The organism is Haloarchaeobius sp. FL176 (assembly GCF_024609245.1).
GTDB lineage: Archaea > Halobacteriota > Halobacteria > Halobacteriales > Natrialbaceae > Haloarchaeobius.
Genome location: NZ_JANJYH010000001.1, coordinates 502,560 through 615,561 on the forward strand (window position 1 = coordinate 502,560; position 113,002 = coordinate 615,561).

At 66.3% G+C, this 113,002-nt stretch carries 107 protein-coding genes, 3 tRNA genes and 2 pseudogenes (1 of these 112 running past the window's edge); 56 read left to right on the forward strand and 56 right to left on the reverse strand.

Going from position 1 to position 113,002, the window contains the following annotated elements:
* Together NO978_RS02520 and NO978_RS19875 are read right to left on the reverse strand one after the other, a co-directional pair.
* Positions 1-442: the 5' portion of a DUF1028 domain-containing protein gene (locus NO978_RS02520; RefSeq protein ID WP_257297939.1), read on the reverse strand. The gene continues 509 nt to the left of window position 1, outside the view; the window shows 442 of its 951 coding nt (coding positions 1-442); the start codon lies at positions 440-442; its stop codon lies off the left edge, out of view.
* A 71-nt stretch (positions 443-513) separates the two neighbouring features.
* A complete protein-coding gene (locus tag NO978_RS19875; RefSeq protein WP_369684093.1) occupies positions 514-942 on the reverse strand; it encodes a hypothetical protein in 429 nt (142 codons plus the stop codon).
* 274 nt (positions 943-1,216) lie between these two features.
* On the opposite strand from NO978_RS19875, the gene NO978_RS02530 reads away from it, so the two are divergent.
* Positions 1,217-1,933, forward strand: coding sequence for a TFIIB-type zinc ribbon-containing protein (locus tag NO978_RS02530; protein ID WP_257297941.1), 717 nt, complete (start codon positions 1,217-1,219; stop codon positions 1,931-1,933).
* A gap of 10 nt (positions 1,934-1,943) precedes the next feature.
* On the opposite strand, the gene NO978_RS02535 is transcribed toward NO978_RS02530, so the two are convergent.
* From NO978_RS02535 to NO978_RS02555, 5 genes are all read right to left on the reverse strand, one after another.
* Positions 1,944-2,888: an alpha/beta hydrolase gene (locus tag NO978_RS02535; protein WP_257297942.1), complete on the reverse strand. Its 945-nt coding sequence runs from the start codon at positions 2,886-2,888 to the stop codon at positions 1,944-1,946.
* Positions 2,889-3,038: 150 nt separating this feature from the next.
* Positions 3,039-3,929 (reverse strand): tetrahydrofolate dehydrogenase/cyclohydrolase catalytic domain-containing protein, encoded by an 891-nt coding sequence (locus NO978_RS02540; RefSeq protein WP_257297943.1) that lies wholly within the window; start codon positions 3,927-3,929, stop codon positions 3,039-3,041.
* Between the two features lie 89 nt (positions 3,930-4,018).
* Positions 4,019-5,461 carry an MATE family efflux transporter gene (locus NO978_RS02545; RefSeq protein WP_257297944.1) on the reverse strand — a complete coding sequence of 481 codons (1,443 nt, stop codon included), beginning with the start codon at positions 5,459-5,461 and terminating at the stop codon, positions 4,019-4,021.
* Positions 5,461-6,078, reverse strand: a complete 618-nt coding sequence (locus NO978_RS02550; RefSeq protein ID WP_257297945.1) for a TetR/AcrR family transcriptional regulator — start codon at positions 6,076-6,078, stop codon at positions 5,461-5,463. The genes NO978_RS02545 and NO978_RS02550 overlap by 1 nt, the downstream gene beginning before the upstream one ends.
* A gap of 168 nt (positions 6,079-6,246) precedes the next feature.
* Positions 6,247-7,539 (reverse strand): M48 family metallopeptidase, encoded by a 1,293-nt coding sequence (locus NO978_RS02555; protein ID WP_257297946.1) that lies wholly within the window; start codon positions 7,537-7,539, stop codon positions 6,247-6,249.
* Between the two features lie 115 nt (positions 7,540-7,654).
* Here NO978_RS02555 and NO978_RS02560 point away from each other — a divergent pair, with 115 nt between their 5' ends.
* Positions 7,655-9,355 (forward strand): histidine kinase N-terminal 7TM domain-containing protein, encoded by a 1,701-nt coding sequence (locus tag NO978_RS02560; RefSeq protein WP_257297947.1) that lies wholly within the window; start codon positions 7,655-7,657, stop codon positions 9,353-9,355.
* 13 nt (positions 9,356-9,368) lie between these two features.
* On the opposite strand, the gene NO978_RS02565 is transcribed toward NO978_RS02560, so the two are convergent.
* On the reverse strand, positions 9,369-10,073 hold the full coding sequence (locus tag NO978_RS02565; protein WP_257297948.1) for an SDR family oxidoreductase: 705 nt from the start codon (positions 10,071-10,073) through the stop codon (positions 9,369-9,371).
* Between the two features lie 325 nt (positions 10,074-10,398).
* Here NO978_RS02565 and NO978_RS02570 point away from each other — a divergent pair, with 325 nt between their 5' ends.
* Positions 10,399-12,864 carry a DUF5059 domain-containing protein gene (locus NO978_RS02570; RefSeq protein ID WP_257297949.1) on the forward strand — a complete coding sequence of 822 codons (2,466 nt, stop codon included), beginning with the start codon at positions 10,399-10,401 and terminating at the stop codon, positions 12,862-12,864.
* Positions 12,865-12,903: 39 nt separating this feature from the next.
* Here NO978_RS02570 and NO978_RS02575 read toward each other — a convergent pair whose 3' ends face one another.
* On the reverse strand, positions 12,904-13,335 hold the full coding sequence (locus NO978_RS02575) for an SCP2 sterol-binding domain-containing protein (protein WP_257297950.1): 432 nt from the start codon (positions 13,333-13,335) through the stop codon (positions 12,904-12,906).
* Positions 13,336-13,444: 109 nt separating this feature from the next.
* Here NO978_RS02575 and NO978_RS02580 point away from each other — a divergent pair, with 109 nt between their 5' ends.
* Positions 13,445-13,690 (forward strand): hypothetical protein, encoded by a 246-nt coding sequence (locus NO978_RS02580; protein WP_257297951.1) that lies wholly within the window; start codon positions 13,445-13,447, stop codon positions 13,688-13,690.
* Between the two features lie 41 nt (positions 13,691-13,731).
* Here the strand turns inward: NO978_RS02580 and NO978_RS02585 are convergent, their stop codons facing one another.
* The 4 genes from NO978_RS02585 to NO978_RS02600 all read right to left on the reverse strand — a co-directional run bounded on the left by NO978_RS02585 (position 13,732) and on the right by NO978_RS02600 (position 18,243).
* On the reverse strand, positions 13,732-14,397 hold the full coding sequence (locus tag NO978_RS02585; protein ID WP_257297952.1) for a site-specific DNA-methyltransferase: 666 nt from the start codon (positions 14,395-14,397) through the stop codon (positions 13,732-13,734).
* 43 nt (positions 14,398-14,440) lie between these two features.
* Positions 14,441-15,508, reverse strand: coding sequence for a zinc-dependent alcohol dehydrogenase family protein (locus NO978_RS02590; RefSeq protein ID WP_257297953.1), 1,068 nt, complete (start codon positions 15,506-15,508; stop codon positions 14,441-14,443).
* Positions 15,509-15,634: 126 nt separating this feature from the next.
* Positions 15,635-17,152 carry an aldehyde dehydrogenase gene (locus tag NO978_RS02595; RefSeq protein ID WP_257297954.1) on the reverse strand — a complete coding sequence of 506 codons (1,518 nt, stop codon included), beginning with the start codon at positions 17,150-17,152 and terminating at the stop codon, positions 15,635-15,637.
* Positions 17,149-18,243 (reverse strand): mandelate racemase/muconate lactonizing enzyme family protein, encoded by a 1,095-nt coding sequence (locus NO978_RS02600; RefSeq protein ID WP_257297955.1) that lies wholly within the window; start codon positions 18,241-18,243, stop codon positions 17,149-17,151. The genes NO978_RS02595 and NO978_RS02600 overlap by 4 nt, the downstream gene beginning before the upstream one ends.
* Positions 18,244-18,455: 212 nt before the next feature.
* On the opposite strand from NO978_RS02600, the gene NO978_RS02605 reads away from it, so the two are divergent.
* Positions 18,456-19,118 carry a glycerophosphodiester phosphodiesterase family protein gene (locus NO978_RS02605; RefSeq protein ID WP_257297956.1) on the forward strand — a complete coding sequence of 221 codons (663 nt, stop codon included), beginning with the start codon at positions 18,456-18,458 and terminating at the stop codon, positions 19,116-19,118.
* Here the strand turns inward: NO978_RS02605 and NO978_RS02610 are convergent.
* Together NO978_RS02610 and NO978_RS02615 are read right to left on the reverse strand one after the other, a co-directional pair.
* Positions 19,115-20,572, reverse strand: coding sequence for a DASH family cryptochrome (locus tag NO978_RS02610; protein ID WP_257297957.1), 1,458 nt, complete (start codon positions 20,570-20,572; stop codon positions 19,115-19,117). The two genes, NO978_RS02605 and NO978_RS02610, sit on opposite strands and share 4 nt — an antisense overlap.
* Positions 20,573-20,617: 45 nt before the next feature.
* Positions 20,618-21,013: a secondary thiamine-phosphate synthase enzyme YjbQ gene (locus NO978_RS02615; protein ID WP_257297958.1), complete on the reverse strand. Its 396-nt coding sequence runs from the start codon at positions 21,011-21,013 to the stop codon at positions 20,618-20,620.
* Between the two features lie 72 nt (positions 21,014-21,085).
* Here NO978_RS02615 and NO978_RS02620 point away from each other — a divergent pair, with 72 nt between their 5' ends.
* Positions 21,086-22,495, forward strand: coding sequence for a hypothetical protein (locus tag NO978_RS02620; protein WP_257297959.1), 1,410 nt, complete (start codon positions 21,086-21,088; stop codon positions 22,493-22,495).
* A gap of 11 nt (positions 22,496-22,506) precedes the next feature.
* Here the strand turns inward: NO978_RS02620 and NO978_RS02625 are convergent, their stop codons facing one another.
* From NO978_RS02625 to NO978_RS02645, 5 genes are all read right to left on the reverse strand, one after another.
* Positions 22,507-24,510, reverse strand: a complete 2,004-nt coding sequence (locus tag NO978_RS02625) for a SpoVR family protein (RefSeq protein WP_257297960.1) — start codon at positions 24,508-24,510, stop codon at positions 22,507-22,509.
* Positions 24,503-25,813, reverse strand: a complete 1,311-nt coding sequence (locus NO978_RS02630) for a YeaH/YhbH family protein (protein ID WP_257297961.1) — start codon at positions 25,811-25,813, stop codon at positions 24,503-24,505. The genes NO978_RS02625 and NO978_RS02630 overlap by 8 nt, the downstream gene beginning before the upstream one ends.
* Positions 25,804-28,092, reverse strand: a complete 2,289-nt coding sequence (locus tag NO978_RS02635) for a PrkA family serine protein kinase (RefSeq protein ID WP_257297962.1) — start codon at positions 28,090-28,092, stop codon at positions 25,804-25,806. Before NO978_RS02635 ends, NO978_RS02630 begins: the two co-directional genes overlap by 10 nt.
* Complete coding sequence (locus tag NO978_RS02640; RefSeq protein WP_257297963.1) at positions 28,092-30,164, reverse strand: PrkA family serine protein kinase; 2,073 nt, start codon at positions 30,162-30,164, stop codon at positions 28,092-28,094. The genes NO978_RS02635 and NO978_RS02640 overlap by 1 nt, the downstream gene beginning before the upstream one ends.
* Positions 30,165-30,648: 484 nt before the next feature.
* Complete coding sequence (locus tag NO978_RS02645) at positions 30,649-30,798, reverse strand: hypothetical protein (protein WP_257297964.1); 150 nt, start codon at positions 30,796-30,798, stop codon at positions 30,649-30,651.
* A gap of 308 nt (positions 30,799-31,106) precedes the next feature.
* Here NO978_RS02645 and NO978_RS02650 point away from each other — a divergent pair, with 308 nt between their 5' ends.
* From NO978_RS02650 to NO978_RS02660, 3 genes are read left to right on the forward strand one after another with little or no spacing between them, the layout of a single operon-like run.
* Positions 31,107-31,505 carry a DUF5820 family protein gene (locus NO978_RS02650; RefSeq protein WP_257297966.1) on the forward strand — a complete coding sequence of 133 codons (399 nt, stop codon included), beginning with the start codon at positions 31,107-31,109 and terminating at the stop codon, positions 31,503-31,505.
* Positions 31,506-31,530: 25 nt separating this feature from the next.
* A complete protein-coding gene (locus NO978_RS02655; RefSeq protein ID WP_257297967.1) occupies positions 31,531-31,983 on the forward strand; it encodes a UPF0179 family protein in 453 nt (150 codons plus the stop codon).
* On the forward strand, positions 31,980-32,822 hold the full coding sequence (locus NO978_RS02660) for a hypothetical protein (protein WP_257297968.1): 843 nt from the start codon (positions 31,980-31,982) through the stop codon (positions 32,820-32,822). Before NO978_RS02655 ends, NO978_RS02660 begins: the two co-directional genes overlap by 4 nt.
* Before the next feature lie 96 nt (positions 32,823-32,918).
* Here the strand turns inward: NO978_RS02660 and NO978_RS02665 are convergent, their stop codons facing one another.
* The gene (locus NO978_RS02665) at positions 32,919-33,701 is read right to left on the reverse strand and encodes a succinylglutamate desuccinylase/aspartoacylase family protein (protein WP_257297969.1); all 783 of its coding nucleotides are present in this window, start codon (positions 33,699-33,701) and stop codon (positions 32,919-32,921) included.
* Positions 33,702-33,845: 144 nt separating this feature from the next.
* Here NO978_RS02665 and NO978_RS02670 point away from each other — a divergent pair, with 144 nt between their 5' ends.
* Complete coding sequence (locus tag NO978_RS02670; protein WP_257297970.1) at positions 33,846-34,565, forward strand: helix-turn-helix domain-containing protein; 720 nt, start codon at positions 33,846-33,848, stop codon at positions 34,563-34,565.
* Between the two features lie 32 nt (positions 34,566-34,597).
* On the opposite strand, the gene NO978_RS02675 is transcribed toward NO978_RS02670, so the two are convergent.
* Positions 34,598-34,810: a hypothetical protein gene (locus NO978_RS02675; RefSeq protein ID WP_257297971.1), complete on the reverse strand. Its 213-nt coding sequence runs from the start codon at positions 34,808-34,810 to the stop codon at positions 34,598-34,600.
* Between the two features lie 79 nt (positions 34,811-34,889).
* Entirely contained in the window at positions 34,890-35,729 is an 840-nt protein-coding gene (locus NO978_RS02680; RefSeq protein WP_257297972.1) for a proline dehydrogenase family protein, read from the reverse strand.
* 198 nt (positions 35,730-35,927) lie between these two features.
* On the opposite strand from NO978_RS02680, the gene NO978_RS02685 reads away from it, so the two are divergent.
* The 6 genes from NO978_RS02685 to NO978_RS02710 are packed head-to-tail and all read left to right on the forward strand — an operon-like array spanning position 35,928 to position 41,901.
* On the forward strand, positions 35,928-37,226 hold the full coding sequence (locus NO978_RS02685) for an ABC transporter substrate-binding protein (RefSeq protein WP_257297973.1): 1,299 nt from the start codon (positions 35,928-35,930) through the stop codon (positions 37,224-37,226).
* A gap of 7 nt (positions 37,227-37,233) precedes the next feature.
* Positions 37,234-38,145 (forward strand): branched-chain amino acid ABC transporter permease, encoded by a 912-nt coding sequence (locus NO978_RS02690; protein WP_257297974.1) that lies wholly within the window; start codon positions 37,234-37,236, stop codon positions 38,143-38,145.
* A 1-nt stretch (position 38,146) separates the two neighbouring features.
* On the forward strand, positions 38,147-39,409 hold the full coding sequence (locus NO978_RS02695) for a branched-chain amino acid ABC transporter permease (RefSeq protein ID WP_257297975.1): 1,263 nt from the start codon (positions 38,147-38,149) through the stop codon (positions 39,407-39,409).
* Positions 39,402-40,223 carry an ABC transporter ATP-binding protein gene (locus NO978_RS02700; RefSeq protein WP_257297976.1) on the forward strand — a complete coding sequence of 274 codons (822 nt, stop codon included), beginning with the start codon at positions 39,402-39,404 and terminating at the stop codon, positions 40,221-40,223. Before NO978_RS02695 ends, NO978_RS02700 begins: the two co-directional genes overlap by 8 nt.
* Positions 40,220-40,933, forward strand: coding sequence for an ABC transporter ATP-binding protein (locus NO978_RS02705; RefSeq protein WP_257297977.1), 714 nt, complete (start codon positions 40,220-40,222; stop codon positions 40,931-40,933). The genes NO978_RS02700 and NO978_RS02705 overlap by 4 nt, the downstream gene beginning before the upstream one ends.
* Positions 40,934-40,971: 38 nt before the next feature.
* A complete protein-coding gene (locus NO978_RS02710) occupies positions 40,972-41,901 on the forward strand; it encodes an EamA family transporter (protein ID WP_257297978.1) in 930 nt (309 codons plus the stop codon).
* Positions 41,902-42,514: 613 nt separating this feature from the next.
* On the opposite strand, the gene NO978_RS02715 is transcribed toward NO978_RS02710, so the two are convergent.
* Positions 42,515-43,009, reverse strand: a complete 495-nt coding sequence (locus tag NO978_RS02715) for a DUF309 domain-containing protein (protein ID WP_257297979.1) — start codon at positions 43,007-43,009, stop codon at positions 42,515-42,517.
* A gap of 89 nt (positions 43,010-43,098) precedes the next feature.
* Here NO978_RS02715 and NO978_RS02720 point away from each other — a divergent pair, with 89 nt between their 5' ends.
* Positions 43,099-43,692 (forward strand): hypothetical protein, encoded by a 594-nt coding sequence (locus NO978_RS02720; RefSeq protein WP_257297981.1) that lies wholly within the window; start codon positions 43,099-43,101, stop codon positions 43,690-43,692.
* 52 nt (positions 43,693-43,744) lie between these two features.
* A tRNA-Leu gene (locus NO978_RS02725) sits at positions 43,745-43,828 on the forward strand.
* A 111-nt stretch (positions 43,829-43,939) separates the two neighbouring features.
* Here the strand turns inward: NO978_RS02725 and NO978_RS02730 are convergent.
* A complete protein-coding gene (locus NO978_RS02730) occupies positions 43,940-44,782 on the reverse strand; it encodes a hypothetical protein (RefSeq protein WP_257297982.1) in 843 nt (280 codons plus the stop codon).
* 102 nt (positions 44,783-44,884) lie between these two features.
* Between NO978_RS02730 and NO978_RS02735 the strand changes: the two genes are divergently transcribed.
* On the forward strand, positions 44,885-45,280 hold the full coding sequence (locus NO978_RS02735; RefSeq protein ID WP_257297983.1) for a DUF5788 family protein: 396 nt from the start codon (positions 44,885-44,887) through the stop codon (positions 45,278-45,280).
* Between the two features lie 4 nt (positions 45,281-45,284).
* On the opposite strand, the gene NO978_RS02740 is transcribed toward NO978_RS02735, so the two are convergent.
* The gene (locus NO978_RS02740; protein WP_257297985.1) at positions 45,285-45,542 is read right to left on the reverse strand and encodes a hypothetical protein; all 258 of its coding nucleotides are present in this window, start codon (positions 45,540-45,542) and stop codon (positions 45,285-45,287) included.
* 108 nt (positions 45,543-45,650) lie between these two features.
* Between NO978_RS02740 and NO978_RS02745 the strand changes: the two genes are divergently transcribed.
* A complete protein-coding gene (locus NO978_RS02745) occupies positions 45,651-46,457 on the forward strand; it encodes an inositol monophosphatase (protein WP_257297986.1) in 807 nt (268 codons plus the stop codon).
* Between the two features lie 88 nt (positions 46,458-46,545).
* Here the strand turns inward: NO978_RS02745 and NO978_RS02750 are convergent, their stop codons facing one another.
* Positions 46,546-46,713, reverse strand: a complete 168-nt coding sequence (locus NO978_RS02750) for a zinc ribbon domain-containing protein (protein WP_257297987.1) — start codon at positions 46,711-46,713, stop codon at positions 46,546-46,548.
* A gap of 85 nt (positions 46,714-46,798) precedes the next feature.
* On the opposite strand from NO978_RS02750, the gene NO978_RS02755 reads away from it, so the two are divergent.
* Both NO978_RS02755 and NO978_RS02760 read left to right on the forward strand, forming a co-directional pair.
* On the forward strand, positions 46,799-47,257 hold the full coding sequence (locus tag NO978_RS02755) for an Lrp/AsnC family transcriptional regulator (protein WP_257297988.1): 459 nt from the start codon (positions 46,799-46,801) through the stop codon (positions 47,255-47,257).
* 75 nt (positions 47,258-47,332) lie between these two features.
* Positions 47,333-48,457, forward strand: coding sequence for a DUF63 family protein (locus NO978_RS02760; protein ID WP_257297989.1), 1,125 nt, complete (start codon positions 47,333-47,335; stop codon positions 48,455-48,457).
* Positions 48,458-48,625: 168 nt separating this feature from the next.
* Here NO978_RS02760 and NO978_RS02765 read toward each other — a convergent pair whose 3' ends face one another.
* The 3 genes from NO978_RS02765 to NO978_RS02775 all read right to left on the reverse strand — a co-directional run bounded on the left by NO978_RS02765 (position 48,626) and on the right by NO978_RS02775 (position 51,525).
* Positions 48,626-50,341, reverse strand: a complete 1,716-nt coding sequence (locus tag NO978_RS02765) for a YcaO-like family protein (RefSeq protein WP_257297990.1) — start codon at positions 50,339-50,341, stop codon at positions 48,626-48,628.
* A gap of 61 nt (positions 50,342-50,402) precedes the next feature.
* Positions 50,403-50,549 carry a hypothetical protein gene (locus NO978_RS02770; protein ID WP_257297991.1) on the reverse strand — a complete coding sequence of 49 codons (147 nt, stop codon included), beginning with the start codon at positions 50,547-50,549 and terminating at the stop codon, positions 50,403-50,405.
* 190 nt (positions 50,550-50,739) lie between these two features.
* Entirely contained in the window at positions 50,740-51,525 is a 786-nt protein-coding gene (locus NO978_RS02775) for an alpha/beta fold hydrolase (RefSeq protein ID WP_303647186.1), read from the reverse strand.
* A 269-nt stretch (positions 51,526-51,794) separates the two neighbouring features.
* Between NO978_RS02775 and NO978_RS02780 the strand changes: the two genes are divergently transcribed.
* The 3 genes from NO978_RS02780 to NO978_RS02790 all read left to right on the forward strand — a co-directional run bounded on the left by NO978_RS02780 (position 51,795) and on the right by NO978_RS02790 (position 55,146).
* Positions 51,795-53,207, forward strand: a complete 1,413-nt coding sequence (locus NO978_RS02780; RefSeq protein ID WP_257297993.1) for a sodium-dependent transporter — start codon at positions 51,795-51,797, stop codon at positions 53,205-53,207.
* A gap of 131 nt (positions 53,208-53,338) precedes the next feature.
* Entirely contained in the window at positions 53,339-54,883 is a 1,545-nt protein-coding gene (locus tag NO978_RS02785; RefSeq protein WP_303647158.1) for an acyl-CoA carboxylase subunit beta, read from the forward strand.
* A 2-nt stretch (positions 54,884-54,885) separates the two neighbouring features.
* Complete coding sequence (locus NO978_RS02790) at positions 54,886-55,146, forward strand: acc operon protein (protein WP_257297995.1); 261 nt, start codon at positions 54,886-54,888, stop codon at positions 55,144-55,146.
* Positions 55,147-55,170: 24 nt separating this feature from the next.
* Here the strand turns inward: NO978_RS02790 and NO978_RS02795 are convergent, their stop codons facing one another.
* A complete protein-coding gene (locus tag NO978_RS02795) occupies positions 55,171-55,572 on the reverse strand; it encodes a cytochrome P450 (protein ID WP_369684094.1) in 402 nt (133 codons plus the stop codon).
* Between the two features lie 15 nt (positions 55,573-55,587).
* Here NO978_RS02795 and NO978_RS19880 point away from each other — a divergent pair.
* A pseudogene (locus NO978_RS19880) lies at positions 55,588-55,746 on the forward strand (helix-turn-helix domain-containing protein); the annotation flags it as partial.
* Between the two features lie 126 nt (positions 55,747-55,872).
* Here the strand turns inward: NO978_RS19880 and NO978_RS02800 are convergent.
* Positions 55,873-57,261 (reverse strand): cytochrome P450, encoded by a 1,389-nt coding sequence (locus tag NO978_RS02800; RefSeq protein ID WP_257297997.1) that lies wholly within the window; start codon positions 57,259-57,261, stop codon positions 55,873-55,875.
* 171 nt (positions 57,262-57,432) lie between these two features.
* Between NO978_RS02800 and NO978_RS02805 the strand changes: the two genes are divergently transcribed.
* The 8 genes from NO978_RS02805 (at position 57,433) to NO978_RS02840 (ending at position 64,263) form a co-directional block, all read left to right on the forward strand.
* Positions 57,433-58,107, forward strand: coding sequence for a helix-turn-helix domain-containing protein (locus tag NO978_RS02805; RefSeq protein WP_257297998.1), 675 nt, complete (start codon positions 57,433-57,435; stop codon positions 58,105-58,107).
* 80 nt (positions 58,108-58,187) lie between these two features.
* Positions 58,188-60,038, forward strand: a complete 1,851-nt coding sequence (locus tag NO978_RS02810) for an acetyl-CoA carboxylase biotin carboxylase subunit (protein WP_257297999.1) — start codon at positions 58,188-58,190, stop codon at positions 60,036-60,038.
* A 444-nt stretch (positions 60,039-60,482) separates the two neighbouring features.
* Entirely contained in the window at positions 60,483-60,758 is a 276-nt protein-coding gene (locus NO978_RS02815; protein ID WP_257298054.1) for a (2Fe-2S)-binding protein, read from the forward strand.
* Positions 60,759-60,818: 60 nt separating this feature from the next.
* Positions 60,819-61,592 (forward strand): winged helix-turn-helix domain-containing protein, encoded by a 774-nt coding sequence (locus NO978_RS02820; RefSeq protein ID WP_257298000.1) that lies wholly within the window; start codon positions 60,819-60,821, stop codon positions 61,590-61,592.
* 60 nt (positions 61,593-61,652) lie between these two features.
* Complete coding sequence (locus tag NO978_RS02825; RefSeq protein ID WP_257298001.1) at positions 61,653-62,237, forward strand: NADPH-dependent FMN reductase; 585 nt, start codon at positions 61,653-61,655, stop codon at positions 62,235-62,237.
* 56 nt (positions 62,238-62,293) lie between these two features.
* Positions 62,294-62,881, forward strand: a complete 588-nt coding sequence (locus tag NO978_RS02830) for a thymidine kinase (protein ID WP_257298002.1) — start codon at positions 62,294-62,296, stop codon at positions 62,879-62,881.
* 1 nt (position 62,882) lies between these two features.
* Positions 62,883-63,485, forward strand: a complete 603-nt coding sequence (locus NO978_RS02835) for a YIP1 family protein (protein WP_257298003.1) — start codon at positions 62,883-62,885, stop codon at positions 63,483-63,485.
* Positions 63,486-63,537: 52 nt separating this feature from the next.
* The gene (locus NO978_RS02840) at positions 63,538-64,263 is read left to right on the forward strand and encodes a Yip1 family protein (RefSeq protein ID WP_257298004.1); all 726 of its coding nucleotides are present in this window, start codon (positions 63,538-63,540) and stop codon (positions 64,261-64,263) included.
* A 17-nt stretch (positions 64,264-64,280) separates the two neighbouring features.
* On the opposite strand, the gene NO978_RS02845 is transcribed toward NO978_RS02840, so the two are convergent.
* The gene (locus tag NO978_RS02845) at positions 64,281-65,321 is read right to left on the reverse strand and encodes a site-specific DNA-methyltransferase (protein ID WP_257298005.1); all 1,041 of its coding nucleotides are present in this window, start codon (positions 65,319-65,321) and stop codon (positions 64,281-64,283) included.
* Between the two features lie 115 nt (positions 65,322-65,436).
* Between NO978_RS02845 and NO978_RS02850 the strand changes: the two genes are divergently transcribed.
* The gene (locus NO978_RS02850; RefSeq protein WP_257298006.1) at positions 65,437-65,739 is read left to right on the forward strand and encodes a twin-arginine translocase TatA/TatE family subunit; all 303 of its coding nucleotides are present in this window, start codon (positions 65,437-65,439) and stop codon (positions 65,737-65,739) included.
* Positions 65,740-65,866: 127 nt separating this feature from the next.
* On the opposite strand, the gene NO978_RS02855 is transcribed toward NO978_RS02850, so the two are convergent.
* Together NO978_RS02855 and NO978_RS02860 are read right to left on the reverse strand one after the other, a co-directional pair.
* Complete coding sequence (locus NO978_RS02855) at positions 65,867-67,219, reverse strand: cytochrome P450 (RefSeq protein WP_257298007.1); 1,353 nt, start codon at positions 67,217-67,219, stop codon at positions 65,867-65,869.
* A 151-nt stretch (positions 67,220-67,370) separates the two neighbouring features.
* Entirely contained in the window at positions 67,371-69,602 is a 2,232-nt protein-coding gene (locus tag NO978_RS02860; protein ID WP_257298008.1) for a hypothetical protein, read from the reverse strand.
* A 413-nt stretch (positions 69,603-70,015) separates the two neighbouring features.
* Between NO978_RS02860 and msrA the strand changes: the two genes are divergently transcribed.
* A complete protein-coding gene (gene msrA, locus NO978_RS02865) occupies positions 70,016-70,663 on the forward strand; it encodes a peptide-methionine (S)-S-oxide reductase MsrA (protein ID WP_257298009.1) in 648 nt (215 codons plus the stop codon).
* Positions 70,664-70,916: 253 nt separating this feature from the next.
* On the opposite strand, the gene NO978_RS02870 is transcribed toward msrA, so the two are convergent.
* Together NO978_RS02870 and NO978_RS02875 are read right to left on the reverse strand one after the other, a co-directional pair.
* A tRNA-Val gene (locus NO978_RS02870) sits at positions 70,917-70,991 on the reverse strand.
* Between the two features lie 49 nt (positions 70,992-71,040).
* Positions 71,041-71,268 (reverse strand): hypothetical protein, encoded by a 228-nt coding sequence (locus NO978_RS02875; protein ID WP_257298010.1) that lies wholly within the window; start codon positions 71,266-71,268, stop codon positions 71,041-71,043.
* A gap of 307 nt (positions 71,269-71,575) precedes the next feature.
* On the opposite strand from NO978_RS02875, the gene NO978_RS02880 reads away from it, so the two are divergent.
* Positions 71,576-72,526 carry an MBL fold metallo-hydrolase gene (locus NO978_RS02880; protein WP_257298011.1) on the forward strand — a complete coding sequence of 317 codons (951 nt, stop codon included), beginning with the start codon at positions 71,576-71,578 and terminating at the stop codon, positions 72,524-72,526.
* 18 nt (positions 72,527-72,544) lie between these two features.
* On the opposite strand, the gene NO978_RS02885 is transcribed toward NO978_RS02880, so the two are convergent.
* Together NO978_RS02885 and NO978_RS02890 are read right to left on the reverse strand one after the other, a co-directional pair.
* A complete protein-coding gene (locus tag NO978_RS02885; protein ID WP_257298012.1) occupies positions 72,545-73,066 on the reverse strand; it encodes a hypothetical protein in 522 nt (173 codons plus the stop codon).
* Entirely contained in the window at positions 73,063-73,647 is a 585-nt protein-coding gene (locus NO978_RS02890; protein ID WP_257298013.1) for a hypothetical protein, read from the reverse strand. The genes NO978_RS02885 and NO978_RS02890 overlap by 4 nt, the downstream gene beginning before the upstream one ends.
* A 440-nt stretch (positions 73,648-74,087) precedes the next feature.
* Here NO978_RS02890 and NO978_RS02895 point away from each other — a divergent pair, with 440 nt between their 5' ends.
* From NO978_RS02895 to NO978_RS02915, 5 genes are all read left to right on the forward strand, one after another.
* A complete protein-coding gene (locus tag NO978_RS02895) occupies positions 74,088-74,636 on the forward strand; it encodes a DUF1102 domain-containing protein (protein ID WP_257298014.1) in 549 nt (182 codons plus the stop codon).
* Positions 74,637-74,647: 11 nt separating this feature from the next.
* Positions 74,648-75,280 carry a hypothetical protein gene (locus tag NO978_RS02900; protein ID WP_257298015.1) on the forward strand — a complete coding sequence of 211 codons (633 nt, stop codon included), beginning with the start codon at positions 74,648-74,650 and terminating at the stop codon, positions 75,278-75,280.
* Positions 75,281-75,286: 6 nt separating this feature from the next.
* Positions 75,287-75,412 (forward strand): hypothetical protein, encoded by a 126-nt coding sequence (locus tag NO978_RS02905; protein ID WP_257298016.1) that lies wholly within the window; start codon positions 75,287-75,289, stop codon positions 75,410-75,412.
* A 196-nt stretch (positions 75,413-75,608) separates the two neighbouring features.
* Positions 75,609-77,138, forward strand: a complete 1,530-nt coding sequence (locus NO978_RS02910) for a CARDB domain-containing protein (RefSeq protein WP_257298017.1) — start codon at positions 75,609-75,611, stop codon at positions 77,136-77,138.
* A 78-nt stretch (positions 77,139-77,216) separates the two neighbouring features.
* Complete coding sequence (locus tag NO978_RS02915) at positions 77,217-78,386, forward strand: signal peptidase I (RefSeq protein WP_257298018.1); 1,170 nt, start codon at positions 77,217-77,219, stop codon at positions 78,384-78,386.
* On the opposite strand, the gene NO978_RS02920 is transcribed toward NO978_RS02915, so the two are convergent.
* Positions 78,383-78,916 carry a cob(I)yrinic acid a,c-diamide adenosyltransferase gene (locus NO978_RS02920; protein ID WP_257298019.1) on the reverse strand — a complete coding sequence of 178 codons (534 nt, stop codon included), beginning with the start codon at positions 78,914-78,916 and terminating at the stop codon, positions 78,383-78,385. The genes NO978_RS02915 and NO978_RS02920 overlap by 4 nt on opposite strands.
* 427 nt (positions 78,917-79,343) lie before the next feature.
* On the opposite strand from NO978_RS02920, the gene NO978_RS02925 reads away from it, so the two are divergent.
* The 3 genes from NO978_RS02925 (at position 79,344) to sod (ending at position 80,650) form a co-directional block, all read left to right on the forward strand.
* Entirely contained in the window at positions 79,344-79,574 is a 231-nt protein-coding gene (locus tag NO978_RS02925; RefSeq protein WP_257298020.1) for a hypothetical protein, read from the forward strand.
* A 45-nt stretch (positions 79,575-79,619) separates the two neighbouring features.
* The gene (locus NO978_RS02930; protein ID WP_175526439.1) at positions 79,620-79,787 is read left to right on the forward strand and encodes a hypothetical protein; all 168 of its coding nucleotides are present in this window, start codon (positions 79,620-79,622) and stop codon (positions 79,785-79,787) included.
* Between the two features lie 260 nt (positions 79,788-80,047).
* Positions 80,048-80,650 (forward strand): superoxide dismutase, encoded by a 603-nt coding sequence (gene sod, locus NO978_RS02935; RefSeq protein ID WP_257298021.1) that lies wholly within the window; start codon positions 80,048-80,050, stop codon positions 80,648-80,650.
* 51 nt (positions 80,651-80,701) lie between these two features.
* Here sod and gcvPB read toward each other — a convergent pair whose 3' ends face one another.
* From gcvPB to gcvT, 4 genes are all read right to left on the reverse strand, one after another.
* Positions 80,702-82,120, reverse strand: a complete 1,419-nt coding sequence (gene gcvPB, locus NO978_RS02940) for an aminomethyl-transferring glycine dehydrogenase subunit GcvPB (protein ID WP_257298022.1) — start codon at positions 82,118-82,120, stop codon at positions 80,702-80,704.
* A complete protein-coding gene (gene gcvPA / locus NO978_RS02945; RefSeq protein WP_257298023.1) occupies positions 82,117-83,457 on the reverse strand; it encodes an aminomethyl-transferring glycine dehydrogenase subunit GcvPA in 1,341 nt (446 codons plus the stop codon). Before gcvPA ends, gcvPB begins: the two co-directional genes overlap by 4 nt.
* A gap of 290 nt (positions 83,458-83,747) precedes the next feature.
* Complete coding sequence (gene gcvH, locus NO978_RS02950; RefSeq protein WP_257298024.1) at positions 83,748-84,131, reverse strand: glycine cleavage system protein GcvH; 384 nt, start codon at positions 84,129-84,131, stop codon at positions 83,748-83,750.
* Between the two features lie 2 nt (positions 84,132-84,133).
* On the reverse strand, positions 84,134-85,237 hold the full coding sequence (gene gcvT, locus NO978_RS02955) for a glycine cleavage system aminomethyltransferase GcvT (RefSeq protein WP_257298025.1): 1,104 nt from the start codon (positions 85,235-85,237) through the stop codon (positions 84,134-84,136).
* A gap of 129 nt (positions 85,238-85,366) precedes the next feature.
* Here gcvT and NO978_RS02960 point away from each other — a divergent pair, with 129 nt between their 5' ends.
* A complete protein-coding gene (locus NO978_RS02960) occupies positions 85,367-85,765 on the forward strand; it encodes a hypothetical protein (protein ID WP_257298026.1) in 399 nt (132 codons plus the stop codon).
* Positions 85,766-85,777: 12 nt separating this feature from the next.
* Here NO978_RS02960 and NO978_RS02965 read toward each other — a convergent pair whose 3' ends face one another.
* A complete protein-coding gene (locus tag NO978_RS02965; protein ID WP_257298027.1) occupies positions 85,778-87,019 on the reverse strand; it encodes a hypothetical protein in 1,242 nt (413 codons plus the stop codon).
* 145 nt (positions 87,020-87,164) lie between these two features.
* On the opposite strand from NO978_RS02965, the gene NO978_RS02970 reads away from it, so the two are divergent.
* Entirely contained in the window at positions 87,165-89,690 is a 2,526-nt protein-coding gene (locus NO978_RS02970) for an RND family transporter (RefSeq protein WP_257298028.1), read from the forward strand.
* A 48-nt stretch (positions 89,691-89,738) separates the two neighbouring features.
* Here NO978_RS02970 and NO978_RS19885 read toward each other — a convergent pair.
* From NO978_RS19885 to NO978_RS02980, 3 genes and pseudogenes are all read right to left on the reverse strand, one after another.
* Positions 89,739-89,901: pseudogene (locus tag NO978_RS19885) on the reverse strand (XRE family transcriptional regulator); the annotation flags it as partial.
* Between the two features lie 282 nt (positions 89,902-90,183).
* The gene (locus tag NO978_RS02975; RefSeq protein ID WP_257298029.1) at positions 90,184-90,843 is read right to left on the reverse strand and encodes an AIM24 family protein; all 660 of its coding nucleotides are present in this window, start codon (positions 90,841-90,843) and stop codon (positions 90,184-90,186) included.
* Between the two features lie 90 nt (positions 90,844-90,933).
* Entirely contained in the window at positions 90,934-91,860 is a 927-nt protein-coding gene (locus tag NO978_RS02980; protein ID WP_257298030.1) for an A/G-specific adenine glycosylase, read from the reverse strand.
* 108 nt (positions 91,861-91,968) lie between these two features.
* Between NO978_RS02980 and thyX the strand changes: the two genes are divergently transcribed.
* Positions 91,969-92,712: an FAD-dependent thymidylate synthase gene (gene thyX, locus NO978_RS02985; protein ID WP_257298031.1), complete on the forward strand. Its 744-nt coding sequence runs from the start codon at positions 91,969-91,971 to the stop codon at positions 92,710-92,712.
* Between the two features lie 110 nt (positions 92,713-92,822).
* Here thyX and NO978_RS02990 read toward each other — a convergent pair whose 3' ends face one another.
* Positions 92,823-93,182, reverse strand: coding sequence for a winged helix-turn-helix transcriptional regulator (locus NO978_RS02990; RefSeq protein WP_257298032.1), 360 nt, complete (start codon positions 93,180-93,182; stop codon positions 92,823-92,825).
* Positions 93,183-93,573: 391 nt separating this feature from the next.
* On the opposite strand from NO978_RS02990, the gene NO978_RS02995 reads away from it, so the two are divergent.
* The 6 genes from NO978_RS02995 to NO978_RS03020 all read left to right on the forward strand — a co-directional run bounded on the left by NO978_RS02995 (position 93,574) and on the right by NO978_RS03020 (position 100,677).
* Positions 93,574-93,939, forward strand: a complete 366-nt coding sequence (locus tag NO978_RS02995; protein WP_257298033.1) for a YegP family protein — start codon at positions 93,574-93,576, stop codon at positions 93,937-93,939.
* Complete coding sequence (locus NO978_RS03000; protein ID WP_257298034.1) at positions 93,936-95,108, forward strand: amidohydrolase family protein; 1,173 nt, start codon at positions 93,936-93,938, stop codon at positions 95,106-95,108. Before NO978_RS02995 ends, NO978_RS03000 begins: the two co-directional genes overlap by 4 nt.
* Before the next feature lie 34 nt (positions 95,109-95,142).
* The gene (locus NO978_RS03005; RefSeq protein ID WP_257298035.1) at positions 95,143-96,387 is read left to right on the forward strand and encodes a helix-turn-helix domain-containing protein; all 1,245 of its coding nucleotides are present in this window, start codon (positions 95,143-95,145) and stop codon (positions 96,385-96,387) included.
* A gap of 75 nt (positions 96,388-96,462) precedes the next feature.
* A tRNA-Glu gene (locus NO978_RS03010) sits at positions 96,463-96,537 on the forward strand.
* Between the two features lie 186 nt (positions 96,538-96,723).
* Positions 96,724-97,827: a site-specific integrase gene (locus tag NO978_RS03015; RefSeq protein ID WP_257298036.1), complete on the forward strand. Its 1,104-nt coding sequence runs from the start codon at positions 96,724-96,726 to the stop codon at positions 97,825-97,827.
* A 576-nt stretch (positions 97,828-98,403) separates the two neighbouring features.
* The gene (locus NO978_RS03020; protein ID WP_369684086.1) at positions 98,404-100,677 is read left to right on the forward strand and encodes a hypothetical protein; all 2,274 of its coding nucleotides are present in this window, start codon (positions 98,404-98,406) and stop codon (positions 100,675-100,677) included.
* Between the two features lie 34 nt (positions 100,678-100,711).
* On the opposite strand, the gene NO978_RS03025 is transcribed toward NO978_RS03020, so the two are convergent.
* On the reverse strand, positions 100,712-101,827 hold the full coding sequence (locus tag NO978_RS03025; protein WP_257298038.1) for a hypothetical protein: 1,116 nt from the start codon (positions 101,825-101,827) through the stop codon (positions 100,712-100,714).
* Positions 101,828-101,948: 121 nt separating this feature from the next.
* Here NO978_RS03025 and NO978_RS03030 point away from each other — a divergent pair, with 121 nt between their 5' ends.
* A complete protein-coding gene (locus tag NO978_RS03030; protein WP_257298039.1) occupies positions 101,949-102,707 on the forward strand; it encodes a hypothetical protein in 759 nt (252 codons plus the stop codon).
* A gap of 138 nt (positions 102,708-102,845) precedes the next feature.
* Here NO978_RS03030 and NO978_RS03035 read toward each other — a convergent pair whose 3' ends face one another.
* The 6 genes from NO978_RS03035 to NO978_RS03060 form a co-directional block, all read right to left on the reverse strand.
* Positions 102,846-104,489 carry an ATP-binding protein gene (locus NO978_RS03035; RefSeq protein WP_257298040.1) on the reverse strand — a complete coding sequence of 548 codons (1,644 nt, stop codon included), beginning with the start codon at positions 104,487-104,489 and terminating at the stop codon, positions 102,846-102,848.
* Positions 104,489-105,154, reverse strand: a complete 666-nt coding sequence (locus tag NO978_RS03040; protein WP_257298041.1) for a hypothetical protein — start codon at positions 105,152-105,154, stop codon at positions 104,489-104,491. The genes NO978_RS03035 and NO978_RS03040 overlap by 1 nt, the downstream gene beginning before the upstream one ends.
* Before the next feature lie 73 nt (positions 105,155-105,227).
* A complete protein-coding gene (locus NO978_RS03045) occupies positions 105,228-106,493 on the reverse strand; it encodes a DNA double-strand break repair nuclease NurA (RefSeq protein ID WP_257298042.1) in 1,266 nt (421 codons plus the stop codon).
* Positions 106,493-109,204 carry an SMC family ATPase gene (locus NO978_RS03050; protein ID WP_257298043.1) on the reverse strand — a complete coding sequence of 904 codons (2,712 nt, stop codon included), beginning with the start codon at positions 109,202-109,204 and terminating at the stop codon, positions 106,493-106,495. The genes NO978_RS03045 and NO978_RS03050 overlap by 1 nt, the downstream gene beginning before the upstream one ends.
* A complete protein-coding gene (locus NO978_RS03055) occupies positions 109,201-110,718 on the reverse strand; it encodes a metallophosphoesterase (RefSeq protein WP_257298044.1) in 1,518 nt (505 codons plus the stop codon). Before NO978_RS03055 ends, NO978_RS03050 begins: the two co-directional genes overlap by 4 nt.
* A gap of 658 nt (positions 110,719-111,376) precedes the next feature.
* The gene (locus NO978_RS03060; protein ID WP_257298045.1) at positions 111,377-111,658 is read right to left on the reverse strand and encodes a hypothetical protein; all 282 of its coding nucleotides are present in this window, start codon (positions 111,656-111,658) and stop codon (positions 111,377-111,379) included.
* Positions 111,659-112,325: 667 nt separating this feature from the next.
* Between NO978_RS03060 and NO978_RS03065 the strand changes: the two genes are divergently transcribed.
* Positions 112,326-112,514: a hypothetical protein gene (locus NO978_RS03065; RefSeq protein ID WP_257298046.1), complete on the forward strand. Its 189-nt coding sequence runs from the start codon at positions 112,326-112,328 to the stop codon at positions 112,512-112,514.
* Positions 112,515-113,002 lie beyond the last annotated feature (488 nt).

Sequence of the window (113,002 nt, forward strand, 5' to 3'; positions counted from 1 at the left end):
TCGCCTCGAAGGCGTCGGCCATGGCGGTCAGCGTCTCCCGGTTCTCGAGGATGTTGCCCTGGACGGTGTAGTGCTCGCCCTGGATGTCGCCGTACACGTCGAAGCACTCCTCGCCGGAGAAGGCGGCAACGCTGTCCGCACGGTCGCCGCCGTCGTCGCCGGGCGCTTCGACGATGCCGACCTGTCGCTGCGGGGCCTCGTCGTCGGTGCTCGTCAGTTCGTCGACGGCCTCGGCCGCGGAGTGGCCCGCCCGCAGCAGGTCCAACCCGTCCGGGCCGTAGGCGACGTTCGCGAAGCTCTGCGTGGCGACGGCCCCGGCGTCGGCGCTGACGAACGGGACGACCGCGCCGACGCCGATGAACTTCGACTGGACGGCGACGCCGACCGCGTCCGTCTCGGGGTCGCGGGCCGCAATCGAGAACGTGGCTGGCCGTGGCTGCATGGCCGCCACTGCGACGCCCCGGGGCAAAAGGCTGCGGTCCCCGGCAGCCCAGCCACCCCGGTTCCGTGGCCTCAGTCCGCCGACAGCGCCGCGAGGTGGGTGTCGGCCGCGCTCGTCTCACCCCCCTCGTCGTGCTTCTCGACCGTGAGCGGCTGGCGCGAGACCAGCTCGCAGTCGAAGCCCGGATGCTCGGCGAAGTGCCAGACGAGCATGTGCCGTCGGCCGCCGGTCAGCCCGGTCCGACCTACGTCCTCGGCGGTGAAGCTGTCCGGCAGGCGGTCGTACAGGCGCTCCAGCGCGTCGACGCGCTCGAACACCTTGCTGTGGCCCGCCGAGTCGGCTCCGCGCCGGGCGACGACGTAGCTGCCGTCTTCCCGGTGGGTGCCGGTCGTGTGGACGAACTCGTGGGTCCGTGTCAGTGCGTCGGCGAGCTGGTCGCGTAGCTCGGCGGCGGTGTCGTGCGTCAGAACGTAGTCCTCTCCGTCGACTGCCAGTCGCAGCCCGTCGTCCGTGCGGACGACCGTCGGTGTGTCAGTTCCGTCGGAGAATTTCTCGACCAGCCGCTTCTGTGCGACTTCCTCTATCCTCGGGTGTCTCCGTGGACATCGTACCTCCCCGTTGTGCCCCGTCCGGCATGAACGTGGTGGTCGTGCAGGTCCGACTGTACGACCGGGATGGACTGGCCTTCGTCGGTGCTGTGGATGCCACCCCGAGACGGCTCCGGAGTACAGAACCCGACAACCTTTCCCCGCACCGACCGAACACCCGACCAACATGGAGATCCGGGGCGAGCGCGAGTGCAAGGAGTGCGAGACGCAGTGGTCGTACTACGAGACCGGGAGCGTCTCGTGCCCGGAGTGTGGGAGCATGCACAGCGTGGGTGTCGACGACGACCGGAAGCTGCACACGTCCCAGTCCGTCGAGCTCGACCTCACCGAGGCACCCGAGCGGTTCGAGAACGAGCCGGAGGACGAGGCACTGCGGTCGGTCGCGGAGACGGCCCGGACGTACCAGCGAAAGCGCGGGTTCGTCGACGCGGGCGAGCTCCGCGAGCTGGACGACGACTACCTGGTGGCAGGGGAGCTGCGCCACGTCGCGGACCTCGTGAACCGCTCGTTCGACCCGAGCGACGACGAGGAGTGGTACCTGCTGCGATTGCTCCAGGGGGACACGCAGGGCCGGCCCGAACCGGCGGACGTGCCCGAGTCCCTCCGCGAGGCACGCGGGCTCGCCGCCGCGGACGCGGTGCGGAAGTACCGCCGGGAGCTGCGAGACTGGCTGGACGCGAACGACGTCGAACCGGACCGACCGACCACGCAGGTGTTCGCGTCGCTGGACGAGCGGGCGAAGCGGATCCGCGCACTCGAGGGCGACGTGCCGCCCCGGGAGGCCGACGCGCTGGTCGAGGCGCTCCGCGAGGTCGTCACGTACGTCAGGGACGACGACGAGGTGGCGCTGTCGCGGGCACAGGACCGGCTGGCCGACGACTGACCGACCGTTTTCAGGCGTTCCGGTCCCCGAGCACTCTCGCGATTTCCTCGATGCCGGCGCGTGCGGTGTCGACGCCGGGGTCGCCGAGCATGGAGATGAATCCGTGTACCATCCCCTCGAACTCGCGGTAGGTGGTGTCGACGCCGGCCGCCTCGAGCCGCTCCGCGTAGGCCCGACCCTCGTCTCGCAGGGGGTCGAACCCCGCGGTGATGACGAGCGCTGGCGGCACCCCTGAGAGGTCACGCGCCTGCAGCGGGAACGCGAGCGGGTTGTACGCGTCGAACTCGTCCGCGATGTACTGCTCGAAGAACCACTCCATGTCGGCGGTTTCGAGGAAGTAGCCCTCGGCGTTCGCTTCGCGGGAGGGGAACGTCTCGGGGTCGGCATCGGCGGCCGTCGCCGGGTAGACGAGGCACTGGTGGTCGATGTCGGGGCCGCGGTCGCGGGCGAGCAGGCAGGTGACGGCGGTGAGTGTGCCGCCCGCAGAGTCGCCCGCGACGGCGAGGAACCCGTTCCCGCCCAGTTCGTCCAGGTGGTCGCTGGCCCACTCGGTGGCGGCGTGGGCGTCCGCGACGGCGGCGGGGAACGGGTGCTCGGGTGCGAGCCGGTAGTCGACGCTCACGACGACCGCCTCGGCCTCGTTCGTCAGCGCGCGACAGACCGCGTCGTGGGTGTCGAGGTTCCCGATGACGAAGCCACCACCGTGGAAGAAGACGACCGTCGGATGCGGGCCCTCGCTCTCCGGCCGATAGATCCGGACCGGGATATCGCCGCCCGGGCCCGGGATCGTCCGGTCCTCGACAGCGTCGACGGGCTCCTCGCCGGCGGCCCGGGCGAACAGCGGGTCCATGGTCGCGCGGGCCTGCTGCGGGCTCATCTCGTGTGGCTTCGGCGCGTCCATCGACTCGATCATCGTCAGGAGCGCCTGTACCTGTGGATGGGGTTCGTCGGCCATGGAACTGGGTACGGCTGGAACTGCCAAAACAGTTGCAGTGGTGCCACCCCGGGACCGGCAGCCCCAGTACGCCGAGGACGCGAGTGCCAGCGCACCGCGTTCGTCGAGCCTGGGGCCGGTCGCCGTGGCGGGGCCCGGACGCCGACCGCACTACAGCTCGATGTCGACGCCGGACTGCAGGCTCGCGGCCTTGACCGTGTTGTACAGCAGCATCGTGATTGTCATCGGGCCGACGCCCCCGGGCGACGGCGAGATGACAGACGCCTTCTCCTTCGCGCTCTCGAAGTCGACGTCGCCGGTGAGCTCGTAGCCCTTCTCGGTGTCGGCATCGACGCGGTTCGTGCCCACGTCGATGACGACCGTCCCCTCGCTCAGCATGTCGCCGGTGAGCATCTCGGGGCGGCCGACGGCGGCGACGACGAGGTCGGCGTTCCGGGTCTTCTCGGCGAGATTCTGCGTCCGGGAGTGACAGACCGTCACCGTGGCGTTGCCGCCGTCGGCCTTCTGCATGAGCAGGTTCGCCATCGGTTTGCCGACGATCTCGGAGCGACCGAGGACGACCGCGTCCATGCCCTCGGGGTCGACGTCGGCCGACGCCAGCATCTTCTGGATGCCGTGTGGGGTACAGGGCTTGAACCGCGGATTGCCGCTGACGAGCCGGCCGACGTTCTCGGGATGGAAGCCATCGACGTCCTTCAGCGGGTCCACGCGGGAGAGCACCTCCCGCTTTGGTACGTGGTCGGGCAGGGGCATCTGGACGAGGATACCGTGGATAGCGGGGTCGTCGTTGAGCTCGTCGATGGTCTCGTACAGCGCCTCGGCGGGTTCGTCGGGGTCGATCTCGACGGTGGTGCCGTCGATACCGACCTCGTCGCAGGCGCGCTGTTTCATCGAGACGTACGTCGCCGAGCCGTCGTCGCCGCCCATGAGCACCGTCGCCAGCCCGGGGGTGACGCCCTCGGCCTCGAGGTCGTCGATGGCCGCGCGCACGTCGTCCCGGACGGATTCTGCGACCGCGTTGCCGTCGATGACGTGTGTCATTACGCTGGAGTTGGCCGACGGCCCCCTTCAATCCTCGGGTTCGTGCTCAAAACAGCTCTTCGAATCTCGTTTCTATACAAGAACGTGCATCAGTCGTCGGTCGCGGCGGCCTCCGGGGCTGTCTCGCCGCGGACGTCGCCCTGTCGCCACGAGCCCTGCCTGATGAGGGCGAACGCGATGAGCGCGCCGGCGACGTTGGAGACGACGAACGACGCCCAGATGCCCGCCTGGCCGGTCGCGTAGGGTGCCCAGCTGGCGAACGGCTCCATGGACCTCGAGAGCACGTACGCGATGGGTAGCCGGATGATGCCGAGCATCATGATGGAGACGGTCGCCGAGAGCATCGTCTTCCCGGAGCCGCGGAGCGTGCCGTTGTAGGCCCGCATCATCCCGATGAAGCCGAACGTCGGCGCGACGACCCGGAGGAAGGTGACCGCGATGTCGGTCGCCTCCTCGTTCGGTGACAGCGGCGCGACGATGGGCTCGGTGAACGCGAACACGAACAGCGCGACCGCCGACAGGATGAGGAACATCGCGATGGCGGCGGTGTGGGCGGTGCGCTCCGCGCGGTCGCGCTTGCCAGCCCCGATGTTCTGCCCGACCATCGTCTCGACACCCTGCCCGACCGCGATGGCGGGCAGGAAGATGACGCTGAAGATGCGGATGCCGACCCCGAAGGCCGCGACGAACGTGTCGGTGAAGATGGCGACGACGACGAGCATCAGGTTCACCGAGATGGAGCGCCCGGTGCTCTCGACCGATGCGGGCAGGCCGATACTGAGCATCTTCCGGAAGAACTGCAGGTCCGGCTTCATCTGCGAGAGGTGTATCTCGACGCCATGCTTCCCCTGGAAGAGGATGCCGAGGCCCACGGCGGTCGCGAGGGCCCGGGAGATGACCGTCGCGATGGCCGCGCCCTGGACACCCAGTCCGTCCGGGATGGGGCCGAACCCGAAGATGAACAGCGGGTCGATGGCGACGTTGAGGACGACCGTGCCGAACATGACGATCATCGGTGTCACCGTGTCGCCGTAGCCCCGCATCAGCGAGATGAACACGAAGAAGCCGAACATGAACGGCATGCCGAGTGCGATGACCTCCATGTAGTTCGTCGCCTCGCGGAGCACGTCGCCCCGCGCGCCGAGGAACCACAGCACCTCGTCGATCAGGAAGTAGCCGGCGACGCCGAGCAGCGCCGAGGCGACGAGCGAGAACGACACCGTCTGGGAGGCGGCGTACTCGGCTTCCGCCTCCTCCTCCGCACCGGTGTGCTGGGCGACGAGGACGCTGCCCGCCACGGAGAGTCCCATGCCGAGGGAGATGAGCAGGAACACCATGGGGAAGCCGAACGTGATGGCCGCGACTGCCGTCTCGTTCAGCTGTGCGAGCCAGAACGTGTCCGCCAGGTTGTACGCCGTCTGGAGCAGGTTCGTGATGACGATGGGCAGCGCAAGCAGGAACAGCGGCTTGCCGATGCCGCCGGAGGTCAGGTCCAGTTCGTCCTGCCCGCGGAACACGTCGAAGATGCCCATCAGGCCTCACCCCTGTACAGTCGGGCGTCGAGGTACGTCTGAAGCTCGGCGCGCGCCGCCCCGACCCCGCCGTCGTCGTCCCGGGTGACCCGCTGGATGCGGACGCCGTTGACCGTCGTCAGCAGGAACTCGGCAGCCCGCGTCGGGTCGACCTCGTGGAAGGCACCTTCCTCGATGCCATCCGCGATGATCTCGGCGAACTGCTCCCGCAGCGCGTGGTCGTGTTCCGTGAACCGCTCGCGGTAGGCGGCGTCGTGTGGCGCCTGCCCGCGTAGCTCCTCCATCGCGGCGGTGAACGCTGCCGTCTCCTCGTCGAGTTCGACCGCGGCGACCCGGTCGAGCAACGTCTTCAGGCGTGCCTGCGGGTCCTGCTCCTCGCGGCACTCTGCCTTCGCCTCCCAGTGCTCCAGCATGAACCGCAGAAAATCCACGAGGAGGTCGTCCTTACCGTCGTAGTGGTGGTAGAGGAGGGACTTCGACTTCTCGAACTCGTCGCCGATCCGCTGTATCGTCAGGTTCGCGTAGCCGTGGCTCGTAAGCGCGTCGTACGTGGCCCGCATGATGGCGGCCCGCGTGTCGTCTTCGGCGGCGGCGGCGAACCGGCTGGTGTCGCCCATCGTTGAATGAATGTTCAATCAGCCAGCTACAAAAGTAGCCTGTTCCCGGGTGGTGGTGGGTGAATATCAGCAGCATGCGGAGTGGTGACAGGGGAGAACAGTCAGCGACTGTAACCGTCGCAGTTCGGGTGAACCTGTCGCGACCGCTCGAAGTCTACAGGAACCGCTTCAGGCCGACGGCGTCCCGTCGCCTGCAGTCTCGTCGGTCGAGCCGGTCGCCTCTTCGTCCATCTCCTGCACGTACCGGATGCGCTCGGGGATGGGCGGGTGGTCGTGGTGGAACGTCTCGTACAGCGGATGCGGGAACGGGTTCTGCATGTTGTCCGCCGCGAGGGCGGCGAGCGCGTTCGCCATCGGGGCCGCGCCCATCGTCTCGACGGCGAACGCGTCGGCTTCGCGTTCGTAGGCCAGCGAGAGGTAGTTCTGGAGCGGGGCGCTCAGCTGCAGGACGGGGCCGACGAGCAGGACGGCGACGAACAGTCCGGCGTAGGTCGCCTCCGTGGGGAAGCCGAACAGGTCGAACACCCAGGGCTGGCCCGCGAGGTAGCCCAGTGCGGCGAAGACGACGGCGAACTGCACCGCCGAGAGCGCGATGAACTTCGGGATGTGCTTTCGCTTCCAGTGGGCCAGCTCGTGGGCGAGCACGGCCTGTATCTCGTCGTTCTCCATCGACTCGACGAGTGTGTCGTACAGCACGACCCGCTTCGTGCGGCCGAACCCGACGAAGTAGGCGTTCGAGTGGCCCGACCGCTTGCTGGCGTCCATCTCGTACACCTGCTCGCAACGGAAGCCGGCACGCTCGAACACCTCGTCGACGGCGTCCCGGAGGTCGCTCTCCTCCACGGGGGTGAACTCGTTGAACAGCGGGTCGATGACCCGCGGTTTGAGCACCAGCATCGCGACGGAGAAGCCGACGACGAGCGCCCAGCCGGCGACGGGCCAGTACTGGACGTTCTCGACGAACCAGAGCACGGCGGCGGTGAGCCCGCCGACGATGACGAGGCTCAGGACCGTGCCGAGGAGGTAGTCCCGGAGCCAGAGCGTCGGCGACTGGTTGTTGAAGTCGAAGGCCTCCTCGACGACGAACGTGCTGTACAGGTCGAACGGGGCACCCAGGACCCGCGTCGCGAGCAGCGCGAGGACGACGAAGGCGATCCCCTGAAGCAGCGGCGACAGGCCCGTCTCCGTCAGGGCGACGACGACCTCCGTCACGAGGCCGGAGTACAGGGCGAGCAGCAGGAACCCGAGCGTCGTCACCGTCTCCAGCAACGAGAGCCCGACGCGAGCACGCTGGTAGTCGAGTACGGACCCGATGTCCTCGACGCCGAGCGTCTCGCGCATCCAGTCGGACCGGACGCGGGCGGTCCGTGCGCCGTACCGGACGTTGACTATCGAGAGCCCGGCGAAGAACAGCTCCGTCCCGACGACGAGAGCGACGAACAGGGCGTGGTACGCGAGCATCGGTGTTCGGTAGGAGCGGCCCGTCGAAAACGCTGGCGGTCGGCGCCCCGGAAGCCCTCGTCCCGGCCGACGGGGGCCGGAACCCGCAAGTAGTTGCAATCGGTAGCCGCAGGTAATGAGTCCGTTCGGCTGGCCCGCCCTGCTCGCCCTGGTGGCGGGCGTAGTGAACCTCGCCTTCTTCGGCTACGTCCTGCGGTTCGCGGACAAGCCCGGCGGGCGGTCGTTCCTGGTCGTCATCGCGGGCCAGGTACTGGTCTGCTGCTCGCAGGCGGTCGCCATGCTGGTCTTCGACCAGGTCACCCGCGAGGTGCTGGAGTCGCTGTTCTGGGTCGGCGCGGCCGTCATCGTCGTGGGCTACGTCGCCTTCGCCTTCGAGTACACGGGCCGGGGGCAGGCCCTCCGGCGGCCGTGGTTCGCGCTGCTGGTCGTGGACGCCGCCGCCTTCAGCGCGGTCGTCGTCACGAACCCGCTCCACCAGCTCGCCTGGCGCTCGTTCACCGTCGTCCCGACCGAGGGCGTCGCCTCGGCCGACTACGCCGTCGGCTTCCCGTTCTACCTCCAGTTCGTGCTGCTCGCGGCGGCCCTGACCCTCTCCGTCTTCCTCCTCATCGACACCGTGCTCAGCTACGGCCCGCTCTACCGGACACAGGCCATCGCCATCGCGCTCACACCGATCCCGCCGCTGGCCGCCGTCGGGTTCTGGCTGCTCGAACTCGGCCCGTACCCCGAGCTTAACTTCGTCGCCGTCGCGTTCATCCCCCACGTCGCGCTGGACGCCTACGCGCTGTTCCGGAGCGAGATGTTCGCGCTCAACCCGGCGACGCGACGGACGGGCGAACGCGCGGCCATCGACGACCTCGGCAGCCCGGTCCTCGTCGTCGACGAGACGAACCACATCGTCACGCTCAACCCGGCCGCCGAGTCGCTGCTCGGGGCAGACAAGCAGGCCGCACTCACCGACCCGCTCGACGACTACCTCGCCATCGACGCCACCACCGAACGGACCGGCGAACGCCGCGTGAGCACGCACGCGGACGGCGAACGAGTTACGTTCACCGTCGTCGTCACGCCCCTGACCGGCCCCAGTGACACGACCCTCGGCTACACGGTCGTGCTGCAGGACGTGACCGACGAGCTCGCCCGGGAACAGCGCCTCGCGGTGCTCAACCGCGTCCTCCGGCACAACCTCCGGAACGACCTGACTGTCGTCCAGGGCTACCTCGGCGAGGTTCGCGACCGGACCGACGACCCCGAGCTGGAGACGATGCTCGGGACCGTGGCCGACGAGACCGACAGCCTGCTCGCCCTCGGCGAGAAGGCCCGCGACATCGAACGCACCATGGACCGTGACGTGCGCGTCGAACCCGTCGCCGTCAGCGAGCTCGTCGACGAGGTCCTAGCCACCGTCGACGCCACCGACGTCGCCCTCGCCGTTCCCGACGACCTCCAGCTGGAGACGGACCCGGCGCTGCTCCGGACCGTGCTCTCGAACCTCGTCGACAACGCCCTCGAACACGGCACCGGGGAGCCGTCGGTCACCGTTGCACTCGCCGAGACCGAGTCCGACCGGGGGCGCGACGCCGTCTTCACGGTCAGCGACGACGGCCCCGGCATCCCCAACCACGAGTTAGAGGCGCTCCACCGGGAGGAGGAGTCCGCACTCGACCACGGGAGCGGGCTTGGCCTCTGGCTCGTCAGCTGGAGCGTCGACGTGCTGGGCGGGGACCTGTCGTTCGAGACCGGCGAGAACGGGACGACGGCACGTGTACGGCTGCCCGGCGTGCTCGACGGGGCAGGCGACGACGGTGTGAGGTGAGTCGCCGGCCGTCTCAGGCCTCGCCGTACACCGGCACCGCCGCGCCGCTCGTCGGCGACGCCGCCTCCGAACAGAGCAAGAGCATGACCTGCGCCGCGTCGGCGGGGTCGACCCAGTCGTCGCTCGGCGTCATCATCTCGCGGTTCATCGGCGTGTCGAGCACCGACGGCATCACGCAGTTCGCCCGCACGGTGCCGAGGTTCTCCTCGGCGACGGTCTCCGTGAGCAGCCGGATGCCCGCCTTCGTGATGCGGTACGGGCCGTCGCCCTCGCCGCCCGACAGCGAGGAGCGCGCGGACACCGAGACGATGGACCCCGTCGACTCCTGAAGGTGCGGCAGCGCGTGTTTCGTCGCGAGGAAGGCCGTCTTCAGGTTCACGTTCCACAGCAGGTCGAACTCCGAGAGCGGGGTGTCTTCGACGTGGTCGCCACCGCGCCAGGTGCCTGCGATGTTCGCGAGGTGATCGATGCCCCCGTGGTCCTCGACCACCTGTTCCATCAGCGCCTCGACCTCGGCCTCGTCGGTGAGGTCGGCCTGGTAGAACGTCGTCCCCGCGTCGGGGTCGAGCTGTGCGTCCTCGTCGCCCGGGTCGACCACGTCCACGGCACAGACGGTCGCGCCGGCGTCGCGGAACGCGTCCACGACGGCACTGCCCAGCGCACCAGACGCGCCGGTCACGATGGCGACACGGTCCGAGAAGTCGAAGCTGACGGCCATACGATGGTGAAAGCGCGCGGACGTCAAAGAAGCTCGGTCGAGCGACCCCGCCCAGAGTCCGACAGGTCAGCCCGCGAGCAGCGCGTCGGCCGGATCGCGAGGGGACGTTCACGCAGACGGAGTGGCGGCGTTCGCCACCGACGACCCGAGAGAGCATCCATGGAGTTCTTGGTCCGGTCGTTCACGCGGTCGGCACGAAGGGCTTCGGGCCGGTCCGGAACGAGCTATCGACAGCTACAAACCGGCGACGGACCGAGAGACTCGAACAGGGTTTTAGGCGAGCCGAAATCGAAAGGGGTTTTAACTTTTAGGCCAGCCTAAAAATATGCGACAGACACGACGTGACTGGTTGAAGGGGAGCAGTGCAGTCGCCGCGAGCCTGGGGCTCGCGGGCTGTGCAGGGATGTTCGGTGCGGACGAGACCGACGACGGGACCGAGACACCCACCGACGAGCCGGTGACTGGGACAGACCAGTCCGGCGGCGGTGGCAGCGACCTCGTCGCGACCGACGTCGCCGTCGCCGCCGAGTGGAACGCGATGCGGACCCGGCTCTGGAACGCGGTCTCCCTCGGCCACGCGGGGAGTCCGGAGGCCGGCGCTGGTGTCGCCCAGTCCACGTTCGCACGCTTCGAGGAGGCCTCGGGCGAGCACAACGCACACGAGGCGCTCGAATCGACGAGCGAGACCGCCTACGAGGAGTTCGAGAGCGCTCTCGGCGAGCTTCGGACCGCTGGCCTCGACGCCGGCGACGTGGGCCGTGCGAGCGAAGCGGCCTCCATCGGGAGCGACCAGCTCCACAGCGCCCAGCGGACGCGTGTCGGTGACGCCGCGGCACAGGCGCTCGACCTCCAGGCGCTCGGCGCACGCGTCGCCGACGCCGCGATGCTGGCCGACGCCGGCGCGTTCGAGGGTGCAGCGACCATCGCCGAGGGCGTCCTCGCCCGGTTCGAGAACGCGCCGGTCCACGGCGCGCTGGAGGACGCCGAAGGCGACGCCTACGCCCGGTTCGAGGGCGGCATCGAGGGGGTCATCGAGTCCGCCGGGAGCGAGGACGCCGAGTCCGTCCGCACCGACGCCGAGACCGCCCTGACCGCCGCCATCGACGGCTCCTACCGCGTCGCACCCGCCGAATCCGTCGCCGGCAGCGGCCACGTCGCGGTCTTCCAGGCGCTCGGCTGGGACGCCGCCGCGCTCTCGCGGATGGGTGGTCCATCGACCGAGTTCGCGCACGCCGCCGCGCTCACCGTCTATCGGGCTCGGGTCCGCGACGCGGTCCGGCTGTACGAGGCCGGAGAGACCGACGCCGCGAAGGCCGCCGTCGAGGCCGTGTTCGCACACTTCGAGGGGGCTCGTGCCCACGAGGCGCTCGAGGAGGCCAGCGAGGACGCCTACCACCAGTTCGAGGAAGAGGGGCTCGCCGCGCTCTCGACGGCCATCGACGAAGGCGACGACGAGGGCGTCCAGACCGCCGTCGAGACCGTCGACGACGCGCTCCTGACCGGTATCGAGGCCCTCGGCACCGGCGACGAGCCGGCGCTGCTCGAAGCCGGCTACTTCCGCGCCCGACTCGCCGACGCCGTCGAACGGTACGACTCCGGCGAGGCCGCCGCCGCTGCAGCGGTCGCCAGCGGGCTGTTCGAGACGTTCGAGCGCGACGAGGCCGGGTTCCACGAGACCCTCGAACACACCAGCGAAGACCTCTACCACGCGTTCGAGGAGGAGCACCTGGACGGGCTGATCACCGCGTTCGAGGCGGGGGACGACGCGGCCGTCGAGACTCACGCCAGCGGCGCGATGGAGGCGCTGCTCTCCTTCGAGACGACCGCGGGCTCGACCGCGCAGGTCAGCGCCGTCGAGAGCGGCTACATGGCTGCCCGTGGCTTCGACGCACGCGCGCTCGCCGTGGCCGGCGCGAACGACCGCGCCGCCACGGCGCTGGAGGACGCCTTCGGTCACTTCGAGGCCGGTGCCGGCGGCTTCCACGAGGCGCTCGAGCACGCCGACCACGAGCTGTACGAGTCCTTCGAGGGCGCACTCTCCGACGCCCGGAGCACGGCCGGCTCCGGCGACCCGACTGGGGCCGTCCGGACGTTCAACGACCGCGCCGTCGAGGCCATCTACACCGTCGTCTCGGCCGCCGGCGGCTCCCAGAGCGCGGTCGCGGCCGGCATCGTCGAGGACGCGTTCGCCCGATTCGAGGACGCACGGGTCCACGAGGCGCTGGAGGAGGCCGACCACGACGCCTACGAGGGCTTCGAGGCCACGCTCGGCGACCTCGGCACAGCCGTCGAGGAGGGCGGCGTCTCGGCTGCTGCGAGCGCCTTCGCAGACGCCTCGCTCCGCGCACAGTTCGCCGTCGCCGGCGCATCCGACGCCGCACCGGTCGGCGAGTCCGACTCCGGGAGCGAGACCGAAACCGAGCTCGCGGGCGGCCCGAACGTCGTCGAGGGTGTCCCCGAGGACGCCGACCACGTCGTCGACATGACCGCGGTCGCGTTCGAGCCTGCGGAACTCACGGTCTCGCAGGGCGACACCGTCGCCTGGACCCACGTTGGCGGCGAGGCCCACTCCGTCACCGCCGCCGAGGACGAGATTCCGGACGGTGCGACGTACTGGTCGTCCGGTGACTTCGACAGCGAGTCGGCCGCCCGCGAGGGCTGGGAGAACGGTGAGGGTGCGGTGCAGTCCGGGCAGTCCTACGTCCACACGTTCGAGACGACCGGCGAGCACGCCTACGTCTGCATCCCGCACGAGGCCGCCGGGATGGAGGGCACCGTCGTCGTCGAGTGACGCGGCGAAGAAACACTCGAACCGCCGGTCGGGCGCGACTCAGTACTCGAACTCGGTGTCGACCGCGCCGGCGTTCTCGGTCATCACGACCGCCGCGGTGCTGTACTGGAGCACCTTCTGCATGTCCCCGTCGAGGTCGAACTCGCCGCTCATCATCCCCTCGATGGGGTCGGCCTCGCCGTGGATGAGCCGCTTCCAGTTCGTGTAGCTCCCGCGGAACGCGAAGCCCCAGTCCACGGCGTTCTCGCCGTCGACCATACGTGCCGCGGTACACTCGCCGTCCTCCAAATCCACGTAGAGGTGGATGGCGTCGCCGTCGTACGTGTCGTCGGGCTCGATGACGAACAGGAACGAGCCGTCGAACCCGACGCCCCAGCCCTCGCCGACCTCGCTGTACCGGTCGGACTCGTTCAGCTGCTCGCGCCACTCCGTGATCCACTCGTCCGCCTCGCTGGGTAGTGCGATGGCCATGCCGTCGGGTTCTCCCGCATCGGCCTTACCCCTTCCCCCGGACGGAGTGGTGTCTTTGATCGGGGGTGACAGCACAGGATTCTTGCGGATGGCTCGGTGATTCCCGGGCATGTCCGACGCTGCACTCCGTCGTACGCTTCGACGGTGTACCGCCCTCCTGCTGATTCCGCTCTCCCTCCGCGTCGTCCAGTTCCGGAACTTCCACGCCGAGAACGGCGTGGACTGGCGGCTCATGCCGGAACTGTTCACCTCGACGCTGCCGTGGTTCGTGATCCTGGCTGCCGCGGCCTACCTCGTCGGGTCGGTGCTCGCGGCCTTCGTCCCCGAGAACCCGCCGACGGCAGGGACGGACTGACGCCGACGCGGACACGGAGCCGTTTCCCCGACCGCCCACCCTCAGTCGCCGTCCGCCGAGAACACCAGGCAGTACGAGTGGTCGTAGCCGTAGCCGAAGACGCCGTCGCCGTCGTCCGCGCCCTCCCAGCCGACGACGACCTCGCCGGCGAAGTCGAGCATGGCCGCACCGCGCTCCGCGACGTCCCACGCGAGCGTCGTCACCCGGTCCTGGTACTTCATGTTCGAGACGTCGACGACGACGGTCCCGTCAGTCGCGAGCACGGCCCCGATACGCTCGAACGCCGTCTCCACGTCGTCGAGGTACTCGTCGTAGCTGCTCTCACCGGCGTAGTTCCGGAACGGGTTGCGGTCGTCGGTCCGCTCCATGAACGGCGGCGAGGTGAAACAGCAGTCTATCGCGGGGACCCACGACGAATCGAGGTCGAGCACGCTCCCCTGCCGGACGTCGTCGGGGCTCTCGATTCGCTCCCGGACGTACCCGACCCGCTCTCGCTCGTACTCGATGCCGTACGGGTCTCTGTCCATGCGCTCGGCGACTTCGAGCGTCGTCCCGAACCCCGCGAACGGGTCGAGCACGGTGTCCCCTGGCTCCGTGTGCTCGGCGAGGAACCGCTCGACGAGCGCGTCGGGCGTCCGGAACTCGTGCTCCTCGTCGAGCGGAAGTGGGCTATCGTGCTCGTACGGCAGCGAGAGGAACGTGTCCATAGGCACCCAGTCCCGACGAGCGCATTGGCCGTTCCGGTTCCCCTCAGAACCCGTCGCAGACCGGGATGCCGACGGTCTCGTAGTCGCCGAGCCCCTCGACGACGCCGGGCACCTCCTCCAGTGAGACGGTCTCGCTGACGATGCGGCCCGGCTCCAGCTTCCCGGTCCCCATCATCCGGAATATCTCGTCGTACTCGTTCGGGGGGATGCCGTAGGCGCCGTAGAACTCCCGTTCGTCCGTGACCATCGTGTCGACCGGGAGCGACACCTCGCCGCCCTCCTCGCTGGTGGTCATGCCGATCTGGAGGTGCTGTCCGCCTTTGCCCAGCGAGTTCACCGCGTTCCGGCAGGTCTCGGCGATGCCGAGCGCGTCCACTGCCACGTCCGCGCCGCGGGAGCTCTCGGTGAACTTCTTGACGGCCTGGGGCACGTCGTCGACCGCACCGACCTCGACGGTGCGGTCCGCGCCGAGGTCCCGCGCTCGCGCCAGCTTCTCCGCGGAGAGGTCAACCGCGATGACGTTCGCGCCGAGAGCGTCCGCGACGTGGACGGCGGAGAGGCCGACGCCGCCGCAGCCGTGGATTGCGACCCAGTCGCCCGGCGTCACGTCGACGCGGTGGACGAGGCCGTGGAACGCCGTGGCGAACCGACAGCCGAGCCCCGCCACGTCGACCGGGTCGACCTCTTCGGGGAGCGTGACGGCGTTGAAGTCCGCGTTCCGCACCGAGTAGTACTCCGCGAACGCGCCGGTCTGGAACGGGACGAACCCCATCGGGATGGAGGTCTCGCAGATGTTCCCGCGGCCGTCGCGGCAGTGGTGACAGCTCCCGCAGCCGAGGTTGAACGGGTTGGTGACGCGGTCGCCGACGGCGAAGCGGTCGACGTTGTCGCCGACTTCGACCACCCGGCCGACCGGTTCGTGGCCGAACACGAGGCCGGGCTGGGGCATCACGCCGATCCACTCCCAGTCCCCGCGCCAGGCGTGCCAGTCCGACCGGCAGATGCCACAGGCCTCCGTCTCGACGAGGATGCCGTCGTCGTCCGGCTCCGGCCGGTCGACGTCCTCGACTGTCATGGGCTCCTCCGCACCCTGGAATACGACTGCGCGCATGGTCCGCGGTTCGGCAGCGACCAGCTTAAATGTAATGAATGTTGGTGTAAAATTTGAATGGTGCCGTCGCTGTCGGGCGGTCGCACAGCCACCGGGGCTGTGTCAACCGGGCGCGCGTTCCACGCCTCAGCCGAGGTTCGGCACGTCGCCGTGGTTCACCTTCACCGACTTCGTCCGACTGTAGTCGTCGAGCGCTTCCGACGCGAGCTCGCGACCCAGCCCGGACTGCTTGTAGCCGCCGTACGGCGCTGGCTCGAACAGGTCGTTGTACGTGTTCACCCAGACGGTGCCGGCCTCGAGGTCGGCGGCGACCTCGTGGGCGCGGTCGAGGTCGTTCGTCCAGACCGCCGCCGCGAGCCCGAACTCGGTGTCGTTGGCGCGGGCAACGACCTCCGCGCGGGACTCGAAGGTGAACAGCGCCGCGACGGGGCCGAACACCTCCTCGACGGCGACGGTGTCGTCGTCGCCCACGTCGCCGAGCAGCGTCGGCGGGACGAACGGTGCGTCCCCCATCTCGTCCGGCAGCTTGCCCTCGTACAGCACGGACGCGCCCTCCTGCCGGGCGGTCTCGACGTAGCCCCGGACCTCGTCCGCGTGGTCGTGGTCGACGAGGGGGCCCACGTCGGTCAGCGGCGAGAGTGGGTCGCCGACGCCCAACTCGTCGAGCCGGGCGTACAGTTTCTCGCAGAACGCCTCGCGGATCTCCTCGTGGACGAACAGTCGCGAGCCCGCCGTGCACTGCTGGCCCTGGTTGAACAGCATCGCGACGACCGCGCCCTCGACGGCGTCGTCGAGGTCCGCATCGGGGAACACGATGTTCGGGTTGTTACCGCCGAGTTCGAGCGAGACTGGGGCGAGGCGGTTCGCCGCGTTGCGCATCGCGGCCTGCCCGGCACCGGTAGAGCCCGTCAGGCTGACCTTCGCCACGTCCTCGTGGCCGGTGAGCGCGTCGCCGACGACGCTGCCCGCGCCCGTCACGACGTTGACCGTCCCGTCGGGCAGCACCCGGTCGAAGATTCTGGCGAGTTCGAGCGTCGACAGGGCGGCCCGGGAGGACGGCTTGTAGACGACGCTGTTGCCCGCCGCCAGCGCGGGCCCGAGCTTCCACGCGACGAACATCGCGGGGAAGTTCCACGCGCTGATGCAGCCGACGACGCCGTAGGGCTCCCGGCGCGTGTAGATGTGCTTGTCGTCGCCCGAGGGCGGGCAGCGCCCCGAGTCGGCGGTGCGGGCGAGGCTCGCGAAATGTCTGAGCTGGTCGACGACGATGGTGTTGTCCACCAGCAGCGAGTGCTTGTTCGGCTTGCCCACCTCGAGCGAGTCCAGCCGGGCGATGCTCGTCTTCTCGTCCGCGACGATGTCGGCGATCTCGTGGAGGAGTTCGGCGCGTTGCTGTGGCGACTTCTCGCCCCACCGACCCTCGAACGCCGCTCGGGCCGCCGCGACCGCGCGGTCCACGTCGGTTCGCGTGCCCTGCTGGACCTCGGCCAGCGGCTCGCCGGTCGTCGAGTCGTGCGTCGTCTGCGTCTCCCCGCCGTCGCTCTCGACCCACTCGCCGCCGACGAGGTGGCCGTACACCGCCTCGCCAACGACGTCGTCGGCGACTGAACGGTGCTTCTCGAGGACGTCCTCGGGGAGACTCATCCGACGACACCTCCGTCGAGTTCGACGCCGAGTCCGGGACCGTCCGGTGGCGTCACGTAGCCGTCCTCGTGGTGGATGGTCTCGGCGAGCGGGAAGTCACGCACCTCGGGCGTCCACGGCGGCTCGATGGGGAACTCGCACCAGGGCGAGCCCGCGGCAGCCATCACGTGCAGGTTCGCCGCGAAGCCGATGCCGTTCGTCCACGTGTGCGGAACGAACGCGACGCCCTGCTCGGCGGCTGCCTCCGCGACGCTCACCCCCGCACGGATGCCGGTCGCGAGCGCGGCGTCGGGCTGGAGCACGTCGAGCGCGTCGTGTTCGAGGAACCGGTACAGCTCCCCGGGCCGGTCGTTGAACTCCCCGCCGGCGATCGGCACGTCCGTCGCCGCGCGGAGCCGCGCGTAGCCCTCGTAGTCGTGTCTCGGCAGCGGCTCCTCGAACCACTCGATGTCGCCGATGTCCTCCAGTTCGCGGGCGACCGCGAGGGCGTCCTTGTAGCGCCACTGCTGCTCGTTCGCCATCACGCGGACCGCCCAGCCCTTGTTCGCGTCGACCATCAGCGGCAGGTCGGGAAACGACTCGCGGACCGCGCGGACGACCTCGACGTCTTCTGTCTCGGCGACCCGGAGTTTGACCGCCTGGAAGCCCTCGTCGACGCGCTCTTGCACGTACTCGATGCGCTCGTCGGCGTCCTGCACCTCGCCCGTGCTCGCGTAGCACGGGATCGGGTCGCCGCTCCCGCCGAGGAGTTCGTACACCGGTTTCCCGGCGTCCTTGCCGATGATGTCCCACAGCGCGAGCTCGATGTGCCACGGGCGGGGCCCGATGAGGTCGATGCTCTCGAGCTTCCGCCGGATTGTGTCCACGTCGTGTGGGTCCTCACCGGTGAGAAAGAGCGACAGCGGCCCCTCGTAGGAGAGCCCGCCCGCGAAGCTCGGGCTGGCACAGCGCCCGGTGATTCCCTCGTCGGTCTCGACCTCGAACAGCTCGACCTCGTGGCTGGACTGCGGGTAGCCCGGGATCCACGTCGGCTCGAAGTGACCGTCGAGCTGGTGGCTGAGGTGGTGCTGGGTGACGCCTGTTATCTGCATAGTGAACCTCTCGCACGCCAGCCCCCTCAACCTTCAGACGAACTGGTCGAGTTCTTCGACGACGCCCGACACGGCCCGGTGGTCCGAGCCGTCTGTCACGTCCGTGGCGGCGCTCGCCGGGCTGAAAGTAGTTCGACCGTCCTCGTCCGTGTGATTAAACCGGAGGGCGTGGGGACGAAACGCGTAAATCGTCGCGGAGCGACACTGCCCGTGTGCGACTCATCGCCCACCGCGGGTTCGCGGACGAGGCCCCCGAGAACACGCTGGCCGCGCTCGAACACGCCGCCAGCAGCGGGGCCGACGTGATGGAGCTCGACGTGCGACGGTGTGCCAGCGGCGAGGTCGTCGTCCACCACGACGAGACGGTCGACCGCGTCACCGACGGCTCTGGCCGTGTCGCCGACCTCACCCGCCAGGAGCTGGCCGGACTCGACGTGCTCGGCTCGGGCGAGGGCGTCCCGACGCTCGCGAACGTCCTCGAATCGGTACCCGACTCCCTCGCACTGAACGTCGAGTGCAAGGAGGTCGGTGTGGCTGCCGAGGTCGCCGAGATGCTGGCGGCCCACGACGGCGACGCGATGGTCTCGTCGTTCGAACGGGACGCCCTCGCCGAGGCACGGGACGCCGCGCCGTCGGTGCCGACCGCCTTCCTCACCGACAGCCTCCGGAACCAGCCGGTGGCGACCGCTGTCGAGTTCGACTGCGACTACGTCCACCCACATTACTTCCTGCCGCTGCTCTCGAAGCTCGTCCCCCGCGCCCACGACGCCGGCATCGAGGTGAACGTCTGGACGGTCCGGTCACCGTCCATCGTCCGCCTGCTCGGGCTCCGCGGTGTCGACGGCATCGTCAGTGACCGCAGCGACGTGCTCTAGGGGATGCTCTCGTACCGGTCGTCGAGCCCCGCCATCGGACGCGGGTAGTCCACGCCGAGTTCGACGCCCGCCTCGACCAGCGCCTCGCGCGGCGCGGTCCAGGGCTCGCGGGCGTAGTCGGGGGCGACCGCGGTGAGGTCGGCCAGTTCGGGACACCAACGCGTCACGAAGGCCGCGTCGGAGTCGTACCGCTCGCCCTGCGAGAGCACGTCGAACGCGCGGTCCCGCGAGTCGTTCCCCACGCCGGCGATGTACGCCCAGTTGCCGTAGTTCGACGCCGGGTCGTAGTCCACCAGCAGCCGCTCGAAGTGGGCGGCACCGCGCCGCCAGTCCAGCCGCAGGTCGTTCGCCAGCAGCGACGCCGCGTTCTGACGTGCGCGGTTCGACGTGTAGCCGGTCGCAGCCAGCTCGCGCATCGCCGCGTCGACGAACGGGACGCCCGTCTCGCCGTCGGCCCAGCGACGGAACGCCGTCTCGTCCCAGCGCCAGTCGAGGTCCGTGCGGTTGCGGATGCCCTCCCGTCGGAACTGCTGGCTGCCGTGTTGCAGGAACTGGAACTGGAAGAAGTCCCGCCAGCGTAGCTCGAAGACGAGCCAGTACGTCGAGTCGTTGGCGACGCGCTCGGCCTCGTAGCGGTCGACCTCGCTCGCGACGTACCGGGGGGAGAGACAGCCGGCGGCGAGCCACGGCGAGAACTTCGCGGAGTAGTCCGCGCCCACGAGCCCGTTTCTGGTCTCCTTGTACTCGCGCAGGTGGTCGCCGGTCCAGAGGTACTCCTCGACCCGGGCGAGTGCCCGTGATTCCCCGCCGCGGAACGGGAGGACGCCGCGCCCATCGGCGGACGCTTCCGGGACGCTCCCGAGCGGCTCGGGAATCTCCCCGGCCTCGGGCAGCTGGTCGGGGAGTGGCGGCAGGTCGGGTGTCGGGACCGGGTCGCGTCCCGTACTCTCGGCTTCGACGCGCTCGCGGAAGGGGGTGAACGTGTCGTCGATGACGGTCGGATGCACGGGCAGGTCGTCGGGATGGTGCAGCGTGTGCGTCCAGTGGGTCCGTCGAGCGACACCGTCGGCGGCGAGCGCGTCCCCGACGGCCGCGCCTGTCTCCCGCTCCTCCGTGGTCGGCAGGGCCTGTTCGTGGAGCACGTCGGCGTCGACGGCGTCGGCAATTTCTGGCAGTACGTCCGCGGGCCGACCGCGCCGGACGAGCAGGTCGCTCCCGTGCTCGCGCAGCCGCTCGCGGAGGTCGGACAGGCTCTCGCGCAGGAACCGGGCACGATGTCCACCCGTCCGCTGATACCGGAACGAGTCGGGGCCGCCGTACGCCTGCTCGCCGACGCGACGCGGGTCGACGACGTAGACCGGCAGGAGCCGGTCGGCGTCGCTCGCGGCGACGAGCGTCGGGTTGTCGTGGAGCCGCAGGTCCCGGCGGAACCGGACGATGGCGGTGCTGGTCACGGTATATCTGGGTGCCGGACGCCCTTGAACGGGTGCCGCGACTGGTTACCCTTCGAGCACGCACACCGTGACCGTCCGCCGTCGCGGGCCGTCGCACTCGACGAACAGCACCGAGCCCCAGGAGCCGAGTTCGAGGGCCCCGTCCGCGACGGGGGTGGAGATATCCCGCCCCGCGACGGTTGCCCGGAGATGCGAGTCGGCGTTGTCGTCTATCTCGTCGTGCCGCCAGCCGTCGTCCGAGACCAGGTCAGCGAGGAACGTCTCGAGGTCCTCGCGGAGCCGTGGCTCACCCTCCTGAACGACGATACCCGCCGTGGTGTGGCCGGTCGCGACCGTGCAGAGCCCCGTCGCCTCGTCGGGGACCGCGGCGTGGACGCGGTCGGTCACGTCGACGGTGGTCAGGCGCTCCTCGGTCTCGACCGTGAACTGCTCGCGGTGCATGGCTCACTCTTCGGGAGCCGACAACGAGAACCTTCTTCACCGGGTAGGATGAGGTGAGTGGTACCACGACAGATGGCACGGTGGGACACACTGACATGCGTCTGCCTGCTCGCGGTCGCGGTGGTGGCGACCGCAGGCGTCGCAGGCACGACGGCAGGAGCCGACGGCGGGATGGTCGACGCAGCGGCCGACAGCGAGTGGCACACCCCACAGAACCGGGATGCTGTCCAGGGACAGGCGGGCCTGCCGAACGGAACGGCGGAACAGCCCGGTGACGTGGTCCGGATTCCGGTCAGCCTGACGGGGAACGAGACCACGGCGACGGTCGTCGTCGAGAACGAGAGCCTGGACTACCGGCTCGTCGTCCGGGTGGCGGACGAGAACCGCGACGGGGTCGTCGTCCTCCGCTGGAACACTTACCACGCCGGCTTCGTCGGGGCCGACGCGGTGGCGAACCGCACCGTCGCGGTCGACCAGCCGGACCGGGTGCTCGAGGCGCGGCGGACGACACCGCAACGCGACGAGCGCCTCGGCGAGGGCCAGTACGCCGTCTCGGTGCGCCACGACGAGCGTGTGGTCGCCGAGGACGTCGTCACCCTCGCCGCCGACCCGCTCCGTCAGTCCTCCATCACCGTGCTGGAGGGGCCGCCGCTGGCCGACGCGTCTGCGGCGTTCGACCGTTCGGGCATCAGCGGCACCGTCGAGCAGGACGAGTGGCTGTTCGTCCTCGTCGAACGACAGTCCATCCACGGCTACGTTGACGGCGTCGAGGACCTGACCGGCAACGGGACCGAGGGTGTCAGCTTCCGCATCACCCGCAGCAGCGACGGCTCCGCGGTCGACCTCTCGAACGCCACGTTCCTGCACTTCCCGGGGTACGACGAGTTCATCGTCGGCATCCCACCGAACGCGACGGTGTTCGACGCCGACACCGACTACGTCGCTCGGTTCGTCGTGAACCGGTCGAACCCCTACTCGGGCGGCGGGGCGGTCAGTTCCTCCACCGGATTCCGCGTGCTCGCCGCCGGCGCACAGCCCGACCGACCCGTCCTCGAAGTCGTCGACGTGCAGGCACCCGAGACCGTCATCGAGGGGCGCGACGCCACCTTCGCGGTGAGCGTCGTCAACAGCGGCGAACGCGAGGGGAGCGCGGCCGTCGTCGTCGCGATGGAGGGCACGAACGTCACCCGCGAGGTGACCGTCGGGCCGCGCTCCCAGCGGACCGTCTCCGTCCCGTTCGACACTGGCCCGCTCACCGAGGGGACGACCGAGTGGTCGGTCGGCATCGCGGGCGGCGCACGAACCGTCTCGGGCGAGATCGAGGTGCGGCTGACGAACGAGACGCGCAACGATGACCCGACTCTGGTGCCCGGACCGCGACGGACGGACGATGGCGGCCAGCCCGGCTTCAGCGCGCTCGCTGCGCTCGTCGGGCTCGGTGTCGGTATCGCGGGGCGCGTGCTGGCGCTGCGAAGGAAGTAGCCCGGACCGGCTCAGGCGAGCCAGTCCTCCGGCTTCGTGTCGTAGTCCACGTCGTCGGCCGCGAGATGCTCGACGTCCTCCCACGGGACGTCCTGTTCCTCGAACTTCTCGCCGTCGTACCGGATGAGTCGTCCCTGCTCGGCAGGTTCCGGCTCGCGGTTCCGTCGGCGGGCGACCTCGCGGTCGTGGTCCGACACCTCCTTGACGACGGTCAGGAGGTTCACCGGACGGCCCCACAGCTCGAACACGCGTTCGAGGGTCTGCTTGGCCTGCCGCACGTCGAGCATCACGCCGTTGTACTCGTGGCCGAGCAGTAGCTCGTTGCGGTTGTTGTAGTTGCCGTCGTACACCGCGATGGTTGGCTTGCCGAAGTTCGTGAACTGCAACAGCAGCTTCTTCTTCACGTCGTCGGCGTCCTGACTGGCGACGCGGTACTGTCCCGTCGCCTGCGAGTACTCGTAGGTGAAGTACTCGTTCTCGTCGATGAACTCCTGGCTGAGGAACTCGTCGACGAACGTCACGTCGTTGTGGCTCCGGCGCACCTCCCGCATGCGGTCCCAGCCCGCGGCGTAGTCCACGTCGTCGATTGCCGCCTCGACGGTGTCGTACACCTGGTCGTCGAACAGGTAGCGCCCGATGCGCTCCAGCTCGGACTGGCTCACCCGCCCGACGAAGCCGCGGTGCGGCCGCCGGACAAGCGAGTAGTGCCGCCGGCACATCCCCTCGTAGGAGAGCACCTTCCACGGGTACGTCGCCACGTCGACCTCGCCGGCGAGTGCCCGGTCGAGCGCCTCGTTGTCGAGGTACTCGTCGGGCAGTTCGGCGAGCGCCTCGAGCGAGTCCGCGTCGATGCTGTCGAGCGCCGGCGGCGGTTGGAGCAGGTCACGGACCTGCGCGAAGTCGACGCTGTCCTTGAGGTTCCGCCACGTGATACCCTCCACCCGGAGCAGCTTGTCGAGCACCTCGCGGCGGTTCGTGGTGTTCTCGACGTACTGCCAGAGCTCCTTGCCCAGGCTGTACGGGTTGAGGCCGGGCGAGCCGAGCACCGCCGCCATGTGGTCGGCGTAGTTGAGGAACTCGTCGTCGCCGGCGAACCCCTCGTCGGTCATCATCCGGGACTCCCAGATGCTGGCCCACCCCTCGTTCATTATCTTCGTCATCTTCTGCGGGGCGAAGTAGTACGCCTCCTCCCGCATCATGTCGAGCAGGTCGCGCTGCCACGGCTCCATCTCGACCGCCTTCTCCGCCTCGTCGTCGTACTGCTTGCCGTGGGTGCGCAGGAACGCGATGACGTCCTTCTGTGGCTCCTCGGGGAACGTCGCCGACGGCTCGTCCCCCTCCAGTGCGTCCAGCCACTCCTCGTCGAACACCTCCTCGCGGACCTCCTCGGAGAGTTCGAGGTCGCCGAGTCGGTCGGCGAGGTCGTCCGGGTCAAGCTCCTCGGGGTCGTCCACGACGGAGCTGATGGCCTGGTACGGCCGGTGCTGGTCGATGTTGTCCTCGAGTGTTAGCACGTTGTCGATCCACTTCTCGACCGCCGCGCGCTCGATCTCGGGGTCCTGCATGTACTCCGAGATTGCACGGGCGTGCCGTTCGAGCATCGCCGCCGCGTTCGGCGTCCCCTCGGCGAACAGCTGGAACCAGTCGTTGTTCGCGAAGAAGTCCGAGTGGGCCTCGACGTGCGTGATGACCGCCTTCTGGTCGGCCAGCGTGTTCGACTCCTGCAAGAACGCGTGGGCGGGGTCGTCGTTGTTGACGATCTCGAACGCCTTCCCGCCGCTGTACTGGCCCTGCTTCTGCTGGCGGTCGTACTGCATGCCCCAGCGCCAGTGCGGGTACCGGTGCTGGAAGCCGCCGTAGGCGATGAGCTCGTTCATCTCGTCGTAGTCGACGACCCAGTAGTTCACCTCGTACGGGGAGAGGCCGAACTTCTCGGCGAGGTTGCGGGCCTCCGCGACGTGCTCCTGCAGGTCGTCAGCGATGCGCTGTTTCTCGATTCTGTCCGGATTACTCATCTGAATCGCCCTCCGTGGAGAGGATGGTGTAGATCGCGTCGGTGACGTCCTCCGGGCCGGTGACGTACGCGACGGCCACGTCGTCGCTCCCACCGAAGTGCGACTCCACCTCCTCGGCGTGGGTCGCGTTGATGGCCGTCCCGGTCGGCTGGGTCTCCACGTAGGCGTGGAGGTTCGCCGGGATCTGCTCCATCATCGGGATGACCCGCTCCTCGGTGTCGTTGCTCGAGTTCTCCGAGTCGCCGGCCGCGAACACGTACCGGTTCCACTCGCTGAACGGGTACGACTCCAGCAGTTCGGCGGCGAGCTCGTACGCCGACGATATCTTCGTGCCGCCACCGGAGCGGATGCCGAAGAACTCCTGCCGTTCGACCTCCCACGCGTCGGCGTCGTGGGCGATGTAGATGAACACCGCGTTGTCGTACTTGCCGGTGAGGTACCAGTCGAGCGGCGTGAACACGCGCTCGACCAGCTCCCGCTTCTTCTCCCGCATCGAGCCGGAGACGTCGCGGATGTTGACGACGACGACGTTCTTCTCTTTCTCCTCGATAATCTCGGGGTGACGGTAGCGCTCGTCCTCCCGGCGGAACGGGACGTGCTTGATGCCCTCGCACCGTATCTTCTCGGTGACAGTCTCGCGGTCGACGTTCTCCTCGACCGCCTCGAAGGACTCCCACTTGGTCCGCTCGTCGCGTGGAATCTCGTCGTAGGCGTCGTCGAGCCACGCCATCGAGACGGGCAGGCTCTCGCCGCGGGCCCACTCGAACGCCTTGCGCGGCCCCCAGCCGTCGATCTTCAGCACCTCCCGCAGGAACTCCTCGTCGAAGTCCATCGAGAGCTTGCGCTTCAGTCCCTCCTTGAACATGCGCTCGAAGTCGAGCGTCGAGTCCGGACCGCTCCGGGTCACGTCCGTGAACGGACCCTCCTTCTCCTCGATGACGCGCTTGCCCTTCGGTTCGAGGTCGAGCCCGAGCTCCTCGTCGAGTTCCTCGGCGAACTCCTCGGGGTCCATCTCGTAGTACTCGTGCTCGCCGCCCTCCTCGCCGGGGTCGCCGTCCTCGCCCTCTCCGGGCTGTGGCTGGGGCTGGCCGACGGGGTCGCCCACGTCGGCGTCGCCCTGGCCGACGCCGCCCTGGTCGCGCTGGTCGTACTCGAACGACGGGAGGTCGACGATCTTGATCGGGATCTTCACCTCGTCCGCGCCGCTGCGGCCGAGTTCGCCGTACTGGATGAACTCCTTCAGGTCCTCGCGGCGCTGTTCACCCACCTCCCGGAACCGGTCGAGGTCGTCCTTCAGTCCCATCTGTATGCCACCTGTCCCATGACGTGTCTGCTGGTCAGTTCGGCCGACGCCTCGGAGTAGCCCTGCAGGTCGACCATCGCGTCGATGGTCTTGGCCTTGAGGTCGGCGGTCTCGGTGCCACTCGGCGGGTCGTCCCACTGGCTCGGCTCGAAGTCCTCGTAGGTGCGGCGCACGTCGTCCCAGTCGTTGGACTCCAGGACCGCCCGGACGACGGGGATGGCGGCGAGGTCGACGTCCTCGATGGCGAAGTCCTCGTCGCGGTGCTCCCACGCGTGGCGGTTCAGCGCCGTGATTATCTTCTCGCGCCGGAACTCTGCGACCGCGTCGCTGGGCTCGTCGCCCTCGTACTCGTCCTCGTCGAAGCGGCCGAGGTGCTCGACCTCGAACACCTTCATCTTCAGCGGGTCGGGCTCCTCGCGCTCGCCGCGGTCGTTGACGATGGGTTCGCCCGTCTCCCAGGCGTACACCTGCTCGACGTACTCCGCGACCGTCGCCTCGTCGACGGTGCTGTCGTGGAGCATCGCGTCGACGACGTCCTGCTCCTGAGCGTCGAACACGTGGTTCTTCACTTGGGCGACGCGGGACTCGAACTCGGTGCGCTCGCCGGTCGAGAACACCGGCGCGTCCACGAGGTTCTCCACCATCGCGTTCAGCACGTCACGCGGCATGAGGACGTCTTCGACGGGCAGGTCGGCGTGGTGCCGGTCGGTGTCCTCGTGGAGCAGGTCCGCAAGCACGTCCCGGGTGTACGTGACGGGGATGCCGTGGGTGCCGTCCTTCGGGTCGGTCGCGAACTCGAACTCCTCGGCGTCGCGCCGGGTGTCGCCCTCCTGCAGGTAGCCCCGGTCGAAGAGGATGGCCTTGTCGACGAGGTCGAGCCCCGTCGGCAGGTCCTCGTCGTCGAGCCGGGTGACGACGCTGTACAGCGCCGCCGCCTCGATGGTGTGGGGGGCGAACTCCCGGTCGGTGAGCCGGTCCGACGAGCGCTTGACCGACACCGTCACCGGCTGGCGGATCTGGTCGGCGAGCTCGTCGTAGGACTCGGCGGTCCACACGGCCGTCTCACCGGTCAGCTCCCGCCGGATGAGCTCGGTCTCCAGCGAGAGGTTCGTCAGGTAGGTGAACTCGTGCTTGTCGAGCCGGCGCTTCAGCGCCTTCAGCGGGTCCATCCCCTGCCGGTCGGAGTGCTGGTTCAGCGTCGCCTCCAGGTCGGGGTTCGAGATGATGACCAGCTGCGTGTCGACGTCCATCCCGATTCCCTTGTCCAACTTGACTGTCCCCTCGTCGGGGACGTTCAGCAGTTTCTGGAGCAGGTCGGCGTGCTGGGCGGCGTCCTCGACGATGGTGAGGAGACCGTTGCCCTGCGAGAGCACGCCGTCGTAGCTGAACGCCTGCGGGTTCTTCCGGCCGCGCGAGTCCAGCTTCTGGAGCATCCCGTGCATCCACGAGCCCACGAGGCGCTCCTTCGGCGAGCCGTCGTCCTCGCTGTGGAGGACCCCGATGCCCTGGCCCACGTCGACGACGTAGTTCTTCACGCGCAGGTGCCGGCTGTCGGCGATGGCCGAGAACAGGTCCTCTCGGCCCTCGCGACGGTAGCGCTCCTCCAAATAGTCGTACGCCTCGCGGCTGAACGGGTCGAGTCGCTCCTCGACGCGGACGGGCACGTCGGACTCGACGTGACTGTTCATCTCCGCGAGGAGGTCCGCCCGGACGGATTCGGGGAGGACCGACAGCGGGTGCACCTGCACGGGCGACTCGTACCAGTCGGTCTCGTCCTCGCCGCCGAGCTCGTCGCCGTAGCTCAGCCCGCGACTGCTGCCTTCGGCGGCCGCGACGTTCCACTCGACGGTGTACCTGCGGCCCGCCTCGGTCTTCGAGTACTCGCGCAACCCGTTGACGAGACAGCGCTTCAGCTCTGACTTGCCCGTGGCGGTCGGCCCGTCGAACCAGAGGATCTTCTCGTGCTTGCCACGCCCCGCCGCGATGGAGCGCAGGTCGTCGACGAACGAGTTGAGCACGTCCGTGTTGCCGAGGACCGCGTGTTCGCCGTCGTTGTACGGGTCGTCGAAGAAACGGTAGCGCTCCTTCTCCTCACCCTCCTCGACGACGGTCCGAGTCCCGGCTGCCTCGATGGCCTGCAGCAGGTACTTCGAGGCGTGGGCCGCGATGGAGGGCTGCTCGAACGCGCGGTCGATGTACTCCGCGATGCTCATCGGGGGCTCGTACGTGTCCTCCAGCGCGCGGTCACTCGCCGTGACGTAGTCGTCTCCGGTGCTCATCAGTCCTCCATCTCTGCCTTGGCGACCTCGGCGCCGGCGAACTCGAGCACTTCCGTCGCGCCGTCGCGCGAGTAGCCCTGCTCGACGAGCGCGTCGACCCAGGCGTTGCGCTCGTCGTCGTCGGTCTCGTTGGCGCTGACGAGGGCGCTGAAGTTGATGTTGTGTTTCTTGTCCTCCCAGAGCTTGCGTTCGAGGGCCCGGCGCAGGCGCTCGTTGTCCTGCGGGTTGAACGTGTCACCCTCGCGGGCACGGCGGGACACCCAGTTCGAGACCTCCTGGCGGAAGTCCTCCTTGCGGTCCTCGGGGATGTCGAGGTTCTCCTCGATGGAGCGCATGAACTTCTCGTCTGGGTTCTGGTCGCGGCCGGTGATGTCGTCCTCGATGGTGTCGTCGTCGATGTAGGCCATGACGTGGTCCATGTACTTCTCGCCCTGCCGCTGTATCTCGTCGACGTCGTACGCGAGGGCGTGACGGACGTCCTCGATGGCGCGTGCCTTGTACTCCTCGCGGACGAGTTCGAGGTACCGGTAGTACGTCTCGAAGTTCTCCTCCGGGATGGAGCCGTGGTGTTCGAGGTTGTCCTCGAAGAAGTTGAACACCGTCAGCGGCGAGAGGAACCCACGCGTGCGGTGCTTCGAGTCCATGATGGCCTCGGCTATCTCGTCGCCGATGAACCGCGGCGAGACGCCCTCCATGCCCTCGCCGATCTCGGCCTTGGCCTCCGCCTCGTCGCGGAGCTTCTTGACGTCGATGTCGTCGCCGTCGTCGATCTCCCCGTTGTAGGCCTTGGCCTTCTGTATCATCTCGACGGTCTCGGTGTCGGGCTCCTCGATACGGGTGAGCACCGCGAACAGTCCCGCCATCTCCAGGGTGTGGGGCTCGACGTTGATGTCGGGCACGTCCGCGTTGTTCAGCATCTTCCGGTAGATGTCGGCCTCCTCCTCGTAGCCAAGGACGTACGGGAAGTCGATGCGCTTCGTGCGGTCGTTGAACGCCTCCATCTTCTCGTCGCCCTTCTTGTCCTTGTACTCGGGCATGTTCGTCCGCCCGACGATGACCTGGTCGATGTCGATACGGGGGTTGTTCTTCGGCTTGATGGTCATCTCCTGGGTGGCGTGCAGGAAGTCGTAGAGGAACTCCCGCTGGAGCTTCAGCAGCTCCTCACCGGAGAAGATGCCGCGGTTCGCGTTACAGAACGCGCCGGAGTAGTCGAACGAGCGCGGGTCGGACTCGCCGTAGATGGCGATCTTGGAGTAGTTGACGTCGCCGGTCAGTTCGGTCTCGTCCTGGTTCTTCTTGTCCTTCGGCTCGAACGTCTCCAGGCACTGGCGCTTGTTCTCGTCGGCGGTCAGCCGGATGACCTCGACGTGGTTCCCGAGGACGGTCTGGAGGTCGTCGTCGTACTCCTCCAGCAGGCGGTCCATGTAGAACTCCGACTCTGGGTCGAGGCTCTGCTCGTTCCGGATGGTGTACGGCGCGTCGTGGACCTCGTTGATGTCGTCGATGACGGCCTGGCGCTGTCGCTTCGGGAGGAGCACCAGCGGGTCCTGGTTCATCGGCGACCGGACCACGTCGTCGGCGGGGTCCTGGTCACGGATGACGTCACAGAGGTTGGTCCACCGGAACGTGTACATCCGTCCCTCGTCGCGAAGGGTGTAGTCCTCGAAGTACTGCCGGACCATGCGGTCGAAGTGCGACTTCCCGGACCCGACCGGGCCGAGCAGCAGCTTGATACGACGCTCCGGACCCAGGCCGCGCGCCCCGGATTTCACCTTGTTGATGAACTCGTGGATGGACTGATGGATGACGTTCCCGTAGAACGTGTTCTCCCCGTCGTTGAGGGGGTCCTCCGTGGCGAGCTGGTACTTGACGATGCCCTCGCGCTCGTCGTACTCGGTGCCGTAGAAGTCGAACATGTCGGCGACGCGCTGGTGCGCGTTCCGGGAGACGAGCGGGTCCTCGTACACCTCGTCGAGGTACCACTCGAAGGACTTGGTCTCGCGCAGGTCCGCCGGTATCGACTCCTTGTAGTCGGTGCTCAGTTCCGCCAGTGATTCTCTGGTGTCGGTCATGCTATCATGGGTATCTCGTGGGGACCCGGTGACTCGCGCGCCGGGCGGCCGAACGCGCTCTCGGGTCGCCGCCGGTCCAGCACTTGCTCGGTCACCCCTGCCACGGACGGACCGTCCGGTCGCGTTGCGTCGTCGGCGCGCCCGCCCCGGCCGCGCCCCATCCGTCGGGCCGTGTTTCGTGGCATGTGTGAACTTGTGACACTGCCCGGCGCGTGACGGCCACTCGACGGAGTTTGAGACCGAAGGGGGCCGCCACGGCCGGTAGTGCGGGGGATACCGAGTGGTATCACTAGTTCAGGAGCGAACGCGCATAAGTTTGACCCCAACAAATATTTACCTGGACCAAAACTCAGTTTAAAGGAATCGGTTCCGTCCCGCCAGAACCGCTCCTCCTGACGGCCGTTCGTGGGCGCTACAGCGGTTGTTTATAAGTGTTCGATGCCACGGCGGCCGGTCGTCCGGCCGCCGACGGGCGACCCGCCTCTCAGGGCAGCAACAGGACGAGGCTGACGATCCGTACCGTCAACTCGACCACCGCCAGCACGGTGTCGAGGACCTCGAGTCGGTCCCGGTCGTCGGTCGGTTCCTCGTCCTGTTCGGCTGTTGTCCGGTCCGTGGTCTGGCTGTCGCTCATCTGTTCCTCCTCACGCCTCGTCCCGGTCGACCCCCGTCCGGATTCATCGGCGCGGCCGGTGGTAATCGACGAAAACGGATAAATCTGGCCCCAATAATTATGTAGTTCTGGCTTTTGCCCTATTTATACGATTCCTTCTTTTCTATTCTCTCCGGCTCTCAGTGACGCTCGGTTCGGCACAGACGATGGGCCATTTAAGTACCACCCTCCAAACCACACGGCCGGAGTCGCCGCGCCCGGTCCCCCCGACGTGTCGCTCACCGTCGGAGACCGGGACTCCTTAACCGGCTCCGACCCTACCCGCAGCTATGACTGATTTCGCGGACCTGCCCGACGGGTGGGTCGTCTGGAACGAGGAGCCGGATGGCCGCTGCGTCCTCGCCTACCGGCCCGACGTGTTCGACTCGACGGAGTTCCCCGCGCCGTGTCTGCCGACGCTGTACCTCACACGTGGCCGACGCAACCACCGCCGCCCCGGCGTCTCCCGCGAGGACGCCATCTCGGGCGACTGGTACGTCACCCTCTACCTCGAACCGGACGTCCAGTTCCAGGAGACCAACCGGTTCGAGAGCCGCGAGGCGGGCCTCGCGGGGACCGTCGAACTCGCGCGTCGGTTCGCCGACGGCGAGATCGACCCGGACGACGTGTACCAGGTTCCGCGCGAGGAGTACATCGCGGAGCTGCGCGCGCTGACGGGACAGTCTTAACCGGAAGCCTCGCGTACGACACGCCATGTCGAAGGTCACGCTCATCGGGGCACGGCTCGCCGACCCCGGGGCCCAGTTCGTCTACGAGGGCGAGGCGAGCGCCTGCGAGGGCTGTCCCTACCGCAGTCAGTGTCTCAACCTCACCGACGGCGTCAAGTATCAGGTGACGGACGTGCGCCAGAACGCACAGACGCTCGACTGCGCGGTCCACGACGAGGGCGTCCGCGCCGTCGAGGTCGAGGCCGTCGGCGTCCGGGCGAACGTGCCCTCGCGACAGGCCTACGCCGGGAGCAAGGTCGAACTCGCCGGGCCGTGCCCCCACACGGACTGCCCGAGCCACGAGTTCTGCGAGCCCGACGGTGCCGAACTCGACGAGGAGCACCGCATCGCCGAGGTCGTCGGCGACCCGCCTCACGATTACTGCCACCTCGACCGCGAGCTGACGACTGTCGAGTTCGCACCGGAAGAGGAGACATGAGCGGGGACCCGACGGAGGAGCCCGAGGACGCCGGAGAGCCCGAGGACGAGGACCTCGTCGAGAACACCGTCGCCGCGCAGCTCGAGACGGAGGACCCCACACCCGCAGAGGCGGTCCTCGAGGCCGGCCTCTCGCCGCTGCTCTCGCTCGGTTCGCAGGCGACGGGGGCGCTCGGGCTGCCGGAGCCGACCGTTCTCGCCGACGACGTCCTGAGTCACCCGGCCGAGGAGCGCTTCCGGTCGTCCGCGCGTCGATACGCCGATCGGTTCGACGTGCCACTGCTCGACCCGGAGGGGCTGTCGGACGCCGGCGCGGACCTGCCCGTCGATGACCCTCTCGGGACCGCGGCGGAGACGGTCGTCCGGAACGCCGGCCGCTGGCAGGGCCAGCTGCTCGCCCAGCTCGTGTACGAACCCGCGGACCCCGACCCCTACCTCGGGCTCGCGGTGCTGCTCGAGCGGCTGGAGCGAGCCGCCGTCGGTGCAAAAGAGGCCCACGGGACCGACGCGGACACCGAACATCTGCTCTCGACGAGCCTCGCCGTCCTCGCCAGGCTCGTCTCTCTCGCCGAGACCGACGCGCACGTCGACGACGACACGTACCGCGACGCGGTGCTGGCGAGCTACCACGTCGAGGTCGCGACCGACGGCGAACCGCGGTTCGACCCGTCCGAACGGACCGACGCGGAGTGTCGTCGCATCGTCCGCCTCCAGGGCGCACTGCTCGCGTTCGACACCTTCGACCGGCCGGCCGACGAGGTCGCGGCACTCACCGGCGTCGGTCCGGAGGCGCTCCTCGCCGCCCTCGGTCGCCGGGACACCGCGGATAGCAGCACCTGAAGGCACGACTGACCGCTGTTCGTCGGCCCGGAGGGACCCGCCCCTATCGGATTCGGGCGTACACCCCCGTCGGAGTAGCGAGACTGACCGGGGTCGTCAGCCGACGTAGCCGACCCTGTCGGCGGCGTAGCCGAACACGTCCTCGTAGCCGGAAGAAGACATCAGCACCGGGTAGAACTGGTCCTCGGCGACGACCGACTCCCCGTCGACGGCCGCGTACGTCTCGCCCTCGTCGACGCGCTCGAAGTTCTCCACGAACACCTCGTACTCGCTCGCGGGTCCCTTCGGGATGCGCCGGACGAGTCGGAACACGGGCGTGTCCCGGGCGGGCGGCACACCGGGGAGGACCCCGGTCGCGGTCAGGAACGAGAGCACGAGCAGATAGCTGTTCGCGGCGGCGTCCTCGGTACCCTGGAGCCCGCACTCCACCTCGATGGTGTCGGGGACCGCTTTGAAGATGCGACCCTCGACGAACCGGCCCGTCTCGACCACCGACGCGACCGGTAGCCGCGGACAGACCGTCCGGGCGAGGTCGTCGACGCCGTCGACCACGGCGAACGGTTCGGCGTGGGACTGTGTGGAGTGCAGCGCCAGCGTCCGGCAGCCCTCCAGCTCGTGGGCCAGCTCGTACGCGAGCCGTTTCTCGTGTGTCTCACCGTCGGGATACCCCGGGAACGCCCGGTTCAGGTCCTCCTCGACGTAGCGGACCCCCCGCTCGGCGGCCTCCTCGTTCGCGACGACCAGCTTGACCGGTCGGCGCACCTCCGGAGCATCGCGGAGTAGTCGCTCGATAGCACGCATCCCACAGGGCTCGTCGCCGTGGATGCCGCCGACGACGGCGACCTCGGCGCGACCCTCCCCCAGCTTCGTGACCTGCATTCGTCACGTCCCATGGGACGTGGGGAGTAAAACCGTTCGAAGCGAGGCTGGCCCAGTCGGGGAGGATTCGACCCCCTCCCGACCATGGTCGGCCAGGGTCTGTTTGAGCGACACACACTAACGTCTGACCGGACTGTTCAATCTATGGCGTTGGCCGACCAGACACCGGGCACGAGACTGACTTTGGAGCTGTGGCATCCGAACTGCTGGGCAATCGAAGCGACAGAAGGACATACCGGCGGCGTCCTCGCACACGCGATCTACGACTCGCCCCGAGCCGACGCTCTCCCGACAAACTCGGTCAACGGACTGTTCACCGCCTACGGTGCGACGGAACGCGATGTCGAGGAGCTGCTCGACGCCATCCGGGAGAGCGAGCACGCGGGTGAGGTCCAGGAGCTCCAGCAGCGGTTCGGCCGGGCGCGAAACGCGCCGGGCAACGTGGTCCGCGAGTTCTTCCTCGAGTACAACCCGAACGACATGGTCTGCCCGACGCTGCTCCAGCACGGCTTCGTCCACAGCGCACCCGTCCGCATCGAGGACGGCAGCGAGGAGTGGCAGGTGGGCTTCGCCGGCGAGCGCACCGAGATTCAGGACAAGCTCGACTGCGTTCGCGAGGAGGCCGAAGCGGAGGTGACGATCTCCGCCATCACCTCGTCGGAGTCGGGGAAGTCACCACGTGAGCAGCGCCTCGACACGCTCACCGCCGCCCAGCGCGAGGTGTTCGAGCACGCCCGCGAGGCCGGCTACTTCGAGTGGCCACGGGGCACCTCGACGCGCGACCTCGCCGACGACATGGACATCTCGAAGACGACGCTGCTCGAACACCTGCGCAAGGCCGAGGCGAAGCTGCTCGACCCGTAGCGAACCGGCAGGACGGCTGCTGGAGACAGTACTCAGTCGTCACGACGCCCTTCTTCGAGCGTTCGTGCCTCCTCCTGGACCCTCGTCAGCTCGCGGTCCACGCTGCTGTCGCCGCTCCCGTGGGCCGACCGGACCGACCGGTCGAGCGGCGAAGGGACGAACCGACCCGACTCCGACTCGTCGTCGTCACCGTCTGTTTCGCCGCCGACGTGTTCGAGGACCCATCGTCGCAGGCGACGGAACATATCGAACAGTTTCGGGAGCGTGGAGAAGTAAATCTTCCTGCGGACATCCTCGAATCGTGGAGCAGAGACGTTCGCCAACCTACCGCCCGACGACGGCCCGGAACGCGAACAGCGCGTTCGACTTCCGCTCTCGCACACGGCGGTAGAAGTACGAGAACCACTTGCCGCCGTAGGGGACGTACTGCCAGACCTCGACGCCCTCGCTCGCGAGGTCGAACTGCGCGTCCTCGCGCACGCCCATGAGCATCTGTACCTCGTACGGGGTGCCGTGTTCCGCGTACAACTCGGCGGCGTAGTCGACCATCGCGGGGTCGTGGCTACCGACTGCGACGCCGTCGTCGAACGTCTCGAACATGAACGCGAGGCAGTCACGATACGCCTCGTCGACCTTCGCCTTCTTCCGGTACGCGATGTCGCCGGGCTCGTCGTAGGCACCCTTGACGAGGCGAACCTTCCCGGGCAACTCGGCGAGCCGTTCGAGGTCCTCCCTGGTCCGTTCGAGGTTCGCCTGCACGCAGACGCCGACGTTGCCGCCGGTCTCGCGGGCGTGGCGCTCGAACGCGTCGAGGGTCACGTCGGTCGTCGGGTGGTCCTCCATGTCGATCCAGACGAACACGCCGTGGGCGTCGGCGACCGCGACGATGCGGGCGAGGTTCTCGTAGAACGCGTCGTCCGAGAGCGAGAGCCCGATCTGGCTGGGTTTGACCGAGATGCAGGCGTCGAGGTCGTCCTCTGCGATGGTCTCGGCGAGGTCGATGTACGCGTCGGCGTCCGCGTCCGCGTCGGCACGGTCGTCGTAGTGCTCCCCGAGGAGGTTCAGGATGACGGCGACGTCGCGACGGTTCAGCTCGCGGGCGTGCTGGACCGCCTCCGCCGGCGACTCGCCCGCGACGAAGTTGTTCGCGATGGGTGGGATCATGCTACCTGTTCGTCGCTCGTCCCCCCTATACCGGCACCCGACCATTTAGTGCTGTTCCGTGGGAAATGAATATATTTCTTGGGTGAGAACAACACACATCCGGAGGGGTTATCGTTACCACTCACCAAAGTGTCGTAGAGTCCCCGACCATGGTAGGTGAGGGGTTAACTCTACACGTATAATTATTCACCACAGACCATGACATCAGACAGCAAGGGAGAGATAGGCAGGAGAACCGTACTCAAGGTCAGCAGTGGCGCGGGTGTCGCGGCACTGGCCGGTTGTATCAGCACGAACAGCGACGACGGCGACACCGACACGCCGACCGATGGCGGTGGCGACGGGACCCAGACGACCGACGGTGGTGGCGGCGGTGGGATGAGCACGTTCGAGATCGGGATGGTCGACTCGACCACCGGCTCGCTGTCGGCGTTCGGCCAGCGCAACCAGCGCGGGAAGGACCTCGCACTCGCGGCGGTCAACGACGTCGGCGTCAAGGGCGGCGAGCTCAGCATCGTCGTCGAGGACTCGCAGTCGGAACCACAGGGCGGCGTCTCGGCCGCACAGAAGCTCGTGAATCAGGACAGCGTCCCGTTCCTCATCGGCGCGGTGGGGTCGGGGGTCTCGCTGGCCATCTACGAGAGCGTCGTCCAGGGCACCGACGTGGTCCAGCTCAGCCAGAACTCGACGGGCCTGAGCCTGACCGACTTCCCGGGCCTGCTCCGGATGTCGCCGACGGGCAGCACGCAGTCGCTCGCGCTCGCCAACATCATGGCGGAGGACGGTCACGACAGCGTCGCGGTCACGTACGTCAACAACGACTACGGTCAGAGCCTCGCCGACGCCTTCGTCGAGAACTGGGACGGGGAGATCGCGTACAACAACTCGCACGACCAGGAGCAGCAGTCCTACTCCAGCGTCGTCTCCCAGATGAACAGCTCGGGTGCCGACGCCTGGCTCTTCATCACGTACCAGCCGGAGTTCGCGACGATGGTCAACGAGATGTACTCCAGCGGGTACGACGCACCGATGTACGGCGCCGACTCCGTCTCCGGGACGGACGTCCTCGAAAACACCCCGGAGGGCAGCATGGACGGCATGAAGATCGTCGTCCCCTCCGCACCGGTCGAGGAGGAGAACTACCAGCAGTTCGTCTCCGAGTTCGAGGACGCGTACGACGAGGAACCGACCGTCTGGTCCGCCTACGCCTACGACTGCGTCATCAACGCGGCGCTGGCAGTGCAGGCCGCGGACGAGTTCACCGGGACCGCGCTCCAGGAGACCGTCCGCGAGGTGAGCCGGCCCGAGGGCGAGCAGGTCACCTCCTACGAGGCCGCCCACCAGATACTCGCCGACGGCGGCGGCCCGAGCGACGTCGACTACCAGGGCGTCAGTGGCCCCATCGACTTCGACGAGAACGGTGACCCGAAGGGGTTCCTGCAGATACTGGAGGTCCAGAACCACGACTACGTCGGCATCGGCTTCATCGAAGGCTGAGCCACCGATGCCTCTTCTGGAATATCTCGCGAACGGGCTGATATTCAGCAGCATCATCGTGCTCGGGAGTATCGGGCTCTCGCTCGTGTACAGCATCGCTGACTTCGCGAACTTCGCCCACGGCGACACGATGACCATCGGCGCCTACACCGCGTTGCTGACCTTCGGTGCCGTCGGCGGCCTCGGCGGCGCGGTGCTCGGGCTCCCCTACGGCTTCTTCGTCGCACTCCTCGCCGGCATCGCCGTCGCAGCGCTCGTCGCCGTCGTCACGGAACGGATCGTCTACAAGCCGATGGACGTGGGCTCCATCGGGATGCTCATCACGTCCATCGGTATCGCGTTCATCTACCGGGCCATCATACAGCTCCGTTTCGGTGCGGACTTCACCCGGTACGACGTGCAGACGCTCCGCCCCATCGAGTGGCTCGTCCAGTACGACATCCGCATCACCGAGCACGACGTGGCCATCGTCCTCTCGGCGGCCATCCTCGTCACTGGGCTGCACCTCCTGTTGCAGTACACGGACCTCGGTCGGAAGATGCGCGCGATGGCGGACAACCCCGAGCTGGCCCGGGTCAGCGGCATCCGAACCGAACGGGTGAAGCTCTGGACGTGGGTCATCGGGGCCGGGCTGGCCGGGAGCGGCGGCGTCTTCCTCGGCCTGTTCAACCAGCTCCGGCCGCGGATGGGCTTCTCGCTGCTGTTGCTCATCTTCGCTGCCGTCATCCTCGGCGGCATCGGCTCGGTGTACGGCGCGATGCTCGGTGGGTTCCTCATCGGGATGATCCACGAGCTCATGCCCATCCTGACGGACTACGGCATCCCCATCGGGACCGAGTACGCCGAGGCGGTCGTCTTCGTCATCATGGTCGTGGTACTGCTCGTCAGACCGAACGGCATCATGGGGGAGGCGACCTGAGATGAGCTGGCTCACCGACCCAGCCGGCGAGTTCGCGGACCTGACTCGCGCAGAGCAGGGCGTCACGCTGTTCGTCGTCGCCTTCGCTATCTACCTGCTGTTCGGGCTACTGAGAGGGACGCTGGATCCGACGTACTTCATGTTCCTCCTCGGACTGGCCAGTATGTACGCGCTCCTGTCGCTCGGGCTGAACTCCCAGTGGGGGTTCACCGGACTCATCAACTTCAGCGTCGCCGCGTTCTTCGGCATCGGCGCGTACGGCACCGCGCTCATGACCGCGAGCTCCTCGCCCATCGCGGGCGGGTTCAACCCCATCGTCGGCCTCGTCGTCGCACTCGTCGTCGCGGCCGTCATCGCGGTCGCCATCGGCATCCCGACACTGCGCCTGCGAGCGGACTACCTCGCCATCGCCTCGCTGGGGCTGGCCGAGGTCATCCGCCGCATCGTGCTGAACGAGCAGGGGCTCACCAACGGCAGCGCCGGTGTCCGCGGCATCCCGAGCTTCTTCGAAGGGTGGCCGGTGCTCGCGACGTTCCCGCAGTCGATGCCCGAGACGACCATCGACCCCGTGCCCGGTGGCTCCGTGACCGTCGCGGAGCCGGTGTTCGGCATCGGGTTCACCGTCGGCCAGGAGATCGTGCTCAGGACGCCGTTCTGGCGTGCACTGCTGAACGTCTCGCTCGTGTTCGTGTTCCTCGGGGTCAGCTACGGCGTGCTCCGGCGCGTCCACCGCTCGCCGTGGGGTCGCGTGCTGCGGACCATCCGGGCCGACGAGGACCTCGCCCGTGCGCTCGGCAAAGACACCTACTCGTTCAAGATGCAGTCGTTCGTGCTGGGCAGCCTCGTGATGGCGCTGGCCGGTGTGTTCTACGCGCACCTGAACCTGTACGTCAGCCCAGGCGACCTCGACCCGATTACGACGTTCTACGTCTGGGTCGCGGTCATCCTCGGCGGGAGCGGCTCGAACCGCGGGGCGCTGTTCGGCGGCTTCGTCGTCGTCGCCATCCGCGAGGGGACCCGGTTCCTCAACCAGATCTCCCTCTCGCTCGACCTGGGCGCGACCGAGGTCGTCTTCTCGTTCGAGGGGCTCGGCGGGCCCATGCGGCTGCTGCTCATCGGGCTCATCATCGTGGTCCTGATGCGCTTCCGGCCGGAGGGCCTGCTGCCGCCACAGCGGGAACTCATCTGGCCGGGGACCGTCGACGAGGTACCGGAGGGACCGGATGTCGGTGTCCGAGAGGCACGGGGTGGTTCCGATGAGTGAGGGTACAACGTCCATGCGGGACCGCCACGAGGGCGCAAACATGGGGAAGGAGAACGTCGTCCTCCGCGTCGAAAACCTCGAGAAGCGCTTCGGTGGCCTCGTGGCGACCGACGACGCCAGCTTCGAGGTCGAACGCGGCACCATCACCGGCCTCATCGGACCGAACGGTGCCGGCAAGTCGACCATCTTCAACCTCATCTCGGGCTTTTACGAGCCCGACGGCGGTCGCGTCGAGGTCAACGGCATCGACGTCACCGGCAGGAAACCCTACGAGGTCGCCGACGCCGGCCTCATCCGGACGTTCCAGACCCCCCGCAAGCTCGAGGGGATGACCGTCCGCGAGGCGATGCTCGTCGGCCCGCGAGAGCAGCCCGGTGAGTCGTTCGTGAAGCTGTTCACCGACCCCGAGGGCGTCGCCTCGGCCGAGTCGGCCAACCTGGCGGAGGCCCAGCGCATCCTGGAGGAGTTCGAGATAGACCACCTCGCGACCCAGCCCGCGACCGACATCTCGGGCGGGCAGATGAAGCTGGTCGAGCTCGCCAGAGCGATGCTCGCCGACCCCGAGATACTGCTGCTCGACGAGCCGGTCGCCGGCGTCAACCCGACGCTCCGGAACGACCTCGCCGAACAGATTCGGCGGCTCAACGAGCAGGGAACCACGTTCTGTATCATCGAGCACGACATGGAGTTCGTCATGAAGCTCGCCGACCCCGTCGTGGTGCTGAACCAGGGGAACGTGCTGATGGAGGGACCGCCCGAGGCGGTCCAGAGCGACGAGCGCGTCATCGACGCCTACCTCGGGGGTGACGCATGAGCGACCAGCCCGTCCTCGCGCTGTCGGACGTCGACAGCGGCTACGGCGAGGTGCAGGTGCTCACCGACCTCTCGCTGCACGTGAACGAGAACGAGATCGTCTGCCTCATCGGCCCGAACGGTGCCGGCAAGTCGACCGTGCTGAAGACCGCCTTCGGACTGCTGTCGCCGTGGACCGGGTCGGTGACCTACCACGGCGACCAGATCGGCGGGATGGCCCCCGAGGACATCGTCCGCGAGGGCATCGGCTACGTGCCACAGACCGACAACGTGTTCGGCTCGCTGACCATCGACGAGAACCTCCGCATGGGCGGCGTCGCCCGCGAGAGCGGCCTCGACAGGGTCATCGGGGAGCTGTACGACCAGTTCTCGTTGCTCGACGAACGTCGGAAGTCGAAGGCACGCACGCTCTCCGGCGGCCAGCGCCAGGTGCTCGCGTTCGCCCGGGCGCTCGTGATGGAGCCGGACGTGCTCCTCATCGACGAGCCGTCGGCCGGGCTCGCGCCGAACACCGCCGACGAGGTGTTCGGCCACGTCCAGGCCGTGAACGAGCTCGATACGGCCATCCTCATGGTCGAACAGAACGCGAAGAAGGGACTGGGCATCTCCGACCGTGGCTACGTGCTCGACCAGGGCACCGTCCGGTTCGAGGACGCTGCCGACGGCCTGCTCGACAACGAGGAGGTCTCGAAGCTGTACCTCGGCGCGTAGCCCCCAGCCCGTCGCGTTCAGTCCCCGTTCCCGTACCAGTGACAGACACCCGACGCTACGTCTTCGCGCTCGCCCCGCTCGCAGCCGCGGCGCTGTGGGGCGGGATGTACGTCGTCAGCAAGTGGAGCTTCGCCAGCATCCCACCGCTGACGCTCGGGTTCCTGCGGGTCGCCGTCGGCGCGGCCGTCCTCCTCGCCGTGCTCGGTCTGGGCGACGGTCGGTCGACGGTCGACCGCGCCGACTGGCCGACGTTCGTCGCGCTCGGCGGGTGGGTCACACTCACGAACGCGACGCAGTTCGTCGGCACGGAGCTGACAACCGCGAGCGAGGCGTCGCTGTTGACCGTGCTGACGCCGGTCGCGACCGTCTTCCTCGGTGCCGTCGTCCTCGGCGAGCGGGTGACCCCGGCGAAGGCCGCCGGCATCGGCATCGCCCTCGCCGGCACCGTCGCCGTCGTCGCCGGGCAGTACGACCTCGCCGCGGTCGGTGCCGGCAGTCTTGTCGGCGTCGTGCTCCTGCTCGCCGCGAGTGTCACCTGGGCAGCGTACACGGTCCAGGGTGTCCGCGTCGTCCGTCGCTACTCCGCGCTGACCGCCGCGACGTACGCGACCGTCGCCTCGGTGCCGATGCTCGGCGCGCTGTCGGCGGTCGAACTCGCCGACACGCCCGGTGGGCTGGCGTCGCTCCCGACCGACGGCACGTCCGTCCTCGCCGTGCTCTACCTCGGCGTCGCAGCCACGGCCACGGCCTGGTACCTCTGGTACAAGGGACTGGAGTACGTGCCCGCAGGGACCATCTCAGTGTTCTTCTTCGCCCAGCCGGTCGTCGGCGCGGCCCTCGGCGGGGCCCTGCTCGGCGAGACGCTCGGCCCGGGCTTCGCCGTAGGTGGCGCGCTGATGGCGCTCGGCATCTGGGTCGTGAGCCGCGAACGGGCCGAGGAAGGCGAAGAGGAGTCGGCGACTGCCTGAGAACGCGGGTCAGTCCAGTCGTCTCGTGTCCCAGATTTACAACCTCGTTTTTGCGAAATCCATCTCCCACCCGAAATTCAGTGGTTACCGTTCTGTTAGTGGGGAAGAGAGGCGTCATCTGAACCCCGGAGCCGCCGAGGTTATTACATTTGAACCTCGTGCTCTACCTGTCGATGAAGGTCCGAAATAGCGAACTGGATTACGTATATCCAATATTCAGTAGGGGTAGACGGGGGGCCTTTCTACCGAGGGCACTAGATTGACCGACGATGAACTGGAAATGCAAACGCTGCGGAACGATACACACCCAAAACCCGGTCGAGTGCAGAAATTGTTCCAACAGCAACTTCCGGCCGATGACTGCAGAAGAGACAGCCAGTGAGTCGATAGGTGTCGAATCACCGGATCCAATCGATCCCGATGACTCGGCACGCACCGTATCGAGTATGGCAGGAGGAGATAGCTCGCCGGACGTGAACCTTGATGGCAGCATCGCCAACGCCGATTCCGAAGCCCCCGACGATACCGGGAGTGACTCTACCCTCTTTTCGAGATTCCGCTCATTGATTCCTTTTCTCTAATCAGGTAGCGTCCCGACACACACTGCCCCAGTTCACTCCAGCCGCTCGGCGTACTCGACGTCGAGCTCGCGTGCGGTCGGGACGTCGCCGTCGAGTTCGATCTGCCAGCCGTGCAGGACCTGGGGGTTCTCGAGCGCGTTCGTGAGCGTCGTCCGCACGTCGAGCACGTCGACGCCGTAGTAGTCGGGTGGGACGCCCTGAAAGTACTGGAGCGCCGTCCCGAACAGGCTGCGCATCCCGCCGTCGTCCTCGAAGTCGAAGTGCTTGTACGCGCCGGCGGCCACCTGGACCATCCCGTGGAGGAACTTCGACTCCGTCGAGCCACGGCCGTAGTTGTACCACTCGTCCTCGAAGCAGTCGTGGGATTCGTGATACTCGCCGCTGTTGTACAGCCGGACCCCGTGGATGACCGCGCGGCGAAGCGTCCCGTGCTCCCAGCCGTTGGACTCCGGCCGGTCCGCACGCCAGCCCGCCGGGTCGCCCCTCGCGGGTGGTGCGACCCCGGTGTCCAGCGTGTGTTCGTCCATCGGCGCAACGTACGGTCTCCCCCGGCATACTCCTTCGGACTCCCGTCGAAAGCACAAGACATTTTATCCGACCTGTCGGGCTCTCGACCATGGGAGACGCTCGAGCCTCCGAGTCCAGCGGCTCGAACGTCGGGTCGCTCCGCGACGCACCCAAGGAGTGGCTGGTCGCCTACGGCCTCTACCTCGAGACCGCGCTCGTCGCCGTCCTCGTCGTCCTCGCGGTCGTCTCGCTGGTGGTTCTTTTCTTCGCCGCACTCCTCTCGATACCGACGGGGCCACCGCCCGAGAACGGCGCGGCGGGGAGCAGCCAGGGGACCCCACTCGGCAACCTCGGGACCGTCCTGTTCAACGGCGGTATCCTCGTCGCGGTCGGACTCGGTGTCCTGCTCGTCGGCCACGCAGTCGCCGAAGTCCTCGTCATCGCCAGGTCGGACCGTGCCCTCGACCTGGGCGACCCGACCGACCTCGCCTACGGTGGTGTCAGAACCGTGGAGACCGTCGGCGCGCTGGTGTTCACAGCCACGGTCGTCGTCGGCTTCGTGCTCGCCAGTGCGGGCGTCATCACGGACGACATCGGCCGGACGACCGGGCTCGTCGTCCTCGGAGCCGGCGGGACGATGACCGCGAGCGTCGTCCTCCACGCGCTCGGCCGCGGCGTCCGCGTCGTCGTCGACGCCGTGTAGGTCGTGCCGGTTCGCAACGTTTTACCAGCCACCGCGACGAGGTGGAGTACGTGCGAGGGTAGCCAAGCCTGGAAACGGCGGCGGACTCAAGATCCGCTCCTGTAGAGGTCCGAGGGTTCAAATCCCTTCCCTCGCATGAAGGCGCGAAACCACGCGCCCGAATGCGGCAAGACGGAGCGTCTTGCCCTCGCAACATTCTCACGACGACGTCACGAGGGAGAGCCATCTGCGAGACGACGGTGACCGACTACGACCGCTCGGTCGCGACCACGTCGCCTTCGCGGTCGAGCGTGAGCGAGAGCGTGTCGCCGTCGTGGGTGACGTCGACCCGGATCCGGAGCGGGTCGGTCGACACCGCGGTCTCCGTCCCGAGGCGGCACCAGTCGAGCGTCCAGAACGGGGTCGACCGGAGGTCGACGCCGTGCTCGTAGGAGAACCGCTGTACGTCGGGGTGTCCGAGGAGGTACAGCCCGACCGGGAGCCCGTGCTGGGAGCCACAGCGCTCGCAGTGCCCGAGGTAGTGGTACTGCTCGCCCTCGTAGCGGGTGAGCGTACCCTCGACGCGCCCCTGGCACTCGGAGCAGATGCCCCGGCGGGTCAGCTCCCCCCACCGGTTCTCCAGGAACGCGATGCGCTCGACGAGTTCGTCCTCGGTGTGGCCTTCGAGCAGGCTCGGCGGCACCCAGAGCCCGGTCCGGTGCTCGTCCGTGCCACAGGTTAGCCAGAGGACGCCGTCCTCGTAGCGGAGCTGTAGTGGGCCGCTGCAGTGGCGGCACTCGCCGGGCGCGTCCACCGGCCCCCACGTCCAGTCGGTATCGAGGACGCCGGACGAGGCGGTCCCGATGAGCCCCATCCCGACGCGCGACAGCCGATAGCCGGCCTCGCCCGTGAGTATCAGGTCGCCGAGCTGGTCGAGGTGGTAGTTGAGGTTGCCGTTGTCGCGGATGCCGACCCTCTCCCGAAGCTCGGTGTACTCCAGCCACGGGTCCATCGGAGCGTCCCGCTGTGCGCTCGCCAGCGCGTCGAGGATCTCGACTCGGGTCTGGTGACTCACCCGCTCGAAGACCTCGGTCGCGTCGCCACCGTTCATCGTCCCGAGCTACGGCCCTCGGCACCTAAATACTCGTGTCATATCGACTAGAGCAATCGGTTGCTCCGAACGCCTATCAGTCCTCCGTCCATCGGTTCGACCATGGACGACGAGACACGACGGGACCTTCTCCACGAGGTACGCCGCCCGTCGGGCACGGTCGGAAAGGACCTGCCCGACGAACTCAGCGTACAGGGGACGACCATCGACGTGCGCGAGTTCGTCTTCGATTGCAAGCGCCTCGATGCCATCCCCGAGAGCGAGCGCGAGCGTATCGACGAGGTCGAGTCACAGCTCCGGCGGGAGCGACTCCAGCGAAAGCAGCGGCTGGCGGACGGGGACATCACCGAGGAGAAGGGAAAAGCGCTGGTGCGAAGCATCCACGGGCTCGACCGGGCGCTCACCGCCATCGAGGGGCTGGACACGCCCGACATCGAGGAAGAACTCCGCCAGAAGAAGCTCGAGGACGCACGGGAGCTGCTGGCGCTGGTGCGGTAGCTGGTCAGGCCGCCTCGACGTCGGTCACGTCGCCCACGACCGTCCAGCCGTCGTCCCCCTCGCGGGCGGCGAGCAGCGTCTCATCGTCATCGCCGTCCACGATGCGGTAGGTGGTGCCGTCGTCGGCCTCGCCCTCGGCTTCGAGGTCGTCCTGGAAGAACTCGGCGCTGTGCATCGAGAGGACGACCGTCGAGCCGTCGGCGAAGGTAAGCGTCACGGGGTCCGGTGCGATGTTGTACAGTCGCTTCGCGAGCCTGTTCATACCCGACGCGTGTACGTCGGCCGGCAAGTCGTCGTCGGTCCGCCGCGGGCGTCGGTGCGCAGTCGACGAACCGGAGGGCCTTTTTGCGCGGCTCTCCCGAGTGAGTGCATGACCGACGACGCAGCACGTGCTCGACTGGTCGAGCGCGCCGCACGTTCCGGAGCGGCCGTCGCCGAGGCGGGCTTCCGGACGGATCTCGCCGTCGAGGAGAAAGACGGGAAGACGGACGTGGTGACCCAGGCCGACCGGGACGCCCAGCGCGAGGTCGTCTCGACTATCCGGAACGAGTTCCCCGAGGACGCCATCGTGGGTGAGGAGGACGACGAGCTGAAGGAGGTGCCCGAGGAGGGCCCGGCGTGGATCATCGACCCCATCGACGGGACGAACAACTACGTCCGCGGCTTCTCCGTGTGGGCGACGAGCGTCGCGGCGGTCGTCGACGGGGAGCCAGTCGCAGCCGCGAACATCCTGCCGGCGCTGGACGACTCGTACGTCGCCGACAGTGAGCACGTGGCACTGAACGGCGACGAACTGGCGGTCAGCGACGTCTCGGACCCGGAGCGCGCGGTCGCCTGTCCGACCATCTGGTGGCCTCGCGACCGGCGCGACGAGTACGCCACGGCCTGCCGCGAGGTCGTGGAACGGTTCGGCGACATGCGCCGCGTCGGCTGCGCACAGGCCGCCCTCGGGATGGTGGCCTCGGGCGGGCTGGAGGCGACCATCACGAACGTCGACGCGAACCCCTGGGATACGGTCGCCGGGGCCCACATGGTCCGGCAGGCCGGCGGGACGGTGACCGACCTCGACGGCGAGCGCTGGCGACACGACAGTCGCGGGCTCGTGGCGTCGAACGGCGCCGTTCACGACGAGGCGCTCGCCGCGGCACAGGCTGTCGAGGACGTGCGGCTGGAGTAGGACCGGACGAGCCGACGGCTGTCCGACGCGCCCGGTGGTGTCGAGCCTCACGTGCCGCGGACGCTGTGTGGCTGAACCGTGGGTCGTCTCACGCGGGTGAGGCCGCCCGTATCTTCGTCGACCGACACTCCGGACACATCACGGCCGACATGTCCGATTTGGACGACTCGAACTCCGTCTCGCACCGGTCACAGACGTACTGGAACGTTCGTTCGTCGGCACCGAACATCCCTCTGACCGAATCTATGATTCCCATGCCCAAAGTTAACGTACCACGTTCTCGTATATAAATCCTGTTCGGGAGGGTCGCGTTTTTTCCCCTCGGGACGGTACCAGAGGGTATGGAACTCGACGACACGGACAAGCAGATCCTCCGCATCCTTCAGGAGGACGCCCGGACGACGTTCAGCGAGATCGCCCGTCGCATCGACATGTCGAGCGCGACGGTCCACGACCGCGTCGGCCGGCTGGAGGACGCCGGCGTCATCCAGGGCTACCACGCGAAGCTCGACCCGAAGGCCATCGACCTCGGCATCTCGGCCATCATCGGGCTCAGGGTGGAGCAGGGACGCGAGCAGGACACGCTGGAGCGATTGCAGGAGATAGGGGGCGTCCAGGAGGTCCACCTGACGACCGGCGAGTGGGACGTGATGGCCCGCGTGTACGCCGAAGACGCCGACGCGCTGCGGGAGCTCATGTTCGAACGCATCGCCCAGATGGACGGCTTCGCGCGCTCGCAGACGATGGTCATCCTCGGCACGCCACACGAGTCAGAGGAGCTGCCCATCGCCGAGGAGTAGTCGGTCGGTTACTCGCGGGTGACCGGGCGAGGGGAGACCAGAAGGGTAATGGCCCATCCGGCCACCCGTCGGTGTATGAGCGACTTCATCGACCGCATCGGCATCGAACGGGCGTGGGTCGGCGCGGTCGGCCTGCTGACGGCCGTGTTCGGCCTCGGGTCGGTGCTGTTCCCGCGTACGGTGTACGCGAAGTTCGTCTGGCAGTACTTCTGGGGGCCCGTCTACGCCGACGCCCACAACTGGAACTGCGTGGCCTGGGCCGACGGCGCACAGGTCCAGCCCCAGAGCTGCGGGTCGGTCCCCGGGAGCCTCGGGCCGGTCGCCGAACCGGGCTACACCGTCGTGAGCGAGATCGGCTACGCCCTCATCCTGCTGTTGATGCTCGTCGGCGTCGGGCTGCTGGTCAGGCGGCTCCGAATCCAGCGCTACCGGGCGCTGTTCTACGGGCTGTTCCCGTTCATGTTCTTCGGGGGCACGCTCCGGGTCATCGAGGACGTGAACGACGCGGCGCGTGACACCGCCGGGCAGGCACCCGTCTTCGAGTACCCGCTGAACAGCTTCCTCATCAGCCCGATCATCTACTTCACCGTCTTCTTCGTCGCCCTCGCGGCGGTCGTCGCCGCCGTCTACCTCGCCGAGAACGTCGTCGACCGGCAGTTCGAGTACCCCCTCTTCGCCATCGGCTCGGGCATCCTCGCCGCGAGCCTCGTCTACCTCGGCTGGGCCGCCGCCACCCAGCCGTACGTCTCGTTCCACCCGCAGGTGACCGCGGTCGTCCTCGTCGCGTCGACGGTCGTCGCCGGAGGCGTCTGGTACGCCATCGAGACGTTCAAACCGGCTATCAACGCCGGCACCGGCTTCATCGGCGCGGTCGTGCTCTGGGCCCACGCCGTCGACGGCGTCGCGAACTTCGTCGGACTGAACCTGATGCCGGCGCTCACCGGCCAGGCGAACCTGCAGGGGAAACACCCCGTCAACCGGTTCATCGTCGACATCGCCGGCCAGTACCTCCCCGGATACCTCGACGCCTTCCCCTTCCTCGTCGTGAAGATGGTCGCGGCGACGTTCGTGCTCTGGGTGTTCGACGAGACGGTGTTCGACGACAGCCCGCGCTTTACCGTGATGCTGCTCGTCGCCATCGTCGCCGTCGGCCTCGGCCCCGGCACCCGTGACATGGTCCGCGCCACGCTGTACGTCTAGGACAGTTCCTCCAACGTCTCCCGCGGGACGTAGCGTTCTCCGCAGTCCGTACACTCCGCGAGCACCCGCTCGCCCGTGTGGGGAACTGATGCCTACAGCGAACTACCACAGAGGATGAGTTAAACCTCGATAAGACCACAGAACACGGCCGTTATCTGGCGTCCCGTCTCAGGGATACGGGTGATGCTGACGGTTCAGCCGCGCCTCGAACCCGAGCGACTCGGGCACCGTCTCGGCCCGCGTGCCGAACGCCGGGGCATCCGTGAACAGCGGCTGTGCGCCGGGGACCACGACCCGGACCGCCTCGAAGCCGGCGGACTCGACGTCGCCGGGCGTCAGCCGGCTCGCGTACGGCGTCAGTCCGGCGTCGGTCACTCGCTCGACCAGCGCGTCCACCGCGGCGCTCCCCGACGGCGCGTCGTCCGGGCCGACGCTGCTCGCCGGAATCGGCCCGCCCGCGTCCAGGAAGTCCGCCGCGGCCGACGGGAAGTCCGCGAACCGGCCGATAGCGCCGGACTCCTCGCTGGCGTCGGCGCGGCCCATCGAGCGCAGCTCCATCCAGTTCTGGAGCGCCTCGGCGAGCGCCGACCGCGCCGCAGCGACGGGGTCGAGCGCGGCGTCCGACCCGACCGCGAAACGGGGCCAGTCGCCGCCCTCGCGGTGGACCGCCACGGTGACCACCGGCACGTCCACGTCCTGAGTGACGAGCAGCGCCGTCGTCTCCAGGTCCTCGGCGCGGGCACGCCGGGCCAGCCGCTCGTAGTCAGCATCGTCGACCCGCAGTTCGAGCGGCTCGAAGGTCGAGTACCAGGCGAGCATCGTCGCGTCGCGCTCGACGACCTCCGTGAGCCCGGCGACGAGGGCGTCGGCCCCGGCCGTGCCCAGGCCCAGCCCGGTCGTGATCGCCGTCGTGTAGCGCTCCTCCGGCGGGGGGAAGTGGACGAGTTCGGCCGGGATGGGCACCTGCTCGTCCGTGGCGAGGTTCGTCGCCGTCGTCCACGGAATCGGTTGCTCCGGGTCGACCGGCGGGGCGTCGTCGGCCCTGACGGTCGCGTCGGGCGAGACGCCGTTTTCGATCATGCCCGGCGGTGCCTGCTCGAACTCGGCGTTCCGGTAGATGGCGGCACTGTAGCGCTCCAGCGCCTCCCCGACGGCCTTCATGAACGCCGCGTTCCAGTCGTCGGCGACGCCCGCGGCCTGCCCCGGCGCGCTGGCGTCCGAGTACACCGAGGTCTCGGCGGTCGTCGCGAGGTAGTACGGCGCGGGGAACGACTCCAGCTCGCCGATGTCGCTGACGAGGCCGACGCGCCCGTCGAGCGTGCGCTCGGCGCGTTCGACCGCCTCGTCGAGACTCACGTCGGCGTCGCCGCGCCGGAGGTCGTCGTCCGTGGTGTCACAGCAGCCCGGCACCGGCAGGAACCGGCGGTCCTCGTGGGGCAGCTCGTGGATGGTCCCGACCAGGTCGGCGGTCGATGTCCCGTCCGCGGCATCGACGGCCGCGGCAGCCTCGCGCCCCGCCACCGCCCCTGCCAGCCGCGCCGTCGACCGGTCGACGTCCCCGTCGTCGGTCTCGCTTGCGTTCGAGCCGACCCTGGCCCGCAGGCAGTCGAAACAGCCCCGGCCCGGCGCGAGCCCGGAGACCGCCGCGTCGACGTCCGCGACCGGATAGCCGCCGATGCCGCCGAGTTCGACCGCCAGCCACGGCCCGTCGGCGACCTCGTTTGCGGTCACGAGGGCGTCGTCCCCGGTCGCCGCCACGACCACCGCGAGATCGGCACCCGCGATACCGTCCGGGTCGACCCGTGCCGGCTCGACCTCGGTGTCCGCCAGTGCGGCCGCGACCGCCTCGGCGGACGGTCCGTCACCCGCGATTCGTACGTCCATGTCGCCGTCGTCGGGTGGCGGCGAGAAAAGTCCGACGCTCTCCGGTGTCGGTTCCCGGCTCTCAGATGTGCTCCTCTTCGAGCACCCAGCCGAGCGCTCGCTTGTAGTACGTGAACATCTGCCTGACGCCCTCGTGGTTCATGTCCTCGTCGTCCAGCTCCTCCATCAGGAACTCGTACTGCTCGCGGATCTCCTCTTCACTTCGCATACTCTCGTCTGTGGGTGCTGTTCGGAAGTGTCTTTCTTCGAGTCGTGTCCCGCGCGCGTCGAGTGGTCCGCGCTCCGGAGGGACGTACGGCTGCTCGACAGCAGCCGGCACATCCCGAGCAGTTCGCGGCTTTCGGCACCCATGCCGGTGGCGGGAGTTTACAACGTACGTAAACGCTCGCGAGTGCCGTTCAGTACACCTCCGCCAGGAACTCTCGGAGGGCGTCGTTCACCACTTCGGGGTTCTCCACGTTCGAGGAGTGGCCGGCCTCGGGGACCTCGACGAACCGGGCGTCCGGAATCGCTTCGGCCATGGACTCGCCGTACTCGGGGTCGATGGAGAGGTCCTCCGCCCCGTGGACGACGAGCGTCGGCACGTCGATCTCTTCGAGGCGGTCGGCGACGCCAGGACGGTTCAACCACGAGTGCACCTCGTCGTGGACGGCCTCGCCGGGGTAGGTGAGCCAGCGGTTCCGCCAAGACTCGACGAGTTCGGGGGCCACCTCGTTCGTCGTCGGCCCGAACAGGATGTGCGAGATCACCTCGGCGAGTTCCTCCGGCATCTCCTCGGCAGCCTTCGCACGGTCGACCATCCCGCCGTAGCGCTCGCGGTCCTCCTCGGGGTGGGGCTGGGCCATGCTGTCTATCAGGACGAGCCCGTCGAGCACGTCGGGATAGTGCAGGGCGAACCGGAGCGCCATGAACCCCCCCATCGACATCCCGCCGAGGACACAGGAGTCGATACCGAGCTCGTCGACGAGGGTCCGGCAGTCGTCGGTCAGGTCGTCGAGGTCGTAGGGACCCTGCCAGTTGTCGGTGCGGGCACGGCTGTCGTAGGTGACGACGCGGTAGTCGCCGGCGAGCGCGTCCTGCTGGGGCCGGAACATCGTCCGGTCCATCAGCGTCCCGTGGCTGAGCACGAGCGGGGGACCGTCGCCGCGGTCGTCGACGAGAGTGTCCGTCCGGTGGCGGTACATCTCGGTGGCTGGACCGGAGTCGTCGAGAGGTGTTGTCACACGCCACAGTTCTGCGGGGAGTCACAAATAGCTACGTCGTCGATCTCGTGACCTGCGAGTCAGGCGGCCCCAGACGCCTCCTGCCGCAACGTGGCGCCCACAGCGGCTTCGATTCGGCCACGCCCCGGACCGTACAAACGTCCGACAGAGCGCCTGAAAAACGTGATATTTGGGGATTGATGGTTCGTGATTCGTAACGCTCTTGAGGTGGGGCGGACCCGTGGCTATCAATGGCACGTGAATCGTGGACGGGGCGTATCGGCTTCGTCCTCGCCGCCGCTGGCAGCGCAGTCGGACTGGGGAACCTCTGGCGGTTCCCGTGGATAACCGCCGAGAACGGCGGGAGCGCCTTCCTGCTGGTCTACCTTGGAATCGTCCTCGCGGTCGGTGTCCCGGGACTGCTCGCGGAGTTCGTCATCGGCCGTCGCTCCCAGAAGAGCCCGGTCGGGGCGCTCCGTGATTTGTCGGGCTCGCGTAACTGGGGTCACGTCGGCCTGCTGACCGTCGTCGCCGGGCTCGTCCTGCTCTCCTTCTACAGCGTCGTCGGGGGCTGGATCCTGCGCTACCTCGTCGCCTCGCCGACGGGCGCGTACTTCGGCGACCCCGGCGCGTACTTCGGCAGCATCTCCTTCGGCTTGGAGGCCGCGGGGTTCCACGTCCTCTTCCTCCTGCTGACCGCGGGTGTCGTCTACGGCGGCGTGCGTGACGGCATCGAGCGCGCGACGACGGTGATGATGCCCGTCGTCTTCCTCGCGCTCATCGGGCTCTCCGTGTGGGTTAGCGGGCTCTCCGGCGCGGAGGAGGCGTACACGTTCTACCTCTCGTTCGACGTCGGCGCCATCCAGGACAGCTTCCTCGACATCGTGCTCGCCGCGGCCGGGCAGGCCCTGTTCACGCTCTCGGTCGGCGCGGGCACCATGATAACCTACGCGAGCTACGTCGGCGAGGACCGCTCGCTCCCGGCGGACGCGACGCTCGTCGCCGTGCTCAACACCAGCGTCGGCGTCCTCGCCGGGCTCGTCGTCTTCCCGCTCCTGTTCTCGACGCCCGGCGCGGACGTCGAGACCAGCGGCCCGGGCGCGCTGTTCGTCGGCGTCGCCACCGCGTTCTCCGAACTGCCCGCCGGTCGCCTCGCCGCCGCCGGCTTCTTCGCGGTCGTCGCGCTCGCCGCGCTCTCGTCGTCCATCAGCATGCTCGAGATCGTCGTCGCCTACCTCGTCGACGAGCGCGACCGCAGCCGGCAGGAGGCCGTCCTCGGCGTCGTCGGCATCGTCCTCGTCACCGGCACCGCGAGCGCGTTCACCCCCGAACTGTTCGAAGCGCTCGCCGGTCCCGTCGTCGACTTCGTGCTCACGACCGGGCTGTTCGCGTTCGTCGTCTTCGCGGCGTGGGTGCTCGGCGGCGCCGCCGTCGACGAGTTCGGCCGCGGCGCGCAGTTCTCGGCCGGGCTCGGCGACGCCTGGCGGCTCCTCGTCGGGGTCGTCATCCCGCCGTTCCTCGCCTTCACGCTGCTCGTGGGCGTGTTCGAACTGTTCGGCGTCACGCTCCCCTCGTGGCAGCTCGGGCTCGCGGGGACCGCCGTCGCCGGCACCGTCATCGCTCTCGTCCGCTGGACCCGCGACGCCACCGGGGCGGCCGCCTGAGGCGACGGCCCGCCACGGACCGTCCGAAATACTGCCGCGGAATTTCGACGATCGACGTTGCGGACTACGGAAACCTTTTGGGCGAGGTGAGAGACGATTGGACCAATGACTGCTGGGTGGTCACCGTGACGATGGAAGACCGCATCGAGGAACTCGAAGAACTGCGCGAGGAGGCCCTGCTGGGCGGCGGCGAGGACCGCATCGAGTCACAGCACGAGAAAGGCAAGATGACCGCTCGCGAGCGCATCGAGTACTTCCTCGACGACGGCACCTTCCACGAGTTCGACCAGCTCCGCACCCACGACTCCCACAACTTCGGGATGGAGGAGCGCAAGATACTCGGCGACGGCGTCGTCACCGGCTACGGCGACGTCGACGGCCGGAAGGTGTTCGTATTCGCCCACGACTTCACCGTCTTCGGTGGGTCACTCGGCGAGGTGTTCGCCGAGAAGATCACGAAGGTGATGGACATGGCGATGGAGGTCGGCGCACCCATCGTCGGGCTGAACGACTCCGCCGGTGCACGCATCCAGGAGGGCGTGAACTCGCTCGCCGGCTTCACCAACATCTTCCACCGGAACCAGATGGCCTCGGGCGTCGTCCCGCAGATCTCCTGCATCATGGGGCCCTGTGCGGGCGGTGCGGTGTACTCCCCTTCCATCACTGACTTCACCTTCATGGTCGAGGACAGCTCGCACATGTACATCACCGGCCCGGGCGTCATCAAGACCGTCACCGGGGAAGAGGTGACACAGGAGGAACTCGGCGGGGCCAAGACGCACACCGCGAAGACCGGCGTCGCACAGTTCGCCTGCGAGTCCGACGAGGCCGCGCTCGACCGTATCCGCGACCTGCTCTCCTATCTGCCGTCGAACAACGTCGAGGACCCGCCGCGCGTCGAGCCGTGGGACGACCCCGACCGCGAGGACGAGCAGCTGCTCGACATCGTCCCCGACAGCCCGCAGAAGCCCTACGACATGGTCGACGTCATCGGCTCCATCGCCGACGAGGGCTCGTTCTTCGAGGTCGCCGAGAACTTCGCGAAGAACATCGTCGTCGGCTTCGGTCGGCTCGACGGCCACAGCGTCGGCGTCGTCGCCAACCAGCCCCGCGTCAACGCCGGCACGCTCACGGTCGACGCCTCGATGAAGGGGTCCCGGTTCGTCCGCTTCTGTGATTCGTTCAACATCCCCATCGTGACGCTCGTCGACGTCCCCGGCTACATGCCGGGCACCGAGCAGGAGCACCGGGGCATCATCCGCCACGGCGCGAAGCTGCTGTACGCGTACTCCGAGGCCACCGTCCCGCTGCTCACGGTCATCACCCGGAAGGCCTACGGTGGCGCGTACTGCGTAATGGCGTCGAAGAACCTCGGTGCGGACGTGAACTACGCCTGGCCGACGGCGGAGATCGCCGTCATGGGCCCGCAGGGCGCGGTCAACATCCTCTATCGGGAGGAGCTCGCGGAGGCGGAGAACCCCGACGAGCTGCGCGACGAACTCATCGAGGAGTACCGCGAGGAGTTCGCGAACCCCTACACCGCCACGGACCAGGGCTTCCTCGACGACGTCATCGAGCCGACGGAGACGCGCTCCCGGCTCGTCGACGACCTCGACATGCTGCTCTCGAAGCGCGAGGACCAGCCCGACAAGAAACACGGCAACATCCCGCTGTAGCCATGAGTCAGGACCTGCTCGCGGCGCTGGACGTGCCCGACGACGCGACCGACGACGAGGCCGCTGCCATCGCGGCCGTCGTCGGCGCACACCTCCGCGACCTCGAAGCGCAGGCCGCCGAGGAGGGCGACGAGGAGACGTGGACGGGCAAGAAGTGGTCGTTCGCCGGGCGGCTCCGGAGCGCCCGCGGGCGCGCAGCACGGGTGCCCGACGGCGCGCCGACGGACGCCTGGGCGGCGTCCGGGCGGGCGGACCGATTCTGAACCGTCGAACTCGTTCTCAGCGCGTCATTCCCGTGTCTCGGTGCGCACCAGGACAGTACCCGGGTCGAGCGTCACCTTCGCGTCCGGCTCCAGCGTCTCGGTGACACGTTCGAATCGAATCCGCTGGAGTATCGTCGCGAGGGCGAGCTGGAGTTCCATCCGGGCGAAGCGCATCCCGATGCAGTGTCGGGGGCCGCCGCCGAATGGGAAGTAGGCGTACTCGGGACGGTCGTCGGAGCTGCCGAGCCAGCGCTCGGGACGGAACTCGTCGGGGGCGTCCCACCACCGCTCGTCGTGGTGAATCTGGTACGCCGGGAGCATGACCGTCGCGTCGGCCGGGACCGCGTACCCGCCGAGCGTCGTCTCCGTGACGGGTTCACGGTAGATGGCGTAGGCTGGGGGGTAGAGCCGGAGCGCCTCGTCGATGACCGCACCGGTCCGTTCGAGGCGCTCTCGGTCGCGTGGGAACGTGGCTACTACGAGGTGCCCAGAGAGGGGTCGCTGGCCCGCGTCGCTAATTCGCTCGGCTGCTCCGAGAGCGCCGCCTCGACGTTGCTCAGGAAAGCCGAGCGTGGCCTCGTGGACGCGGCGCTCGGCTGATCGGTCGGCCGTCCCTCGCAAGCACTCTCGGGGTGACGCAGGCCGGACCGGTCACTCCTCGCCCGCCTCCCGGGACTCGTCGCGCTATCTCCGGGACGTGGGGCCCGTCGAACCGTCGGTTCGGCCCTATCGCTTCGTGACCCGTAGCCGGACGTCCTCCTCGGGCAGGTAGCTCGCCGCCATCCGCGGCTGCGGCGGCTCGTCGTCCACGTACTCGAACCGGCAGTGCTCGACGAGCGTGGCGAGCACGAGCTTCAGTTCCAGCATCGCGAAACGCATCCCGATGCAGTGGCGCGGGCCGCCGCCGAACGGGAAGTAGGCGTACTCCGGCAGGGACGCCTCGAACTCTTCCGTCCAGCGGTCGGGCCGGAACTCGTCGGGGGCGTCGTACCAGCGCTCGTCACGGTGGATGCGGAACTGCGGCAGCGTCAGCTTGGTGTTCGCCGGGATCTCGTAGCCGCCGAGTTCGACGTCCTCCCGGGCCTCGCGGAAGATGACGTAGGCGGGCGGGTAGAGCCGCATCGACTCCGTGCAGACGCGGTCGAGGAGTTCGAGGCCGAACACCTCGAACGCACCGGGCGTCTCGCCGTCGACCGCCTCGTCGACCTCCTCGCGGAGCCGGTCGGCCACGTCGGGGTGCTCCGCGAGCAGGTACGTCGTGTAGGTCAGCGCCAGCGACGTGGTGTCGTGGCCGGCGAACAGGAACGTGAGCATCGTGTCTCGGAGCTCTTTGTCGGACATCCCGTCGCCGTCGTCGCCAGCCTGCATGAGGATCGCGAGCAGGTCGTCGTGTTCGTCGGCGTCGGCCGCCGCGCGACGCTCGTCGATGAGCCGGTCGACCACCGCCTCGAACTCGTCCATCGCCCCGGTGAATCGGCGGTTCGACGGTGTCGGCACCCACTGCGGCACGAACGTCGAGAGGCCGTCGGGGTCGGCACGCTCGTTCAGCGCCCTCGCGGCGCGGGTGATGGCCGCGCCATCCTCACTCCGGTCGATGTCGAGGTCGAACAGAGAGTCCGCGAGGATGCGGAGGGTGAGTTCGGAGAACCGCTCGTTCGCGGCGACGGTCTCGCCGTCGTCGAGGTCGTCGACGAGTTCGGCTGCGTAGCCAGCCATCGCCTCGCCGTAGCCGCGGACGCGGTCGAGCTGGAACGCCGGCTGGGCCTGCGTGCGCTGCGTTCGCCACTGCTCGCCCTCGGTGAGCAACAGGCCGTCGGGGGCGAACTCGGTGCCGAAGTCCGACAGCGTCCACTTGCCGTACTTCTCGGAGTCGGTGACGAGCACCTGCTGGACGAGGTCCGGATGGAGGACCGTGGTCATGCGCTGGCGGGCGACGCTGTAGCCGACCACGTCGCCGTAGCTGGCGAGTTCGTCGTAGAAGGCGTGCGGGTCGCCGGTGAACTGGAGGGTGTTCCCGATGACGGGACGGCCGTCGGGGCCGGGCGGGAAGCCACCGTCGCCGTCGGCGGCGGGCTCGGCCGGGCGGCTGTCGTGATGGGTCGACTGACCACTCATACATGGACCTTGCCGACGACGGCGAATGGTGGTTCCGTCGTCGTGGCTAGTTCACTTAAGTACGAACACCGCCCGGGGCGGCACACACAGCAGTAACGACAAAGATGCACGGTGCCGAAACACGAAGGTACTGATGAAACGAGGGGTCGTCTGGTCGGGAGGGCGGGAGCCGTGAAGTACCTCGACGTGCGCATTCGCCAGCCGGACGAGTGGCTGCACCCGATGCAGGAGTTCATCCGCCACGAGGACGTGGTGCAGTACGAGGAGCTCCAGACCTGGCACGTCGTCCACGGGCAGGACGTGGAGTACGAACTGTTCTACGTCGTCGCAGACCGCGAGCGGTACGAGCCGGTCATCGACGGCGTCGACTCCATCGACTGGTACGACATCACCGACGTGGACGACGAGTCGTTCTACGTCTATGCACGCCAGCAGACCCGCGAGGACGACCGCGACTGGCGGGCCGCGTTCGCCGCGCTCAACCTCGTCGTCGTGCCGCCGGTCACCTACGACCGCGAGGCCGCGATGGGCATGACGGTCATCGGTGACGGCGACGACCTGCGGGCGATGCTCGACGGCCTGCCCGAGAGCTTCGAAGTCGACGTGCGCGGCATCGGCGAGTACGACACGCGCCGGCCCTCGCTCGTGGGCGCACTGACCGAGCGCCAGCGGGAGGCCATCGGAACCGCCGTCGAACTCGGTTACTACACGGTCCCGCGGGAGAGCGACCTCGAAACCGTCGCCGCGGCGCTGGGCTGTGCTCCGTCGACGGCCTCGAACCTGTTACGGAAGGCCGAGTCGGCGGTGTTCCAGCGGCTCGTCGACCGGCGTAGCGCCCGGCCGTGAACCAGCCCCGGAGCGTCAGTTTACCCGAGTGGCAAGAACCGATACAATAACGTGCGTCGTCCGAGACGGTTCCGGCAAGAATGTTCAGGAAGGTTCTCGTCGCGAACGGAGGGGAGATCGCGGTGCGCGTCATGCGCGCCTGCGAGGAGCTGAACGTCTCGACAGTCGCGGTCTACAGCGAGGCCGACAAGGACTCCGGGCACGTCCGCTACGCCGACGAGGCGTACAACGTCGGGCCCGCCCGCGCCGCGGACTCCTACCTCGACCACGAGGCAGTTATCGGGGCCGCGAAGAAGGCCGACGCCGACGCCATCCACCCCGGCTACGGCTTCCTCGCGGAGAACGCGGAGTTCGCGAGCAAGGTCGAGGCCGAGGACGGCATCACGTGGGTCGGCCCGTCGGCCGACGCGATGGAGCAGCTCGGTGAGAAGACGAAGGCCCGGAAGACGATGCGGGAGGCCGACGTCCCCATCGTCCCCGGGACGACCGACCCCGTCGAGGACCCCGCAGAGGTCACGGAGTTCGGCGAGGAGCACGGCTACCCCATCGCGATCAAGGCCGAAGGGGGCGGCGGTGGCCGCGGGATGAAGATCGTCGAGAGCGCCGACGAGGCCGCCGACCAGCTCGAGAGCGCCAAGCGGGAGGGCGAGGCGTACTTCGACAACGACAACGTCTACCTCGAGCGCTACCTCGAGAACCCGCGCCACATCGAGGTCCAGATCCTCGCGGACCACCACGGCAACGTCCGTCACCTCGGCGAGCGCGACTGCTCGCTCCAGCGCCGCCACCAGAAGGTCATCGAAGAGGGGCCGAGCCCGGCGCTTTCCGACGAACTCCGCGAGAAGATCGGCGCATCCGCCCGTCGCGGTGCCGACGAGGCCGGCTACTACAACGCCGGGACGTTCGAGTTCCTCGTCGAGGAGGAAGAGCGCGACGCCGAATCCGGCGAGGTTCTCGGTCCCGACGCGAACTTCTACTTCCTCGAGGTCAACACGCGTATCCAGGTCGAACACACCGTCACCGAGGAGCTCACCGGCATCGACATCGTGAAGTACCAGCTGAAGGTCGCCGCCGACCAGGAGCTCGACTTCTCGCAGGACGACGTCGACCTCTCCGGGCACGCGATGGAGTTCCGCATCAACGCCGAGAACGCCGCCGACGAGTTCGCGCCCGCGCCGGGCGGCAAGCTCGCGACGTACGACCCGCCGGGCGGCATCGGCGTCCGGATGGACGACGCGCTGCGTCAGGGCGATCAGATCGTCACCGACTACGACTCGATGATCGCGAAGCTCGTCGTCCACGGGAGCGACCGCGACGAGTGTATCGAGCGCTCGCTGCGCGCGCTCCGCGAGTACGACATCGAGGGCGTCACGACCATCATCCCGTTCCACCGGCTGATGCTCTCGGACGAGGCGTTCGTACAGGGCACGCACACGACGAAGTACCTCGACGACCACCTCGACCACGACCGCATCGCCGAGGCCCAGGAGCAGTGGGGCTCCGAGGGCAGCGGTGCGAGCGACGACGAGGACGTGGTCGAGCGCGAGTTCACCGTCGAGGTCAACGGCAAGCGCTTCGACGTCAATCTGGAGGAGCGCGGCGCGATGCCCGTCGGCGGCACGAGCGGCCCGCGCGGGGGCAGCAGCGGCGGCAGTGACGGCGGCTCCGGCGGTTCCGCCGGTTCCGGCGGCAGCGGCGGCGTCGATGTCGAGGGCGACGGCGAGACAGTCAACGCGGAGATGCAGGGCACCATCCTCTCCGTGGACGTCGACGAGGGCGACGAGGTCGCGGCGGGCGACGTGCTCGTCGTGCTCGAGGCGATGAAGATGGAGAACGACGTGGTCGCCTCTCGCGGCGGCACCGTCACCCAGATCGCCGTCGAGGAGGGCCAGAGCGTCGACATGGGCGACGTGCTGGTCGTGATGGAGTAGCTGACAACACCTGTTTCTCGCGGGCGTGAAAACGGAGCCCGCCGGAGGTCGTGGGCAGGGGCCTCCGGCGTGGCAGATGGATGGTTGGAGGGCAGCGCACCGGGAAGTGGGTGCGAGCTGCGGGAACCCTGTCAGGGGGACAGTGGGTCGGATGGTGCCCCGGACGCAGGGCGGTTGGGTTGGGCCGGTGGGCGACCGACACGCATCGTGGCAACGACTGACGTGGGGTCGGCTTCGGCACGGAGGGCCGAAGCGCCGCGGGGCACGCATCCATCTTGGAGGGGGAGTACCTTTCAACTATCCCAAGCTCAAATATCAGTTTTACCAACCGTCGGGCACCGGGCCCGGCGCGTGTTTTTCACCCTGTGGCGCGAAGAGGGAGCCGTGCCCGCCGACAGCCAGGACATCGCGTACGTCACCGTCTTCGATGGCGACGACGAGCGCCTGCTGGTCGCGCCGCTCGGCGCACGCCTGCGCGACGTGCTCCGCCGGAACGGCATCTCCCCGCACTCCCGTGCGACCCGCCGGCTCAACTGCGGCGGCCGCGGCCTCTGTGCCACCTGCGGCGTCCGTCTCGTCGACGAACAGGCACCCGAGCACTGGCACGACCGGCTCGCGGACCGCTTCGGCTACCCACGGCTGTCGTGCCAGCTCCGGGTGGATGGCGACTGCACCGTCCAGCTCGACCGCGAGAAACTCGTCTGGGGCCGGCGTGAGTGACCGGCTGACGGGCGTTGGGATGCCGTAATCTGTATACCAATCGACCGTCACGATGGGAGTATGGGTGCCGATGACGTAGGCGAAGTGCTGAAGCTACTGTCGAAACGTCGGTCTTTTCTCGCGTCGCTGTACGACGAACCGAAGGAGAAACCCGAGCTGGCGGCGGACTGCGAGGTCGCCCGTTCCACCGTGGGACGGGCCATCCGGGAGCTGGAGATGGCCGGCCTCGTCGTCCGCGGCGACGAGGGCTTCGAGCTGACGGTCCCGGGTCGGCAGGTCGTCGACCAGTTCCATCGGTTCGAGCACGCCGTCGACGCCATCTGCGGGATGGACGAGTGGCTCTCGACGCTCCCCCAGCCCGACCTGATTCCACCGGCGATGTTCGTCGACGGCGAGGTGACACAGGCAGACATCCACGCACCCGACAAGGCGATGCGGGAGACGGTGGACCTGGTCTCGACGGCAGAGCGCGTGCGTGGCGTCTCGCCGTCGATCCACGGCGCGTACGTCGAGACGTTCAACGAGCGCATCCAGCGCGACGGACTGGAGACCGAACTGGTGTTCAGCGCCGACGCACTGACCGAGCTCGCGACGACGTACGCGGACTACCTCGGCGAGGACACCGACGGCGTCACTCTCTACCAGATCGACGAGCTACCGCCGCTCGGGCTGATGCTCGTCGACCACGATGACGGGACCACGGAGGCGAGTTTCGGCATCTACACCGAGAACGGCGTGCAGGTCGTCGTCCGGAACACGAACCCGAACGCGGTCGCGTGGCTCCGCGAGGAGTTCGAGTCCTACCGTGACGAGGCGACGGAGATACAGGTCTGAAGCGACCGGCCGTTCGTGGCTCCCTGCAGCTACTTTACCCAGGGCGCCGTGGCCAAACCCATGTCCACCGACGACGACACCACCGTCATCGCGGTCTGTGGTAGTCTCAGGGACGGTAGCTACACCCGACGGGCGCTCCGGCACGCGCTGTCGGCCGCCGAGGACGCCGGCGCGGCCACCGAACTCGTCGACCTTCGGGAGTACGACCTTCCGGTGTACGACGCCGACGACGACGACGCCGGCGATGCACCGGAACTCACCCGCACCGTCAGGGAGGCCGACGCCGTGTTGCTCGGGACCCCGATGTACCACGGCTCGTACGCCACGCCGCTCAAGAACGCGCTCGACTACTGCGGCTTCGACGAGTTCGAGGACAAGACCGTCGGCCTGCTGGCGGTCTCCGGCGGGCACTTCCCGGTGACCGCGCTCGAACACCTTCGCTCGGTCTGCCGCGCACTCAACGCCTGGGTCATTCCGCACCAGGCGGCCATCCCGCAGGCGTACGATGCGTTCGACGGCGGCACGTTCGTCGACGACGGACTCGCGGACCGCGTGGCGACGCTCGGCCGGCGTGCGGTCCAGTACGCCAACATCGAGCCGGACCCGGCCTCCTTCGAGAGCCAGGAGAACGTCGGCGCGGAGTAGCCGCGACGACCCGAGAGGGTAACGTCTTTAGTGTCGGCTCACCCGGTATCGGTCGAATGCACGCCATCACGAACAGCGGGTGGGTGGAGGTCATCACGGGGAGTATGTTCTCGGGGAAGACCGAGGAGATGCTCCGACGCCTCCGACGCGCCGAGATCGCGGGACAGGACGTGGCGGTGTTCACGCCCGCACTCGACGACCGGTACGGCACGGACACCGTCGGTTCCCACGAAGGACGGAGCTGGGACGCCGTCGCCGTCGAGTCCGAGGGCGAGGGCGTCTGGGACATCGTCGAGCAGCTGAACGGCGAGCAGGTCGTCGCCATCGACGAGGGCAACTTCTTCGACACGACGCTCGTGGACGTCTGTGACCACCTCGCGGCCGAGGGTCGCCGGGTTCTCGTCTCCGGGCTCGACCAGACCTACCGCGGCGAGCCGTTCGAGCCGATGCCACAGCTCATCGCCACGGCGGAGTACGTCGAGAAGCTGCAGGCCATCTGCGCGGTCTGCGGGGAGCCGGCGACCCGGACCCAGCGGTTCGTCGACGGCGAGCCCGCTCACCGCGACGACCCGACCATCGTCGTCGGCGCGGAGGAGTCCTACGAGGCGCGCTGTCGCAGCTGCCACACGCTCAGGAGCGACTGACATGACTCAGTGGACAGAGAACCCGGAGGGTGGTCGTGCGCCCGGCCCAGGCGGGCTGGTTCGCGCGTGGGTCGAGGTACTCGTGAGGCCGAGACGCTTCTTCGCGAACGGTATCGGCCCCTCGGACCAGGCCCCGGGCCTCGTGTTCGCCATGGCGGTCGTGCTCGTCGAGGAGAGCGTCCGGTTCGCGCTCGTGGACGACGCCTACCCGGTCGTCGCGGACAGCGAGCCGCTCTCGGCCGCGCTCTGGCTCGGCGTCACGGTACTGCTCGTGGCGCCGGCGGCAGTCCACCTGCTCGCGGCGCTCCAGACCGTGCTGCTCGCACCGTTCGCGCCCGACCGTGGCGGCGTGAGCGAGACCGTCCAGATACTCTGCTACGCGACCGCACCCTGCGTCGTCGCGGGCGTCCCGAGCCCCGCCGTCAGGTCCGCGGTCGGCCTGTGGGCCATCGGGCTGTACGTCCTGGGGCTGACGGTCCGCCACGACCTCGGTCGCCAGCGGGCGGCCCTCCTCGGCATCGTTCCGTCGGCTGTCGCCTTCGGGATGGGGTTCCGGGCGTTCGCCGCAATCGGCGTCCTGCTCCGGGAGTGGTACATTATCTGACCTGTTCGATAGAGGAGAAGGTTTTCAGGGGTCGTCTGCGAACGACCCGGTGATGGCTCCCCTCCACCCCGTCCGTCAGTTCCTGCTCGAACCGCGGACCTTCTTCGAGGAGCACGGCACGACCTCGACACTCCCCGTCGCCGCGCTCGCCGTCGTCGGCCTCGCCATCGCACTCGCCGTCGGCGTCACCATCGTGGCCGGCATGCTGGCCGGTGCCGTCCAGGGGACCGTGATGGTCGACAACCCGGACCGCCCACCACAGGGAATCTGTGACGCCTTCGACAACGACTCCCGCGTCAGCGAGGGCTGCGACGAGCCCGCGGAGATCGAACGCGATGCGGGCTCGCTCGTGCGGGAGGCCGCAAACGGGCTCGTCGGAACGGTGGTCTTCGCGCCGTTCCTGCTCTGGCTCGCCGGTGGCGTCACGGTGTACCTCGGTGGCCTGCTCGTCGGTGGCGACACCAGCCTCTCCGGCTCGTTCTCGGTCGCGGGCTGGGCCGCCGTCCCCGAGTTCGCCCGACTCCTCGCCGGACTGGCGATCCTCCAGTTCGCGCTCGCGGACGTGACGATCTCGAACCTCGAGTCCGCGCCGGCGGCGGTCAGGGCCGCCATCGCTCCCGTCGAGCCGTTCGTCGCTCTGGCGTCGCTGCTGACTGCAGCCTGGCAGCTCTCCATCCTCTCGGCTGGCCTCGCAGTCGAAGCCGACATCTCGCGTGGCACGGCAGCGGTCGTCACGGGTATCCCGCTCGGAATACTCGTACTCGTAACGATTGTCTGACAGGGGCGCGCGGCGACTCACCGGGGGTCGTACGAGACGCGGTAGCCGTCCGTGGTGCCCTCGACGTCGGTCACGTCGTAGAAGCGAATGCGCCGTTCCTGCTTCGTCCGCACCGGGAAGTCGTAGTGTTCGGCCTCGTACCCGAGCGTGTCGTCCTCCGACCGACAGCGCTCGACGAAGGCACGGTGCCGGTCGAGGCGCTCGTCGACCAGCGCGCGGGAGCGCGCCGGCAGGTCGTCCAGCCGGTCGTCGAACGCGGCCGCGAAGCCCGCGTCGAGCTCGTAGCCGTGGGAGTGGCGGCCCGCGAGCATCGACGCCAGTGTGGTCGTGCCGGTGCCCCAGAACGGGTCGAGCACGGTGTCGCCGTAGACGGAGTACATGTTCACGAGCCGGTAGGGGAGGGCAAAGGGGAACGCCGCCGACCGGTTCCGGACCGCGTCGTCGACGTGCCGGTCCTGCATCGTGCCCGTGAGGTCGGTCCAGACGTCGGAGAACCAGTCGTTGCGCTCCTCCCAGAAGTACGCGCTCTCGTACCGTCTGTCGGCTCCCGGTTCGAACGGCCGAGTGTCCGCGCCCTTGCGGAACACCAGTACGTACTCGTGTTCGAGGGTGACGTAGGCGTTCGTCGGGAGCATCCCCGAGCCCATGAACTTGTTCGCCTTGTTCGTCGGTTTCCGCCAGAGTACGTCGGGCAGCGGCCGGAACCCCAGCTCGCGCATGTCGGCGGTCACGCGAGCGTGGTTCGGATACTGCGAGAAGCTGCCGTCGAGCGTGCGCGTCGCGTCCCCGACGTTGCAGCAGACGATGCCACCGGGGCGGACCACTCGCGAGAGCTCCGCCCACACCGCCGCCAGCTCGTCGTGCATCAGCGAGAACGCCCGCTCGCCGTCGCCGGCGTCGAGTGCGTCGCCGATGGCCGGATTCAGCGACGTGAACGTCTCGTCCCACATCTCTATCATCGGGTACGGCGGCGACGTGACGACCAGGTCGACCGAGTCACTCGCGAGCGTCGTCATGTCGCGGGCGTCGCCGACGGTGCAGGCGTGTTCCGTCTCCATCGCGTCGTCGCTCGGTTACGCCGTTTCCGACGTAAAGCTGTGCATCCCGGCGGCACAAATATCACCTACGATATGTTTATCTACTCATACGTCCTATCAGTGTTCGGTTAGAGTTATGATGACACCGCTGTTCATTGGGGGAATCGGCGGCCCGGAGATTGTTCTGATCTTCCTGCTGGTCATCCTGCTCTTCGGCGCGGACAAACTGCCGAAGCTAGCACGAGCCAGCGGTGAGGCGATGGGCGAGTTCCAGAAGGGTCGCGAAGATATCGAGCGCGAACTGAACGCCGCGAAGGACTCGACAGTGTCGACGAAGTCCGACTCCGACGCGGAGACCGTCGACGACCTCGACGATATCGAGACGAGCGCCGACCCAGTCGACGACGACGCGACCGACGCCAGCGCGTCGCTCGCGTGATCTCGGCACGGTAGCACGTCACGAGCGCACTGCACACCGACCGCGCCCCGGGCGGACACGGCGGTGACAGGGCGAACGACCGTGTGACGGCGATGCCCTGCGTGACTGCGCCGTCGGCGCGCTCGCGTCAGTTCTCTCGACGCTCGACCCGCATCTCGAGACCATCGACCGGATGTGCCGTCAGCGTCGGTAACAGCTCCAGTGGGTCGTCCTCGGCGTACCGCAGGCGGTACTCGCTGCCCACCGTCGCGACGATGAGCCGCGCCTCCAGCAGCGCGAGCTGCCTGCCGATGCAGTGCCGGGGGCCGCCGCCGAACGGGAAGTAGGCGAACCGGGGCCGCTCGCCCGCGCGCTCGGGCCGCCAGCGCTCCGGGTGGAACTCGTCCGGGTCGTCCCAGAACCGCTCCGACCGATGGACGGCGTACTGCGGGAGCATGAGCGTCGCCCCCTCCGGAACGGTGTAGCCGTTGACCTCGAACGGGCGAGTCGGCGTCCGGAACATCACGTAGACCGGCGGGTAGAGCCGCATCGCCTCGTTGATGACCCACTCGGTGTACTCCATCTCGCGGACCACCTCCATCCACGACCGGTCGCCGTCGCCGTCGAGGAGTTCGTCGAGTTCCGCGTAGACCCGCCGCTCCGCCTCGGGATGCTCCGAGAGCAGGTACCAGGTGAAGGTGAGCGTCAGCGCGGTGGTGTCGTGCCCCGCCAGCAGCATCGTCATCATCTCGTCCCTGAGCTGCTGCTCCGACTGCTCGCCCCGCTCCTGTGCCCGCAGCAGGATGGAGAGGAAGTCCATCGACGCCTCGTCGGTGCCGCCCGCCATCTCGGTCCGCCGACGGGCGACGATCTCCCCGATGAGGCCGTCCAGCTCCTCCACGGCCGCCCGGTACTCCTCGTCACCCGGCAACGGCACCCAGTCCGGCACGGCGCTTCGCACCGGCTCCGGTTCGAACCGACGCCCGATCGGTTCGAGCTGGTTCTGGACGGTCCGGCGCTGGGCCGCCGAGAGTTCGCCGCCCATCATCAGGTCGCAGATGACGTCGATGGTCACCTGCGTCATCTGGTCCTCGATATCTACCACGTCGCCGTCCGACCAGTCGGCCACCAGCGACTCGGCGTGGTCGGCGATCCGACCGGACAGCCCGGAGAGCCGTGACATGTTGAACGCCGGCGTCGCGAGCTCGCGCTGTTTCTCCCAGGTCTTCCCCTCGCTGAGCAGGAGCCCCTCGCCCAGCAGGTCTCCGAGCGGGTCGTCTTGGAACGCCGGCTTCCGGAACGCGTCCGCCTCGGAGACGAGTATCCGCTCGATAGTGGCCGGGTCCGCGACCATGTACGTGTTCAGCGGCCCCATGTCGAACTGTGCGATGTCCCCGTACGACCCCTCTAGCGCCGTCAGGAACGCGAACGGGTCCCGTGCGTAGCGTCTGCTGCTCCCGAACACCGGTTGCCCCTTCGGCCCGGGTGGCGTCTGCGACATCACCGTCGCTATGGACTGGAGTGACATGACCGTTCGCCACGGCGAACTCGCCCAGACCTGGTCGCTCGTCGCTCAAGGTGCCGCTACTGGCGACCCACGTCGAGGCAGGCTCTCGCCCCTGCTCCGTCCGCTTCGGCGCTCACAGCGACTCTCACGCGGCGGGTCGGTGACCCACGACGGTGCGGTTCTCGGCGGCCGATGCGTTCGGGTTCGACCAGGGTCGATTGAGCGCCTGTGTCAGCAACTCGGTGAGGAACGGCTCAGCCTGGCCCCCGGGAGCGAGGTAGCCCCGGCACGTGTGGCTGCTATCGGTCGCGATGTCGCAGTCGCGCTCGCCGTGGATGGAGCCCAGAATGAGGTGCATGAGCTCGTGCGTGACGACGATGGGCCGGGACTCGCTCGCTCGAACCACGGCGATATTCCCGCCGCGGGACCCGAACGCGACCACCTCCGACGAGCCGACGTCGAACGCCGAGACCACGACCAGATTGACCACGCCGTCACCCGGTGACTGCCCGTAGCGCCGCTCGTAGAACGCGTCGACATCCTCGGCGTCGAAATCCGTGCCGAACTCGCCTTCGAGTTCCGCGCTGTCGTGCGTCCGAACGTGGAGGTGAACGCCCGACGTACTACCGGAGTTCTCCACGGGGAATCCCGCCCACGTCGACCGCATGTTCGCCACCTGCTGTTCGCGCAATCGCTGGTCGTCCGCGACGGAAGTCGCGTACACCACGTCGACCACGACGTCCTTCTCGGTGTCGTGGAGTTCGGGAAGGACCGTCCGCGGATGATGTCCGACGACGCCACTGCGCTCGACGAAGTCCGAGATGCCGTCCTCATCGGTGTCGACGCTCACTGGGTTCGCGTCGTGGTGGCGCTGGCAGGCGGCCGCGGACCCGTCTTCGGCGGTCCGGAGATCGACGGTCGAGGCCGAACCGGAGTGGGCGCGTCCCGGCGAACAGTCGCCGATGGAGGCCGCGCCGCTCGCCGTCGTGGAAGCCGCTGGCGCGTCCGTCTGCGAGCGGTTCGACGCGCCGCTGGCGGCCGCGATAGAGCGTGCGTCCGCTGTCGTGGACGCCGTCGCGACGTGGACGACCGGCCCGTCACGGACAATCACGTAGGACAGTTCGGGCGTGTGCTCGGTTCCGGGAACCCTGAAACCGCCGTCCTCCCGCGTCGCGCCCCGGTTCTCGAGTACTGCACGCCACGCGTTCGCGAACTCCCTCGCATCCTCCGCGGTCGCCCAGCGCGTCGACCAGGACGTCGCAACTCCGTCAGGACGGTCGAACGTCCGCATCGAATCGTTCCACCATCCCGTGCTCGCGGCGGCCGCTCGTTCGTACGGAATGCCGTTCGTCCGGAGCGTGTACCGGATGGAGAGTTCGCCGACGCGGTTCTCGTCCTGGACTGTCCAGCCGGTCGGTACAGGTGCGCTCACCGCAGGTCCCGGGAGTTCCCAGGTCGAGTCCGGATGCATCACCTCGGCGGTCGTGTCCGGCGGCTGGCTGACGTGTGCGTTCCGCTGCTCGTCGGAGACGGCCTCCAGATACAGGGCCCCGTAGTACCGCGTCTTGTCGTAGAAGCCGAGCGACCAGATACCGCGTTCGGTCGTCGTGTTCCGGAGCGCGAGCGGGTTCTCCCCGCCGGCGTCGTACTCCCGCCAGTACCGGTATGCGGTGAGGGTGGCGTCGCCCTCGGTCAGCATCATGCCCGCGAGGTCCGAGTCGGTCGCCATGGTGGTCCCCGTCCGGCGGTGTTCGGTAAGGCTGTGTTGCTCCTGCAGCGTGTGCGCGAACTCGTGGACGAGGAGCACCTCGAACGAGTCGTCGGCGATGCGCTCGTACGCGCTCTCGTTCGCCACGTTGACCAGGGTCGCTCGCGCCATCCCGGCCGCGGCGAACCCCCTGAGCGGCACCGGCTCCGAGGAGTACAGCTGGAGGGCCTTCGTCTGGGTCTCGTCCATGCCCGCAGCGTCGTCGGGGTAGTCGAACGGCTCGCCGACTTGCATCTGCTCGTTGGTCTCGGGATTGAAGATGTCGATCCCGTGGACGGAGACGTCCACCTGTTCGCGTGCCGTCAGCCCGCGGAGCGCCTCGACACGCCGGTAGATGGTGTCCAGGGACTGGTTGGGCTCGAAGTTCGTCGCGACAGTTCGCGGGTCGGGCGGGTCCGCGACCTCGGTCGAGCCCGTGAGCGTCGGCACCGACGTTCGGGTCGCTGGCGTGCCGACGGGCGTCGGTTCGGCGGTGCTGTGTTCGGTGGCTCGGTCCGGCGGCTCGGTGTCCGTCGGCGTGGGAGTCGTATCGGCCTCCGGCCCGCCGCTACAGCCGGCGAGGAGGACGAGCCACCCGAGAACGACGAGGAGAGTTCGGAGACGGGGCACGCCAACGAGTACCATAGACCAAAGTGAAAAGGTGCCGGAAGGTTCAACTAGCTTTTGACTGAGCATGAAGGCAACTGTCCTCACGCGATTACACCGGGCACCCGGGACCAGAATTCGCCGAACTACGAGTTGTAGCCTGCCACTGATTCCCCGTGGGTCGACACGTATCGAGTACTGGAGTTCGCCCTCCATTCGACGCAGTGCTGGAGTACCGACGCCGGACTCGTGGCCGCTCTGAATCCGATAGCCGGACTGGCGTTCGACGACCAGAGCGCAGCGTTCGAGGAGGAACCGCGACGCGGCCACCCCGTGAGTACGTCCCCGTCGAACGCTACCGCCGCGGCGAGATGAAAGCGCAACGCTGGGCGGCCCCGTTCCGACGGACCCAACCCCATAGAGGCCGTGGACTGTGTATGGACCAGACATCCGACCCGGCGAGCATCGACGCGGCCGCCCCGCCGCCGAGTGAGACCGCGACTGCGACGTTCGGTGCGGGCTGCTTCTGGGGACCAGAGGCCCGCTTCGGCGCGCTCCCGGGCGTCGTCCGAACTCGCGTCGGGTACGCCGGCGGGAACACCCCGAGCCCGACGTACCACTCGCTTGGCGACCACACCGAGGTCGTCCAGGTCGAGTACGTTCCCGACCAGCTGTCCTACGAGGCGCTGCTCGAGACGTTCTGGGACTGTCACACCCCCGCCGCGACGGGCAAACGCCAGTATCGCAGCGTCGTGTTGGCCTCCGATGACGAGCAACTGGCGACCGCAGAACGGGTCCGCGAGCGCATCGCCGCCAGTACCCACCGCACGAACGAGACGGCCATCGAACCGCTGGACGGCTTCACCCTGGCCGAGGCCTACCACCAGAAGTACGAGCTCCGGTCGACGCCGGTTCTCGGGGACGAGCTCGTCGACCGCCTCGGCGACGGCCTCGTCGACTCGACGGTAGCGGCGCGACTGAACGGGTTCGTCGCAGGCCACGGCGACGATAGTCAGCGCCGCGCCTTCCTCGCCCGGCTCGACCTCCCGCCGGTCGTGCTCTCCGAGGTCGAACGGCGGCTCTGAACCGTCGCCGGAGTCTTTCCCGACGACCGTCTCCAGAGATCGTCCGCGGTCGAGCTACCGAACTGGCTCTCGGCACTCACGCTGACCACCTCTCGGATATGAAAACCGCGCGACGGCGAGGGGCCGCAGTAAGTGACTTAACGAGATAGGATTTTGACCGGCCGAATCGCCAACCCTGATTCCGGCGATTTCGGCGGCGAGAGCGGTCGCTACGGCGCGTCCGCTCTTCCTTAAGCAGCGGTAAGAAACTCAGTGGGTTGGGGCAGATTTGAACTGCCGACTTCCTCCGTGTGAAGGAGGTGTCATAACCGGACTAGACCACCAACCCGCGACACCTGTCGCTACCCGGTTCCGAAACTTAAGGGTTGCCTTCCAGCCTACCGGCTGATGGGCATTCCGCCCAGGCGGTCGCGGGCGTTCGAGCCGACCCTGCGGACACGCTCGGCGCGACTCGGCTCGGGTTCCGGCTCCTCGACGCCGCGGTACTCGTCGATGCGGGCTTCGACGCGCTCGCGGACGGGCTCGAACTCCATCTCGATGCCGTCGGCGAGTTCTTCGGCGGTGCGTCGGGCGTGGTATCGGGCGTCTCTGAAGTGGCGGTTCATAGACGAGAGTACGGTGGAGCAAGCAATAAACGTGTCGCCAGTACAAGGTCAGAACACTATCTTTTAGTCTGGCCAAAATCGGTGGCTTTTTGTGATTGTTAGGCAGACCTAAAACCGCGGTCGGCGAGGAATCCACTCCGTGCCACAGCCGCCGTCTGGACTCCCATAGCAACTCATGCCACGAGGCGCGTACAGACGCGCCAGGGACCCGTGGGCATCACTTCGGGACCCACTCCTGCCTGTCCCGCCGACCCACCGTTTTCGCCGAGGCCCAAGGGTTTACTTCCGAGAGGGGTCACTCCCGAGTATGTTCGAGCGGTATCCGATTCCGACTCCCTTCCAGGTCGGCCCCATCAACGCCTACCTCGCCGGGCGCACGCTGGTCGACCCCGGCCCCGACAGCGAGGAGGCGTGGGCCGAGTTGCTCGCCGCGCTCGAGGAGCACGACCTGACGCCCGACGACATCGAGCGGGTGCTCGTGACCCACCCGCATCCCGACCACTTCGGGAGCGCCCACCGGTTCGCCGAGCGCGGCGCGACGGTCTGCGCGAGCGAGCCCTGTGCCGAGATCGTCGGCGACTTCGCGGGCCGCTGGGAGTACGAGCGCGAGTTCTTCACCGACTTCTTCGAGCGCAACGGCATGTCCGCGGCGACGGCCGAAACCGTGACCGAGCTGCCCGAGGCGTATCTCAACTACGCACCCGACGTGGACGTGGACGTCACGCTCGCCGCAGCCGACACCGTCACCGTCGCGGGCACGGAACTCACCGTAGACGAGGTCACCGGCCACGCTCTCGGCGAGGTGACCTTCACCTACGAGGACGACGACGGCGACACGGTCTGCATCGTCGGCGACAACGTCCTCCCCGACATCACGCCCAACCCGTTCCTCCAGCCACCGACGGAGTCCGGCGGTGAGCGTCCTCGCATCCTCCCGCGATACAACGACTGTCTGGAGCGCCAGCGTGACGCCGGCTACGACCGGTTGCTTCCCGGCCATCGCGAGCCCATCACCGACCCGGCGAATCGCATCCAGGAGATACTCGACGCACACGAAGACCGCACGGCCGACGTTCGCGAGCTACTCGACGGCCCGATGACCGCGGTCGACCTGATGCACGGCCTGTTCGAGAACCTGCCCGTGACCGAACAGTTCTCGGGCATGAGCGAGGCTATCGGACATCTCGACGTGCTGGAAGAACGCGGCGAGATCGAGTGCCACGAGCGTGGCGGCATGATCGTCTACGAGCGGGTCTGACCGGGACGGACCGACCCCTCAACCGTCGCTGTCGTCGTTCCCATCGCTGTCGTCCCCCGCGTCGTCGTCACCATCGTTGGGGCCGGCACCGGTGCCGTCGTTCCCGCCGTTCCCAGCCTGGAACGGACAGCTCGACTTCTCGACGACCGACCGGGTCAGTGTGACCCCCGTCCCACCCTCGCTCTCGAGTTCGACGGTGACCGCGGACACCGGCGAGTCGTAGGCCTGGTTGAAGATCACCGCACCGCCGGGGGGGACCGTCGCCTGCCCGGGCGGGACGGCCTCGCCGTTGACGCCTTCGACGGTCAGGTCGGTCGAGAGCTGGTTCGTCACCCGGACTTTCACGGGCGTCTGGGTCCCCTGGTTCGGGTTCGCCGAGGTGTCGCAGGCCTCGACGTTCACCAGCGCCTCGTCGTCCTTGACGACGCTGATGGAGACCCCCCGGTCTGCCGTCACCGACGAGAAGCCGGCCGAGCCGGTCACGAGCGCTGCTGCTGCCGCCACGGCGAGCGCGACGCTCAGCAGCTTCAGGTTGGTCATCGGTCCAGTTCCGGTGGTGCCTCCGTGCTGCCGAGTTCGACCTCGGCGACGTAGTAGCGATGCGCCAGCGCCGAGCAGGCGAACGCGACCACGATGAACACGATCCAGGCGAACTCCGGGAGGAGCGTGAACGGCGTCACGTTCATCCCCACGCCGGCAACGAGCGCCAGCGAGACCGCCGACAGCCCGAGGTAGTACTCGTTCCAGGGGATCTCCTTCCCCCGGACGACGTCGAGGTAGAGGTCCACGTCCGCCAGCGCGGGCGTCGGCTCGACGACCCCCCGGTCCTTGTCGAACTCGACGACGCCCGCGTCGTCCCTCATCGGCAGGTGCTGCTGCTGGAGCGCGGTGTAGACACGCTTGCGCTCCTCGTAGCCCACCTCCGACAGCGCGACGTCGTTCTCCCAGGCGGCGATCTGCTCGGCCATCGGGCCGAGCTCCAGTCGCTCCGCGTCCTCTCGTTTCATGACGTGCACCGCGTACCGTCGCCGGTGGTTCGAGAGCACGTCGAACAGCTCGTCCTCGGAGACGCGTGTCGATGGCTGCGCCTCCTCGTCCCCCTTCGCTTGTGCGACCCCCATGCGTCATTTGACGTGTTATCTCACGACCATAAAAAACTGACCCACTCTTCAACTAAATTATCAGTTCGGGGGGTTGGTTTAGCACCGTATTACCCCCGTACCGGGTACGGTAATCGGTTCATATCGACGGTTCCAGTGCGGCGAGGCCGCGTTTCGGAGGTGTTGGGGCAACCCTTGCTGGTTCCGAGGTGTAACCACCGATTCGGCTGTTCGGACACATGATACCAACATCTCAGAGCGGGCCAGAGGGGCGTTCCGACCCGGTCTGAACCGAGTGTGTCAGTTCTCAGAGTTCTCCGGAGATCGCTCAGGTCACTCAATACAGTACGGGTACACCCCATTGGGTTCGAGTGAAGCGACCCGGTGCGAGCCGGCGTCACCTGGGGGGACCGGGGGACCAACGCTCGTGTGTGGTCGCTCGAACGAGGTAGAACACGACCATGGAACGACGCAAGTTCATCGCAGGGGTCGGATCGCTCGCTGCCGGCGGGGCAGCTGCATTAGGTACCGGGGCGTTCACCAACGTGACTGCAACCCGGAATATCGACGTCGAGGTTGCTGACGACGCAAGCGCGTACCTTCGCCTTGAGGGGGACGGCGGCGCAAACTCCGAGTACGTGACCGGCGATGGGAACGGTGGAACGCTGTCCATCAACCTGGATTCCAGTAACGCAACTAGTGCTGGAGGTGACGGTGTCAATCCCGATGCAGTGACCCAGATAGATGACCTCTTCGTCATCAAGAACCAGGGAACGCAAGAGGTTGACGTCAGTCTCAGCAAGACTGGTGACAATAGCTCTCTGGTGAAGTTCTATACTGACGGGAACGCCTACGTCGACGGACAGTCGATTGGTAGTAACCCAGTCAACCTCGGTACTGGTGACAGTGTTACTGTCAGTATCGAGATCGACACGGAGGGTCATTCTGGTCTGGGCGACGGCGACGAGCTCCTCGATTCAGTGACCTTCACCGCTGCCGCAACCAACTAGACGTAGTGACAATGAACCGACGAAAATTCGTGCTGGGGCTCGGGGCCCTCGCTGGTGGCGGTGCGGCAGCCATGGGTACCGGCGCGTTCTCCAACGTCGAGGCCCAGCGTGATATCAGCGTTACCGTCGCAAACGACGCGAGCGCATATCTTGGTATTCAGCCCGGCGAGGGTCCGAACGGAAAATACGCTGATACGACCTCGAACGATGCGCTGGCAATCAGCCTGACCGACCAGAACAACAACATCGGGAATGGTGTTGCCGGTGGCAAAGGCATCAACACCAATGCTGTTACCAGTATCGGTGAGATCTTCAAGGTCCAAAATCAAGGGACGCAGGAGGTCGATGTTGCCGTGACACCGTTGGCTTACGGTGATATTGATGGGGACGTTTTCCCTCCGGATATCGATGGCGCCCTCGCAGTGCTCCTGGAACCACGAAACCCAGACGAAATCGAGGTAGATATTGAATGGGGTGTCATATGGCCAGGGGTAGCATTCCCGGATTTTTCCTTCATCGGTATCAAGGGACTGAGTCCTGGCGATGAGCTCCGGTTCAACCTCCTCGCAATGGCACTTCCGTCCAGTGCGGTAGGCTCGGTAGAGGTAAGCGATGAGATACAGATAACTGCGAAACAACCGTAAAATAGCATGTCAAACGAACCACCAAGCCTCTCGACGTACGAGGACATGGCAGATGTCACGTTCGATCTCTCGGACACTGACATTAGCGAAGACGCAGTAAACGCCGAATTGGAAGGCCTGTTTGAGAGCTGACCGAGCGGCCAACCAACTCAGATCAATTCTTTCGACAAACAAGAGGCACCCATTTTGGAACCTTGGCTGCTTGGAACTATATCCCCCCTTGTTCCACATCAGCCGAGTCGGCGGTTCGATTCCGCCGGTGGGTCTTCACGAGAGGACAGGATGGGAACCCGAAGCCGAGTAGCAACCAGCACGGAGGCCGGTAGTAGTGCATAGCACCACCAAAATCTCCTTGACCACCCTCGCCACCCTCGCCATAGCCCTCGCCCTCCTCCAGGGAACCGGCGCGGTCCAGCTCACCCAAGGCGACGACATCGGCGAGTCCATCGTCCTCGAACCGCACCCGGGCCCGAACGGGCAGTACGCCTACTACGACGAGGACGACGAACTCGCAATCGAGCTGACCGCGTCGAACCCCGACGTCGAGGGCGACGGGCCGAACGACGACGCGGTGACGGCCATCCCGGAGGTGTTCACCATCACGAACGAGGGCGACAGCACGGCCCGGGTCTGGATCGAGTCCGGCCACCCGCTGGCGACGTTCACCGCTCGCGATGGCTCCATCGAGGGCGCGGACCGCGCGGTCCACCTCGCGCCGAACGAGAGCGTGGCGGTGGGGCTGCGCGTGGTGACGACCGACGACGTGCTCCCCGACGTTGTGGTCGACAGCTTCGAGGTGAACGCCGTCGTCGCCGACGAGTCCGACGCCGGTTCGGGCGACGCGGGGACCGACGACAGGACCGACGGCGGAACCGACCTCGACATCCCCGACGAGACACTGACCACCGTGGCCTCGCCGGCCCCGAACGAGCGCCGGGTGCGGATCCAGAACCCCGACGGGCCGGTCACGGTCGACCTCGACGGGATGCACGTCGCGGGCGCGAACGTGACCCTCGACCGGGTGGCCTTCGACGCGACGGTCGACCGGACCGTCGTCTTCGACGCGGTCGGTCGTCCGGAGCCGTTCGGCGGGCTGCCGGGTATCGGGGACGGGCGGGTCCTGCGCGCCGACGGCTACGTGCAGGTCGACGACGAGCGGATTCCGACCGGGGTCGCGGACGCGACCGTGTACGCGAGCGTCGACCGCGACTACCTCGACTGGCGCGGGGCCGACCCCGACGACGTGACGGTGTACCGGCTCGCGGACGGCGAGTGGACCGCACTCGACACCAGAGTCGTCGAGCGCGGCGAGCGGGTCCACTACGCCGCGAACGCGTCGAGGCTGTCGAGCGTCGTCGTCGCGACCCGACTGCCGGCCATCGAGGTCACCGACGCCCGGCTCGAGTCGCCGCGTGTCGCCCCCGGCGAGGCAGTGACGGTCACCGCCGAGTTGATGAACGCCGGGCTGGCCGACGGCGAGCGAACCGTGCCGGTCACGGTCGACGGCGAGCACGTCGGCTCGCTTACCGTCGAGTTGCGGGCCGAGGAGTCGACGACGGTCAGCGAACGCGTCAGCTTCGACGAGCCGGGCGAGTACGAACTCTCCGTCGATGGCGTCGACGCTGGAACGGTCGTCGTCGCGGACGACTCGCCGCCGGTGACCGACGAGCCCGCCGACCCCACCCAGCAGGGGACGCCGGCAGCGGCTGACCGGGAGCCGGACCCGGCCCAGCCCGGAACCACGTCGCCACGAACCGACACGGACACGGCTCCCCCCAGACTGGTCGTCCTGATGGTCGTCACCGCGGCCACACTGCTGGTCGTGGTCGTGCTGGGCCGGCGGCTGGTCGCTCCCTGAACCGACGGCATCCTCCGTCACCCGGAAATGTCAGGGCGGGACCTTTTGAGCACGCGTACTGACAGATACGGTGGGGGAGTGACGCTGGTATCCACGTACCGTCGGTATCTCTCGCGCGGAGCCACTGCGTTGCTCGCGGTCGTCGTCGTCTCGCTGGTGGCAGGCAGTTTGCTCGGCCAGCCGATACTCCTGAGCTACGTCGAGACGGGGAGCATGCAGCCGACGATGGAGCCTGGCGACGGCTTCATCGCGGTCCCGTCGGCGGTCGCGGGCGACGTCTCCGAGGGCGACGTGGTCGTCTTCCGGGCCGAGGAGGTCCAGGGCGGCGGGCTGACGACCCATCGCGTCGTCGGGGAGACCGACCAGGGCTACGTCACACGGGGTGACAACAACCCGTTTACCGACCAGGACGGCGGCGAGCCACCGGTCAAGGACGCCCAGATCGTCGCGAAGGCGCTACAGGTGAACGGGCAGGTGGTCGTGATTCCGCACCTCGGCACCGTCGTCATGGGGTTCCAGGGCGCGCTGGAGACGGTCCAGATACGGCTCGCGACGCTGTTCGGGACGCGCTCGCTGCTGGGCACGCAGGGGCTCGCGACGCTGCTGTTCGCGCTCTCGGCCGTCGCCTACGCCGTCGACTGGTACCTCACGGGGGGCGGGAGCCGTCGCCGCCGCGAGCGGTCGACCGGTCGTAACGACGGCACCTCCGCCCGGCTGGTGCTCGCCGGGTTCGCCCTGCTGGTCGTCCTCGCGGCGACGGCCGCGATGGTCGTCCCCGCGGGCACACAGGAGTACGGCGTCGTCAGCGCGGAGTTCGACTCCGAGAACCCGACGGTCATCCGCCAGGGTACGTCGTCGAACCTCACCTACGCGGTGCCCAACGGCGGGCTCGTCCCCGTCCACGTCTACCTCGAGCCGGCGAGCGAGGGGGTCGACGTCTCACCGGGGCACCTCCGGGTCGACGGGCAGACCAGCGCGAACGCGACGCTGACGCTCCACGCCGCCGCCGACACCGGCTACTACCGACGGTTCGTCGCCGAGCATCGCTACCTCGGCGTACTCCCCGCCGGAACTATCGACTGGCTCTACCGGATCCACCCCTGGGCACCCATCGTCGCAATCGACGCGTTGCTCGGTGGACTCGTCTACGCCTCCGGGGCGGCCGTGCTGGGCCAGGGCCGGATCAGGGACCGCAGGCGCGATGGAGCGAGCCGGTCGGTCCTCGGCAGGCTCCGGGGCTGGCTCTAGTAGGTCGGACTCTCCTCCGGGACACCGTCACGAGCATTGACCACACGGGCCCAGACGAAGAGCCCGTCCGACAGCCGGTTCAGGTACTGGATGGCGTCCTCGTTGGCCTGTGCATCTGCGGCCAGCGCCACGGCACGGCGTTCGGCCCGCCGGCAGACCGTCCGCGCGTGGTGGAGCCGCGACCCCTTCTCGCTCCCGGTCGGGAGGATGAACGACTCGAGCGGCTCGAGTTCGTCGTCGTAGGCGTCGATCCAGGCCTCTACCTGGTCGACGTGCTCCTCGCTGATGGCCGGGTCGTCCTCGTCGGGGTCCGGGTTGGCGAAGTCCGCCTGCACGACGTGGAGGTGGTTCTGCACCCCGGCGAGCTTCTCGTCGATGTCGTCGTGGCCGGTCGGGCGCACGGTCCCGACGAGCGCGTTCAGCTCGTCAACGGTGCCGTAGGCCTCAATCCGCGGACTCGTCTTCGAGACGCGGGACATGTCGCGCAGGTCGGTCATGCCGTCGTCGCCACGGCCGGTGTATATCTTCATGTCCAGCGGTTCGGGCGAGACCTACTTAACTCCGGCCGCGAACGGACTGGCAGCCCTCATTTCGTATCGTGGTAACCGGTTTATCTCCCCGTCAGGCGAACCAGCCCGGGATGCTCCACTGCGGCCGCGAACGGCGCATCCGGCGTCGAATCGACAACGGACCACCGGAACGAGGGTCGAAACCGGCCATGACCGCCGTTTCCCGCCTGATTCGCACGGGACACATCGGACCCCGTTCGAGCCTCGGCGATGCCGTCCCAATTCAGGTTCGGAGCTCGCACCAGCCGTACCGACCAGCGGACTCTTCGATTCCCGGGCGACGATTCGTCCACGCCCGTACCCCGGTGTATGACCACGCGCGCGCCAGCATCCTCGTACGTCAGACGTCTGACGTAGATTAATGTGGGAGTCGCCGGGATACAACACCATGTCGCTCCCAGACCAGCGCGCGGCCCCCGAAGAACTGTTCGAGACCTTCGCCGAGGAGTCGCCGGAGGAAGTGATGGCGCTGGCCGACGCCGAGGCGGAGGCTGCGACATCGGGAGTGGACGCCGCCGCGTTCGACCGATTCGTCGACGGTGTGTCGGTCGAGCGTACCGAGGGAGCGAGGCCGTCGGACGACGACGAAGCAGTCGACCTGGACGAGCTGTTCGGCTGACCGCGCTTCGAATCAATAAAGTTCCGTCCCCACGGACTGGGTGTCATGAGCCTGGAGACGGAACACTACTGTCCCGACTGCGAGAGCGACGTCACCTTCTACCGTGCCGCGAGCACACACGTCCACCTCGGTGAGAAGGTCAAGTGGCACTGCACGGAGTGTGACTACGGCTTCGTGAAGATCAACGGCAACGTCGACACGAGCGAGGCCTGAACCCCCAGCCAGTGTTCTCCGCGGCGGCAGCCCCGTGTAGTCACGACTGAACCGGGTTTTCCGTGGTTTTGGGCCAGCGTTCCGCGATTCACGACCGAAGCGACCGCCCCGTAGCCCACTAATAAACTGTATGTTGCAATAGCAAATCAGTCCCTATCCCGAAACGCCGCCTGCGTCGGCCTCCCCTGGTACGTCGCTCGAGTTACCAAAATTTATTTCAGCTAACATATATTCCGTTCGCGCCGATAGCACTGCCTGCAATGGCGAACCACGAACTCGACCCGTTGCCGTACGACTACGACGCACTCGAACCGCACGTGAGCGAGCAGGTGCTCCGCTGGCACCACGACACCCACCACCAGGGCTACGTCGACGGCTGGAACGCCGCCGACGAGACGCTGGCGGCGAACCGCGAGGCGGGGACGACCGACGGCTCCGCAGGCGCGCTCCGCGACGTGACCCACAACGCGTCGGGCCACATCCTCCACGAGCTGTTCTGGCAGTGCATGAGCCCCGAGGGTGGCGACGAACCCGAGGGCACGCTCCGGGACCGCATCGAGGCGGACTTCGGCTCCTACGAGGCGTGGAAAGCGGAGTTCGAGGCCGCGGCCTCGGCCGCCGGCGGCTGGGCGCTGCTCGTCTACGACACGCACAGCCAGCAGCTCCGCAACGTCGTCGTCGACAAGCACGACCAGGGCGCACTCTGGGGGAGCCATCCCATCCTCGCACTGGACGTCTGGGAGCACTCGTACTACCACGACTACGGACCCGCACGCGGTGACTTCGTCGACGCGTTCTTCTCGGTGGTCGACTGGCAGGAGCCGACCCGCCGCTACGGCGAGGCCATCGCGCTGTTCGAGTAGACGAGAGGAGAGTCGGTCGTCCCGGTTCTTCGACGGAGCTGCGCCGGGCGACTACTCGTCGTCGAGTGCCTGCCAGGAGAGCCGCAGGTTCCGCGCTGCACCGGTCTGGTCGATGCGCCGGGCCGCCGTGCGCTCGGGCGCTGCCGCGAGTGCGTCCTGGTCCTCGTTGGCGACCGCGTTGAACGCGTCGGCGAGCTGGTCCAGCGTCGTCTTGTTCTCGATCTCCGTCGGCTCGGTCATCAGCGCCTCGCCGACGATCTCGGGCCACTTCGTCGTCGGCGGGTGGACGCCGTAGTCGAGCATCCGCTTTGCGACGTCGGCCGCATCCTGGTCGCCCGCGCTCGCGACGAACTCGTGGTGGAACGGCCCGTACGGTACCTCGTACTCGATCTGGGTAGCGAGGTAGTTCGCGTTCAGCACCGCCTTCGCGCTGGCGTCCGAGAGTCCGGGGTCACCGAGCCGGGCGATGTAGGCGTACGCCTTGACGAGCACGAGCCAGTTGCCCAGCGAGCCATGTACCTTCCCGATGGAGTGTTCGGGGTCGAACAGGTCGTACGTGCCGTCGCGCTTCTCGACCTGCGGTTTCGGGAGGAAGGGGGCCAGCTCGTCGACGACGCCGACCGGGCCCGCGCCGGGGCCGCCGCCGCCGTGGGGCGTCGCGAACGTCTTGTGGACGTTGTAGTGCATGATGTCGAAGCCCATGTCGCCGGGGCGGGCGCGGCCGAGCAGCGCGTTGAGGTTCGCGCCGTCGTAGTAGAGCAGGCCACCGGCGTCGTGGACCATCTCGGATATCTCCTCGATGTCGCGCTCGAACAGTCCGAGGGTGTTCGGGTTGGTCAGCATCAGGAGCGCAGTGTCCTCCGAGAGCGCGGCCTCGAGCGCGTCGAGGTCGACGCGGCCGTCGTCGCCGCCGGGCAGGGAGACCACGTCGAAGCCCGCGAGCGCGGCGCTTGCGAAGTTGGTGCCGTGAGCGCTCTCGGGCACGATGATCTCCGAGCGCTCGTCGCCGTTGTGCTCGTGGTACGCCTTCGCGACGAGCACGCCGGTGAACTCGCCTGCGGCCCCGGCGGGTGGCTGGAGCGTCACCGCGTCCATTCCGCCGATGCGGCCGAGGTAGTCCTGCAGGTCGTACAGCAGTTCGAGGTTGCCCTGCACGCTCTCGGGCGAGCGGTCGGGGTGGACCGCGCCCGCCTCGATGGCCGCGACGTCCTCGGTGAACTTCGGGTTGTACTTCATCGTACACGACCCGAGCGGGTACGGGCCGGAGTCGACGCCGTAGTTCATCTCCGAGAGCCGCGTGTAGTGCCGGGCGAGCTCGGGTTCCGAGAGGTCCGGTAGTTCGAGCGAGTCACGGGTCAGCTCGTCGGGCAACGGCGCGTCGTCGAGGTCCGCCGGGGCGGTGTGCTTCTCGCTGAGGAGTGGCTCGTAGCGCTCGTCGTCGTCGGTCCAGCGCGCCTGGTCGTAGTTCATCGAGCCACCTCCGCGAGAGCGTCGACGAACTCGTCGACTTCGTTCTCCCCCAGCGCGTTCGCGTTGAGCTGGATGTGGTGCTCGCCGAGGACGTGGACCGCGTAGCCCTCGTCCTCGAGGTCCGCCGCGACCGCGGGCGCGGGCTGGTCGGTGTGGGCGACGAACTCGCGGACGTGGTGGCGGTCGTGGACCGGGGCCTTCACGCCGACGACCTCGGTGACGCGGTCGGCGAGTGCCTGGGCGTCGGTGACGGCTTCTTTTGCGAGGTCGGCCAGCCCGTCGGGGCCGAGCGACGACGCGTGGATGGCCGCCCGGAGCGCGACCCACGCCTGGTTCGTGCAGATGTTCGAGGTGGCGCGCTCGCGTCGGATGTGCTGCTCGCGGGTCTGGAGCGTGAGCGTGTACGTCCGCCGCCCGGTGTCGTCCGTGCTCGCGCCGACGAGACGGCCGGGCACCTGCCGGACGTACTCCTCGCGCGTGGCGAACAGACCCATCCCCATCCCGTAGCTCGTCGGGAGACCGAGGACGTCGGCCGCACCGACGACCACGTCCGCGCCGACGCTCGCTGGTTCCTGCAGGAGCGCGAGCGAGACGGGGTCGGAGCCGAGGCAGAACAGCGCGTCGTTGTCGTGTGCGAGGTCGCCGATGGTCTCGAGGGACTCTTCGACGCAGCCTCGCACCGTCGGGTTCTCCGCGTAGACCATGACGGCGGAGTCGTCGAGTGCGCCCCCGAGCGCCTCGACGTCGACGTTCCCGTCGTCCATCGGATACTCCTCGACGGTGAGGTCGGTGCCGCCGACGTAGTTCGCCAGCACCTCGCGACGGCCGTCGGCGAGGTGTTCGGGAACGAGGACACGCGTCCCCGAGGTCTGGCGCAGGCGGTCGGCGAGCGTCGCCGCCTCGCCGAGCGCCGTCGCGGCGTCGTACATCGAGCAGTTCGCGACGCCGAGGCCCGTCAGCTCGACCAGCAGCGACTGGTACTCGAACAGCACCTGCAGGAACCCCTGCGTGACCTCCGGCTGGTACTGGGTGTACGAGGTGAGGAACTCCGAGCGCTGCGAGAGGTGGTCGACCAGCGAGGGGACGTAGTGGCTGTAGTGGCCCCGGCCGAGCAGCTCCACCAGGTCGTCGTTCTTCTCGAGGGTCTGTGCGACTTCCGCCCGAATCGCCCGCTCGCTCCGTGGCTCGATGCCGAACTCGCCGTCGAACCGGACGCTGTCCGGGATGTCGAAGAGCTCGGCCTCGGTTTCGACGCCGACGGCGTCCAGCATCGCCTCGGTGTCGGTCGCGGTGTGCGGCGCGAAGGGGCTTCCCTGTGTTGTGTGGTGTCCGCTCATGATGTCACTCTGATGTACTCGCCCGTGGCTGTCCCACGGCCGTGGTTCGGGTCACGGGACGCGGTTGGGACTACTGGCATATGATTACCGTGGTTCGGAGCGGCGGAGTATGCACATAGCTGCATACAACCAGCAATGGAATGTGCGTTCTACGCTCGTTCCTGCACACTTCGCGGCAGATGTTGCCACCGCAGCTCCCGGCTGCGCTCGCCGGTTCCCCGGGACTGAAACACGTCGACGAGGCCGCGGCTACGGTGCTCGTTCGGCACCGACGAAAGCACGGGGCCGACTCAGGCGACCTGGTCGGCGTACTCGTCAGCGGCGAGCAGCTCGTCGAGCGCTGCCTCGTCCGACAGCCCGATCTCGAGCATCCAGCCGTCGCCGAAGGGGTCCTCGTTGACCTGTTCGGGCGCGTCGAACAGCGCCTCGTTGACCGCGGTGACCTCGCCAGTGACGGGCGCGTAGAGGTCCGACACGGCCTTGATGGACTCGATGACGCCGAACGCCTCGCCCTGTGTCACGTCCTCGCCCACGTCGGGGAGTTCGACGAAGACCACGTCGCCGAGTTCGTCCTGGGCGAAGTCGCTGATGCCGACGCGGACGGTGTCGCCGTCCTGCAGTGCCCATTCGTGCGATTCGTTGTACTTCCGGTCGTCGGGTGTCTCGAAGCTCATTGTTATCGTTGGTAGAAGGGGAGCGATTCGACCACGGCCTTCTTCGGTCGGTCCCGGACGACGACGCGCAGGTGCGTCTCCGGGTCGGCCAGGTCGGTCGGTACGTACGCGAGTCCGATTGGTTCGTCGAGCGTCGGGCTCATCGTCCCGCTCGTGACCGTCCCGACGACCTCGCCGTCGGTGTCGGTCACGTCGTAGCCGTGGCGGGGGATGCCGCGGTCGATGAGGCGGACCCCGACGAGCCGCTCGTCGACGCCCTGCTCCTTCTGGGCCTCCAGCGCGTCGCGGCCGACGAACTCGGTGTCGAGCTTGACGGTGAACCCGATGCCCGCCTCGTACGGCGTATGCGGGTTCTCCTCGTGGTCGAAGTCCTGCCCCGAGAGGAGCAAGCCGGCCTCCAGCCGGAGCGTGTCGCGCGCGCCGAGCCCGCACGGCTCGGCGCCGTCGAACGCGTCCCACACGTCTTCGGCGGCGTCCCACGGCACGACCAGTTCGAAGCCGTCCTCGCCCGTGTAGCCGGTTCTGGCGACCAGACAGTCCGCGCCGGCGACGGTCGCCATCGTCGCGCTGAACCGCGAGAGCGACGCCACCTCGCTGCCGTTCGCCATCGCCGCCTGCACGTGGGCCTCCGCGTCCGGACCCTGCACCGCGAACATCGCGTAGTCCTCGGTGCGGTCGTCGACGGTCGCGTCGAGGTCCCACTCGTCCCGGTGCTCGGTCCAGCGCTCGACCATCCAGTCCTCGTGGCCCGCGTTCGGGACGAAGAGGTAGGTCGGCGTCTCGTCCTCGTCGGGTCGCCGGTAGACGACCGTGTCGTCGAGGATGACGCCGTCCTCGTCGGTGATGCAGGCGTACTGGGAATCACCCGGCGAGAGCGCCGTCACGTCGTTCGTCGTCAGCCGCTGCATCAGCTTCGTGGCGTCCGGGCCGTACACCTCCACCTCGCCCATGTGCGAGACGTCGAAGATGCCAACGGCCTCGCGGACCGCCTCGTGCTCGGTGCGGATGCCCGCGAACTCGACGGGCATCTCCCACCCGCCGAAGTCCGTGAACGACCCACCGGCCTCCTCGTGGCGTCCGCGCAACGGCGGTGTCCTGAGGGCCATACCCGAATCCTCTCTCGCCGGCAAGTAATGTTTTCGTATCGCGGAGCCATCGGCGGCAATCGTGTTGGGTGGACAGTCGGGCAACCGGAACACGCCACGTTCTTCCAGCCACTCCCGCAACGTCACGTCATGACCCGATTCGACGCCGCGGACGCCGCGGAACGCCGCCGGCTGGTCGTCGACGCGTTCGCCGCCCACCGCGAGCGCGGGAGCCCGTACGTCACGCTGACGACCGAGCCGGACGAGACGGACGCCGAGCAGGGCCACGGCGCGCCGTGGGTTCAGTACTTCGACGACACGCTCGCGCTGGACTGCACGGACGACGAGCTCGACCGGCTGAAGACGCTGGTCCGTGACTACCCGTCGGCGACCATCGACGAACTCGTCAGCCCGGAGGAGGCCGAGGGCACGCACGCCCGGCTGACGGTGCGGACCGACGACGACCGGGTCGCACAGCTCGTCGACGACGTGTTCACCGAGGTGTACGGCCGGTCTCCGGACTATCGGCTCTGGGCCGTCGAGATCTGAACTCGCCGGGGGTCAGACCGGCTCGCACAGCGCCCACACGTCTTCCTCGGGCTCCAGTCGTGACGGCTCCGCACCACGTTCGGTGAGGATGCCCGCGTGGTAGCACAGCGCCTTCAGCTGGAACACCGTCGGGGAGTGGTAGACCGAGCCGTCGGACAGCGGTTCCGTCCGAAGCTCCCCGTCGCCGGTGAGCACGCGCTCGCGGACCGACTCGTCGCCGCGGAGGAACAGCTCGACCGTGAACGACGGGTGCAGCTCGTGCAGGTAGCTGACGAACTGCGGGAGCGACGGCTCGGGGAAGCCGTCGTCGTGGAGACACTGGAGCTCCTCGACGAGCAGCTGGGTGGCCGGGTAGTCGAAGACGACGCGTCGCGTGACGAGTCCCCAGCGCGGCGCGAGGTCGTAGAACCGCTTTCGGGAGCGCTGCCAGTCCTCGAACTGTCGGAGTGCCGCGTCGAGGTCGCCGTGCTCGCGCCGCGCGAACCGGACGACCTCGCGGCCGAGCGGGGTGAGCAGCTCCCGCGGCCCGTCCGACTCGACCAGCCCGAGGAAGGTCGCGCCACCGCGTGCGCTGTCCGTGGCGGCGACGACGTGCTCGGCCAGCAGCGTCTCCGTGTCGCCGTCGTGGGCCAGCGCGACCGGGTACGCCACGTAGTTCTTCGGGTGGTTCAGGCCGAACGACTGCTCGGCGACGCCCTGCGCGCTCGCCTGGAAGCGGATGGCGGTGGCCTCGCCCGCCGTCCGGTTACCGACGACACGCGGGCGTTCGAGCGTCGCGACCGACCCGTCCGCGCCGACGCCGAGCACGCCGACGTTCAGCTCGCGGGCGAGGGTCCGGTCCGACTGGGAGACCGCGTGGACGGGGGCGGCGACGTACGCGGCGTTCGCCTCGTGGAGCCGGTCGTACGCCTGGACGACACCGCGCTGGACGTCGACGCCGGCTGCCTCGGTGTACCCCTTCGCCTCGACCGCGACCAGGGGTGGCGTGTCGCCGAAGCGCTCGACCGCGAGCAGGTCGGAGTCGAGGCTCCGGACGCCGACGAGGTCCGGATAGCCCGAGCCGACCTGGACGTGATTGAACGGGGCGAGGGTCTCGGTCACCTCGGGCGCGATTGCCGCGTCGGCGACCCAGTTCGTCCGTGCGAACTGCGTGTCCGCGACGGCGTAGGCCGCCTCGCCGTCGTCGGGGAACAGCCGTCGCTTCGTGTGTGCCAGGACGGCCGGTTCCGTGAGCGACTGCGTCGCACTCGACATGCCTCCCTCCATCGCAGCCAGCGACAAGAAACCAACAGGTCGGGAGCCGCTTTCGTGTGTCTTGGTAGCACGTCAGCGTAAGTTTCTGCGACTGAAACTGGGGAGGGGTTTATACGGAGAACGCTATCCTCACTCCGACTACACCATGACTGGGGGTCCCCTGGACAGGGTCATCCGCTCTGTCACCGACCACAACAGAATCGTCCTCCTCGTGATGCTCGTCGTCTGTGCGGGCCTCATCGGCGGTATCACGCAGCTCGACACCGGTGGGAACAGCTCCACCGACAGCGACGCCCTCGGCGACACCACCGTCGCCCAGAAGGCCGACTACATCGAGCAACACTACGGCGACGCGGGGTCGAGCAACGTCACCTACTCCAACGTCTACGTCCGGGCGACGGACGGGAACGTGCTCACGAAGGAGTCGTTGCTCGCCTCGCTGGCGTACCAGCGCGAGGTCCGCGCGAACGAGTCCGTCACCGGTGCGCTCACCGGTGACAGCGCCGTGACCGGCGTCGAGAACGTCGTCGCGACCCGCCTCGCCGGCGACCGTAACGCGAGCCTCGACGAACAGGTCGCAGCGCTCGAAGCCGCGAGCGAGTCCGACGTGCGTGCCGTCGTCGAGAGCACGTTCACCGAGGGCTCGCCCGCGCTGCGGCTCCTCCCGAACAGCTACGAGCCCGGCACCGCGACCGCCGAGAGCCGTCGGACCGTGTTCACGTTCACGAGCGCCGAGGGCGCGAACAACTTCGGCCCGCCGGCCGACGCCCAGCGCAGCCTCTACGAGGCGGCCGGTGAGCGCGGCGGGGCCGAGTTCTTCACCGTCGGGCAGCACGCCCAGCAGGGCTACAGCCAGCAGGTCTGGGCCGACACCACCGAGCTCATCCTGCCCGCCGCGTTGCTGCTCATCCTCGCGGTGCTCGGCTTCGCCTACCGCGACCTCGTCGACGTCCTCGTCGGCTTCTTCGGGGTCATCGTCTCCGTGCTGTGCATGTTCGGCATCCTCGGCTGGCTCGGCATCCCCGCGGGCGTGACGATGATCATCGGACCGGTGCTCATCACCGGGCTGAGCATCGACTACGGCCTCCACGTGTTCATGCGCTACCGCGAGCAGCGCGGCGACGGCGAGGGCATCCGCGAGCCGATGTACCGCTCGCTCTCGTCGGTCAGCGTCGCGCTGCTGCTCGTCACCATCACTGCCGCCGTCGGGTTCCTCGCGAACCTCACGAGCCCGCTCGGCAGCATCCGCCAGCTCGGCATCGGCATCACGCTCGGCGTCGTCTCGGCGTTCGTCGTGTTCACGACGCTCGTGCCCGCACTGAAGGTCAGCATCGACGGCCTGCTCGAACGGGTGGGTCTCGACCGCCGCAAGGCACCGCTCGGGCGCGGGCGATACCTCGCCCCGGTGCTCGGTGCCGGCGTCAGGGCCGCCCGCGTCGCGGCACCCGTGATCATCGTCGTCGCCGTGCTCGCCGGGGCGGGCGGTGCGGCCGCCTGGTCCGACCTCGACCGACAGGGCTACCAGACCTCACAGGACGTCGCCGAGTGGAAGACGGATCTCCCCGGCCCGCTCGCGTGGGAGGCCACCGAGACGGAGTGGTACCAGAACGACCGCTACGTCGACGACCGGTTCCAGGCCGAGAGCGACGCCCAGCGGTACACGATGATACTCGTCGAGGGCGACGTGACCGACCCGGCAGCGCTCGAACGCGTCCAACGAGCTAGCGCGGACGCGGCCGAGCGCGACGAGGTGTTCAGCCGCGCCGGGTCCGTTCCCATCGTCTCGCCGCTGTCCGTGATGGAGCGGGTCGCCGCGCAGAACGAGGAGTTCGCCGCGGTGCTGTCCGACGCCGACACCGACGGTGACGGGCTTCCCGACCGGAACGTCGCCGGTGTCTACGACGCGCTGTACGAGGCCAACCCCGAGCAGGCCGGTCGGGTCGTCGAGCGCACGGACGACGAGTACCGCACGATGCGGCTGCTCGTCCCCGTCGAGCAGGGGCTGCAGGTCGACGACCGTGCCGCGGCCATGCACGGCGTCGCCGACGTCGCCGAGGGCGACGGCGACTACACCGCCACCGCCGTCGGCAGGGCGACGTTCTCCAACGCCGAGCTCGGCCAGATGGCCGACGGCATCGTCGAGACGATGCTCATCGCGCTCGGCATCATCGGCATCGTACTCGGGCTCATCTACCGGCTCACCGAGGGAAGCGCCACGCTCGGCGTGCTCACCGTCGTCCCTATCACGCTCGTCATCGGGCTCGTGCTCGCCGGGATGTACGTCACCAACACCCCCGTGACGCTGCTCACCGCGCTGCTGTTGAGCCTCGCGGTCGGCCTCGGCGTCGACTACAACATCCACATCAGCGACCGCTTCGCACAGGAGCTCTCGCAGGGCGACGACCCCGTCGCCGCGCTCCAGACCGCCGTCACCGGCACCGGTGGCGCGCTGCTCGGCAGTACGCTCACCTCCGGCGGCGCGTTCGCCACGCTGCTGTTGCACACCAGCCCGCAGCTGCGCTCGTTCGGGATGCTCGTCGTGCTCGCGCTCTCGCTGTCGTTCCTCGTCAGCGTGTTCGTCTTCCCGAGCATGCTGCTGGTCTGGGCGCGTCACCTGGGCCACACGAGCGACGTGTCCCGCGGTGCCGTCGCCGGCCCGAGCGACGACTGAGCCGACAGCGGCCGTGGACTGTCGGTCGGCCACGACCCGCCCGCCCACTCAGTCGGCGGTCGAGCCGTCCTGCGGTCCCACTTCGACCCGGAACGGGTCGGCCGTCGAGGTCGCCGCCAACCGACCGAAGGAAGTGCCCCGCGTTCGTGAGCAGCTCGTTCTCAGCCTGACGCAGGTGCTCCTCGAACGTCGAGCACGCAACCGATGTTCTGGCGACGTTCCAGGTCCTCGAACGCTATCAGGAGGAGGGGGTTCACGGCGCGGTCGAGGCGACGGCTGCTCTGTGTCGAGAACACACGGACGACGAGGGTCCGACGAATCTCGATACCGTCTACGAAGAATACGTGTTTCGAGTCGTCCCACTTTGGGCGACGAGCGAGACCGGTGCAACGGAGGGGACCGACTACAGCGTGCCGCCGACACCGGGACCGCCGCCCACTACACATCTACGCAAGGTCGCCACGGCTACCTCGGGGTTTGATCCAGAGCTAGCTCACAGCTGGCCGCCTTCCTCCTCCGGCTGGACCACGACGAACCCCTCCGAGCCGGTGAACTCCATCTGCATCGACTCGCCAGACTGTTGCCCGATCTCGATGAGCTTGTTCGTCCCGATCGACGGGGAGAGGTCCGCGCTCCAGGCGACCGTCGCGTCGGGGTCGGTCTTGACCGGCGGCCGCATCACGAGCGGGTCGCCGTGCGTCGAGATCGCCACCTCGCCGGGGCCGGTCAGGTAGACGTTCGTCAGCCCGCCGGCGGCAGCCTCCGAGAGGCCGCCAACGGTTCGTATCTCGTAGTCGACGGTCGACTCGAACGCCAGCACGTCCATCCCGTTGACGGAGATCGACTCGCCGGGGTCCAGCGAGAGGATCTGCACTTTCTTGCTCTGGTCGGCGACGAAAATCGTCCCGGAGCCTTCCGCCTCCATGATCGGTGTTCCCTCGCCCGAGACGGCGTCCTTGACGAACCCGGTGAGCCCACCTTCCGCGGAGGACTTGCCGGTGAACGTCAGCTCGCCCGTGTAGGCGATCATCGAGCCGGCCTTAATTTGCAGCGTCCCGTCCACGGTGGCCCGCAGCAATCGGTTGTTCTCCTTCTGAAAGCCAGCCCCCTCCTCGACGGGAGCGTTCGCTTCGGCGAACTGGTCCAGTTTCATGAGTACAACCGAGGCTGGAGCCGCCACCGTAGAAAACACCCTGCTTCGGTTTCACGCTCGGAAACAGCGTACGGCGCTTCGACCCGGGCGCTACCGCTGGAGTCGGGCCACGGGCTCCTCGCCGGTTTCGTCGAGGTCCACGAGCCCGTCGTCGGCCAGGTCGGACACCAGCCCACGGAGCCACTCACGCCCGTGCTCACCGTCGGGCGAGTAGTCCACCCGCACGCGCGGGCCGAGCGTGTCCAGTCCGAGTTCGTCGTACTCCTTCAGCACCGAGACGACGCGCCCGCGCATCTGCCGACGGCTGCCCTCGAACGACGGCTGGGTGGGCACGTCGGGTGCAGTGAAGTCACCCGTCTCGTAGGCGTGGCACCACTCGCGCCAGGGACAGCCCGCGGCGTCACAGGAGGGTGTCTTCTCGCAGGCGACGCCGCCGAGCTCCATGATGGCGTTGTTCCAGACGCGGGACTCGCCCGCGGGCATGAGTTCCCCCGCGACGCGTTCGAACGTCGGGTCGTCGTCGGGCACGTCGAACGCGCGGTAGAGCACGCGCTTTACGTTCGTGTCGACCACGGCGTCGCCGTTGTCGAAGGCGAAGCTGGCGACGGCGTTGGCGGTGTACGGGCCGACGCCCATCAGCTCCTGCAGCTCGTCGGGTGTCTCGGGGAACGCGCCGTCGTACTCCTCCTCGACCTGTCGGGCGGCCTCGTGGAGGTACTTGGCACGGTTGTTGTAGCCGAGCGAGTGGCTGGTCCAGAAGCCGACCACGTCCGCGCGGTCGGCGTCGGCGAGGGCGGCGGTCGTCGGCCAGCGGTCGAGGAACGACTCCCAGGCCTCGACGACGCGGCCGAGCTGGGTCTGCTGGCTCATCACCTCGCTCACGAGTATCTCGTAGGGGTCCTCGGTGCGTCGCCACGGGAACTCGCGGTGGTCGGCCTCGTACCACTCGACGAGGGCGTCCTGCACTGCCTCGCGGTCGACGTCGTCGGGGAACGTCCACTCCTCGGACGTGCTCATCTCGTCGTCGCTTGGGATGGTGGTGGTTTAGGGGTAGTGATTCCGGCGGGCGACACGAATGGAACCGAATTTTTACCCTCCCCCGCGAGAGCCAGTACGACGACACGCATGAAGGTCCAACTACTCGAGGCCACGGAGGACCCGGAGGAACTCATCTGCACGGCCGCACGCAACGACTACTACGACGGGTACGTCGGGGACGAGTCGTTCGAGACGGTGATGGAAAACATCGACGGAGAAAGCGTCGAGGAGAAACAGGAGACGCTCATCGGCCACCTGCTCGACCACGGCCACTTCGGCCCGTTCGAGCACCCCCAGATCACGTTCGCGGTGAAGGGAATCAGCCGTTCCTGCATGGCCCAGATCACCCGCCACCGGCACGTCAGCTTCGACGTGCAGTCGATGCGGTACGTCTCCTTCGACGACGTCGACCCCGCCGAGGTGGAGGAGGGCGCGATGGTCGTGACACCGCCGTCCGCCTCCGACCCCGACTGGGTGGGGCGCAACCAGCGCACCGGCGCGGTCGACGACGAGACCATCGAGAAGCGCGAGGAGCTGTTCCAGCGCTCGGTCCGGCAGTCGGTCGAGGACTACCAGGAGCTGCTCGACCTGGGGATGCCGCCGGAGGACGCACGCTTCGTGCTGCCCATCGGGACGAAGGTGAACATGGTGATGTCGATGAACGCCCGGATGCTGATGCACGTCGCCGACATGCGCGCGGCGGCCGACGCCCAGTGGGAGATCCGCGAGATGACCGAGCGGGTCCTCGACCTCGCGAGCGACTGGTGTCCCATCACGTTCGACTACTACGAATCGGAGATGAAAAACCGGAAGAACCGGCTCGCACCGTAGCGACGCAGCCGCTCGCGTCGGTTCTCGATGGAGGTCTGTGAACCCAGAAGCGCGGGGAGATCAGGCGGCAGCCGCGTCGCCGCTCCGGGTCAGAACGATTCGGACCGCCGCTACTCGTCGTCTTCTTCCTCGTCCTCGTCGGCACCGCGGGCGAGCACCGCCTGGTCCTGACTGTCGGCCTGCGGGTCGCTCGCGTGAGGGCCTTCGATGAGGGAGCCGAAGTCCTCGACCTCGTCGTACTTGTCCTGGTACATCAACGCGATGCGGCCCTTCTTCGTGATTTCGTAGAGGCCGGACCGCTGTGCCGGCCCGATCTTTTCGACGAGACCGTAGTCGGCTAGCACCGGGAGTCGGCTGTTGATGTTCTTGCGGCTCTTGTCGGTGTGGTGGGCGAGGTTCGTCGCGACGTTGCGACCCTGCGCCTGCAGTGCTTCGAGTATCAGGAAGTCCGTGGGTTGTCGTAGTCTCATGGTAACACGCTCCGGGTTTCGGCTTGTACTTACTACTTGGGCGCTCCCTTTATTTCTATCTAATGGCAATTCGAGCGGTGCATGACCAATGGTCCCCCTGGCAAGAATTCATTGATAACCATTAGCGATTTTTCCCGGTGATTTTATGTATGTGTAGGCTAGACGTGATGATAGGGTGTGACGGCAGACTCGGATTACCCGTTCGTCTGCTGCCATCCACCCTGACTGGACGACCCCCACCCAACCCCCATCGCGACTCTGGTCAGAGGCACACCCCCAACCACCACCACGACGCCAATCCACCACCACTCTACGCGTCGACTGGACATCCCGTGCGAACCGTCATCCCGCGCGGGTCCAGTTTTTTGTGACCCCTCGTCGAACCACCGGTATGGTCGCGACCTTCGAGTTGTACGAGGACCGTGCCGGGAAGCATCGCTGGCGACTGATCGCAAGCAACGGCGAGATCATCGCCGACAGCGGCGAGGGCTACAGTACCAGATCAGGTGCTCGCGAGGCCATCGGCCGCATCCGCGAGCACGCGCCCGACGCCGCCATCCCGTCGTTCGAGGACACCCACTTCGAGGTGTTCCGCGACACGGCCGACGAGTACCGCTGGCGACTGGTCGCGGACAACGGCCGCATTCTGGCCGACAGCGGCGAGGGCTACGCGAGCAAGCACGGTGCCCGCGACGCCGCGGCCCGCGTCCAGCAGCGTGTGACGGACGCGGAGACAACGGAGCTGGGCGACGCGTGAGCCACACGCTCGTCGTCCGTGACGGCACCGTCGTCGATCATCGCGGCGCACGCGAAGCCGACGTGGTCGCTCGCGACGGCGAGATAACCCGCGTCGAACCTGCCACCGAGGTGGCGGCGGACACCACCATCCACGCCGACGGGGCGTACGTCGCACCGGGACTCGTCGACGCACACGTCCACCTGATGATGGACGCCGGCCCCGACCCGGCGAGCGACACGGACCGCTCGACTGCGTCCCTCACCTTCCGCGCGGCCAGCAATCTCCGCGACGCCCTCGCCGCGGGCGTCACGACGGTCCGTGACCTCGGCGCGCCCGACGGCATCGCGCTCGAGGCTGCGGCCGCCGTCGACGAGCGCGTCCTTCCCGGTCCCCGAGTCGTCGCCTGCGGTCGGAACGTCGTGATGACCGGCGGGCACGGCCACTGGTTCGGTCGCGAAGCCGACGGGCCTGACGAGATACGGAAGGCGGTGCGTGAGCAGCTCAAGGCCGGTGCCGGCGTGGTGAAGTGCATGGCCACCGGTGGCGTCCTCACGCCGGGCGCGAACACTGGCGCGCCGGAGCTGGCACCCGACGAACTCGAGACCCTCGTCGAGACCGCGAGGGCCAAAGACGTTCCCACGGCCGCTCACGCGCACGGGACGGCGGGTATCCGGAACGCCGTCGAGGCCGGCATCGACAGCATCGAACACGGCACGTTCATGGACGCCAGAGCCGCCGAGGAGATGGCCGAGGCCGGCACGTACTGGGTGCCGACCGCGAGCGCGCTCGTCGGCATTATCCAGCACGCCGACGACGCGCCGATCCCCGACTACGCCGTCGAGAAGGCCCGGGAGGCAGAGGCCGCGTTCGAGGAGGCGTTCGAGCACGCGCTCGCCGCGGACGTGACCATCGCGATGGGGACCGACGCCGGCACCCCGTTCAACACGTTCGCGGACATCCCGGACGAGCTCGCGTTGATGGTGGAGTACGGCATGTCTCCGGAGGCGGCGTTCGAGGCCGCAACGCGGACCGCCGCCGACCTCGTCGGCGTCGACGCAGGCCAGGTCGAGCCGGGGCTGCGTGCCGACCTGGTACTGCTCCCGGACGATCCGCGGACCTCGGCCGAGGTCTGGTCGTCGGTCGAGACCGTCGTCGCACGGGGTCGGCAGCTCGACGCGCGGACCTAGCGTTCTTAATCCCTCCCCGAGTAGGGGGGGACGAATGCGTCGGCTACTCGGTGTCGGAGCGCTCGTCCTGCTCGCGGTGAGCGCAGTCGTGCTCGCCGGCGGTGCCACAGCGGCCGCACCCATCCCGGACGAGTCGGCCCACGCTCCTCCGAATGCGACTGGCCCGCTCGGCAGTGCACAGGAGTTCGACCGCACACAGTTCCGAATCCGCGTCTTCGAGAACGGCTCCGCCCGCTTTGCGATCCGCTACGAGCGCCAGCTCTCGAACGAGACCGAGCGCGAGCAGTTCCAGTCCTTCGCGGACGAGTTCGAGTCGAACGAGACCGAGTTGTACACCAACTTCGAGCGCCGTGCGCGAAACCTGGTAGCGTTCGGTCGCAACGAGACGGGCCGTGAGATGACCGCGACGGCGTTCCGCCGGGGTGCCAGCGAGGAGCCGACGTTCGACGGCCACGTCGGCATCGTCACCATGTCGTTCCGCTGGTCCACGTTCGCACAGACGACGGGCGACCGAGTCGTCGTCGCGGACGTGTTCGAAGGCGGGTTCTACATCGGTCCCGCGCAGTCGCTCGTCTTCTTCACGGGGGACGGGCTCGCGTTCGAGAACGTCACGCCAGCCGGTGAGTTCTCCGCACCCACGCCGGCAGGGAGCGACAGCGTCACCTGGCAGGGCGAGCGTAGCTTCTCCGACCAGCGCCCACGCGTCGTCTACGTCCCCGAGACGGCGGCGACCACGGCGACCACGACGACGAGCGGTGGAGGCGGCGGTGGAACCACCGGCAGTGACGGCACCACGTCGGACCCGGGCGACGCAACCACGACGACCCCTGGCGAAGCTAGCGACGGCAGTTCCCTCCCGATGCTGCCCGTCATGATCGGGCTCGTCCTCGCCGGTATCGCCGGTGCAGTCGTCTGGCTCCGCCGTCGCGACGACAGCGACGGGGACGGTGCGGTAGCCGTCGACGAACCGTCCGACGCGGCCGGGGCGACCACCGCGTCGGCGACCGGCGGGCCGAGCGTCCCCGACGAGGAGCTGCTCACCGACGAGGACCGCGTCCTCGAACTGCTGAACGACAACGGCGGACGGATGCGCCAGTCCAACATCGTCGACGAAACCGACTGGTCGAAGTCCAAGGTCAGTATGCTGCTCTCGGACATGGAGGACGACGGCAGCATCAGCAAGCTCCGCGTCGGCCGCGAGAACATCGTCAGCCTCGCGGGCCACGAACCCGATGCGGTCGGCTCGCCGTTCGAGGACGAGGACGACGACGGACGCTAAACCACCCCACGGCGACGCTGAAACGCAAGGGTTTTAATTATACCAGCGTAACGGATTAACGCGAAGAAGCGCACCGCTCCGTTGGTGTAGTCCGGCCAATCATCTTGCCCTCTCACGGCAAGGACCAGGGTTCGAATCCCTGACGGAGCACTCCTTCTTTCCGCCGTCTTGCGATTTTGGCTGTGAACAATGAGTGTGTTCACCATTGCTTCAGGCCACCCAAGAAACCAGGATTCGACTACCCCGACGCCGTACAGCGATTAACCCACTTGCCCCACCATCCTTTATACCAGGACTGACCAAGCGGGATAACAGCGCTCTCCGGGGGTTTCCGACATGGTAGACCTCGATGAGTTCTCGGTCGTTACGCAGCCTGCAGCACAGTACCTGAACGAACGCCAGAAACTCGACTACCGATCCGAACGCAAGAATTGCTTCACATGGCTATTAACCTTCGGGAAAGAACCAGACAAAGCCGAGGGGTACGCTCGCGGAACCGTCAAACCGCGCGCCAACCGGATGGACCAGTTCTATCGATTCGTCTGGGAATCCGAGAACGGATACACCGCAAACGTCACCCACGACCACGCAGACGCGTGGATGACGCACCTCGCAAAGCGGGACGTCAGCCAGACCCACAAGTGCAACTGCCAGAAAGCCATCAAGATGCTATTCAAATGGCGGAAACACGAACACGGCCTCAGTGAGTGGGACCCCAAGATCACCTTCACGCAAGATTCCAGTACAAATCCGCGCGAATACCTGACCAGAGACGAACGAGGTGCAGTCCGCGAAGCCGCCTTAGAGTACGGGTCCGTACCGAACTACAACAACCTTACCCCAAGCGAGAGAGACCGGTGGCGACGCTACCTCTCCCAGCGCTTCGAGAAACCGAAATCAGACGTCAAGCCCGCCGACTGGAAGAAAGCGAACAGTTGGAAGATCCCCTCGCTCGTATGGGCGAGTCTTGATGCTGGACTCCGTCCGATTGAGGTGAATCGGTCGCGGGTCGGCTGGATTGATACTGACAACGAGGTCCTTCGAATCCCCAAAGAGGACAGTTCCAAGAACCGCGATAACTGGGTCGTCGGCCTCCGGAGTCGAACCGCACGAGCGCTAGAGAAGTGGTTAAAAGAACGCGAAGCGCACTCAGACTACGAGGACACGGACGCGATCTGGCTGACGCGAAAAAACAACCCGTACAGTACGAGCTCGCTTCGCTACCTCCTCAAGAACCTCTGTGAGATCGCCGATATCGACACGGAACACCGACAGATGAGCTGGTACGCGATCAGGCACTCGGTTGGGACCTACATGACTCGGGAGGAAGACTTAGCGGCAGCGCAGGCCCAACTCCGGCACAAGAGCCCTGAGACAACCATGAAATACGATCAAGTGCCTGTAGAAGACCGGCAAGACGCACTCGACCGAATGGGGTAACCGCCCACATACGACATTCAGCAATCCGCTTCCCACTACGTATCGCTCACACCTGCGGACTGTGGACGGGTAACCTCTGCATCAAGCGCAATATAATCAATCCCGAATTCTCAAGCTAGATACTGAACTCGTACACATCTTCACCTTGATTCACAGACTCTACTGATACTACTTGGGACTCTACGTATCGTACCTCAATCACGACCGGCTCTCGGGCTTCCATCGAACCCGCCGCCGATGAAATGGAAGCTATGGCCCCTTGTCGAGCGCTCAAGAATATGCGGTGCTGAAAGACCGTATGGAGTCACATAATACACCCTCGGCTCAAGTACATCTCTGTGTACGTACTCGTGTACATCCATGCGTACGTCCACAAGTACGTGAGTACGTACATTCTGCCGGACGTTAGTCTCCCCAACCTCGATCGCGGGTGAGAGACAAGGACTCCCGCTGGATCATGATCCTCGCCATGGTCTCTCAATAGCGAGGGTTAGTGAGTGTCTCTGGGCGTCTCAGCGTATGTTCCACTACCGCTCCACGGCACGGGTTTATTCGTTTCAGACTGCTGCCCTGTGTATGGACGAACTGACAGCGAATATCTCGTTCGACCGATTCGCAGATATGCCGGAATTCTACGGCTCCGGTGCTGCGGAATACCGTCTGGCGATGGTGAAAGAGCGCGCTGACTTTCTTGATCTGTTCGCAGGCGCTCGTCACGTGGACGCCGTGACGTACGCGGAGACACCTGGGCTGATGGTACAGATGCTGACGGAGTACGACATCGGTTCACTGGACGTACTCATCGGGAACGCCGAAGACTACGCTGACCAGGTGAACGAAGTCTCGACGGCGAGGTCGCTCGTGCGACTGCGACAGGACGATCGACTCACGATTCGATTGAAGAACCGGAAGACAGTCCACTCGAAAATTTACCGAATCGTCATGCCGGACGACACGGTGAAGCTCGTCCAAGGGTCGGCGAACCTCTCGCGGAACTCCTGGGAGTACCACACGAACCAGATCTCCGTCATCACGACCGATGTCGGGACCGAACTGGACGAAGAGTTCGAGCGGTTCATCGATGGGTACCGCGACGGGTACAGCGACCAGACACTCCTCGAAGGGCTTGTCGAAGCACTGGAGGACGCCGATTCACCGGAAGAGCGGGAGAACCGAATCGAGTACTGGGTTGGTGCTGGTGACCTTGACGTGAGCGACACTGCCGCCCTGAATCAGGACGCCGTCGAGGACCTGAAAGACGTCGCCGATCAAGTCACTGCCGTCGTTGACGACCCAGAGGAAGCCGAGGAGACAGTTGCGTTTGTCGAAGACCCTGAAAACGCCGACCGAAATGTCATCGAACCGGATGAGCCAACAGACGAAGACGGTTCGACCGATGCTCCGGACGAGAACGAGTCTCCGGATGTCGGGCTCGTTGAGTCAGATCACGAAACGGGGCTGACGGACGGACTTGATCGGCCGCGGGTTCGTGCGCCCGACGAGAAGATACGGATGGGAACCAGCAAGGTGGACAAAGACACTGCCGACGAGTTCGGGGCCGGACTTCGTGACCGTGGCGCGACCGTCGAGGACCACAGCATCACCGCGCCACTGAGCGCGTACAACAACCAGGTCAAGGAATCGACGTCCATCCCGACGATGTCCGTCCTTCCAGAGGCAGAGCAAGTCGTGATTGGTGAGGACGACGAGATGATTCTCGTCGCCACCGACGAGCCGACCCCTGAAGTCCTGGATCATTGCCTCGAAACCATCGAAGACTACATCGAGACCGTCCAGAACCACGGCCACACGCAATCCGAGACCGCAGTGATGGCGCAGATGTACGAGGCGTTCCTCTACGGGTTCTGGGCCCCATTCGCCAACCAGTACGCCGAGGCGTTATCATCACCGTCACGAACGCTGGACAACGTCCTGCAGCACCTCTACATCGAAGGGAAGAGCGACGCGGGGAAGGACAAACTCACCGAGTACATCCTGCGACTCGTCTCCGATAACACGGTCATCTCCGGCGTAGACGCAGACGACGTCGGGGTCAAGGAAGTCCGCGGTGTCCGCGAGTGGGACACGTGCTTCCCGTACGCCATCATCGACGCGGAGAAAGAGAAGATCCAGCGGTGGAGCCCGATCCGAAACTATTGGGGTGACTGGACACCCACCAGCGTCGATCAGCCGTGCCTCATCTTCACCACCAACGACGCGCTCCCAAAGTCTGAGTTCCGGAACCGGATGAAAATCCTGAGTATGGACGTCTCCTTCCCTTCCAACCCGGAAGATCCGGGGTTCCGCGAAGCACAAGAAGACCTGTCGGGTGTCCTGGAACGGCAGAACCCGATCTTCAGTTACGTGGCCCGCCGAATGCTTACCGAACAACCGTGGACTGACGGGAACGGCACGATCGAAGACGTCCGCCGCATTGTCCGCGAATTCTACGACGAAGCGGGTCGAAAGCAGCCCGAGTACTTCCCCGCTGACGAGCCAGCCGAGAAAACGTACGATACGGGACGGTTGAAGTGGCAGCGCGACATTCAGGGCGGCCGTGTCACGTTCGAGTCAGAGCCGAATGCCATCACAGCTGACTTCGACCGCGAAGAATACGAGGTGTACGATTACGAGAAGCGTCTCCCCAAGCGCTTCATGTCCGAGAAGTCGTCCACGAGCGTCTACATCGGCGCACCCGAGGAATTTGCCGAGTGGATTGGGTATTCCGTCACCGACCTATTGAACGGCGCGGCCGAAACCGGCACGGATACCGAGCAGTCAGCCACCACGGAAGACGCGTCGGATACGGACGACTCAGGCGGATTCCTATCCCGGTTGTTCGGGGACTAGATCCCTCAATGATTTGACCGACTTTCGTGGGAGACTACACGAACTCCATCGCCTGTTCGGTCAATCGATAGCGATACGCTGGGCTGACAAACACGATCTGCCCGTAGTCTTCCGATTTCGTGACCTCTTCAGAGGACTCAATCGCTTCGACAGCCGTATTGAGTCGGTCCACTGGGTCACCGGAGCGGAGAAAGTCGATGACCTGCTCTGGCTCGATACCGAACTCCGCTGCGAGGATACTCCGGATTGTCCGCCCAGCACCATCAGCGACGGCGACAGACGGTGCTGAGGCACGGGCCTGCGGACCGTCCCGCTCTGCAGCGTCTTCAGACAGCGCCGTAACCTGGAGTTCGTCGTCGATATGCGCGATCAGCGCGTCCAGATTCGCTTCCGCTTCCTCAGTCACTTGCCCATTCACGATATCGTCAAGCCGCTCGCTAATCGCAAAGACATCCGGTCCAGGGGGCGCGGTCTGGTCAAGCACTCCAGCATCGACAAGATGATTCAACACTGTTCGCGGCTGGTACTCAATGTCGATATCAAGCGAGTCAAGCAGTTCCGTTCGCTTGATCCCCTCTTTTTCGGGACCGATCCCCGCGTTGTAGAACGCCTTTGCGACAGTTACCTGGTCGGCAACGCTGTGCGTGTTCCCTTTTCGTTCCCGAAGATACCGCTCTAAACGGTCGAAATCGACGTCTTCTGCCTCGTCAATTGTGAGCGCGTCTCTGACTTGGTCTGGAAGTTCTGGACGCGGCGCATCACGGTGTCGCTGGGCTTTCTCCGACAGACGCGTGTTATCGTAGAGGGCACGCGCGACGGGGAGCCCACGGAGATAATTGTACTCGTAGAGAATCTCCACACCATGTTCAGTCAGGCCGTAGAACTGACTGGGAAGATCGCGCACGTCCTCATTCGGCGGGTACCGATAACAGTCGATGATCTCGTTGTCACTGAGCACCTCCAGCTGATCCCGGATTGCGGCCTTGTTCTTCGTCATCATATACGCCAACTCATCGAGTGAGGGGAGATGCTCTGGGTGGCCAAGGATGAACTGCAGAATCAAGTGTCGCGTCTCCTGGGAGAGAAGGTCGTAGATCTGCCGCTGTTCTTCAAACGGGCCGCCACCCTCCGCGGCAGGCGCATCACTCATGGTCTCACTTGAGAGTACCCTAGCGACGCGAATAATACTTTGGGTCAACTGATGTGGTTAAACAGCGTATTAGCCATACTGGTTAGCAACCTATTTATTCATTCCCCAAGGAGCACACAGTATGGCTGACCCCGGCCCGCCTCCGAATGCAGCCGAAATCATGGAGAGCGTAAACGATGCGCTCCAGGGTCTCGAATTAGAACCGCACGAAACATCGGAAATACTGGGGTTCGCCAACCAAGAACTTCCACACCTCCACACGCCTGAAGACTCGTATTTCATCCTCGGCAGCTACCGCGACCCATACATTCGACGGCTCCGGATCGTCCAGAACGAACTGGACAAGCGACTCAGTACATACCCGTTCCTGATGGGCGATCTCCCAGAATTGGATATCGACCGGCTCCCAATGTTCCGTATCCGATTCACTCTCCTCGCCGCGCATGCCGATACCATCGTCGCTGTGTATGAACAGGATTCCGGGGGCGAAGTCACCGAACTCGGGAAAATCAGCACGACACCATACTTCGACAAATCATACGTGCTGCCGCGGGACTACGCGTGGATGACCGAACAGAACCTCAACACGGAAGCAGACGTCATCGCCGCTGCCGCGACCATCCACTTCAACGACGACCTCGACGAAGCTACCACCGAAGAAGAACTGGACTCGCTCATCGCCGCAGCCAACAAGAACAACATCAGCCTCACAACATCCGACGTCACCGACCGATTAGCGGATCGAGAGGATAGCGAACACGCACCGGTCTCGTACAGCTGGGTTCACCTCAACGAATTCCGTCTCTTCGAACTCCACGACCGATGCTTCGCCTGGTCCCGTCCAGAGGACTTACGCGATATCGTAGATGAAATTCCGTAATATTGAGTCACTGATGGTCAAGGTATCGGAACGGGCCGTCTCTTACATCAATAGAATCTCGGTTCCCCCCGGCAGGAAGTTACTTTGTCCTGAGTCGCTTCCCTCCCAGAAGAGTGAACCTGTTCACAGCGATATCTTTTAATCGAGGCTCTGAACGCCGGTTGAGTCTCCCTCCCCGAAGTCAGCCGATTCGGACTGTGTCGGTTCACGTTGCCGTTCATCGTACGCTTCGCGCCATTCCTCAATGACTGGCCGGCTTCCAGCACCGTGCGGCGTACGTCGCTGCCGTACTTGGATTAGTGCTGGCGTGTTCATCGCGTCACCAGACACGACCGCTTGCCCTGGGGTTAACCCGGGCAACTCTCGAAGCACGTCTTCGCCAGCGGCCTCCACGGAGTTTTTGATCGCGTCCTGGTCATTCGGATTCTTGATCTGCATCGAAATCTGCGTCCCGCACTGCGACAGAACGTCTTGGTCGATTTTCGACGGGCGTTGACTGATAATCCCGAGTCCGAATCCGAACTTACGGCCCTCGGACGTGATCGTTCGCATGATCCCTAGCGATGGGGATTCACCGGAGGCTGGAGCGAACCGGTGTCCTTCTTCGAACAAGGCGAAAATTGGATGCTCGATATCCGAATCCCGGTCTCGCACGTCATCAAGTCGCTCTCGATACATCCGCCGGAGAAGAACGGTCGTGATAAGTTGCTGATCCCGCCGGTCCAACGTATCCATCTGAAGGACGGTGCACTGCCCTGGGTCCACGATCTCGTCCAGCGGCACGTTCTCTTCAGGGTGGAAGAGATCATTTCGCTCAATCGACCGGCGGAGCCGCCACTCTAATGCGCCGACGCTCGCGTCATCATCGCCGTAAATCCGCTCCATTTCACCGATCAGTTCATCAATCCCCCATGTTCGACTTTCCTGGCGTTGCATGGCCTGCCATGCCGTCGAAAGCCGCTCTTGCATCCGGTTGCTCGGATTATCCAAGATTGCCATGACATCGCCGATTTCCAGTTCAGAGATGCGAACGCGGAGCCGTTCCGGATCGTAGTACTCGATTTCTGGTTCATACCCATCCTCGCCCTGAAATGCCTCTTCACCCTGCATTTCTGCCAAGGTATCGTACTCACCGTGCGGGTCAAACACGAGCAGTGATGCGCGCGAGCTCGGACGCATCATCTCCTCGATCAGGACCGACGCTGTGTAGGATTTCCCGCTCCCGGTTGATGCGAGGATCGCTAGGTGTGTCGAAGCGAATTCTTCGATCGGAATGTGTAGGTTTGTCGCCTCTGCCGGTCGATTCAACAGCCAGCCGACGTGCGCGACTCCGTCAAGTGTTGTGACATCTGTGCTGTCAGTTTCACAGCCGAGGTTCGGCAACACGGTTTCGAGTTGTTGATGCGGTGCGATCGACAGTGGTGTCCCCGGGTCAGGCAACTGGCGAGGATTAGCGAACGTCGTCATATTCGTGTCGTAGTACCCGATGACCGTTGCTGTCAACCGATACAACTCGGTATCATCAGTCGGCACACCGAGTGTCGCCGCAACCGTCTCCGGCCCGACTTCCGGATCCGCAAGGAACCCTTCAGGAAGCCCCCGAATCAGTTCCCGATTCGTCACGCGAGCGAACACCGAGCGTGGCTCACCTTCAACCGAGATAGTGTAAGTGATGAACTCGCCGGTCTTGATCGACTTGTCTGATGGAGTCACGAACACGAATTCATTCGGATCGTCACCCGGTCCAGCGACGGTTCCGACCACGTTTGATCGGTCAGCCATTAGACCACCCCTCGCTGCTCACGCGCTTGCCACTGTACGTTCTGTTCAACCACATCTAGTACTCGGTGGTTCGGATCGTCTTCCGGTAACACCCCTCGCAACCGGTCGATTAGTGCGACGATGACCTCCGACCCGAGGTCACCAGCAATATCCAAGAGCCGATCCATGTACGCCAGCTGAATCTGCTCATCGACGGTATGGAAGGAAACCGTGACCTGATCCGGACAGTGGAAGACGGTATCCTCAACTTCTAACGTCCACCGCGGCATTTGATGCGTTGGCTCTTGTATTGTCCCGTCTTCGGCGATTTCTGCAGTACCGAGAAGCGCCACGCCAGCGAGCGTGGTGCGCTCTTCGATGTACCCCGGCGTGAATTGGGCCTGGTCGTCCTGCGCTAATCGCGGCCCGGTTCGCCCTTGATCAGGATCGACTAACTGCGTGTCGTAAATCACTCCAATGACTGCGTGCTCGGTTCCGTTGACTGTTTTCTTGATGAAGACTGGTTGCCCGAACTCGCGCTCGTGAAGTTCCGGTGGGCGATCACAGTCTCGTTCCTTGTAGACCTCGACGACGTAATCCAAGTGGCTGTTCGAGGACACGATGCTACCAATCCGAACGCACGAATCGAGATCCGGACTGTCTCCGTCAGGTGGTGTGTCTGTCATAGTTCCGTCTCCGTACTGTCGTCTGGTTGTCGCGCGATGCATCCTGCTGGTACGTGTGGGGTGTGGTGGTGAATCATCGTCGGCGAAGTTCCTTGCTTAGTGCTTTGGCGTCCCATTCCAGCGGCACGTCGTTCGATTCAGCCCAGCGTTGAACGACGCGCTGGAACTGTTTCCGGTCCTGATGGTCTAACACAGCGTCGCTATCAGCCTGTTGGAGGATTTCGGGATAACCACGTCCGATGCCTGCTTCTGCCCGGACAATGTCAACGGTATACTCGTACATTGACTCGTACCCGTCGGGGCCGTTACTGCGGCACAGCCATCCAGGGAATTCGATTCGGTCGAGTCCAGCGCCCGGCGGCACGTTCAGGTACGAGAACAAGATGTCATCACGGAATTCGTACGCTTGACCGTTGTACGTTGTCTGCAACGCGTCGATGCTCCCATCTCGTTTCGAGATGAACGGGATTGTGGTGTCACCCCACGGACTCATTAACTCTGTCAGGACGTGCGCATCTGGGATGACGCGATCTGTCCCGAACTCGTCGCGTAACAGGAGTCGCATCATCTTCACGAGTTCAGTCGCGCTCGACCCTGCAACGTACCCGACCAGAGGGATTTCGTGGTGCTGACTCGCTGCAATAACTCGACTCAGCGTGGAGATGTATCGCTCTCGGGTTTCCGGCTTCAATGGGTTCGCAAACGATGCGATCAACGGCCCGTCGTAGAACACGACCGGCGTGTTGTCGATTTCACCTGCATCACGCGCGTCAGCTAACTCCGAGAGTTGGTCGATAAGTAGCTGTCCTTCGTGTTCGAACCGGTGATGGCCCACGAGTTGGGAATCCACAAACCGGTAGTCCCCATCCTCTGATTCCTGTGTGACCTCGTCAGGTGTCAGGAGTCGCCCCTCAACACCGCGATCAAGCCTCCCCTCTGTGTGATGATGGTTGACTGCCCATGCCGCTTGGACGTACGCGAGCGGAACGTTGAATTGCGTTGTCGGCGGGAGTTGTGACCCATCGACAGCCATCACCGGCACGTCACGAATAATATCGCGCGCCCACTGGTTCACCTCCTCGTGATTCTCCCACCCGTCACTCTCCGGGTACGGGACGATGAGACTATCCGCGTCATCAAATTCGTCCGTTGGATACGCCCCTGGGTACGATGTGTCTTGGAGCGACGCTCGAATCTCACCACTAGTCCACTCGTCGGGCAACCGCTGAAACGCGTCTTGATACCGTTCTACGATTCCCGTATCGTCTTCGAGATACGTCTTAATCGTGCCAACGTTCGCCTCCAATTCAGACGCGACACCGCGTTTATCGATCGGCATTAATTGACCGACACCTCCGATGTCTGCCGGTCTTTCTCGATGGTGATCGTGTAGTCAGTCATCGAATCGAACGTCTGATCGTGACTAATCACCGTGAGTTGCTCGAAGCTATCCAGCTGTTTGAGCTGGGTGACCAGATTCCGTTTCTTTTGCCGGTCGAGGTTCGCTGTCGGTTCGTCTAAGAACGCGATCCCCACGGACGCTAACTGTTCGAGGATCGCCAGTCGCACCGCAAGTGCAGCTGCCATCTTCTCCCCGCCACTCAGCGTCGAAAACGACTTTCGGACATCCGCATCGTGCACAACGATCTCGTAGTCGCTCGTCCACTCCAGCGTCTCAGCCGACGCGCCACGAATCGACCGGAACAACTCATTCGCCCGGGATCCAATTCGGTCAGTAATGATCTCCCGCATTTTCGGTCCGGCCTCGCGGACGTTCTCCCGCACCCAGTCAGCGAACTGCTGGTCCGCTTTCAGTTCCTTCACCTGCTGGAGCTTCTCCTGCCGCTCCTCTAGCTTCTCCTCTAACTCCTCGATCGTTTCACGAACCTCCTCCAGGTTCTCTTCCTTATGCTCTAGTGACCGCCGATCACCTGCCAGTTCCTCCCGGAGTTCCTCAATATCTGAGTCCAACGCCTCGAATCGTTCTTCATCGAACGACGCTTTCGTCTCCTCCAGCTCCACCTCCGTCTCTTCATGATCCGATTCGAGGTCTGCAAGCTCACTCTCCAGGTCTTCGACTCTCTCCAGTCGCTCCTCCACCTGCGATGCTTGCTGCTCGTGCTTGATATACGTCTGATGTGCCGACTCCGTTTCCTCCAGCGTTTCCTTGACCTCCTCCAACTCCTCATCCAAGCCCTCGAACTGCTCTAACTCGCCCTCGATCTCCGCCAGCTCCGACTGTTCCTCCTCTAATTCCGCCCGTTTCGCCTCCAACTCATCAGGGACATCAGCATGCTCCTTCACTCGGAATTCAGCAGTCTGATACTCGTCGTACGCCTCCTCCAAGTCATCTCGCTCGGCTTCGAGATCAGGGAGATCCGCCAATTCGTCTTCAAAGTCCGCTAACTCCGCCTCTGTCTCTTCCTTCTCGGCGCGCAGATCTTCGATGTCACCTTCCAACGACTCGATTTTCTCCCGATGCACAGGGAGCTTATCAACACGCTGCTTGACCTCTCTCGCAGTGTCACGCCGCTCACGCAGGGCATCAAGCTCCTTGGCGAGTTCCTCACGTTCCGCTTCGATTTCCTCGATGCGGGCTTCACGCTGCTCAATCGTCTTCGACCGGTGATCCTCGTCTAACGGACGGTCACACGTCGGGCACGGCGCATCAACATCCGTGTCACGCAAGCGATCCAACTGCTCTTCAAGCCGCTCACGCTCGCTCTCAAGTTGCTTCCGGCTCGCCTCCCGGTTATTGATCTCCTCGGAGAGCGCTTCCGGATCCGTCGTCGCTTCCCACTCGTCCTCTATCTCCGCAATTGTCTCCTCTTTGGCCTCGATTTCGCTCTCCTTCGATTCGATCTCCTCGGCCAACTGCTCGATTTCTTCCTCTAACGCATCGACGTCATCCTTGCTGTCTTTCAGCGATTCAATACGGTCATCAAGTTCCTCAAACCGCTCTTTCTCTTCTTCACGCGCCTCCAACGTCTCCCGAGAAGCCTCCAGTTCTTCCAAGTCCCCTTCCAGTTGTTCGACCTCGAATTCGATCGCCTGAATCGTGTCTTCCTGTTCGTCTCGATCCTCAACGAGTGCGTCCCGTTCGACCTTCCTCTCCTCTAACTCGTCCTGCCGCTCGCGTGTTTCCTTGTACAGACGGTACCCCTCGCGGTTCGCCTCGCACTTCTCCTGTGCCTCTTCAGCAGCCGCAAGTTCCTCCTTCGCCGTCCCCAAATTGTCTTTAGTCGAGTCGATGTCCCCTTCCAGCGAATCAATCTCCTGCTCAAGGCGGTCGATTTCCTCTTCAACAGCTTCCAACTCTTCGTACTCTTCTTCTTTCTCCGACAGCTCGCCGGTTTTCCGTTCGATTCCGGCTTCAATTTCCTCAACGTCGTCGGTCAACGACTCCGCTTCCGCTCGCTCGTCCGGCAGACCCTGTACCTCGCCAGTGAGCGTATCGATATCCCTCCGAAGATCCTGCTTCCGACTCTCGATGGCGTCCGGCACGTCCTTGAGTGCCTCCCACGACTCCTCGTACGCGTCCAGATTCAGGAGCGCATCGAACGTTGCCTTGCGGTTTCGAGGCGTTTGCGAGAAGTCCGATAGGAATCGCGTTTGGGGGACCCCGATACTGGAACTCCAGAGACTGCTAAGCTCGTCTCCATCTTCAACATCAAAGCGCGCACACAACCAGTCCACCAACTGTGTCTTAGAATCGATGTCCTGATCGATCCACTCGTCAGCATCGGAATCATACCGGTGTACACCGTACTTCGACCGGCCGACCGACCGAACAACTTTGTACCGGTCCGTCCCGTTCTGCGTGTCCTGCTCGAATGTGACTTCGACCGTTCCTGAACTCGCGCCTTCCCGCACGAACTCCTTGTTGTTGAACGGGAGCGAATCGAACAACGCGAATCCGATCGCCTCCTGAACCGTCGATTTTCCTGCACCGTTCTCACCGAGAATCGCCGTCACACCGCCTTCAATCGGCACAACAGTCCGATCCTCATACGACTTGATGTCTTCCAACGCAACTTCCGTGATTCTCATTGCTCCACCACCTCCCCTGCCTCCGTCTCTCCGTCTGCTTCGTCGCCGCCTGTCGTGTCACCAGACGCTTCCTCGCCTGTGTCTGCATCGGCGAACGGATCTTCTTCAATGTCTATCACGACGTCGTCTGACAGTTCTGGGAACAACTCCTGACGCGCCGAACTCACCGAGTCACGAATGTCCTCAACGGCTTCGCCAGCTTGGGCCATCTGATGAGCGTTCCCTAACACGTCAGCGACATCAGCTGCGTGGTCATCGTAGATCGATTCCTTCGCAATCGTCTCGAAAACGCGGTTCTCTAACGCAGCCGTGTTCAACTGCCCATCCTTGAACACTTCGTCCTCGTCGATCTCCGAGAGGAGTTGCTGCACGTTCGCCGTCCGAATCCCTGTATTCACCTGGACGTACAATGCGTCGCACGCGTTTTCCACCCACTCCGCAAGCTCATCCGTCCGGAAATCTCCACGGCTGAACTGCAACGTGCCCGTGAACCGAAGGTCGATTATCGGGTCTCGCGGCTCACCCTGTGCCGTGAACGTGTCCTGACTGCAGTATTCTGTCATCGCGGCCTGCTCATCCTGAACGTGCTCCTGAAACGCGGTTTCGAGGTCGCCAGGTGACTCATGCGCGGTCACGTCGAATTTAATCCGGTAGTATGGCCGTCGCTTCGTCGGGTGATGCGTCACGTCGCACCCAACCGCGTCAGCACCAGCCTCGGATTCTCCAGCGTTGAGTGTGACTGAGTAGTAGCCGTGCTCCCACTCAGTCCGCCCTTCCCGCGTATTATGGGCTTCCGGCGACCCGGGATTGTAGATCCACCCACCCGACTCGTACCGCTTGTGAATGTGCCCGAGTGCCAGGTAATCCACGACGTCTTTCACGTCTCGCAGCTCGCCATGAGTTACTGTCCCACCGAGCGTCGGCACCTCGTCTTCCATCCCGAAATGCGCCAGTAACACGGTCCATGCCGGCTCACCATGCATCTCATTCGTCTCCTGAATCCCATTCGCCACTTGCTGGAGCGCCTGCTCGGTCTTCGCGCCGCGCCACTGCAGACCGAACACGCGCACCGGCCCATCCAGCCCATCAACATCGATATCGTAGAAGCCGGCTGACTGCCCTGGTTCGTCCGGATCGTACGGGTTGAACCACGCTGTCTCTGCGTCCGCATTCAGGTTGGCTTGCAAGAACACGATGTGTCCACGCTGATGCAGGTAATTCAGCCACGTCACGTCACGCGGCGTCAGGTTCTCGTCATGGTTGCCACGCGAGACTACCACCGGCACCTCATCAGGGATCCGTTCGAGTTCCTGTTCGATCTGATGCAGGATCTTCGGCCGCAAATCCCGCGAATGGAACAGGTCACCCGGTAACAGAATCGCGTCCGCCCCGCGTTCCTCGATCATCTCTTGGAACGCAGCACGCGTGGTCGAGACCATGTCATCCTCGCGTTGTTTCAATCCGTACTGTCGATGGCCAAGGTGCGTATCAGCGATGTGTGAGAGCGATAGCATTATTAGTGAGTCGTGGAGGGTACTTATTCAGCCGAGCGTGCTACCAAATCACGGGCCTGAAAGTATGTGACTACGTGTAACCCGACGGCTAATAAACATCAGTCAACCATAGTGGAAGTGAAGCAGTAGGGGACATACAAATCTGCTAGCCATCTGACTATGCAGAGTCCAACACATCGGAGTGTCTGGAACATTTACTTTCACTTTGGATGGCGAATGTTCATACGGATCGTTGCTGTAATAGCCACACAGACGTATGACCTCCAAGATCTGCCAAGCAATTCAGGAAAGCCGCATAATCGAATTCCACTACGACGGGCATTACCGAAAAGTCGAACCGTACTGTCACGGCACCAGTAAACGCGGCAAAGAATCCTTGAGAGCCTACCAAATCGCAGGTGGCAGCAACTCACGCAGTATCCCGTTCTGGCGACTCTTCACCGTCGCAAAGATAGGAGATCTAAGCCTCACCGACGAAACGTTCCAAGGAAATCGACCAGGGTACAACCCGAACGACAAGGATCTCCGCGTCCACTGCAACATCTAACAGAGATATTTTCGCAAGCAAAGCGCCTCTTTGCTGTATAGGATCATCTTTTCGGGACTCCAATTCACCAGTCAGAGTCCCGCAAGAACGAAGATTAGTAGGATTGACCGCTTAGTCGTCGCTTGACTGGCTCTCTTGGAGATCTGCGATGAGCTGAGCAGCTTTCGACGCCACATCGTCGTACCCGCCTTCGATAGCGAGCCCCGCTGTTTGCCCCATCGCCTCCTCCATATGCCCTCTGTAAGCCTGCATGGAATCCACAGTGCCACCAGCACGGAACAACGCACCTCGCGGCCCGCCTAACTCCATTCCTTTCTGTTCTTCTAACTCTGCGATGATCTCTTTTGCTTCGTCGAGTTTCTGTACTCGGACGCTTGCGTTTGTCTGTTGCATGGGTTCGACCCGAACAGGTTGAGAATCCACCCACTTTTAAAACTCTGGCTCACAGCCGATCCAGACGCCAGATAGAACGCGAACAGATGGGCCCAACCAGTCCCAACAATAGAAGAGACGACAAGTAGAATACCGAATACTCCCGTTATAGCGCCTGAAACTGCGGGATTATTGAATTACTGTTACAGCATCCGTATTTGCGGGGGAACCTCCCAAGAGCAGCGTGGCCAACAATGGAAATTACGGAATCACTGTACTGACCGCATACGAGGGTAGTCAGGTGACGGGTCTCTTTAGCTGAGACAGTTGTTCGACTGAACGGATTCGTGCAATGTGGCACGTTCCGAATTTCAAAACGATGCTGCCCTCACGTTTTCTTCACCGATTTAGTTACTAGGAAGTCACGAGGAGGATACGAACTTGTGGCTCGTGCCTGTAGACGAACCATCGTTTCAGAGAACACTCGCTGAACCGATCGACCTGTCGGACTGGGATGGCCCCCGACTCGTTTCCTGAGTACACCCACGTGTGGGGCGTCCGGACTGATCCGGAACAGGGCTCCTGGGAACGCTATCGACAGGATCTCGAACAGATGGAGCGTGACGATCCGGTCCTAGTCTACCGTAACTCGGAAAGCCGTTACGACTGCAACCGGGCGCGTGGGTTGATGGCTCACACAGAACACGTCCGCGACGAGTACTGGGGCGGTGGCCCCGCACTCGACGTCTACGCCGTGGAGAGCTACGACAACTCCATCGATATCGATCCGAAGACCGTCAATCGGTTGCTCGGTTACGAAGAGTTGTTCTGGCCACAGGGACTCTGGCGGGTCAGTGACGATCGCCCAACGGAATGAGTTGTTCGTAAGTTCGACATCCGAATCTCGCCCGCTTGCGGACCCGGAATGCACCAATCACCGTTGAGTTCCCCCGTCGTCCACTCCTTAATATTATAATCTGACAGTGGCACGAACCATTCATCCGGTTCCTCATTCGGAGCCAACCACGGATGCTTGTCAACAAGTCATGGACGCGATTGCTGATCCGGTACTACTGGCGGTTCCTCGCCGTCACCGTCGTACCACTTCAAAAGTCCACTTGAAACACGGGTTACAGCAGATAGTGATTTCCGAACAGGTTCTCTCTCACGTGAACCCGAGCGGAACTGTAGCCAACCCATCTGAAGATCGCCCGCCTCACGGAAGTGAATCCCAGCGCCGGTTCAGCCAAAATATATAAAATCATATATCTATTCGATATTTTTATTATAGCCAACCTTGATCTGATCAGATCGTCATCAGTTGGTTCTATATTTGTAGCTTATTGGGTTTTGTTATTTCAGGAC

Coding starts and splice junctions, on each gene's coding strand:
- NO978_RS02705 (WP_257297977.1), top strand. CDS start 40,220: ATGAGCGACCAGCCCGTCCTCGCGCTGTCGGACGTCGACAGCGGCTAC.
- NO978_RS02755 (WP_257297988.1), top strand. CDS start 46,799: ATGGAACTCGACGACACGGACAAGCAGATCCTCCGCATCCTTCAGGAG.
- NO978_RS02640 (WP_257297963.1), bottom strand. CDS start 30,164: ATGACCGACACCAGAGAATCACTGGCGGAACTGAGCACCGACTACAAG.
- NO978_RS02765 (WP_257297990.1), bottom strand. CDS start 50,341: ATGGACGTACGAATCGCGGGTGACGGACCGTCCGCCGAGGCGGTCGCG.
- NO978_RS02835 (WP_257298003.1), top strand. CDS start 62,883: ATGACTCAGTGGACAGAGAACCCGGAGGGTGGTCGTGCGCCCGGCCCA.
- NO978_RS02680 (WP_257297972.1), bottom strand. CDS start 35,729: ATGATCCCACCCATCGCGAACAACTTCGTCGCGGGCGAGTCGCCGGCG.
- NO978_RS02585 (WP_257297952.1), bottom strand. CDS start 14,397: ATGGACACGTTCCTCTCGCTGCCGTACGAGCACGATAGCCCACTTCCG.
- NO978_RS02855 (WP_257298007.1), bottom strand. CDS start 67,219: ATGTCGCAGACGCCACCCGGGCCGAAGGGGCAACCGGTGTTCGGGAGC.
- NO978_RS02785 (WP_303647158.1), top strand. CDS start 53,339: ATGGAAGACCGCATCGAGGAACTCGAAGAACTGCGCGAGGAGGCCCTG.
- gcvT (WP_257298025.1), bottom strand. CDS start 85,237: ATGGCCCTCAGGACACCGCCGTTGCGCGGACGCCACGAGGAGGCCGGT.
- NO978_RS02760 (WP_257297989.1), top strand. CDS start 47,333: ATGAGCGACTTCATCGACCGCATCGGCATCGAACGGGCGTGGGTCGGC.
- NO978_RS02990 (WP_257298032.1), bottom strand. CDS start 93,182: ATGAGACTACGACAACCCACGGACTTCCTGATACTCGAAGCACTGCAG.
- NO978_RS02625 (WP_257297960.1), bottom strand. CDS start 24,510: ATGAGTAATCCGGACAGAATCGAGAAACAGCGCATCGCTGACGACCTG.
- NO978_RS02565 (WP_257297948.1), bottom strand. CDS start 10,073: ATGGCCGTCAGCTTCGACTTCTCGGACCGTGTCGCCATCGTGACCGGC.
- NO978_RS02850 (WP_257298006.1), top strand. CDS start 65,437: ATGATGACACCGCTGTTCATTGGGGGAATCGGCGGCCCGGAGATTGTT.
- NO978_RS02540 (WP_257297943.1), bottom strand. CDS start 3,929: ATGACACACGTCATCGACGGCAACGCGGTCGCAGAATCCGTCCGGGAC.
- NO978_RS02675 (WP_257297971.1), bottom strand. CDS start 34,810: ATGTTCCGTCGCCTGCGACGATGGGTCCTCGAACACGTCGGCGGCGAA.
- NO978_RS02735 (WP_257297983.1), top strand. CDS start 44,885: ATGGACGACGAGACACGACGGGACCTTCTCCACGAGGTACGCCGCCCG.
- NO978_RS02700 (WP_257297976.1), top strand. CDS start 39,402: ATGAGTGAGGGTACAACGTCCATGCGGGACCGCCACGAGGGCGCAAAC.
- thyX (WP_257298031.1), top strand. CDS start 91,969: ATGAAGGTCCAACTACTCGAGGCCACGGAGGACCCGGAGGAACTCATC.
- NO978_RS02965 (WP_257298027.1), bottom strand. CDS start 87,019: ATGTCGAGTGCGACGCAGTCGCTCACGGAACCGGCCGTCCTGGCACAC.
- NO978_RS02620 (WP_257297959.1), top strand. CDS start 21,086: ATGGCACGGTGGGACACACTGACATGCGTCTGCCTGCTCGCGGTCGCG.
- NO978_RS02630 (WP_257297961.1), bottom strand. CDS start 25,813: ATGGGACTGAAGGACGACCTCGACCGGTTCCGGGAGGTGGGTGAACAG.
- gcvPA (WP_257298023.1), bottom strand. CDS start 83,457: ATGAGCGGACACCACACAACACAGGGAAGCCCCTTCGCGCCGCACACC.
- NO978_RS02590 (WP_257297953.1), bottom strand. CDS start 15,508: ATGCGCGCAGTCGTATTCCAGGGTGCGGAGGAGCCCATGACAGTCGAG.
- NO978_RS02820 (WP_257298000.1), top strand. CDS start 60,819: ATGGGTGCCGATGACGTAGGCGAAGTGCTGAAGCTACTGTCGAAACGT.
- NO978_RS02875 (WP_257298010.1), bottom strand. CDS start 71,268: ATGAACCGCCACTTCAGAGACGCCCGATACCACGCCCGACGCACCGCC.
- NO978_RS02845 (WP_257298005.1), bottom strand. CDS start 65,321: ATGGAGACGGAACACGCCTGCACCGTCGGCGACGCCCGCGACATGACG.
- NO978_RS02670 (WP_257297970.1), top strand. CDS start 33,846: ATGGCGTTGGCCGACCAGACACCGGGCACGAGACTGACTTTGGAGCTG.
- NO978_RS02745 (WP_257297986.1), top strand. CDS start 45,651: ATGACCGACGACGCAGCACGTGCTCGACTGGTCGAGCGCGCCGCACGT.
- gcvPB (WP_257298022.1), bottom strand. CDS start 82,120: ATGAACTACGACCAGGCGCGCTGGACCGACGACGACGAGCGCTACGAG.
- NO978_RS03015 (WP_257298036.1), top strand. CDS start 96,724: ATGGTAGACCTCGATGAGTTCTCGGTCGTTACGCAGCCTGCAGCACAG.
- NO978_RS02555 (WP_257297946.1), bottom strand. CDS start 7,539: ATGCTCGCGTACCACGCCCTGTTCGTCGCTCTCGTCGTCGGGACGGAG.
- NO978_RS03055 (WP_257298044.1), bottom strand. CDS start 110,718: ATGCTATCGCTCTCACACATCGCTGATACGCACCTTGGCCATCGACAG.
- NO978_RS02920 (WP_257298019.1), bottom strand. CDS start 78,916: ATGAAGATATACACCGGCCGTGGCGACGACGGCATGACCGACCTGCGC.
- NO978_RS02595 (WP_257297954.1), bottom strand. CDS start 17,152: ATGAGTCTCCCCGAGGACGTCCTCGAGAAGCACCGTTCAGTCGCCGAC.
- NO978_RS02900 (WP_257298015.1), top strand. CDS start 74,648: ATGAACCGACGAAAATTCGTGCTGGGGCTCGGGGCCCTCGCTGGTGGC.
- NO978_RS02655 (WP_257297967.1), top strand. CDS start 31,531: ATGTCGAAGGTCACGCTCATCGGGGCACGGCTCGCCGACCCCGGGGCC.
- NO978_RS02580 (WP_257297951.1), top strand. CDS start 13,445: ATGTCCGACGCTGCACTCCGTCGTACGCTTCGACGGTGTACCGCCCTC.
- NO978_RS02825 (WP_257298001.1), top strand. CDS start 61,653: ATGTCCACCGACGACGACACCACCGTCATCGCGGTCTGTGGTAGTCTC.
- NO978_RS02980 (WP_257298030.1), bottom strand. CDS start 91,860: ATGAGCACGTCCGAGGAGTGGACGTTCCCCGACGACGTCGACCGCGAG.
- NO978_RS03050 (WP_257298043.1), bottom strand. CDS start 109,204: ATGAGAATCACGGAAGTTGCGTTGGAAGACATCAAGTCGTATGAGGAT.
- NO978_RS02715 (WP_257297979.1), bottom strand. CDS start 43,009: ATGGACGAACACACGCTGGACACCGGGGTCGCACCACCCGCGAGGGGC.
- NO978_RS02535 (WP_257297942.1), bottom strand. CDS start 2,888: ATGGCCGACGAACCCCATCCACAGGTACAGGCGCTCCTGACGATGATC.
- NO978_RS02790 (WP_257297995.1), top strand. CDS start 54,886: ATGAGTCAGGACCTGCTCGCGGCGCTGGACGTGCCCGACGACGCGACC.
- NO978_RS02570 (WP_257297949.1), top strand. CDS start 10,399: ATGCGACAGACACGACGTGACTGGTTGAAGGGGAGCAGTGCAGTCGCC.
- NO978_RS03030 (WP_257298039.1), top strand. CDS start 101,949: ATGGCTGACCCCGGCCCGCCTCCGAATGCAGCCGAAATCATGGAGAGC.
- NO978_RS02690 (WP_257297974.1), top strand. CDS start 37,234: ATGCCTCTTCTGGAATATCTCGCGAACGGGCTGATATTCAGCAGCATC.
- NO978_RS02530 (WP_257297941.1), top strand. CDS start 1,217: ATGGAGATCCGGGGCGAGCGCGAGTGCAAGGAGTGCGAGACGCAGTGG.
- NO978_RS03060 (WP_257298045.1), bottom strand. CDS start 111,658: ATGCAACAGACAAACGCAAGCGTCCGAGTACAGAAACTCGACGAAGCA.
- NO978_RS02665 (WP_257297969.1), bottom strand. CDS start 33,701: ATGCAGGTCACGAAGCTGGGGGAGGGTCGCGCCGAGGTCGCCGTCGTC.
- NO978_RS02905 (WP_257298016.1), top strand. CDS start 75,287: ATGTCAAACGAACCACCAAGCCTCTCGACGTACGAGGACATGGCAGAT.
- NO978_RS02685 (WP_257297973.1), top strand. CDS start 35,928: ATGACATCAGACAGCAAGGGAGAGATAGGCAGGAGAACCGTACTCAAG.
- NO978_RS02575 (WP_257297950.1), bottom strand. CDS start 13,335: ATGGCCATCGCACTACCCAGCGAGGCGGACGAGTGGATCACGGAGTGG.
- NO978_RS02800 (WP_257297997.1), bottom strand. CDS start 57,261: ATGAGTGGTCAGTCGACCCATCACGACAGCCGCCCGGCCGAGCCCGCC.
- NO978_RS02930 (WP_175526439.1), top strand. CDS start 79,620: ATGAGCCTGGAGACGGAACACTACTGTCCCGACTGCGAGAGCGACGTC.
- NO978_RS03020 (WP_369684086.1), top strand. CDS start 98,404: ATGGACGAACTGACAGCGAATATCTCGTTCGACCGATTCGCAGATATG.
- NO978_RS02750 (WP_257297987.1), bottom strand. CDS start 46,713: ATGGGAATCATAGATTCGGTCAGAGGGATGTTCGGTGCCGACGAACGA.
- sod (WP_257298021.1), top strand. CDS start 80,048: ATGGCGAACCACGAACTCGACCCGTTGCCGTACGACTACGACGCACTC.
- NO978_RS02720 (WP_257297981.1), top strand. CDS start 43,099: ATGGGAGACGCTCGAGCCTCCGAGTCCAGCGGCTCGAACGTCGGGTCG.
- NO978_RS02890 (WP_257298013.1), bottom strand. CDS start 73,647: ATGGGGGTCGCACAAGCGAAGGGGGACGAGGAGGCGCAGCCATCGACA.
- NO978_RS02880 (WP_257298011.1), top strand. CDS start 71,576: ATGTTCGAGCGGTATCCGATTCCGACTCCCTTCCAGGTCGGCCCCATC.
- NO978_RS02615 (WP_257297958.1), bottom strand. CDS start 21,013: ATGCACCGCGAGCAGTTCACGGTCGAGACCGAGGAGCGCCTGACCACC.
- NO978_RS02960 (WP_257298026.1), top strand. CDS start 85,367: ATGACCCGATTCGACGCCGCGGACGCCGCGGAACGCCGCCGGCTGGTC.
- NO978_RS03065 (WP_257298046.1), top strand. CDS start 112,326: ATGGCTCACACAGAACACGTCCGCGACGAGTACTGGGGCGGTGGCCCC.
- NO978_RS02730 (WP_257297982.1), bottom strand. CDS start 44,782: ATGAACGGTGGCGACGCGACCGAGGTCTTCGAGCGGGTGAGTCACCAG.
- NO978_RS02885 (WP_257298012.1), bottom strand. CDS start 73,066: ATGACCAACCTGAAGCTGCTGAGCGTCGCGCTCGCCGTGGCGGCAGCA.
- NO978_RS02660 (WP_257297968.1), top strand. CDS start 31,980: ATGAGCGGGGACCCGACGGAGGAGCCCGAGGACGCCGGAGAGCCCGAG.
- gcvH (WP_257298024.1), bottom strand. CDS start 84,131: ATGAGCTTCGAGACACCCGACGACCGGAAGTACAACGAATCGCACGAA.
- NO978_RS02970 (WP_257298028.1), top strand. CDS start 87,165: ATGACTGGGGGTCCCCTGGACAGGGTCATCCGCTCTGTCACCGACCAC.
- NO978_RS02810 (WP_257297999.1), top strand. CDS start 58,188: ATGTTCAGGAAGGTTCTCGTCGCGAACGGAGGGGAGATCGCGGTGCGC.
- NO978_RS02695 (WP_257297975.1), top strand. CDS start 38,147: ATGAGCTGGCTCACCGACCCAGCCGGCGAGTTCGCGGACCTGACTCGC.
- NO978_RS03025 (WP_257298038.1), bottom strand. CDS start 101,827: ATGAGTGATGCGCCTGCCGCGGAGGGTGGCGGCCCGTTTGAAGAACAG.
- NO978_RS03005 (WP_257298035.1), top strand. CDS start 95,143: ATGCGTCGGCTACTCGGTGTCGGAGCGCTCGTCCTGCTCGCGGTGAGC.
- NO978_RS02650 (WP_257297966.1), top strand. CDS start 31,107: ATGACTGATTTCGCGGACCTGCCCGACGGGTGGGTCGTCTGGAACGAG.
- NO978_RS02635 (WP_257297962.1), bottom strand. CDS start 28,092: ATGAGCACCGGAGACGACTACGTCACGGCGAGTGACCGCGCGCTGGAG.
- NO978_RS02775 (WP_303647186.1), bottom strand. CDS start 51,525: ATGTACCGCCACCGGACGGACACTCTCGTCGACGACCGCGGCGACGGT.
- msrA (WP_257298009.1), top strand. CDS start 70,016: ATGGACCAGACATCCGACCCGGCGAGCATCGACGCGGCCGCCCCGCCG.
- NO978_RS02560 (WP_257297947.1), top strand. CDS start 7,655: ATGAGTCCGTTCGGCTGGCCCGCCCTGCTCGCCCTGGTGGCGGGCGTA.
- NO978_RS02925 (WP_257298020.1), top strand. CDS start 79,344: ATGTCGCTCCCAGACCAGCGCGCGGCCCCCGAAGAACTGTTCGAGACC.
- NO978_RS02600 (WP_257297955.1), bottom strand. CDS start 18,243: ATGCAGATAACAGGCGTCACCCAGCACCACCTCAGCCACCAGCTCGAC.
- NO978_RS02830 (WP_257298002.1), top strand. CDS start 62,294: ATGCACGCCATCACGAACAGCGGGTGGGTGGAGGTCATCACGGGGAGT.
- NO978_RS03045 (WP_257298042.1), bottom strand. CDS start 106,493: ATGCCGATCGATAAACGCGGTGTCGCGTCTGAATTGGAGGCGAACGTT.
- NO978_RS02645 (WP_257297964.1), bottom strand. CDS start 30,798: ATGAGCGACAGCCAGACCACGGACCGGACAACAGCCGAACAGGACGAG.
- NO978_RS02770 (WP_257297991.1), bottom strand. CDS start 50,549: ATGCGAAGTGAAGAGGAGATCCGCGAGCAGTACGAGTTCCTGATGGAG.
- NO978_RS03040 (WP_257298041.1), bottom strand. CDS start 105,154: ATGACAGACACACCACCTGACGGAGACAGTCCGGATCTCGATTCGTGC.
- NO978_RS02740 (WP_257297985.1), bottom strand. CDS start 45,542: ATGAACAGGCTCGCGAAGCGACTGTACAACATCGCACCGGACCCCGTG.
- NO978_RS02975 (WP_257298029.1), bottom strand. CDS start 90,843: ATGAAACTGGACCAGTTCGCCGAAGCGAACGCTCCCGTCGAGGAGGGG.
- NO978_RS02780 (WP_257297993.1), top strand. CDS start 51,795: ATGGCACGTGAATCGTGGACGGGGCGTATCGGCTTCGTCCTCGCCGCC.
- NO978_RS02995 (WP_257298033.1), top strand. CDS start 93,574: ATGGTCGCGACCTTCGAGTTGTACGAGGACCGTGCCGGGAAGCATCGC.
- NO978_RS02545 (WP_257297944.1), bottom strand. CDS start 5,461: ATGGGCATCTTCGACGTGTTCCGCGGGCAGGACGAACTGGACCTGACC.
- NO978_RS02550 (WP_257297945.1), bottom strand. CDS start 6,078: ATGGGCGACACCAGCCGGTTCGCCGCCGCCGCCGAAGACGACACGCGG.
- NO978_RS03035 (WP_257298040.1), bottom strand. CDS start 104,489: ATGGCTGACCGATCAAACGTGGTCGGAACCGTCGCTGGACCGGGTGAC.
- NO978_RS02840 (WP_257298004.1), top strand. CDS start 63,538: ATGGCTCCCCTCCACCCCGTCCGTCAGTTCCTGCTCGAACCGCGGACC.
- NO978_RS02895 (WP_257298014.1), top strand. CDS start 74,088: ATGGAACGACGCAAGTTCATCGCAGGGGTCGGATCGCTCGCTGCCGGC.